The organism is Bradyrhizobium sp. USDA 4486, from assembly GCF_054057995.1.
In genome coordinates this window covers 2,143,871-2,256,428 of record NZ_JBSRZV010000001.1, presented here as the reverse complement: position 1 = coordinate 2,256,428, position 112,558 = coordinate 2,143,871, and the positions used below count along the sequence as shown (strand labels likewise).

General features: G+C 64.6%; 99 protein-coding genes, 2 tRNA genes and 6 pseudogenes (2 of these 107 cut by a window edge). 54 read left to right on the top strand and 53 right to left on the bottom strand.

Features of this window, described 5'->3' with window-relative positions:
* Window positions 1-1,116 (bottom strand): annotated as a pseudogene (locus ACVWY3_RS11030) (M24 family metallopeptidase); it reaches 80 nt to the left of the window's first position.
* 264 nt (window positions 1,117-1,380) lie between these two features.
* Entirely contained in the window at window positions 1,381-2,358 is a 978-nt protein-coding gene (locus tag ACVWY3_RS11025; protein ID WP_456838454.1) for a LysR family transcriptional regulator, read from the bottom strand.
* Between the two features lie 229 nt (window positions 2,359-2,587).
* Here ACVWY3_RS11025 and ACVWY3_RS11020 point away from each other — a divergent pair, with 229 nt between their 5' ends.
* The 6 genes from ACVWY3_RS11020 (at window position 2,588) to ACVWY3_RS10995 (ending at window position 10,173) form a co-directional block, all read left to right on the top strand.
* A complete protein-coding gene (locus ACVWY3_RS11020; protein ID WP_456838453.1) occupies window positions 2,588-3,796 on the top strand; it encodes an ABC transporter substrate-binding protein in 1,209 nt (402 codons plus the stop codon).
* Window positions 3,793-4,542: a nitroreductase gene (locus ACVWY3_RS11015; protein WP_456838452.1), complete on the top strand. Its 750-nt coding sequence runs from the start codon at window positions 3,793-3,795 to the stop codon at window positions 4,540-4,542. Before ACVWY3_RS11020 ends, ACVWY3_RS11015 begins: the two co-directional genes overlap by 4 nt.
* Window positions 4,521-5,060 (top strand): 4-hydroxylaminobenzoate lyase, encoded by a 540-nt coding sequence (locus tag ACVWY3_RS11010; protein ID WP_456838451.1) that lies wholly within the window; start codon window positions 4,521-4,523, stop codon window positions 5,058-5,060. The genes ACVWY3_RS11015 and ACVWY3_RS11010 overlap by 22 nt, the downstream gene beginning before the upstream one ends.
* A gap of 505 nt (window positions 5,061-5,565) precedes the next feature.
* Entirely contained in the window at window positions 5,566-6,597 is a 1,032-nt protein-coding gene (locus ACVWY3_RS11005; RefSeq protein ID WP_456838450.1) for a TRAP transporter substrate-binding protein, read from the top strand.
* A gap of 16 nt (window positions 6,598-6,613) precedes the next feature.
* Window positions 6,614-8,503: a TRAP transporter large permease gene (locus ACVWY3_RS11000; protein ID WP_456838449.1), complete on the top strand. Its 1,890-nt coding sequence runs from the start codon at window positions 6,614-6,616 to the stop codon at window positions 8,501-8,503.
* Between the two features lie 20 nt (window positions 8,504-8,523).
* A complete protein-coding gene (locus ACVWY3_RS10995) occupies window positions 8,524-10,173 on the top strand; it encodes an acyl-CoA synthetase (protein ID WP_456838448.1) in 1,650 nt (549 codons plus the stop codon).
* A 74-nt stretch (window positions 10,174-10,247) separates the two neighbouring features.
* Here the strand turns inward: ACVWY3_RS10995 and ACVWY3_RS10990 are convergent, their stop codons facing one another.
* From ACVWY3_RS10990 to ACVWY3_RS10965, 6 genes are all read right to left on the bottom strand, one after another.
* Entirely contained in the window at window positions 10,248-11,045 is a 798-nt protein-coding gene (locus ACVWY3_RS10990; RefSeq protein ID WP_456838447.1) for an MBL fold metallo-hydrolase, read from the bottom strand.
* A gap of 13 nt (window positions 11,046-11,058) precedes the next feature.
* Window positions 11,059-11,835 carry a TatD family hydrolase gene (locus ACVWY3_RS10985; protein WP_456838446.1) on the bottom strand — a complete coding sequence of 259 codons (777 nt, stop codon included), beginning with the start codon at window positions 11,833-11,835 and terminating at the stop codon, window positions 11,059-11,061.
* A 12-nt stretch (window positions 11,836-11,847) separates the two neighbouring features.
* Window positions 11,848-13,857, bottom strand: coding sequence for a methionine--tRNA ligase (gene metG, locus ACVWY3_RS10980; protein ID WP_456838445.1), 2,010 nt, complete (start codon window positions 13,855-13,857; stop codon window positions 11,848-11,850).
* Window positions 13,858-13,966: 109 nt separating this feature from the next.
* A complete protein-coding gene (locus tag ACVWY3_RS10975) occupies window positions 13,967-15,013 on the bottom strand; it encodes a DNA polymerase III subunit delta' (RefSeq protein WP_456838444.1) in 1,047 nt (348 codons plus the stop codon).
* Complete coding sequence (tmk, locus tag ACVWY3_RS10970) at window positions 15,010-15,696, bottom strand: dTMP kinase (protein WP_456838443.1); 687 nt, start codon at window positions 15,694-15,696, stop codon at window positions 15,010-15,012. Before tmk ends, ACVWY3_RS10975 begins: the two co-directional genes overlap by 4 nt.
* Before the next feature lie 2 nt (window positions 15,697-15,698).
* Window positions 15,699-16,961, bottom strand: coding sequence for a D-alanyl-D-alanine carboxypeptidase family protein (locus tag ACVWY3_RS10965; protein WP_456838442.1), 1,263 nt, complete (start codon window positions 16,959-16,961; stop codon window positions 15,699-15,701).
* Between the two features lie 153 nt (window positions 16,962-17,114).
* Between ACVWY3_RS10965 and ACVWY3_RS10960 the strand changes: the two are divergent.
* Window positions 17,115-18,072, top strand: a pseudogene (locus tag ACVWY3_RS10960) (alpha/beta fold hydrolase).
* Here ACVWY3_RS10960 and ACVWY3_RS10955 read toward each other — a convergent pair.
* On the bottom strand, window positions 18,066-18,992 hold the full coding sequence (locus tag ACVWY3_RS10955) for a septal ring lytic transglycosylase RlpA family protein (protein WP_456838441.1): 927 nt from the start codon (window positions 18,990-18,992) through the stop codon (window positions 18,066-18,068). The pseudogene ACVWY3_RS10960 and the gene ACVWY3_RS10955 sit on opposite strands and share 7 nt — an antisense overlap.
* Window positions 18,993-19,799: 807 nt before the next feature.
* On the opposite strand from ACVWY3_RS10955, the gene ACVWY3_RS10950 reads away from it, so the two are divergent.
* Complete coding sequence (locus ACVWY3_RS10950) at window positions 19,800-19,928, top strand: hypothetical protein (RefSeq protein WP_456838440.1); 129 nt, start codon at window positions 19,800-19,802, stop codon at window positions 19,926-19,928.
* 35 nt (window positions 19,929-19,963) lie between these two features.
* On the opposite strand, the gene ACVWY3_RS10945 is transcribed toward ACVWY3_RS10950, so the two are convergent.
* Window positions 19,964-20,254: a hypothetical protein gene (locus ACVWY3_RS10945; protein ID WP_456838439.1), complete on the bottom strand. Its 291-nt coding sequence runs from the start codon at window positions 20,252-20,254 to the stop codon at window positions 19,964-19,966.
* Between the two features lie 159 nt (window positions 20,255-20,413).
* On the opposite strand from ACVWY3_RS10945, the gene ACVWY3_RS10940 reads away from it, so the two are divergent.
* A complete protein-coding gene (locus ACVWY3_RS10940; RefSeq protein WP_456838438.1) occupies window positions 20,414-21,004 on the top strand; it encodes a TIGR00645 family protein in 591 nt (196 codons plus the stop codon).
* A 30-nt stretch (window positions 21,005-21,034) separates the two neighbouring features.
* On the opposite strand, the gene ACVWY3_RS10935 is transcribed toward ACVWY3_RS10940, so the two are convergent.
* Window positions 21,035-21,355 carry a DUF1476 domain-containing protein gene (locus tag ACVWY3_RS10935; RefSeq protein WP_456838437.1) on the bottom strand — a complete coding sequence of 107 codons (321 nt, stop codon included), beginning with the start codon at window positions 21,353-21,355 and terminating at the stop codon, window positions 21,035-21,037.
* A gap of 304 nt (window positions 21,356-21,659) precedes the next feature.
* Window positions 21,660-21,851 (bottom strand): hypothetical protein, encoded by a 192-nt coding sequence (locus ACVWY3_RS10930; protein WP_456838436.1) that lies wholly within the window; start codon window positions 21,849-21,851, stop codon window positions 21,660-21,662.
* 500 nt (window positions 21,852-22,351) lie between these two features.
* Here ACVWY3_RS10930 and ACVWY3_RS10925 point away from each other — a divergent pair, with 500 nt between their 5' ends.
* Both ACVWY3_RS10925 and ACVWY3_RS10920 read left to right on the top strand, forming a co-directional pair.
* Window positions 22,352-22,639: a DUF3551 domain-containing protein gene (locus ACVWY3_RS10925; RefSeq protein ID WP_456843339.1), complete on the top strand. Its 288-nt coding sequence runs from the start codon at window positions 22,352-22,354 to the stop codon at window positions 22,637-22,639.
* Window positions 22,640-22,758: 119 nt separating this feature from the next.
* Window positions 22,759-23,271: an NUDIX domain-containing protein gene (locus tag ACVWY3_RS10920; RefSeq protein WP_456838435.1), complete on the top strand. Its 513-nt coding sequence runs from the start codon at window positions 22,759-22,761 to the stop codon at window positions 23,269-23,271.
* 178 nt (window positions 23,272-23,449) lie between these two features.
* Here ACVWY3_RS10920 and ACVWY3_RS10915 read toward each other — a convergent pair whose 3' ends face one another.
* Together ACVWY3_RS10915 and ACVWY3_RS10910 are read right to left on the bottom strand one after the other, a co-directional pair.
* A complete protein-coding gene (locus ACVWY3_RS10915; protein ID WP_456838434.1) occupies window positions 23,450-23,800 on the bottom strand; it encodes a hypothetical protein in 351 nt (116 codons plus the stop codon).
* A gap of 1,227 nt (window positions 23,801-25,027) precedes the next feature.
* Window positions 25,028-25,114 (bottom strand) — tRNA-Ser (locus tag ACVWY3_RS10910).
* A 495-nt stretch (window positions 25,115-25,609) separates the two neighbouring features.
* On the opposite strand from ACVWY3_RS10910, the gene ligD reads away from it, so the two are divergent.
* Both ligD and ACVWY3_RS10900 read left to right on the top strand, forming a co-directional pair.
* Entirely contained in the window at window positions 25,610-27,454 is a 1,845-nt protein-coding gene (gene ligD / locus ACVWY3_RS10905; protein WP_456838433.1) for a DNA ligase D, read from the top strand.
* Entirely contained in the window at window positions 27,451-28,005 is a 555-nt protein-coding gene (locus ACVWY3_RS10900; RefSeq protein WP_456838432.1) for a hypothetical protein, read from the top strand. The genes ligD and ACVWY3_RS10900 overlap by 4 nt, the downstream gene beginning before the upstream one ends.
* Window positions 28,006-28,120: 115 nt before the next feature.
* On the opposite strand, the gene ACVWY3_RS10895 is transcribed toward ACVWY3_RS10900, so the two are convergent.
* The 5 genes and pseudogenes from ACVWY3_RS10895 to pncA all read right to left on the bottom strand — a co-directional run bounded on the left by ACVWY3_RS10895 (window position 28,121) and on the right by pncA (window position 35,114).
* The gene (locus tag ACVWY3_RS10895; RefSeq protein ID WP_456843338.1) at window positions 28,121-28,444 is read right to left on the bottom strand and encodes a hypothetical protein; all 324 of its coding nucleotides are present in this window, start codon (window positions 28,442-28,444) and stop codon (window positions 28,121-28,123) included.
* Window positions 28,445-28,667: 223 nt separating this feature from the next.
* Window positions 28,668-30,518, bottom strand: a complete 1,851-nt coding sequence (ilvD, locus tag ACVWY3_RS10890; protein ID WP_456838431.1) for a dihydroxy-acid dehydratase — start codon at window positions 30,516-30,518, stop codon at window positions 28,668-28,670.
* A 665-nt stretch (window positions 30,519-31,183) separates the two neighbouring features.
* Window positions 31,184-33,217 (bottom strand): NAD(+) synthase, encoded by a 2,034-nt coding sequence (locus ACVWY3_RS10885; RefSeq protein WP_456838430.1) that lies wholly within the window; start codon window positions 33,215-33,217, stop codon window positions 31,184-31,186.
* A gap of 137 nt (window positions 33,218-33,354) precedes the next feature.
* Window positions 33,355-34,471 (bottom strand): annotated as a pseudogene (locus ACVWY3_RS10880) (alpha/beta fold hydrolase).
* Between the two features lie 16 nt (window positions 34,472-34,487).
* Window positions 34,488-35,114, bottom strand: coding sequence for a bifunctional nicotinamidase/pyrazinamidase (gene pncA, locus ACVWY3_RS10875; protein ID WP_456838429.1), 627 nt, complete (start codon window positions 35,112-35,114; stop codon window positions 34,488-34,490).
* A 273-nt stretch (window positions 35,115-35,387) separates the two neighbouring features.
* Here pncA and glk point away from each other — a divergent pair, with 273 nt between their 5' ends.
* From glk to ACVWY3_RS10860, 3 genes are all read left to right on the top strand, one after another.
* The gene (glk, locus tag ACVWY3_RS10870) at window positions 35,388-36,368 is read left to right on the top strand and encodes a glucokinase (RefSeq protein WP_456843337.1); all 981 of its coding nucleotides are present in this window, start codon (window positions 35,388-35,390) and stop codon (window positions 36,366-36,368) included.
* A 136-nt stretch (window positions 36,369-36,504) separates the two neighbouring features.
* Entirely contained in the window at window positions 36,505-36,708 is a 204-nt protein-coding gene (locus tag ACVWY3_RS10865; protein WP_456838428.1) for a hypothetical protein, read from the top strand.
* A gap of 146 nt (window positions 36,709-36,854) precedes the next feature.
* Entirely contained in the window at window positions 36,855-37,010 is a 156-nt protein-coding gene (locus ACVWY3_RS10860) for a hypothetical protein (protein WP_456838427.1), read from the top strand.
* A 107-nt stretch (window positions 37,011-37,117) separates the two neighbouring features.
* Here the strand turns inward: ACVWY3_RS10860 and ACVWY3_RS10855 are convergent, their stop codons facing one another.
* Entirely contained in the window at window positions 37,118-37,495 is a 378-nt protein-coding gene (locus tag ACVWY3_RS10855; protein ID WP_456838426.1) for a response regulator, read from the bottom strand.
* Between the two features lie 112 nt (window positions 37,496-37,607).
* Window positions 37,608-38,408, bottom strand: a complete 801-nt coding sequence (locus ACVWY3_RS10850; protein ID WP_456838425.1) for a Spy/CpxP family protein refolding chaperone — start codon at window positions 38,406-38,408, stop codon at window positions 37,608-37,610.
* 469 nt (window positions 38,409-38,877) lie between these two features.
* Between ACVWY3_RS10850 and ACVWY3_RS10845 the strand changes: the two genes are divergently transcribed.
* The 6 genes from ACVWY3_RS10845 to ACVWY3_RS10820 all read left to right on the top strand — a co-directional run bounded on the left by ACVWY3_RS10845 (window position 38,878) and on the right by ACVWY3_RS10820 (window position 45,079).
* Complete coding sequence (locus ACVWY3_RS10845; protein ID WP_456838424.1) at window positions 38,878-40,218, top strand: ABC transporter substrate-binding protein; 1,341 nt, start codon at window positions 38,878-38,880, stop codon at window positions 40,216-40,218.
* Window positions 40,219-40,360: 142 nt separating this feature from the next.
* The gene (locus ACVWY3_RS10840; protein ID WP_456838423.1) at window positions 40,361-41,299 is read left to right on the top strand and encodes a carbohydrate ABC transporter permease; all 939 of its coding nucleotides are present in this window, start codon (window positions 40,361-40,363) and stop codon (window positions 41,297-41,299) included.
* Window positions 41,299-42,210 (top strand): carbohydrate ABC transporter permease, encoded by a 912-nt coding sequence (locus ACVWY3_RS10835; RefSeq protein WP_456838422.1) that lies wholly within the window; start codon window positions 41,299-41,301, stop codon window positions 42,208-42,210. The genes ACVWY3_RS10840 and ACVWY3_RS10835 overlap by 1 nt, the downstream gene beginning before the upstream one ends.
* Before the next feature lie 6 nt (window positions 42,211-42,216).
* Complete coding sequence (locus ACVWY3_RS10830; RefSeq protein ID WP_456838421.1) at window positions 42,217-43,317, top strand: ABC transporter ATP-binding protein; 1,101 nt, start codon at window positions 42,217-42,219, stop codon at window positions 43,315-43,317.
* A gap of 36 nt (window positions 43,318-43,353) precedes the next feature.
* Window positions 43,354-44,343, top strand: a complete 990-nt coding sequence (locus tag ACVWY3_RS10825; RefSeq protein WP_456838420.1) for a hydroxyacid dehydrogenase — start codon at window positions 43,354-43,356, stop codon at window positions 44,341-44,343.
* 235 nt (window positions 44,344-44,578) lie between these two features.
* A complete protein-coding gene (locus ACVWY3_RS10820) occupies window positions 44,579-45,079 on the top strand; it encodes a hypothetical protein (protein WP_456838419.1) in 501 nt (166 codons plus the stop codon).
* A gap of 195 nt (window positions 45,080-45,274) precedes the next feature.
* On the opposite strand, the pseudogene ACVWY3_RS10815 reads toward ACVWY3_RS10820, so the two are convergent.
* The 4 genes and pseudogenes from ACVWY3_RS10815 to ACVWY3_RS10800 all read right to left on the bottom strand — a co-directional run.
* Window positions 45,275-45,794 (bottom strand): annotated as a pseudogene (locus ACVWY3_RS10815) (IS630 family transposase); the annotation flags it as partial.
* 113 nt (window positions 45,795-45,907) lie between these two features.
* A complete protein-coding gene (locus ACVWY3_RS10810) occupies window positions 45,908-47,422 on the bottom strand; it encodes an ISNCY family transposase (protein WP_456837153.1) in 1,515 nt (504 codons plus the stop codon).
* Between the two features lie 68 nt (window positions 47,423-47,490).
* A pseudogene (locus tag ACVWY3_RS10805) lies at window positions 47,491-48,144 on the bottom strand (IS630 family transposase); the annotation flags it as partial.
* 176 nt (window positions 48,145-48,320) lie between these two features.
* Window positions 48,321-48,818, bottom strand: coding sequence for a DUF1993 domain-containing protein (locus ACVWY3_RS10800; protein WP_456843336.1), 498 nt, complete (start codon window positions 48,816-48,818; stop codon window positions 48,321-48,323).
* Between the two features lie 115 nt (window positions 48,819-48,933).
* Between ACVWY3_RS10800 and ACVWY3_RS10795 the strand changes: the two genes are divergently transcribed.
* The 3 genes from ACVWY3_RS10795 to ACVWY3_RS10785 all read left to right on the top strand — a co-directional run bounded on the left by ACVWY3_RS10795 (window position 48,934) and on the right by ACVWY3_RS10785 (window position 51,343).
* The gene (locus tag ACVWY3_RS10795) at window positions 48,934-49,716 is read left to right on the top strand and encodes a transporter substrate-binding domain-containing protein (RefSeq protein ID WP_456838418.1); all 783 of its coding nucleotides are present in this window, start codon (window positions 48,934-48,936) and stop codon (window positions 49,714-49,716) included.
* Window positions 49,717-49,926: 210 nt separating this feature from the next.
* A complete protein-coding gene (locus ACVWY3_RS10790; RefSeq protein ID WP_456838417.1) occupies window positions 49,927-50,811 on the top strand; it encodes a DUF2147 domain-containing protein in 885 nt (294 codons plus the stop codon).
* Between the two features lie 151 nt (window positions 50,812-50,962).
* Window positions 50,963-51,343 (top strand): hypothetical protein, encoded by a 381-nt coding sequence (locus ACVWY3_RS10785; RefSeq protein WP_456838416.1) that lies wholly within the window; start codon window positions 50,963-50,965, stop codon window positions 51,341-51,343.
* A gap of 177 nt (window positions 51,344-51,520) precedes the next feature.
* Here the strand turns inward: ACVWY3_RS10785 and ACVWY3_RS10780 are convergent, their stop codons facing one another.
* Together ACVWY3_RS10780 and ACVWY3_RS10775 are read right to left on the bottom strand one after the other, a co-directional pair.
* Window positions 51,521-51,925 (bottom strand): (R)-mandelonitrile lyase, encoded by a 405-nt coding sequence (locus ACVWY3_RS10780; RefSeq protein ID WP_456838415.1) that lies wholly within the window; start codon window positions 51,923-51,925, stop codon window positions 51,521-51,523.
* 18 nt (window positions 51,926-51,943) lie between these two features.
* A complete protein-coding gene (locus tag ACVWY3_RS10775; protein ID WP_027550912.1) occupies window positions 51,944-52,642 on the bottom strand; it encodes a ribonuclease activity regulator RraA in 699 nt (232 codons plus the stop codon).
* A 257-nt stretch (window positions 52,643-52,899) separates the two neighbouring features.
* Between ACVWY3_RS10775 and pxpB the strand changes: the two genes are divergently transcribed.
* Genes pxpB through ACVWY3_RS10760 form a run of 3 tightly spaced genes read left to right on the top strand, consistent with a single transcriptional unit; the run spans window position 52,900 to window position 55,463 of the window.
* Window positions 52,900-53,631 (top strand): 5-oxoprolinase subunit PxpB, encoded by a 732-nt coding sequence (gene pxpB / locus ACVWY3_RS10770; RefSeq protein ID WP_456838414.1) that lies wholly within the window; start codon window positions 52,900-52,902, stop codon window positions 53,629-53,631.
* Window positions 53,628-54,665 carry a 5-oxoprolinase subunit C family protein gene (locus ACVWY3_RS10765; protein ID WP_456838413.1) on the top strand — a complete coding sequence of 346 codons (1,038 nt, stop codon included), beginning with the start codon at window positions 53,628-53,630 and terminating at the stop codon, window positions 54,663-54,665. Before pxpB ends, ACVWY3_RS10765 begins: the two co-directional genes overlap by 4 nt.
* Before the next feature lie 27 nt (window positions 54,666-54,692).
* On the top strand, window positions 54,693-55,463 hold the full coding sequence (locus tag ACVWY3_RS10760) for a LamB/YcsF family protein (RefSeq protein ID WP_456838412.1): 771 nt from the start codon (window positions 54,693-54,695) through the stop codon (window positions 55,461-55,463).
* 106 nt (window positions 55,464-55,569) lie between these two features.
* On the opposite strand, the gene ACVWY3_RS10755 is transcribed toward ACVWY3_RS10760, so the two are convergent.
* The 5 genes from ACVWY3_RS10755 to ACVWY3_RS10735 all read right to left on the bottom strand — a co-directional run bounded on the left by ACVWY3_RS10755 (window position 55,570) and on the right by ACVWY3_RS10735 (window position 61,405).
* Entirely contained in the window at window positions 55,570-55,722 is a 153-nt protein-coding gene (locus ACVWY3_RS10755; protein WP_456838411.1) for a hypothetical protein, read from the bottom strand.
* Window positions 55,723-55,933: 211 nt separating this feature from the next.
* Window positions 55,934-57,541: a sulfite reductase subunit alpha gene (locus ACVWY3_RS10750; RefSeq protein WP_456838410.1), complete on the bottom strand. Its 1,608-nt coding sequence runs from the start codon at window positions 57,539-57,541 to the stop codon at window positions 55,934-55,936.
* Window positions 57,538-59,319: a NirA family protein gene (locus ACVWY3_RS10745; protein ID WP_456838409.1), complete on the bottom strand. Its 1,782-nt coding sequence runs from the start codon at window positions 59,317-59,319 to the stop codon at window positions 57,538-57,540. Before ACVWY3_RS10745 ends, ACVWY3_RS10750 begins: the two co-directional genes overlap by 4 nt.
* A gap of 335 nt (window positions 59,320-59,654) precedes the next feature.
* Window positions 59,655-60,818 (bottom strand): CmpA/NrtA family ABC transporter substrate-binding protein, encoded by a 1,164-nt coding sequence (locus tag ACVWY3_RS10740; protein WP_456838408.1) that lies wholly within the window; start codon window positions 60,816-60,818, stop codon window positions 59,655-59,657.
* Window positions 60,815-61,405 carry an ANTAR domain-containing response regulator gene (locus ACVWY3_RS10735; protein ID WP_008564898.1) on the bottom strand — a complete coding sequence of 197 codons (591 nt, stop codon included), beginning with the start codon at window positions 61,403-61,405 and terminating at the stop codon, window positions 60,815-60,817. The genes ACVWY3_RS10740 and ACVWY3_RS10735 overlap by 4 nt, the downstream gene beginning before the upstream one ends.
* Window positions 61,406-61,516: 111 nt before the next feature.
* Between ACVWY3_RS10735 and rimO the strand changes: the two genes are divergently transcribed.
* Window positions 61,517-62,842: a 30S ribosomal protein S12 methylthiotransferase RimO gene (rimO, locus tag ACVWY3_RS10730; RefSeq protein WP_456838407.1), complete on the top strand. Its 1,326-nt coding sequence runs from the start codon at window positions 61,517-61,519 to the stop codon at window positions 62,840-62,842.
* A 235-nt stretch (window positions 62,843-63,077) separates the two neighbouring features.
* Here the strand turns inward: rimO and ACVWY3_RS10725 are convergent, their stop codons facing one another.
* Window positions 63,078-64,019 (bottom strand): hypothetical protein, encoded by a 942-nt coding sequence (locus tag ACVWY3_RS10725; protein ID WP_456838406.1) that lies wholly within the window; start codon window positions 64,017-64,019, stop codon window positions 63,078-63,080.
* A 450-nt stretch (window positions 64,020-64,469) separates the two neighbouring features.
* On the opposite strand from ACVWY3_RS10725, the gene ACVWY3_RS10720 reads away from it, so the two are divergent.
* A complete protein-coding gene (locus tag ACVWY3_RS10720) occupies window positions 64,470-65,660 on the top strand; it encodes an acetylornithine transaminase (protein WP_456838405.1) in 1,191 nt (396 codons plus the stop codon).
* A gap of 117 nt (window positions 65,661-65,777) precedes the next feature.
* Here ACVWY3_RS10720 and ACVWY3_RS10715 read toward each other — a convergent pair whose 3' ends face one another.
* The 3 genes from ACVWY3_RS10715 to pcsA form a co-directional block, all read right to left on the bottom strand.
* Window positions 65,778-66,752 carry a quinone oxidoreductase family protein gene (locus ACVWY3_RS10715; RefSeq protein ID WP_456838404.1) on the bottom strand — a complete coding sequence of 325 codons (975 nt, stop codon included), beginning with the start codon at window positions 66,750-66,752 and terminating at the stop codon, window positions 65,778-65,780.
* Between the two features lie 75 nt (window positions 66,753-66,827).
* A complete protein-coding gene (locus ACVWY3_RS10710; RefSeq protein WP_456838403.1) occupies window positions 66,828-67,562 on the bottom strand; it encodes a TerC family protein in 735 nt (244 codons plus the stop codon).
* Window positions 67,559-68,326, bottom strand: coding sequence for a phosphatidylcholine synthase (pcsA, locus tag ACVWY3_RS10705; protein WP_456838402.1), 768 nt, complete (start codon window positions 68,324-68,326; stop codon window positions 67,559-67,561). Before pcsA ends, ACVWY3_RS10710 begins: the two co-directional genes overlap by 4 nt.
* A gap of 88 nt (window positions 68,327-68,414) precedes the next feature.
* On the opposite strand from pcsA, the gene ACVWY3_RS10700 reads away from it, so the two are divergent.
* Window positions 68,415-69,599, top strand: coding sequence for a UbiH/UbiF family hydroxylase (locus ACVWY3_RS10700; protein WP_456838401.1), 1,185 nt, complete (start codon window positions 68,415-68,417; stop codon window positions 69,597-69,599).
* 21 nt (window positions 69,600-69,620) lie between these two features.
* Here ACVWY3_RS10700 and ACVWY3_RS10695 read toward each other — a convergent pair whose 3' ends face one another.
* Window positions 69,621-70,574 (bottom strand): AEC family transporter, encoded by a 954-nt coding sequence (locus ACVWY3_RS10695; RefSeq protein WP_456838400.1) that lies wholly within the window; start codon window positions 70,572-70,574, stop codon window positions 69,621-69,623.
* 106 nt (window positions 70,575-70,680) lie between these two features.
* On the opposite strand from ACVWY3_RS10695, the gene hspQ reads away from it, so the two are divergent.
* A complete protein-coding gene (gene hspQ / locus ACVWY3_RS10690; RefSeq protein WP_092290415.1) occupies window positions 70,681-71,013 on the top strand; it encodes a heat shock protein HspQ in 333 nt (110 codons plus the stop codon).
* 74 nt (window positions 71,014-71,087) lie between these two features.
* Here hspQ and ACVWY3_RS10685 read toward each other — a convergent pair whose 3' ends face one another.
* A complete protein-coding gene (locus ACVWY3_RS10685) occupies window positions 71,088-71,906 on the bottom strand; it encodes an invasion associated locus B family protein (RefSeq protein WP_456838399.1) in 819 nt (272 codons plus the stop codon).
* Between the two features lie 283 nt (window positions 71,907-72,189).
* On the opposite strand from ACVWY3_RS10685, the gene ACVWY3_RS10680 reads away from it, so the two are divergent.
* From ACVWY3_RS10680 to ACVWY3_RS10670, 3 genes are all read left to right on the top strand, one after another.
* A complete protein-coding gene (locus tag ACVWY3_RS10680) occupies window positions 72,190-74,016 on the top strand; it encodes an extracellular solute-binding protein (protein ID WP_456838398.1) in 1,827 nt (608 codons plus the stop codon).
* Window positions 74,017-74,039: 23 nt separating this feature from the next.
* Complete coding sequence (locus tag ACVWY3_RS10675; protein WP_456838397.1) at window positions 74,040-75,542, top strand: AMP-binding protein; 1,503 nt, start codon at window positions 74,040-74,042, stop codon at window positions 75,540-75,542.
* An 85-nt stretch (window positions 75,543-75,627) separates the two neighbouring features.
* Window positions 75,628-76,851 (top strand): GGDEF domain-containing protein, encoded by a 1,224-nt coding sequence (locus tag ACVWY3_RS10670; protein ID WP_456838396.1) that lies wholly within the window; start codon window positions 75,628-75,630, stop codon window positions 76,849-76,851.
* Window positions 76,852-76,973: 122 nt separating this feature from the next.
* Here ACVWY3_RS10670 and mfd read toward each other — a convergent pair whose 3' ends face one another.
* The gene (gene mfd, locus ACVWY3_RS10665) at window positions 76,974-80,492 is read right to left on the bottom strand and encodes a transcription-repair coupling factor (RefSeq protein ID WP_456838395.1); all 3,519 of its coding nucleotides are present in this window, start codon (window positions 80,490-80,492) and stop codon (window positions 76,974-76,976) included.
* Window positions 80,489-80,779 (bottom strand): FAD assembly factor SdhE, encoded by a 291-nt coding sequence (locus ACVWY3_RS10660; protein WP_456838394.1) that lies wholly within the window; start codon window positions 80,777-80,779, stop codon window positions 80,489-80,491. The genes mfd and ACVWY3_RS10660 overlap by 4 nt, the downstream gene beginning before the upstream one ends.
* Window positions 80,780-80,972: 193 nt before the next feature.
* Between ACVWY3_RS10660 and recG the strand changes: the two genes are divergently transcribed.
* Entirely contained in the window at window positions 80,973-83,081 is a 2,109-nt protein-coding gene (gene recG / locus ACVWY3_RS10655; RefSeq protein WP_456838393.1) for an ATP-dependent DNA helicase RecG, read from the top strand.
* Window positions 83,082-83,246: 165 nt separating this feature from the next.
* Window positions 83,247-83,768, top strand: a complete 522-nt coding sequence (locus tag ACVWY3_RS10650) for an AAA family ATPase (RefSeq protein WP_456838392.1) — start codon at window positions 83,247-83,249, stop codon at window positions 83,766-83,768.
* A 10-nt stretch (window positions 83,769-83,778) separates the two neighbouring features.
* On the opposite strand, the gene ACVWY3_RS10645 is transcribed toward ACVWY3_RS10650, so the two are convergent.
* The 3 genes from ACVWY3_RS10645 to glmS form a co-directional block, all read right to left on the bottom strand.
* Window positions 83,779-84,636, bottom strand: coding sequence for a DUF1932 domain-containing protein (locus ACVWY3_RS10645; RefSeq protein WP_456838391.1), 858 nt, complete (start codon window positions 84,634-84,636; stop codon window positions 83,779-83,781).
* A 104-nt stretch (window positions 84,637-84,740) separates the two neighbouring features.
* Window positions 84,741-85,508 (bottom strand): DUF502 domain-containing protein, encoded by a 768-nt coding sequence (locus ACVWY3_RS10640; protein ID WP_456838390.1) that lies wholly within the window; start codon window positions 85,506-85,508, stop codon window positions 84,741-84,743.
* A gap of 79 nt (window positions 85,509-85,587) precedes the next feature.
* Window positions 85,588-87,414, bottom strand: a complete 1,827-nt coding sequence (glmS, locus tag ACVWY3_RS10635; protein ID WP_456838389.1) for a glutamine--fructose-6-phosphate transaminase (isomerizing) — start codon at window positions 87,412-87,414, stop codon at window positions 85,588-85,590.
* 221 nt (window positions 87,415-87,635) lie between these two features.
* Here glmS and ACVWY3_RS10630 point away from each other — a divergent pair, with 221 nt between their 5' ends.
* The gene (locus ACVWY3_RS10630) at window positions 87,636-87,854 is read left to right on the top strand and encodes a hypothetical protein (RefSeq protein WP_027559236.1); all 219 of its coding nucleotides are present in this window, start codon (window positions 87,636-87,638) and stop codon (window positions 87,852-87,854) included.
* Window positions 87,855-87,858: 4 nt separating this feature from the next.
* Here the strand turns inward: ACVWY3_RS10630 and glmU are convergent.
* A pseudogene (gene glmU, locus ACVWY3_RS10625) lies at window positions 87,859-89,215 on the bottom strand (bifunctional UDP-N-acetylglucosamine diphosphorylase/glucosamine-1-phosphate N-acetyltransferase GlmU).
* A 169-nt stretch (window positions 89,216-89,384) separates the two neighbouring features.
* Between glmU and ACVWY3_RS10620 the strand changes: the two are divergent.
* The gene (locus ACVWY3_RS10620) at window positions 89,385-90,794 is read left to right on the top strand and encodes a hypothetical protein (protein ID WP_456838388.1); all 1,410 of its coding nucleotides are present in this window, start codon (window positions 89,385-89,387) and stop codon (window positions 90,792-90,794) included.
* Window positions 90,795-90,896: 102 nt separating this feature from the next.
* Complete coding sequence (locus tag ACVWY3_RS10615; RefSeq protein ID WP_456838387.1) at window positions 90,897-91,277, top strand: hypothetical protein; 381 nt, start codon at window positions 90,897-90,899, stop codon at window positions 91,275-91,277.
* Here the strand turns inward: ACVWY3_RS10615 and ACVWY3_RS10610 are convergent.
* Window positions 91,237-92,892, bottom strand: coding sequence for a glycoside hydrolase family 17 protein (locus ACVWY3_RS10610; protein WP_456838386.1), 1,656 nt, complete (start codon window positions 92,890-92,892; stop codon window positions 91,237-91,239). The two genes, ACVWY3_RS10615 and ACVWY3_RS10610, sit on opposite strands and share 41 nt — an antisense overlap.
* A 232-nt stretch (window positions 92,893-93,124) precedes the next feature.
* On the opposite strand from ACVWY3_RS10610, the gene ACVWY3_RS10605 reads away from it, so the two are divergent.
* The 3 genes from ACVWY3_RS10605 (at window position 93,125) to ACVWY3_RS10595 (ending at window position 97,000) form a co-directional block, all read left to right on the top strand.
* A complete protein-coding gene (locus ACVWY3_RS10605) occupies window positions 93,125-93,718 on the top strand; it encodes a beta-1-3, beta-1-6-glucan biosynthesis protein (protein WP_456838385.1) in 594 nt (197 codons plus the stop codon).
* Between the two features lie 218 nt (window positions 93,719-93,936).
* Window positions 93,937-96,609 carry a glycosyltransferase gene (locus tag ACVWY3_RS10600; RefSeq protein WP_456838384.1) on the top strand — a complete coding sequence of 891 codons (2,673 nt, stop codon included), beginning with the start codon at window positions 93,937-93,939 and terminating at the stop codon, window positions 96,607-96,609.
* Window positions 96,610-96,924: 315 nt separating this feature from the next.
* A tRNA-Lys gene (locus ACVWY3_RS10595) sits at window positions 96,925-97,000 on the top strand.
* Between the two features lie 224 nt (window positions 97,001-97,224).
* Here ACVWY3_RS10595 and ACVWY3_RS10590 read toward each other — a convergent pair.
* Window positions 97,225-97,803, bottom strand: a complete 579-nt coding sequence (locus ACVWY3_RS10590) for a methyltransferase domain-containing protein (RefSeq protein ID WP_456843335.1) — start codon at window positions 97,801-97,803, stop codon at window positions 97,225-97,227.
* Window positions 97,804-98,031: 228 nt separating this feature from the next.
* Here ACVWY3_RS10590 and ACVWY3_RS10585 point away from each other — a divergent pair, with 228 nt between their 5' ends.
* Together ACVWY3_RS10585 and ACVWY3_RS10580 are read left to right on the top strand one after the other, a co-directional pair.
* Window positions 98,032-98,202, top strand: coding sequence for a hypothetical protein (locus ACVWY3_RS10585; RefSeq protein ID WP_235546311.1), 171 nt, complete (start codon window positions 98,032-98,034; stop codon window positions 98,200-98,202).
* 437 nt (window positions 98,203-98,639) lie between these two features.
* A complete protein-coding gene (locus ACVWY3_RS10580; RefSeq protein WP_456838383.1) occupies window positions 98,640-98,798 on the top strand; it encodes a hypothetical protein in 159 nt (52 codons plus the stop codon).
* A 329-nt stretch (window positions 98,799-99,127) separates the two neighbouring features.
* On the opposite strand, the gene ACVWY3_RS10575 is transcribed toward ACVWY3_RS10580, so the two are convergent.
* Window positions 99,128-99,313, bottom strand: coding sequence for a hypothetical protein (locus ACVWY3_RS10575; RefSeq protein ID WP_456838382.1), 186 nt, complete (start codon window positions 99,311-99,313; stop codon window positions 99,128-99,130).
* 382 nt (window positions 99,314-99,695) lie between these two features.
* Between ACVWY3_RS10575 and ACVWY3_RS10570 the strand changes: the two genes are divergently transcribed.
* Window positions 99,696-99,887 (top strand): hypothetical protein, encoded by a 192-nt coding sequence (locus tag ACVWY3_RS10570; protein ID WP_456838381.1) that lies wholly within the window; start codon window positions 99,696-99,698, stop codon window positions 99,885-99,887.
* Window positions 99,888-99,977: 90 nt separating this feature from the next.
* On the opposite strand, the gene ACVWY3_RS10565 is transcribed toward ACVWY3_RS10570, so the two are convergent.
* Both ACVWY3_RS10565 and ACVWY3_RS10560 read right to left on the bottom strand, forming a co-directional pair.
* Complete coding sequence (locus ACVWY3_RS10565) at window positions 99,978-100,652, bottom strand: hypothetical protein (protein WP_456838380.1); 675 nt, start codon at window positions 100,650-100,652, stop codon at window positions 99,978-99,980.
* A gap of 350 nt (window positions 100,653-101,002) precedes the next feature.
* Window positions 101,003-104,110, bottom strand: a complete 3,108-nt coding sequence (locus tag ACVWY3_RS10560; protein WP_456843334.1) for a DEAD/DEAH box helicase — start codon at window positions 104,108-104,110, stop codon at window positions 101,003-101,005.
* Window positions 104,111-104,824: 714 nt separating this feature from the next.
* Here ACVWY3_RS10560 and ACVWY3_RS10555 point away from each other — a divergent pair.
* Window positions 104,825-105,052, top strand: a complete 228-nt coding sequence (locus ACVWY3_RS10555; RefSeq protein ID WP_456843333.1) for a hypothetical protein — start codon at window positions 104,825-104,827, stop codon at window positions 105,050-105,052.
* Window positions 105,053-105,113: 61 nt separating this feature from the next.
* On the opposite strand, the gene ACVWY3_RS10550 is transcribed toward ACVWY3_RS10555, so the two are convergent.
* Window positions 105,114-105,506, bottom strand: coding sequence for an NUDIX hydrolase (locus ACVWY3_RS10550; protein WP_235546306.1), 393 nt, complete (start codon window positions 105,504-105,506; stop codon window positions 105,114-105,116).
* Between the two features lie 107 nt (window positions 105,507-105,613).
* Window positions 105,614-106,699 carry an AI-2E family transporter gene (locus tag ACVWY3_RS10545; RefSeq protein WP_456838379.1) on the bottom strand — a complete coding sequence of 362 codons (1,086 nt, stop codon included), beginning with the start codon at window positions 106,697-106,699 and terminating at the stop codon, window positions 105,614-105,616.
* A 37-nt stretch (window positions 106,700-106,736) separates the two neighbouring features.
* Between ACVWY3_RS10545 and ACVWY3_RS10540 the strand changes: the two genes are divergently transcribed.
* The 4 genes from ACVWY3_RS10540 to ACVWY3_RS10525 all read left to right on the top strand — a co-directional run bounded on the left by ACVWY3_RS10540 (window position 106,737) and on the right by ACVWY3_RS10525 (window position 109,938).
* The gene (locus tag ACVWY3_RS10540; protein ID WP_456838378.1) at window positions 106,737-107,054 is read left to right on the top strand and encodes a hypothetical protein; all 318 of its coding nucleotides are present in this window, start codon (window positions 106,737-106,739) and stop codon (window positions 107,052-107,054) included.
* Window positions 107,055-107,182: 128 nt separating this feature from the next.
* A complete protein-coding gene (locus tag ACVWY3_RS10535; protein ID WP_027559254.1) occupies window positions 107,183-107,407 on the top strand; it encodes a hypothetical protein in 225 nt (74 codons plus the stop codon).
* A 79-nt stretch (window positions 107,408-107,486) separates the two neighbouring features.
* On the top strand, window positions 107,487-109,532 hold the full coding sequence (locus ACVWY3_RS10530; protein WP_456838377.1) for an acetoacetate--CoA ligase: 2,046 nt from the start codon (window positions 107,487-107,489) through the stop codon (window positions 109,530-109,532).
* A 103-nt stretch (window positions 109,533-109,635) separates the two neighbouring features.
* Window positions 109,636-109,938, top strand: coding sequence for a hypothetical protein (locus ACVWY3_RS10525; protein WP_011087444.1), 303 nt, complete (start codon window positions 109,636-109,638; stop codon window positions 109,936-109,938).
* Between the two features lie 4 nt (window positions 109,939-109,942).
* Here ACVWY3_RS10525 and ACVWY3_RS10520 read toward each other — a convergent pair whose 3' ends face one another.
* Together ACVWY3_RS10520 and ACVWY3_RS10515 are read right to left on the bottom strand one after the other, a co-directional pair.
* Complete coding sequence (locus ACVWY3_RS10520) at window positions 109,943-110,176, bottom strand: hypothetical protein (RefSeq protein ID WP_456838376.1); 234 nt, start codon at window positions 110,174-110,176, stop codon at window positions 109,943-109,945.
* A gap of 337 nt (window positions 110,177-110,513) precedes the next feature.
* Window positions 110,514-110,792: a hypothetical protein gene (locus ACVWY3_RS10515; RefSeq protein WP_456838375.1), complete on the bottom strand. Its 279-nt coding sequence runs from the start codon at window positions 110,790-110,792 to the stop codon at window positions 110,514-110,516.
* A 204-nt stretch (window positions 110,793-110,996) separates the two neighbouring features.
* Between ACVWY3_RS10515 and ACVWY3_RS10510 the strand changes: the two genes are divergently transcribed.
* The 3 genes from ACVWY3_RS10510 to ACVWY3_RS10500 all read left to right on the top strand — a co-directional run.
* Window positions 110,997-111,584 (top strand): formyltransferase family protein, encoded by a 588-nt coding sequence (locus ACVWY3_RS10510; RefSeq protein WP_456838374.1) that lies wholly within the window; start codon window positions 110,997-110,999, stop codon window positions 111,582-111,584.
* Window positions 111,585-111,813: 229 nt separating this feature from the next.
* The gene (locus ACVWY3_RS10505; protein ID WP_456838373.1) at window positions 111,814-112,164 is read left to right on the top strand and encodes a hypothetical protein; all 351 of its coding nucleotides are present in this window, start codon (window positions 111,814-111,816) and stop codon (window positions 112,162-112,164) included.
* On the top strand, window positions 112,109-112,558 hold the 5' portion of the coding sequence (locus tag ACVWY3_RS10500) for a hypothetical protein (protein ID WP_456838372.1). Its footprint extends 96 nt past the window's final position; only the first 450 of its 546 coding nucleotides appear in the window; its start codon is at window positions 112,109-112,111; its stop codon lies off the right edge, out of view. Before ACVWY3_RS10505 ends, ACVWY3_RS10500 begins: the two co-directional genes overlap by 56 nt.

Genomic DNA, 112,558 nt, shown 5'->3' with positions numbered 1-112,558 from the left:
TGTCCTCGAGCTTGATGAAGCCGCGCTTCGGATGCTTCATCGTGGTCTCGATCGAGACGACCATGCCGGGCTCGAGCGGCAGGCGGGCATCCGTGTCGGCGTAGGGGACCGGACCCTTGGCAGTCAGGTGAGGGGCCTCATGGCTGACGAGGCCCATGCCGTGGGCCAGGAAGTCCGTGCAGTCGCGCTGGGTAATCTTTCCGAGCTCCCGCTCGGCCGCGACGTAGATATCGCCGCCCATGGCGCCCGGCCGGACTGCCGCAAAGGCGGCGCGCTGCACCGCTTCGATCTCGGCGAGGCAATCCTTCAGCTCGCCGTCTGGCTCGCCGAGCACGGCCATGCGCGCGAGGTCGCCGATATAGCCGTGATAGTTGCCGCCGGAATCGAGCGACAGCACGTCGCCTTGCTCCCAGCGTTGCGAGGACGGTGCGCGGTTGTGGCTGCTGCCGCAAGCGAGCAGGCAGTATTCGAAAGTCAGCCCGCGATTGGCTTCGGCGATGCGTAAGGCATCCGACAATTGCTGTTTGGTTGTGCCCGGGCCATGCTTGCTGATCACCTCCAGCTGGAGGCGATGACGCGCTCGGACGCCGTCTTGAGCTTTGCCAGCTCGTCCGCCGACTTCACCGCGCGCAGCCGCTCCAGCACCAAGAGCGCGTCCTTGAGCGCCGCGCCGGGCAGGGCGTCGGCCAGCGCCTTCCCGGCATCCATCGGCAGGAACGCCATCTCGACCCCGACGCGCTTCAACGGTACGCCTGCGTCCTTGATCAGGTCCACGGCCCGCGTCACGGCATCGACCGAGCCGTTGGACTCGGTCCGGACTTGTGGCACCCATGGCGGCGCCACGGCGCGTTGATGGGTCTCCAGACGGTGGCCGACATAGACGGACTTCTGCGGCGCGCCCTTGGGATAGACCAGTACCGGCAGATAGCGGCTGACGCCAATAGCATCCATGTAGTCGAAGAAGATCGCGCGCTCGGCGCCCAGGAGGTACTGCACATTGTGCTTGGAGGTCGCGACCAGCACGTCGAGGCCGGCGGCTTCCATCAGGCGGTCGAGCTTGGCGGCGTCGAACGGAAGCGCGCGCGAGCGGCCTGTCTGGAAAACGTTCTCCTGCATGACGAACTCCCTGAGTGGCGGTTCAGGCCGCCTTGTTGATCTCTGTTGGGAACGCGGCACCCAGTCTAGCACAACCTCCACACCTGCGCGCCCGTCTGGGTCGTATCCATGAAGAATGGAACCAAATCCGGAACGTGTTCAGCTACAGCATGATCCGGACGCGGAGGGCCGCGTGGGCGCAAAGTGCCCAGCGGTCTTCCGAGAAGATCATGCTCAAACAATAACCTAAAGCGCGACGATGATTCATCCCAATCTCATCGCGGTTTAGCGTCCACGCCTGAGGTCTTCGGTTGCGCGCCTCAGGGTCTCGTGAAGCCAGTCATGCGATGGCTCGCCAGCGATCCGTTCGTGCCACAGCAGCCGGACCTCGACAGGAGTTGTGGCGTAAGGCAGCTCGTAGGTCGTGATGGCATGCGCGCGCTGGAAGGCCCTTGCCAATGGACGCGGAACGATGGCTGCGAGTTCAGAATCCGCGAGCAGGGCGGGCAAAGCGAGGAAATGCGGCAGCGAAACAGCTATACGCGGCGGCCGGTCGCTTTCGGACAATGCCCGTTCCAGCGCCGCGCGATCGTACATTTCCGATCGCCTGGCAAGGCCACGCTCGGAGATGAAGCCTCCGATTGCTCCCTCCTGCTCGCCGCCGAAGGAGACAACGACCAGCGGCATGCGTGCCAAGGCCGCGTTGTCGATCCGGCCGAGCTTGCGCTTTCCGCCGACGATCAGCACGTCGTCGTATTCGAACAACAGCGAGGTGCGGAAGCGGCTTGGCGGATCCGAGAAGACGCCGATCGCAACGTCGATGCGGCCAAGGTCGATCTGCTCGGCGAGGTCGATCCGCGTCACCGGCTTGATGATGAGGTCTATCGCCGGCGCTTCAGCCTTCAGTATCTTCAGGAGCGGTGAGGCCAGCACCATCGTGGTGAAATCATTGGCGGCGAGGGTGAACTGCTTCGTGGACGTCGCCGGAACGAAGCTCGGCAGCTCGACCGCGGCCTCGAGAGATCGTAGGGCTTCGCGAATCTGTGGGGCCATCGTCAATGCGCGCGCCGTCGGCTGCATGCCGGTTGCCGTGCGCACGAACAGATCGTCTTCCAGCATCTCGCGCAGCCGGGCGAGCGAATGGCTCACGGCGGATTGACTGAGGGCAACCCTTTGGCTCGCCCGCAGCACGCTTCGCTCCTCCATGACCGCGTCGAAGACCTTGAGCAGGTTCAGGTCCAGGGTCTTGAAGGAAACAGCCACGAGCAGCCCACCGTCTCAAGGCGGATCGCGCGCCCGTTGCGTATCTGCGATCTGATGCAGTTAAGGCCAACCACGCAGCCGACGCAACCGAGCAGGGTGCCCGGACCGCGACGCCAGGCCGTTCGCCTCACCAATCTGAAGATCGTTCAGGATCACTCTGCAAGAGTTTCACTTCCGCAATTGCGCGATCCCGTCATGATCCCAGCGCCGGATTTGGAGGAGACGGGCAATGCACTCCTGCGGAATGTCGATTGGAGCTTTCGGAATAGCACTGGCACTGCTCACGGCGTCGGCGGTTGCGCAGGATGGTCCGGTGAAGCTCGGCGTCCTCACCGACATGTCCTCGCTCTACGCCGACAATGGCGGCCAGGGCTCGGTTGTCGCCGCGCAAATGGCTGTCGACGATTTCGGTGGTCAGGTGCTGGGCCGCAGCATCCAGATCGTCGCGGGCGATCATCAGAACAAGGCCGATGTTGGTGCGACCGTCGCCCGGCGGTGGCTTGAAAACGAAAATGTCGAGGTCATTCTCGACGTTCCGAACTCTGCGGTGGCGCTGGCGGTGCAGGGCACCACACGCGACAAGAAGAAGCTCTTCCTCGCCACGGGCGCTGCCACGTCCCGCCTCACCGGTGACGAATGCTCGCCGACCGGCATTCACTGGACCTACGACACCTATGCGCTGTCACAGGGAACGACGCGGGCGATGTCGCGTCTCGGCGCGAAGTCCTGGTACTTTATTTCGGTCGACTATTCTCTCGGCGCACAGCTCGAGGCCGACAGCCGCAAGGTCATCGACGTCATGGGCGGCAAGGTGCTCGGCGCCGCAAAACATCCGATCAACACGCCCGATTTCTCCTCCTTTCTGCTCCAGGCACAGTCCTCGAAGGCCGACGTGATCGCGCTGGCCGATTCCGGCGGCGACTTCATCAACGCCGTCAAGCAGGCCGGCGAATTCGGCATCACGCAGCATCAGAAGCTGGTCGGGCTGCTGGTGTTCATCGCCGACATTCACAGTCTCGGACTGCCGAGCGCCCAGGGCCTGATGCTGAGCTCGGCGTTCTATTGGGACCTGAACGAGGACACGCGGGCGTGGTCGAAGCGCTTCATCGCAAAGACCCAGAAGGTCCCGACCATGATCCACGCCGGCACCTATGGCGCGGTGATGCACTATCTCAAAGCGGTCCAGGCGGCAGGCACGCTGGACGGGCCGACCGTCGCCGCCAGGATGCGCGAGCTGCCCGTGAACGATTTCATGACGCGAAATGGGCGGATCCGCGATGACGGCCGGCTGGTCCGCGACATGTATCTGTTTCGCGTCAAGTCGCCCGAGCAATCCAGGTACAAGTTCGACTATTACGAGCTGCTGGCGACCATTCCGGGAGAGGAGGCTTTCCGGCCGATGGAGCAAGGCGGATGTCCGCTCTTGAGCAAGCCATGAGCGGCGCGGGCTCAACGGCGCAGAACCGTATCGACGAGATCATCGAAGGCCGCTTTGCATGCCGCGAATTCTCCAGCGAGCCGGTCGGGCGAGGGACCATCGAGCAGATTCTCCGTGTGGCGCGGTTTGCGCCAAGCGGCGCCAATATCCAGCCATGGCACGTCTACGTGCTGGCGGGCGCCGCCAAGGACAGGGTGTCGGCGGCCCTGCGCGAGGCGCACGAAACCGCCCGCGATGCGCACGTGTCGGAGTACAGCTACTACGCCCGCGACCTGCCCGAACCCTATCTGCAGCGACGACAGGAGTTCGGACGGTTGTTCTATGGCGCGCTCCGCATCGCCCAAACCGATATCGAGGCGAGGGCTGCCCAAACTGCCAAGAACTATGCATTTTTCGGTGCGCCCGTCGGGTTGATCGTCACCATCGACCGGCGCCTTGAGGTCGGCAGCTGGCTCGACCTCGGCATGTTCGTCCAGAACGTGCTGCTGGCCGCGGCAGGCCATGGGCTTCAGTCCTGTCCGCAGGAGACGTTCTCGAAATATCACCGGATCCTGCGTCCGCTGCTGTCGATCCCGGCGGAGCAGATGGTGGTGTGCGGCATCTCGATCGGACGCGCCAGGAATCAAACCGCGGGCCGGTTGATGCCGCGCGCGGACCTTGCGGAGTTCGCTTCTTTTGCGGGCTTCGAAGAACAAAGTGCAACCCAAATGGAAAGGACAAGCCCATGGGAAGCCGAGACGACCTGATTGCGCGCAGCATTCCGTTTCTGCGCGAGGTCAAGGACATGACGCCCGGCGCCGAGATGGAGCGGTGGCTCAATGCGACATACGGCGAGGGCAGCCCGCTCTATCAGGACCTGGCCCGGCTGATAAAGCTCGGGGTCGCCGAAGGCTGGGCGGCCAACCAGGAAGTCGATGGTCCGAACTACCGGCGCAGCCGCATCCTGGAGCCGGTGCCGGAGACGTTCCAGTTCAGCATCACGGCGGTCTACATGAACAGCACCGATCCGCGCCGCTTCAAGGACGAGGACGACCACGACGTCCTGCGCGGGCAGTATCACGGTCATCCCTATGGCGAGCTGAACCTGGTCGTGCCCCTGGACAAGGGCGCCCAGCTGAAGGGGCTGCAGGGTTGGCAGGGGCCCGGCTGGACGGCGCCCGATCCCGGCAGCCGGCACTATCCCGAGGTCCGCGGCGGCGCCGTCATTGCGCTGTTCTATCTGCCCGCCGGACGCATCTCGTATGACTTCGCAGCGCCGTCCTGATGGGTGGTCGGACGATCGCGGGTGACGCCGTCCGCAAGCGTCACCCGATTTGAAGAAGGCCCAGCCGGGTCAGCGCGGCGGCGATCCGTCGCGACGGCCACGAGCTGCAAGGCCGCTGGCCATGACCATCGAGGACGGATTTCGGCGACCAGCGGCCGAGCGGCACCAGCCTCGACACCCATATCCACGATTCGCATAAGGTATATTATGGAATATTCTTATATTCAATTAGATCAAATATTTACGCGGAATTCCTGCCACAACGCCTCCGCTCCAGCGGGTTTCCGGCGTTCGGCTCGACCAACGCCTCCAGCGCTTGACGGCTACTGTGCATGGGGTTGTTTTTCGGATTTGAATCAGAGGCCTGTGTCGAAAGCCGATATTGCCGTGATGATGTCCGGCTGCAATAAGCGAGACCTCGCGAGATCGCAGATGACCTTCTGACCTGACGTCCTTATAGGTTTGCGTCTCAGAACAACAACAAACCTTCCGAGGAAGCAGACCCATGGTCTTCTCAAAGCGCTTTTCCCGACGCACGCTTCTCAAGGCCTCCGCCGCGACCGCGGTCCTGGGCGGCCTCAGTGCGCCGCACGTGGCCCGCGCCCAGAGCGCCGAGTTCACCTACAAATATGCCAACAACCTGCCCGACACCCATCCGCTGAACGTCCGCGCCCGCGAGATGGCGGCGGCGATCAAGAGCGAGACCAACGGCAAGTTCGACCTCCAGATCTTCCCAAACAACCAACTCGGCTCCGACACCGACATGCTGAGCCAGATCCGCTCCGGCGGCGTCGAGTTCTTCACGCTGTCGGGCCTGATCCTGTCGACCCTGGTGCCGGCCGCCTCGATCAACGGCATCGGCTTCGCGTTCCCGGACTACGCCACAGTCTGGAAGGCCATGGACGGCGATCTCGGCGCCCATGTCCGCAGCGAGATCAAGAAGGCCGGCCTCGAGGTCATGGACAAGATCTGGGACAACGGCTTCCGCCAGACCACGTCCTCGAGCAAGCCGATCAACGGGCCTGACGACCTCAAGGGCTTCAAGATCCGCGTGCCGGTGTCGCCGCTGTGGACCTCGATGTTCAAGGCGTTCGACGCCGCGCCCGCCTCGATCAATTTCAGCGAGGTCTATTCCGCGCTCCAGACCAAGATCGTCGAGGGCCAGGAGAACCCGCTGGCGATCATCTCGACCGCCAAGCTCTACGAGGTGCAGAAGTACTGCTCGCTGACCAATCACATGTGGGACGGCTTCTGGTTCCTGGCAAACCGGCGCGCCTGGAGCGCACTGCCGGAGGACGTGCGCACCGTCGTCGCCAAGCACATCAATGCCGCTGCGGTGAAGGAACGCGATGATACCGCCAAGCTCAATGCCAATCTGCAGCAGGAGCTCGCGGGCAAGGGCCTGACCTTCAACCAGCCCGCCGTCGCGCCGTTCCGCGACAAGCTGCGCACCGCCGGCTTCTATGCCGAGTGGAAGGGCAAGTATGGCGACCAGGCCTGGGACCTCCTTGAAAAGGCCGTCGGCAAACTGTCGTAACGCATTGGGAGCCGTCATGGCTCATGTCGAGGTCGAAGCGAACGGAGTGGCGGGCGAGGCGGCTGTTCAGTCCCCTCGCCGACCTTCGCTGCTGGCATCGCTCGAGCGCGGGCTCGGGCTCCTCGTTGAAATCCCGGCAGCGATCCTGGTCGTCGCCGAGATCGCGATCCTGTTTGCCGGCGTGGTGGCGCGCTACGGCCTGCACCGGCCGCTGATCTGGTCGGACGAGCTCGCCTCGATCCTGTTCCTGTGGCTTGCCATGCTGGGGGCGGCAGTGGCGTTCCGCCGCTCCGAACACATGCGCATGACCGCGGTCGTCGCCGGCGCCGGCCCTGCGATGCGCGCCTGGCTCGACCTGGTGGCGGTCTGCGCGGCGCTGGCGTTCCTGGTGCTGATCCTCTGGCCGTCCTGGGAATACGCCTACGAGGAAAGCTTCATCACCACGCCGGCGCTCCAGATCTCGAACATCTGGCGCGCCGCGGCGTTGCCGGCCGGCATCGGCCTGATGGCGGCCTTTGCCTTGGTGCGTCTCGTGCGCGCAGCCGATTACCGGATAGTGCTGGCGGCCGCGCTGTCCGTCGCCGTGGTTGTCGGCCTGTTCTGGCTGGCGCAGCCATACTTGCGGCCGCTCGGCAATCTCAACCTCGTCATCTTCTTCGTCGGCGTCGCCGGCTTTTGCGTCTTCGCCGGCGTTCCCATTGCGTTCGGCTTTGGGCTCGCAATCTTCGGCTATCTGGCGCTGACCACGCGCACGCCGGTGATGGTGCTGGTCGGACGGATGGACGAGGGCATGAGCCACCTCATCCTGCTCTCGGTGCCGCTGTTCGTGTTCTTGGGCCTGCTGATCGAGATGACCGGCATGGCGCGGGCCATGGTGGCGTTCCTGGCGAGCCTGCTCGGCCATGTCCGCGGCGGCCTGCATTACGTGCTGGTCGGCGCCATGTACCTCGTCTCCGGCATCTCCGGCGCCAAAGCCGCGGACATGGCCGCGGTCGCGCCCGTGCTATTCCCGGAGATGAAGCAGCGTGGCGCCAAGCCCGGCGATCTCGTCGCGCTGCTGGCGGCGACCGGCGCCCAGACCGAAACCATCCCGCCGAGCCTCGTGCTGATCACGATCGGCTCGGTCACCGGTGTCTCGATCGCCGCCCTGTTCACCGGAGGCCTCCTGCCCGGCGTCGTGCTCGCGATAACGCTCTGCATACTCGTGTGGTGGCGCTATCGGCACGAGGACATGAGTCATGTCCGCCGCGCCACAGGTAGCGAGATCGGCAGGAGCTTCATCGTCGCCCTGCCCGCGCTCGCGCTGCCCTTCGTGATCCGCTATGCCGTTGTCGAGGGCATTGCCACCGCGACCGAAGTCTCGACCATCGGCATCGTCTATGGCGCCCTGGTCGGCCTCATCGTCTACCGCCGCTTCGACTGGCGTCGGCTGTTTCCCATGCTGGTCGAGACCGCGGCGCTATCGGGTGCGATCCTGCTCATCATCGGCACTGCGACCGGCATGGCCTGGGGCCTCACCCAGTCCGGCTTCTCGCGCTCGCTGGCGGCGGCGATGACCGGCTTGCCGGGCGGCGCTGCGACCTTCATCGCCGTGTCGATCCTGGCCTTCACCATCCTCGGCAGCGTGCTCGAGGGCATTCCGGCGATCGTGCTGTTCGGGCCGCTATTGTTTCCGATCGCCCGCGCCGTCGGCGTACATGAGGTGCATTATGCCATGGTGATCATCCTGGCCATGGGCATCGGCCTGTTCGCCCCGCCCTTCGGCGTCGGCTATTATGCGGCCTGCGCCATCGGACGCGTCGATCCGGCCGAGGGCATCGGGCCGATCTGGGGCTATCTGCTGGCGCTGCTGGTGGGATTGATCATCGTCGCGATCTTCCCCTGGATCTCGATCGGATTCCTTTGACGCGGTTTAAGGAGAAGTCGATGAGTGAGCGGCAGAACCAGTACGATATCGGCCTCGACAAGACCCCTGCCAACTACGTGCCGCTGAGCCCGCTCAGCTTCCTTGCGCGCAGCGCCGCCGTCTATCCCGATCACGTCAGCACGGTCCATGAGGGCCGCAGCTTCACCTGGGCGCAGACCTTCGAGCGCTGCAAGCGCTTTGCCTCCTATCTCGCCGGCAAGGGCATCGGCGTCGGCGATACCGTCGCGGCGATGCTGCCGAACATCCCGGCGATGAACGAGGCGCACTTTGCCGTGCCGATGACCGGCGCCGTGCTCAACGCGCTCAACATCCGTCTCGATGCGCCCTCGATCGCGTTCCAGCTCGATCACGGCGGCGCCAGGATCATCCTGGTCGATCCCGAATTTTCCGGCGTGATCAGCGATGCGCTGGCGCAAATGAGCGGACCGAAGCCGCTCGTGATCGACGTCGACGATGCCGCATTCAAGGGCGGCAAGCGCATCGGCGCGATCGAATATGAGGCCGCCGTCGCGCAAGGCGATCCGAGCTTCACGGTGGTCGCGCCGAGCGACGAATGGAATGCCATCGCGCTGAGCTACACCTCGGGCACGACGGGCAATCCCAAAGGCGTCGTCACCCACCATCGCGGCGCCTATCTCAACGCCGTGAGTAACATCCTCGCCGGCAATCTCGGCCAACATCCGGTCTATCTCTGGACGCTGCCGATGTTCCACTGCAACGGCTGGTGCTTTCCCTGGACCATCGCCGCGGCTGCCGGCATCAATGTCTGCCTGCGCAAGGTCGAGCCGACAAAAATCTTCGAGCTGATCAGGCAGCACGGCGTCACCCACATGTGCGGCGCACCGATCGTCTACAACACGCTGATCAACGCGCCCGATGCGCCCAAGGGCAATGCCGCGCGCCGCGTCGTCGGCCTGATCGCCGGCGCTGCGCCGCCTGTCGCCGTGCTCGAAGGCGCGGAAAACATCGGCATCAAGCTCACGCACGTCTACGGCCTGACCGAGGTCTACGGCCCCGCCTCCGTCTGCGCCGAGCAGCCCGGCTGGGACGTGCTTCCCGCCGCCGAGCGCGCCCGCATGAAGCGGCGCCAGGGCGTTCCCTACCCGCTCGAGGAAGCCGTCACTGTCATCGATCCGCAGACGATGCAGGAGGTGCCGCGCGACGGCGAGACCATCGGCGAGGTCATGTTCCGCGGCAACATCGTGATGAAGGGTTACCTGAAAAACGAGAAGGCGACAAAGGAAGCTTTCGAAGGCGGCTGGTTTCACACCGGCGATCTCGGCGTGCTCGATGAGCACGGTTACGTCACCATCAAAGACCGTTCCAAGGACATCATCATCTCCGGCGGCGAGAACGTTTCGTCCGTCGAGGTCGAGGACGTCCTCTACAAGCACCCAGCCGTGTTGTTTGCCGCCGTGGTCGCCAAGCCCGACCCGAAATGGGGCGAAGTGCCTTGCGCCTTCATCGAGCTGAAGGACGGCGCGAGCGCGACCGAAGCCGACATCATCGCGTTCTGCCGAGCGCATTTGAGCGGATTCAAGACGCCGAAGGCCGTCGTTTTCGGCCCGATCCCGAAGACCTCCACGGGCAAGATCCAGAAATTCCTGCTGCGGAACGAGGTGGGATCGGCAAAGGCGATCTCGGCCTGAGTTCACCACGTTTCAGCAAGAAACACAGACTGCGTTTGCGCAGCGATTGCCTCTGCCCGAGCGATCCGCTGACTTCAGTGCGTCTCCAGCCGCATGCCGTCATAGGCCGGCACCACGCCCGCAGGTAGCGACTGCCTGATGACCTCGTAATCGACATCGGCGGTCATGTTGGTGATGACGGCGTGCTTCGGCTTGAAGCGTTCGATCCAGGACAATGCATCGTTGATGCTGAAATGGCTGGGATGGCCCGTATAGCGCAGGCCGTCGACGATCCAGAGATCGAGATTTTCCAGGGTCCCCCAGCTCTCGCGCGGGATGTCATTGAGATCTGGCGTGTAGGCCGCGTTACCGATGCGGTAGCCGAGCGCCGGGATCTGGCCGTGCTGCACCAGGAAGGCCGTTATCTTCACCGCGCCGCCCTTCCCCAAGATGGTCTGGCTCTCGCCGGCCTCGATGGAATGCCGCGTCAGGATCGGCGGATAGTCGCTGCCCTCCGGCGAGATGAAGCAATAGGAGAACCGCGCCATGATGTCTTTCGCGGTCGACTGATTGAAATAGGTCGGAATTCGCTTGCGCATATGCAGCACGACCGAGCGCAGATCGTCCATGCCGTGGGTCTGATCGGCGTGCTCGTGGGTCAGGAAGACCGCATCGATGTGATCGACATTGGCGTCGATGAGCTGTTCGCGCAGGTCAGGCGAGGTGTCGATGACGATCCGCGTGGTGCCATGCTCGCCGGCCTGCTCGACCAGCAGCGAGCAACGTCGGCGGCGGTTCTTGGGATTGCTGGGATCGCAGGCGCCCCAGCCGAGCGCCGGGCGCGGCACGCCGGCGGAGGAGCCGCAACCCAGGATCGTCAGCGTCAGCGTCATGCGGCTCCCAATCCTACGCTTTCACCTTGGAGAACAGGCGGAAGAAATTGTCCGTGGTCTGGCGCGAGATCTCATCGAGCGAAACGCCGCGCGTCTCGGCGAGTACCTTGGCAACCTCGACCACGTAGGCCGGCTCGTTGCGTTTGCCCCGGAACTTGCCGGGCGCAAGATAGGGCGAGTCTGTTTCAACCAGAATACGGTCCGACGGTAGTTCAGCCGCGAGCGCGCGCAGGGCTTCCGACTTCTTGAAGGTCAGGATGCCGGTGAAGCCGATATAGAGCCCGAGCGACACCGCCTTCAGCGCCAGCTCGCGTCCGCCGGTGTAACAATGCAGCACGGCAGGAAACGATCCCTTGGCCGCCTCCTCCTCCAGGATGCGGGCGCAATCCTCATCCGCCTCGCGGGTATGGATCACCAGCGGCAGGCCGGTGGCACGGGCCGCGGCGATGTGGGCGCGAAAGCCCCTCGCCTGCGCCTCCGGCGAGCCGTTGTCGTAGAAATAGTCCAGCCCGGCCTCGCCGAGCGCGATGACCTTGGGATGCTGCGTCAGCGCGATCAACTCGTCCGGCGTGATGCCGTCCTCCTCATCCGCATTGTGCGGATGAGTGCCGACCGAGCAGTAGACGTCGTCGAACCGCTCGGCGATGGCAAGCAGCTGGTCGAGCTTCTTCACCCGCGTCGAGATCGTGACCATGCGGCCGATTCCGGCCGCATGCGCACGCGATACGATCCCGTCGAGATCTTCCGCAAAGTCGGGAAAATCCAGATGACAATGGCTGTCGACCAACATCAAACCAGCGCCTCAGGCCGCAGGCTCGATATAGCGCGGGAATGCCGGTGTCGGTGCGGGGAGCGTCGAGCCGGGCGAGATCCGCTTGTCGCCGCCGAGCATGGCAAAGTTGCGCTCGTCTGCGGGGATGCCGAGGCTGTCGAGCAGCAAGCTCGACGCTGTCGGCATCGCCGGCTGCGCCAGGATCGCAATCTGGCGCACGACTTCGGCGGTGACATAGAGCACCGTCTTCTGCCGCGCGGGATCGGTCTTGGCGAGTGCCCACGGCGCCTCGCCCGCGAAATAGCGGTTGGCCTCGGCGACGACCGCCCACACCGTATTGAGCCATTGATGGATCTGCTGCGTCGCCATCGCTTCGCGGCTGGCCGCGACCATGCCATCCGCCATCGCCAGGATCGCCTTGTCGTTGTCGCTGAACTCGCCGGGCTCCGGCAGCACGCCGCCGAGCTGCTTGGCGATCATCGACAGCGAGCGCTGGGCAAGGTTGCCGAGATCGTTGGCGAGATCGGCATTGATGCGCGCGACGATGGCTTCATGGTTGTAGTTGCCGTCCTGTCCGAACGGAACCTCGCGCAGGAAGAAATAGCGCATCTGATCGACGCCATATTGGTCGGCGAGATTGAAGGGATCGACGACGTTGCCGACCGACTTCGACATCTTCTCGCCCCTGTTGAACAGGAAGCCGTGGGCATAGACCCGCTTCGGCAGCGAGATGCCGGCCGACATCAGGAAAGCCGGCCAGTACACCGCATGGAAGCGGATGATGTCCTTGCCGATGATGTGCACGTCGGCCGGCCAGTAGCGCCAGTTCTTGTCGCTCTCGTCCGGGAAGCCGACGCCGGTGATGTAGTTGGTGAGCGCATCGACCCAGACATACATCACGTGCTCTTCGTCGCTGGGCACCTTGACACCCCAGTCGAAGGTCGTGCGCGAGATCGAGAGATCGCGCAGGCCGCTCCTGACGAAGCTCACCACCTCGTTGCGGCGTGCATCCGGGCCGATGAAATCAGGATTCTCCGTGTAGAGCTTCAGCAGCTTATCCTGATAGGCGGACAGCCGGAAGAAGTAGCTCTTCTCCTCGACCCACTCGACCGGCGTGCCTTGGGGCCCGAGCCGCACGCCGTCGTCGTTCAGGCGCGTCTCCTCCTCGGCGTAATAGGCCTCATCACGCACCGAGTACCAGCCGGAATAGGTGTCGGCATAGATGTCGCCGTTCGCCTCCATGCGGCGCCAGATCTCCTGGCTCGAGCGATGGTGCTGCTCCTCGGTGGTGCGGATGAAGCGGTCGAACGACACGTTCAGCCGTTCGTCCATCTGCTTGAAGCGGTCAGCGTTGCGGGTCGCGAGCGCGGCCGGTGTCATACCTTCGCTCTGCGCGGTCTGGACCATCTTCAGGCCGTGCTCGTCGGTGCCGGTCAGGAAGAACACGTCCTTGCCGTCCAGCCGGGCAAAGCGGGCCAGCACGTCGGTGGCGATCGCCTCATAGGCGTGCCCGATATGCGGTTGGCCATTGGGATAAGCGATCGCGGTCGTAATATAGAAGGCATTGTCGCGCGCAGCAGCTATCGCGGGCGCGGCAGCCCGCGGAGCGGCAATGGGTTTCGGCGCAGGCGGGGCCTTAGGCGTCGATGTCTTGGGTTTCGACACCTTGGGCTTCACTGCCTTCGGCGGCGCGGCGACGGGAGCCGGTGCGGCCGTCGCGACAGGAGCGGTCATCCCGGCCGTCTTGCTCACCTTCTTCGCCGGCGCCTTGCTTGTTGTCGCGGACTTGGCTGGTTCTTTGGCCGGCTCTTTGGCTGGCTTTTTGGTCGCCTTCTTCACTGTCTTCTTGGCGACGGCGTGCTTCTTCGCAGCTTTCTTTCCGGCCTTCTTCGCCGTTTTCTTCACACCCTTTTTGGCGGCAGCCTTCTTGGTCTTCTTGGCAGCCTTGCGCGCAAGCGCCTTCGCAGCCTTCTTCGTGGCTTTCTTGGCAGCCGTCTTGCTGCTCTTGTTCTTGGCGGTTTTCTTAGCTCGCGTTGCCACGACGAATTCCTTTACCGGCTTCTCAAAATCTGGAAACAAACCTGCGATCGATCATTGTCTTGAGCATGATCCTTCCGGAGAACCGCTCCGCACTTTTCCGGATCATGCTCTAGCGCGTTGCGTCCGCCAGCCAGCCGAACACCGAGAAAACAAGGGGCTTGCGCTCCAGATTGTAGGTTTCGGTGTCGCGCGCGGCGCGGACGATCTTTTCCCATACCTCAGCTAGGCGCGCAAGGCGCGGCAGGTTCTGGTTGGCATTGGCCTCGTCCGCATGCAGGCGTTCCGCGATCCAGCGATCGATGCCATCGACGAAGGCCGCGAGCGCAACACGGTCGCTGGTGCCGAGGGAGTCGCCGAGCGTGTGCAATTCGCGCGGATCGACCTGCGGCAGGCGCGCAAGCAGTGCCGCAGTGCGCTGCTGAAGCTTGAGCGCGTCGCCGCCGAGCAGCGTCAGCGCGCGCGCAACGCTGCCCTCCGACGCCTCCGACGCGTCGCGCAGCGCCGGATCGCTCGGATCGAGGTCAGCCGCGAGCGCCGCTGCGCCGATCACGTCATCGGTGGCGAGCGGCCGCAGACGCAGCTTGCGGCACCGCGACTGGATCGTGGCAAGCACGCGCGCCGGCGCGTGGCTCACCAGCAGGAACAGCGATTGCTGCGGCGGCTCCTCCAGGATTTTCAGAAGCGCGTTGGCGGCATTCGGATTGAGTTCGTCGACGGTGTCGACGATGCAGACGCGCCAGCCTTCGGCCGCCGCGGTCGAGCCAAAGAAGCCGATGGTCTCCCGCGTCTCGTCGACGGTGATCACGGTGCGCATCACGCCGCGATCGTTGGCGGTGCGCTCCAGCGTCAGCAGGCCGCCATGCGAGCTCGCGGCGACCTGGCGCGCCACGGGGTCATCAGGATCGATCGCGAGATCCTCGGCGCGCTGCACGGAAGGCGCCAGCGGCTGGCCGTGCGCGAGCACGAAGCGCGCCATGCGATAGGCCAGCGTCGCCTTGCCGATGCCCAGCGGTCCCCCGATCAGCCAGGCGTGCGGGATGCGCCCGCTGCGATAGGCCGTCAGCAGCGCCACTTCGGCCTCGCGATGGCCGAACAGCCTCGATGTCTCGCGCGGATGCGGAATAGCCGTGTCGCGCTCGGCCTGGCGCGGGCTCATGCCGAGATCACCGAGGCCGGCGTGGGAAGGAGGCGTTCGCGGACCGCGCTCCAGACTCTTGCAGCGACCGTATCGGGGTCTGAGTTGGCGTCGATCAGCACGCAGCGTCCGGGCTCATCCGCGGCGATCTTGCGATAGGCCTCGCGCAGGCCTTGATGGAAAGCGAGCTTCTCGCCCTCGAACCGGTCGGGCGTGCCGCTGCCGCGGCGCGCGGCGGCGCGTTCGAGGCCGATCTCGACCGGCAAATCGAGGATGATGGTGAGGTCCGGCTTGAGATCGCCGATCGTGACCCGCTCCATCGCGTTGATCAGCTCGGGCGGAACGCGGCCGAGGCTACCCTGATATGCGCGCGTCGAGTCGGCGAAGCGATCGCACAGCACCCAGGCGCCCTGGTTCAGCGCGGGCTCGATCACGGTGCGGACATGGTCGTCGCGGGCGGCGGCAAACAGCAGCGTTTCGGCCTCGGGTCCGAGCAGCTTGCCGATCCCCGACAGCACCAGATGGCGCATGATCTCGGCGCCCGGCGAGCCGCCCGGCTCGCGCGTGACCAGAATCCGCATTCTCGCCGCCTTGAGGCGGTCGGCGAGCTTCTTGATCTGGGTCGACTTGCCCGTCCCCTCGCCGCCTTCAAAGGTGATGAAGCGTCCGCGTCCGGACGGCCGCTTGACCGCGCTCTCACTCATGATCAGAGCTTCTCGGCGCCTGCGCGGAACATGCCGATCACCAGCTCGCTGGCACCATCGATGGCGCGGCGCATGGTCGAGCCGGTGCCGATCGCTTCCGCCGCATAGACCGGCGTTTCCACCGCGATGTTGCCGCTGCGCCAGACCCTGACCACGCCGACCCGCTGGCCTTCCTGCACGGGCGCGCGTACCGGGCCGCTATAGACGATGCGCGCGATCAGCTTGTCGCTGCCGTTCTTGTGCACCATCACCTTCACCGGCGTCTTGGCCACCAGCTTGACCGAGCGGCTCTCGCCGCCGAACACCTTTGCGTAGCCGACCGGCTGATCGGCCGCGATCAGCGTCCGAGTCTCGAAATTGCGAAAGCCCCATTCCAGCATCTTCTTGGCTTCGGTGGCGCGATCTTCGGGGTCTTCCAGCCCGTTGACGACGACGATCAGCCGCGTGCCGTTCTGCACGGCAGAGCCGACCATGCCGTAGCCGCCTTCCTTGGTGTAGCCGGTCTTGAGGCCGTCGGCGCCTTCCATCGAATTGAGCAGCGGATTGCGGTTGGGCTGGCGGATCTTGTTCCAGGTGAACTCCTTCTCGCCGAACAATTTGTAGAATTCGGGGAAGTCCAGGATGATGTGACGAGCGAGGACCCCGAGCTCGCGCACGGTCATCTTGTTGCTGGGGTCAGGCAGACCGTTGGAGTTGCCGAAGGTCGATCTGGTCATGCCGAGCTCGCGGGCGCGCTTGGTCATGAAGTCGGCGGCAAAGATCTTCTCGTTGCCGGCGATGCCTTCGGCGAGCGCGATGCAGGCGTCGTTGCCGCTCTGGATGATCGCGCCGTGCAGAAGATCGTCGACCGAGACCTTGCTGTTGATCGCGGCGAACATGGTCGAGCCGCCGGAGGGCGCCCCGCCCTTGCGCCAGGCATTCTCGCTGATCCGGTATTCGTCGGTCAGCTTCACGTCGCCCTTCTTGATCGCGTTGAAGACGACTTCCGCCGTCATCAGCTTCATCATGCTGGAGGGCGCGCGCAGCTCGTCGGCATTCTTCTCGAACAGCACGCTGCCGCTGGAGGCTTCGATCAGGATCGCGGTTGGGGCATCGCCGTCGAAGCCGGCCTCTTCCGTCTTCTTGGCGCCCTGGACGCTCTGGTTGGCGGCGTGGAGCATGCCGCCCCAGCCCACGCTCGCCGCCAAAACTGTCGCGATCAGCCCACGCGCCAGCGCTCCGGCGGTGCGCCGGCTGCGACGGAGCGAAATGAGACGAAATGCCATGGCCAAGCCCTGAGAGCGGCGTTCTAACAGTTGGAACCGGCGCGAACAACACGCGGCTTCGCGCCAGCCCCCGAGTTTGCACGATTCGCCCCACGCCCCTATCGTGCCACCTCATGTTTGGCGACCAAACCCCTGAAACAAGGCGGAAAAGCGATGTCCTCCACCCGCGTGATCAAGGCCAACGGGATCGACCTTTTCATCCGCGAGGCCGGCCAGGGTCCGCTGGTGGTGCTGTGCCATGGCTGGCCGGAACTCTCTTATTCCTGGCGCCATCAGATCCCGGCGCTGGCAGCCGCCGGCTTTCACGTCGTCGCCCCCGACATGCGCGGCTACGGAGAAAGCACAGCCCCGGCCGAGATCGGCGCCTATTCCATTTTCGACCTCGTCGGCGACGTCGTCGGCCTCGTGCAGGCACTGGGCGAGACCAGGGGCGATGGTGGTCGGCCACGACTGGGGAGCGCCGGTCGCCTGGCATGCGGCGCTGTTCCGGGCCGACATCTTCACGGCGGTGGCAGGCCTGAGCGTGCCGCCGCCGTTCCGCGGCCGCGGCAGGCCACTCGATCTATTGCGCCAGGGTGGCATTACCAATTTCTACTGGCAATATTTCCAGACGCCTGGCGTCGCCGAGGCCGAGTTCGAGCGCGACGTCGCTCGCACCATGCGCACCGTGCTCGGCGGCCGCGGCCTTACCGATCGCAGCGCGGCGATGTTCGTGCAGGAGAGCAAGGGCTTCCTCGGCCACGCGAGCGGCGAGGAGCCGCTGCCGGGCTGGCTCAGCGAGGCCGATCTCGCCACCTTTACCGAGAGCTTCCGCAAATCGGGCTTCCGCGGCGGGCTGAACTGGTATCGCAACCTCGACCGCAATTGGGATCTGACGGCGCCCTGGCAGGATGCTCAAATCCGCCAACCCTCGCTCTTCATTGCCGGCGCGAAGGACGCCGTCATCACCGGCCTGATCGGCGCCAAGCGCGTCAACGAACTCGAGCGCGTGCTGCCCAATCTTCAGCGCAAGCTGATCATCGACGGCGCGGGCCACTGGGTGCAGCAGGAGCGCCCCGACGAGGTCAACGAAGCGCTGGTGAAGTTCTTGAAGGAGAGCGCGGCTCAGTAGAGGCCGCGGCCGCTCAGGATGCTGCGGGCCTCGGCAGCGCCCTCCGACGTATCGGCAGCGCTCTCGCTCGCGTAGCGGCCGTTCTCGTCATAGGAGACCGCGCGCGCGTTCTGGAGCGCCCGGCCGCGGCTGCGGCTCGAGGCCGACATCTCCGAGGTCGCATTGAGCGAGGCCATGTCGGCGGAGGTGCTGCCGAGATTGTAGGGCCGTCCCTCCGGCATCGGGACATCTCCGCGAACAGCACCGCGGGTCGACGACGGCAATTCCGGCATGAACGGCCTTGCGGACGCAACCCGCACCATCGAGGGCGACGGCGCCGGAATGCCGGTGCGCAGGGTCGCCATCAGCTGGCGGTCGTCGGAGCCTTCGAGCGGCGCCCGGCCGACATATTCGACGCGGACCTTGGCGACGCCATTGCCTTTGAATTCAAGCAGTTCGGCGGCCTTGTTCGAGACGTCGATGAGCCGGTTGCCGTGGTAGGGCCCGCGGTCGTTGACGCGGACGATCAGCGACTTGCCGTTCGACAGATTGGTCACCCGCGCATAGGACGGCATCGGCAGGGTCGGATGCGCCGCGGTCAGCGAGCCCATGTCGAACACTTCGCCGTTGGCGGTCAGGCGGCCATGGAAATCATCGCCGTACCAGGATGCCATGCCCTCGGCGCGGTAGTTGGCATCCTCCTCCGGCACGTAGGTCCTGCCTGCGACAACATAGGGCTTGCCGATGCGGTAGGTGCCGCCGCCCTTCGGGACCGGGTCGCCCCAGGCCACGACGCGCGGGCTCGAGGACACGCCATATTTGGGATCGACACGGCTGGCGAACTTGTTGGGCGAGGCGCAATTGGCGAGCGCGAGGCAGGTTGCGACCGCCGCAACACCGCGCGCGGCCCGCAAAACCGAATCTGACCGTCGGATCCCCATGTGCCCCAAATACCACTTCGCCGGAGGCCTACCCAACCCGCTTTGGCTACGGGGAGCGCTGTCCGGTCCTTCAAATCCGAAGCGGCCCACCACCGCGTCGGAAGCAGTAAGGATAACGCAACCCGAACACGGCGGAAATGGGGAGCCCACAGCGATCACAGCGGAATGGTAAACGGGGCGTTCGCTTCTCCCCGTTGATCTACGGACCGCGGGACGCCCGGCGCTGTGCCACGGCTGGACATGCTGTTGCGCCAAAACCTCACCCCACCCCCATTGTCGCGCGCCACCCTGGAATTCTTTTGACTGTGCAAGGCCGCACGCGTCTTCTCAGGCCGCAGGGGCGAATTGGAATTTAACGATGATCGAGACGGTTTCGGCACTGATGGGTCTGGTAAGCGCGGGGATCTTCCTGGCCCATGCGTTTGAAGGTTACCGCACGAGGGCCTGAGGCACTCGCGCGGTCGGAAAGCATCACCTCTTTCACAGCGGCACGTTCGGACATTTTTAATCAATCCGACCGAGCATCGAAAACGAGAGTGGCAGGTGTCCCATGCGCAATCATGACCTCGTATCGGATGGCTTCCTGGCGCTGACTGCCGGTGGCCTGATCCTTCTCTGCTCAAGCCTCGTGGCCCTTGCCTTCGGCTGAGCGCGACCGGCCGTTTCGGTTTTTCCAGGCCACGACCACACCGCGACGCAGCATGCGCTGCTGCCCGCCTTTGCCCTGCTCCCGTTTAGTTGATTGAATTCCTAGGCGCGCTGCCTCGACTTAACTTCAAGAGGCCATCACCAACGAGGGTGACGCAAATGCTTGCAGAGAAATTCTTTCTTGTTCTGGAAGCCCTGATCCGCGGCGACCGCATTTACCCTGACGGCAGCCCCCGGACCATCAGCTCCTCCCCGCACGTGCCGGTGAAGCTGCCGAACCAGAAGTAGCCGGCGTCAGCCGAACCTTCCGAATCACGGGCCGCTCAGCGCAGGCCGAGCAGCGAGCGGCGATAGAAGCTGTCGCGGGCCTCGCTCCGGCAGACGAAGCTGCCATCGAAACCCTGGCCGTAGCGCTTCTGGCCCTTGCCGTAGTAGACGCCCTTGCGGAAATCGAGCCACACCACCTGGTCGTGCGGGCAATGGCGCTGCGCCTGCGCCTCGTAGCGAAACGGCGTCAGCGGCGTTGCCGCGACATCCGCGCCGCCGGCGCCAACGAGGATCACAGCCGCAAGCGCGATCCCGCCCAACGCTTTGCCGAACCCGTTCCAGGACACGCCCGCCTCCCCCATCCACGCCGCCGTGCTGCGGCGGCCGGCAGGCTAACACGAGACGTCACGGTCCGCGAACGGCAGAGCGCGCCTCGTGTCTTCCGCCGGCCATCTTGCCGGGGTACATGAATGCAAGATCGTTTCGCTCGCGAGGATGCTGCCTGAATGTCGGTTGAGCCTCAGCCCAACACTGGCCCACATTCGCAGTCCCGCCTGCCGGCGCCCCGTCTCGGCATCCTGCCGATGATCATCTTCGGTTCACGCTGGCTGCAACTGCCGCTCTATCTCGGGCTGATCGTGGCGCAGTGCGTCTACATCGCGCTGTTCCTGAAGGAGCTCTGGCATCTGTCCTGGCACGCGCTCGACCTCACCGAGCAGGAGATCATGATGAGCGTGCTCGCGCTCATCGACGTCGTGATGATCTCCAACCTGCTGGTGATGGTGATCGTCGGCGGCTACGAAACCTTCGTCTCGCGGCTCGACCTCCAGGGCCATCCCGACGAGCCGGAATGGCTCGGCCACGTCAATGCGAGCGTCCTCAAGATCAAGCTCGCCATGGCCATCATCGGCATCTCCTCGATCGCGCTGCTGCGCACCTTCATCGAGGCCGGCAATCTCGGCTCCAGCCGCGCCGGCTTCACCGAGACCGGCGTGATGTGGCAGGTGCTGATCCACATCACCTTCATCGTCTCGGCGCTCGGCATCGCCTATGTCGACAGGCTCAGCGATTCCGGCATGCGTGGGCACGCCGAGTGAGACACCAAGCCCGAGAGACCAAGGCCGGCCTTATTGCCGGTCCGCTTCGAGCTGCGCGAGCGCCTGGTGCAGGCATTCCTGCAGCTTGGCCGCGACCTGCTCGCGCGCCACGCCTTTGGCGGCGAGATCGGCCGAGACCTTGCCCACGACCTGGTCGATCGTCTGACTCTCCAGACTATCCGTCACCAGCGCGGTCGCATAGTTCGAAGCCGCATCGCCGCTGAGCCCGAGCTGGCCTGCGGCCCAGAGCCCGAGCAGCTTGTTGGACCGCGCCGCGGCCTTGAACATGAGCTCCTCGTCGTGGGCGAATTTGGCTTCAAAGCCCTGCTCGCGCTTGTCGAACGTGGTCATGGTCAGCTCCATCTCGTTTTCGCTGAAAGAGGATCGAAACTGGCTGGGAGCAATCGTCTCCGTGGGTTCACGTCAGTTCAGGATCGTGTGAAGCTTCCGGCGGAAGCCAAACGCCGTCAAGCCCGCCGATGTGCGCCCAATGCGAGTCGTCCGGCTGCGTCAGCGCGTGCACCGGGAGTTTGGACGGCTTGAACGGATGTGCCTGGAGCAGGCAGCGCTACCCTCGCGCGAGCATCCAGCCGGCACCGAGGTCAGCGGCGGTCGCAAGATCTCTGCGAGAGCTGTTTCGGCGCCTTGAGGCCCCTCAAGCCTTCCCGGCTTCGGCCTCGCGCGCGAGACGTTCGGCCTTGAGCCGTTCCTTGTTGGCGTAAAACGCCTTCTGCGCCGCTTCATGATCGCGCATGGCCTTTTCGGCCTCGATCCGGCGCGCCGCATCGCGCGCCTGGCGCTGTTCGGGGGTCAGGGGTTTGCGTCGATAGGAAAGGTCTTCAGTCATGGCGAGACAACGCAGACGCGGCGAAAGGGTTCCACGAGGCAGCCAAGCGGCGTCGCCTTAGTCAGACCGAAACGTCCGTTTGTTCAGCGCCTTACCGGTAGAAAACTGAGCTGGACTCGATGCCCATCCGCCGCGGCCGACCAAGGACACTCGAAAAAATTCGAAAACAACCCCATGCACAGTAGCAGAGCCGTGCTGGCGCAATGCGTTTCTTCGCATGCCACGGAAAGCCGTTTGACACGTCGGGCAAAACAGTGGCATTCTGCCAACTTCGGAAAATCCGTTGCGATGTTGCGCGCATCGCCGGTCTTGCGGCGCTTGCCTTCCCGCGTCTCGCCTGACGGTTGCCTGCCGACCGCCGACAAGCAGGTCGCCTGCTTTCTCGCAACGGAGAACCGAGACATTCTGCAACAAGGAGTGAGCTCCGACACCGTGGACATGATCAAAAGGCGCCGCTCAAACTCGTTTGGCGAGAGGCAAATCAGGAGGTGAACATGAAGATGACTCGTCTGCTTCTCACGATTGTATCAGCTGGCTCTATTCTGGTGTCGGCGGGTTCGATCTCGCCGACGACCGCACGGCAATATCGCCAAGGCTACATTGCCCAGAGCGGCCCAGGTGATCTCTACTGCTTGCAGGGGCGGATATGGGGCTATCCGGGCAATTGCCAATTCGCAACCTACGAGCAGTGCACGGCAACTGCATCAGGTACGAACGCCTATTGCGGTATAAACCCGCGCCACGCCTTCGCGGGCGGCGGGTATCGCGGTCAATGGTATCCCTACTAGGCCAACGGCTCAAAGAGAGCCTCCGATAGCCTATGAGCCTAGCAGCCACGATAGAGCCCGCGAACCTGAACACAACATTCAAGGAGTGCGCTGGTCAGTATGATAAGGGACCGTTACCTTTGAAGCAGGAAGTTCGAGATTTCGCGGCCGCAATTCTCATCGACGCGGCAGGCCGTTTGTTGCTTCAGCTCAGGGACGACGTTCCTGGAATCGTCCATCCCGGCAAGATCGCCCTGTTCGGCGGACGTCGGGAGCCGGCCGAAAGTCCTCTCGAATGCATTGTGAGGGAAGTAGCCGAGGAGATCGGCTACAAGGGATCTGCTGCCGACTTTGAGTTCTTCGTCAGTTTGCACGGCGCCGATCCCGAGAAAATCGCAAAGCGTCTCTGTGGTGAAGTCTTTGTGGCCCGCAATATTCCGAGCTCAGATCTGGTCGTGAGCGAAGGCAAGCTGGTCCTCGTCCATCCAACAGAACTGGACAAATTTCGTTCGGAGATGACGCCACTGACCTTGGTTGCCTTGAAGGCATTTCTGGGAGGCTCTGGGTACGCCGGCTTTTTTGATGAAGGGGGCGCAAACGTCGACTGCGAACTCTCTTGCGTCGCCGCACATCTCAACGAACCCCTTCCTTGAAACCCTTGTAGTTCGCAACAAAGCCGTAGGTACCCAACAAGATTGAGCTCGCCACGGTGATGCGCGACCGTGCGACACCTGAAATCGCTCGCTTTAGTCCCTGCCCTTCTCCCGCGGTGCTTTCAGTTGCAGGATAACATCCGAAAACGACCGGCAACCTCCTGCTAAGCCGCCTCGATCATTCCTTCAGATCAACGGTTCTTTTTTCACCGGATAGCGTGACGAAAGTACCGGTTTTGAGGCAAGCCAGGCGCGCGGGCTCACATCGTGAAGCCATGTTTGGATTGAGGCTGTTCTTCCTGCGGCAAGAATCGGCACGAGAAGAGCAGCTAATAGCAGGCCGCCGAGCATTGAGCCGCTCTTTCCGTTTGCTGCAATCACCCATGAAGCAGCCTTTGCCGCCGTTGATCTTGTTGTCGTACCCGGCACTACGGTCGCCAACGTACTTATACTTGAATGCGGCTGCGCAATTGCCGGTGAAGATCAGCGCCAAAACGATGAGCGCTGAAGTGGATAAATGACATTTCATAATCACCTACTCCAAGTCCCTTGCAACTCAAGCAGTGGAGCGCTGCGCCGCAAGCGGCTCAATTTTGTCATGTTCATCCACTCCCACGTGGCCCTTATGCCCGCATTCGCAGACATGGGTCATCTCGGTGGTTCGCATCGTCATTAGACGCCCTTTCCCGAATTGGCGCCGCGATCAATCGCCAAACCCATTTCTTCAGGACTGACAAGCCAGCAGAAATTCGTGCCCAAACGGGCGCCGGCAACGTTCCGAAGAAGGCCGTTGGCCTTGAGGGAGCTCAAAGTTATCGGGCCCACCGGTTCACGCTGGCGGGCCCCCTGGGGGCACGGCAATCGCATATGGCTTGCACGATGCGGCGGCATCGGCACTGGGCTCCCTCTCCCGCTTGCTTGCGGGAGAGGGTTGGGGAGAGGGTGTCTCCGCAACGGGATAATCCCCCAGAGGAAAGAGCCCTCGCCCGCCGCGCTCTGCGAGCGCGTCGGCCTATCCCGCAAGGCAAGCGGGAGAGGCGGAGCAAGCCCGCACACAATCCTCGTGAACTTCATATGCGATTGCCCTGCCCTGGGAGGGGCAAGGTTTCGTTAACCATAAATCTTTAGGGTCAGTGCGCGTTGGGGGAAGACCCACCATGAATCAAATTTTTACCACTGCCTTGATCGTTGCTGCCTTCGCGAGTTTCGAAGGGCTGTTTGCCTTTGCGATGGTGAAGCTAAAGATCGACCTCTAACACTAAGGGTCGTCTCACAATTGAGGCCTCCAGGCCCCATCGAGATCGGTGACCAATGATGGCCAGCCGGCTGTTACCCCGCTCGAAGTCGGGTCGGACGTCGGCGCCCGAGAGCTGCGGCCCTGGCAGACGAACCGCGGCTCGAGATCGGACAATCGAACATTGTCACGCCAAAGATCGGCGCTGACGAGGCCACTGATGCGCCCTGCTCTGTCCAGCACTGCAAATCCAACTCGCGTTCGTTCTTGTCGACGTCGGGTCTCAACCCATCGGTTTCTCTCCACGCTTTGCGTTTTTGACCTTCAATGCTGTGAGGTTCCCATGTGCCATACTCCAAAAGTGACCGCCTAAACCCACGTCCTCGCCCACGTCGCTGACTTGGATGCTGCTGGACACGCTTAAGCATTGAGCGACACGAAACTGAAGTTTCGCTTCACATCACAATGCTTTAGCTGGTCATAGATGGACGTGCATTTAGACACTGATGGACTAGCAGGGAGCGGAAGGGGTGGGATTCGAACCCACGGTACCCTTGCGGGTACGCCGGTTTTCAAGACCGGTGCCTTAAACCACTCGGCCACCCTTCCAAGCCCGGAACGGCTGTCGCTTAACGCAGTCGGTGGCGCAAGGCAACGCGAAGTTGGCGCCCTCGCCTCGAGTCCCTCCTCACCCAGTCAGCTGTCAGGCGAGCGTCAGGCTGTTCCTCTAGCCTTGCGCAACGCGCCGGCCGCCGAGACAGGCCGGCCGCTCAGCAATCCCGGACACTGGCGACATCTCCCAGGGCGTCGCTGGTTGCGAGGCCCGGTTTGGAGTCGTCTCCGTTTCCGGGCCTCGTTTGCTGCGCCCAAAAGCAACGCGGCGCCCCGAGGGAGCGCCGCTTGGAATTCCCGATTGTTGCCTCGGCTCAAATAGCCGCAGGATACGCAGCCCATCTGCACCGGGGCGTAATCGGAATAGCCAGGCGAGACCATCTCGGCGAGCTGGCGCGTGGGTTCGCGGGACCTGCGGCTTCCACCGGACCCGATCAGCAGCAACGCGGCAGCACGCCGGGAACGAATCGCCCCGGCAGCGTTGAGTCCCGCATGTGTGCTGTGGCGTTGCGTCAGTCTCGTTCGGGAATATCCCGCGTCGGCGGCGCCATTCGAGCTGCTATTTCAGGTTACATTGAGCCCTGCGACCCCACGCTGCGCGAGAGTCCGCCGCGCGATGACGGTTGGGCGTATGAAATCAAGGCCGACGGGTACCGCGCGCAGCTGCACGTCTATGCTGGAGAGGCCAAAGCCTTTTCGCGCACGGGACTCGACTGGAGCGAACAGTTCTCATCGATCGTGGCTGCGGCCGCCAAGCTGAAAACGAAGAGCGCGATCATCGACGGCGAGGCCGTCGTTTACGGCGGCGGCCGGCTGCCCGATTTCCAACAACTCAGGCGCGAGTTGGGCGCGAAGAAGAGCGACCGCGTCCGCTACCATGCGTTCGATCTGCTGTACCTCGACGGCTACGACTTGCGGGGGGTGGCCTATGTCGAGCGCAAGCGTCTGCTGGAGCGATTGCTCAGGACTGCTCCGGAGACGTTCATCTATGTCGAGCACGTCACCGCCGACGGCGAGGAGATCTTTCGGCATGCGTGCAGGCTCGGCCTGGAAGGACTGGTCGCCAAACGGATGGAAGCGCCCTACCGCTCCGGGCGACAGGAGACCTGGCTCAAACTGAAATGCAAGAAGAGCGAGACTTTCCCGATCGTCGCATTTGTCGAAAAACTCGGCGCGCATCCGCGCAAGATCGCCTCGCTCTATGTCGGCCGACGCGAGAACGGCAAGCTGCTCTACGCCGGCAAGGTGCGCACCGGTTACACAGAGATAAGCGCGCGCGAATTGCGCGAACGGCTCGATCCGCTGATCCGGCCAGGATCCCCGCTCGACGTCCCGATAAAGAAGCCGAAGGCAACCTGGGTCGAGCCAAGCGTCGAAGCCGAGGTCGAATTTGGCGCGCTGACCGACGATGGCCTGCTGCGCGAAGCGGTCTTCAAGGGACTGCGCGATGATCTTGCGCCGGCCAAGGTCAGGGCGCCACGACTGGTGCGGCCGGTAGCGCGTCGCAAGCTGGGCGTCCCCAAGGAAAACATCCTGCAACTGCTGCCCGATGCCGTTGTGCCGTCCAAGGAAGATCTGGCGGAGTACTGGAAGCGGGTCTGGCAGAAGGCACTGCCCCATCTCGGCCATCGCCCGCTCAAGCTGGTGCGTCATGTGCACGGCACGACGTTCTACCACAAGGGTCCACTTCCGAGGGACATCCCGGCGGCGGTGCACCAGCTGCGCATCAGAAAGCGCGAGGGCGGCGAAGGCACGCGCCTGTGGGTCGATAGCCTCGATGGCTTCCTTGGCCTTGTCGAGATCGGCGCAGTGGAATTGCACCCGTGGAATTCGACCGTTGCCGATATCGAGCATGCCGACCGCATCGTGATCGACCTCGATCCCGGAAAGGGCGTGGAGTGGGAGGCCGTGACTGAGACCGCGCTTGAGCTGCGCACGATGATGAAGCGCGAGGGCTTCACCACCTGGCCCAAGCTCACCGGTGGCAAAGGCATCCATTTAATGGCGCCTCTCGACGAGCCGATGCTGCACGACCGCGCACATCATATTGCCCGGGCACTCGTCTCGGATTTCGCCGCGCGCGATCCCGCTCGCTATATCCTGTCGGCGCAAGCGAACCGCAGTGACCGCATCTTCCTCGACTATCTGCGCAACGGCCGCGGAACCACTGCCGTGGGCACCTATTCGACCCGCGTCCGGGAAGGATCTCCCATTGCCGCACCCGTCAGCTGGGCCCGCATCGAACAAGGGATCAGGCCGGACGCCTTCACGATGGAGCATCCGTTCCGCGCCAGCGCGAATAGCAAGAGCTCGATGAAGCGACGAAGGCGAACATGACGAGCAACGAACACTTCTTGCAAGCGAGCCGTCGCCGGTTAGGCGACACACCGAGGCACACGCTGCGGCTGCCCGTGCCCATTGCGAAGCTTGGGGCCGTCCGGACCGTCATTCTCACGCGTCGCCACGTCTTCAAGCTCCCTGGTCGATGGACCTGGGCAAGTTGGCGCTGGTGGTGGGATTTCCTTCTGCGCGGCCTCTTGAGCAATATGCAGGAAGCGCGTTTTGCTGCCGAAGGCTGGCCCGAGCTCTGCCCCGTCCGATTCCACTTTGCCGGAGGACTCCTCGTGGTGATGCCGCGGGCGCGGATGCTTACCGATGCCGAATGGCAAAGCTTTGACTATCGGGCGTTCGTGACTCGCGGCCAAGGCTATGTCGAAGCGAATTTCGATGCTCTGGCGGGCAACTGGCACCAGGGAGAGCCTGGTCAACCGCTCCATTCGCTCGTGCTGGGGAACGCAGAACCGGACGCCGGCATCATACCGGCCGAGTACAAACGCGAAAGCTACGGGGTGCTGGATGGACGCGTCGTCGCAGTGGATTACGGCTAGGTCGAACAGCGGAGTTATCCCGCAGGACGCCAGCCACCGATCATGCCTTTCAAACAAGAAAACACGGCGCCCCGCTAGGGAGCGCCGCATCAAGATTCCTGATTGCTGCCGCGGCTCAGTAGCCGCAGGACGCGCAGCCCATCTGCACCGGGGCGTAATAGGAGTAGCCGGGCGAGACCATCTCGACGCGCTGGCGCGTCGCATATTGCGGCGGGATGCGCTCGTACTGGACGCCCGGGGGCGCGACCATCACGGTCTGCGGCACCATCACGGTGCGGTACTGCGCCGGCGTGCGATGCGCGACGACGGCGCCCGGCGACACCATCACGGTCTCGTCGACGGTGCGGTATTGCGGCGCGACGTATTGCTGCTGATAGCAGGTCTGACACGGCGGCGGCGCATAGCAATTGTAGCAGCCGGCGGAAGCTGCGCCCGTCATCGACGTCGCGGCGACGGCCGTGGAGAAAACAACAGCGAGAGTGCGAGACATTGTGGTGGTGCCCCAGTTGCCCAAAATGGATTTGCGAAAGGTCGCGCGCAGTATACGCCGCAAAATCCCGGGCTGCCGAAGTTCGTCGGAGCATCCTTAATGCGAACGGCCGGCATTCGCCGGCCGTTCAGAACTTGTTGACTATGCGCGCGCCGCACGAGCCGCGCGATGCTCACTTCGCGCGACGCTTCACCTCGCGCACCGCGCCGCGCGCGGCGCTGGTGGTGAGTGCGGCATAGGCCTGGAGCGCGGTGGAGACGTTACGCTTGCGATTCGTCGGCTGCCAGGCGGCATCACCCTTCGCTTCTTCCGCCGCGCGGCGCTTCGCCAGCTCCTCGTCGGAAACCTCGAGGCTGATGCTGCGGTTCGGAATGTCGATCGCGATGCGGTCGCCGTCACGCACGAGGCCGATATTGCCGCCTTCGGCGGCTTCCGGCGAGAGGTGCCCGATCGACAGGCCCGACGAGCCGCCGGAGAAGCGGCCATCGGTGACGAGTGCGCAGGCTTTGCCGAGGCCCATCGATTTCAGATAGCTGGTGGGATACAGCATCTCCTGCATGCCGGGGCCGCCGCGCGGGCCTTCATAGCGCACCACGACGACCTCACCGGCAACGACCTTGCCGCCCAGGATGCCCTCCACCGCCGCGTCCTGACTTTCGAATACGCGCGCGGGGCCGGAGAATTTCAGGATCGAGGCGTCGACGCCCGCGGTCTTCACGATGCAGCCGTCCTGCGCCAGGTTGCCGTAGAGCACGGCGAGACCGCCGTCCTTGCTGAAGGCGTGCTCGAGATCGCGCACGACGCCCTTCTCGCGATCGGTATCGAGCTCGTCGTAGCGGCGCTCCTGGCTGAAGGCGACCTGGGTCGGGATGCCGCCGGGCGAGGCGCGGTAGAAGGTGCGCACCGCTTCGCTCTTGGAGCGCTTGATGTCCCAGCGCTCCAGCGCATCGTTCATGGTCGGCGCGTGCACGGTCGAGACCGAGGTGTCGATCAGGCCGGCGCGGTCGAGCTCGCCGAGAATGCCCATGATGCCGCCGGCGCGATGCACGTCCTCGACATGCACGTCGGCGACCGACGGCGCGACCTTGCAGAGCACAGGCACGCGGCGCGACAGCCGGTCAATGTCGCGCATGGTGAACTCCACCTGCCCTTCATGGGCGGCGGCAAGCAGATGCAGCACGGTGTTGGTCGAGCCGCCCATCGCGATGTCGAGCGTCATCGCGTTCTCGAACGCTTTGAAGTTCGCGATGTTGCGCGGCAACACCGACGCATCGTCCTGCTCGTAATAGCGGCGGACGAGGTCGACGATGGTGTGGCCGGCCTCGACGAACAGACGCTTGCGGTCGGCATGGGTTGCGACCACCGAGCCGTTGCCGGGCAGCGCCAGGCCCAGGGCCTCGGTCAGGCAGTTCATGGAATTGGCGGTGAACATGCCCGAGCAGGAACCGCAGGTCGGGCACGCCGAACGCTCGATCACCTTGACGTCGTCGTCGCTGACCTTGGAATCGGCGGCGGCGACCATGGCGTCGATGAGGTCGACGGCCTTGGTCTTGCCCTGCAGCTTGACCTTGCCGGCCTCCATCGGGCCGCCCGAGACGAACACGGCGGGGATGTTGAGCCGTAGCGCCGCCATCAGCATGCCGGGCGTGATCTTGTCGCAGTTGGAGATGCAGACGAGGCCGTCGGCGCAGTGCGCGTTGGCCATGTACTCGACGCTGTCGGCGATCAGCTCGCGCGAGGGCAGGCTATAGAGCATGCCGTCATGGCCCATGGCGATGCCGTCGTCGACGGCGATGGTGTTGAACTCTTTTGCAACGCCGCCCGCCTGCTCGATCTCGCGGGCGACCAGCTGGCCGAGGTCCTTGAGATGGACGTGGCCGGGCACGAACTGGGTGAATGAGTTGACGACCGCGATGATCGGCTTGCCGAAATCTGAGTCCTTCATGCCCGTCGCGCGCCAGAGGCCGCGGGCGCCCGCCATGTTGCGGCCGTGGGTGGTGGTGCGGGAGCGATAGGCTGGCATGGCGGTTTCCGTCCTCGGGTTTGGCTGCCTGAGCGCGAAAATATGGAGCTGCCGCAGGCCTTTCCGGCCGGATAGCGCACGGGGTGGTCAGGTGCAACGGGAACTTGGGCCCGGCAGGGCTCCCCTGCTCTCCACGCGGGCTCTGGCGAGCCCTCGACTGTCGTCCCGGACGCGCGCCCTTAAAGCGCGCCGGTGGGGGCCCCAAGGCACATCGAGTAATCGTGGCGCAAAGCTCCGAGTCGCCGTAATCACGTCCGCCGGTGATGATGGGTCCTATATACGCTTACGCCTGTCCGGGACGACGCCGTCAGATTCGGGCAACCGCAATCGTAACGAATGCAGACGAGCGCATCGCTTTGCGGAAACGCATATGCATGTGTCCGTAGTGATCCGGAATGGAATCCTAACCTTAACTCGCGTACATCGCGCGCATCGATCGGCGGCCACTTCCAAGGGCATCACCCTCTGATCGCGCAACATGGGGTTGGGGGACCACATGGGGCGGGGATTGAAGGCTGGGGCAAGGTGAACGAGGTCCGGACTCCTAGGCACTCCGGACCTCGGCACTTTCAGCAACGAATGCAATTTCGCGCCGCGGGCTTGATCGGCCGTACGGCGCGAAATCGTCTCAGGCCGCCCTATCCGACAACATTTGCCCGATCAGATCATTTCGGCACATTCCGCTCGAGATCTTCGAGCCAGGCCGCGGCACTCGAATCCGACGGTGCACGCCAGTCGCCGCGCGGCGACAATGAACCGCCCGCCGAAACCTTCGGGCCATTCGGCATCGCCGAGCGCTTGAACTGGCTGAAGGCGAAGAAGCGGCGCAGAAACACCTCCAGCCAGCGCCTGATCTCGGGAAGATCATAGGCTCTGCGCTTGTCGGTCGGGAAAGCCGGCGGCCATTCGCCCTTGGCGACATCCTTCCAGGCGTGCTGTGCCATGAAGGCGATCTTGGACGGCCGCATGCCGAACCGCAGCGTGTAGAACAGGTTGAAGTCCTGCAGCTCATAGGGACCGACGGAGGCTTCCGTGCTCTGCGGTGTCTCGCCGGGCTTGACCGGAACCAGCTCCGGCGAGATCTCCGCCGAGAGGATCGAGGCCAGCGTCCGGTTGACGTCAACGGAGAACTGCTTCGAGGCGATCACCCAGCGGATCAGATGCTGGATCAGCGTCTTCGGCACCCCCGCATTGACGTTGTAATGCGCCATCTGGTCGCCGACGCCGTAGGTGCACCAGCCGAGCGCGAGCTCGGAGAGATCGCCGGTGCCGATGACGATGCCGCCGTGATGGTTGGCAAGGCGGAACAGATAGTCCGTGCGCAAGCCCGCCTGCACGTTCTCGAAGGTGATGTCGTAGACCTTCTCGCCCTTGCCGAAGGGATGGCCGATGTCCTTCAGCATCTGCGTCGCGGTGGTGCGGATGTCGAGCTCCTGCCAGCTCGTCTGCAACGCCTTCATCAGCGCCAGCGCGTTGGTCTTGCTCTCGCTGCCGGTGGCAAAGCCCGGCATGGTGTAGGCCAGGATGTTCTCGCGCGGCAGGCCGAGCAGATCGACCGCCTTGGCGGCGACGATCAAGGCGTGCGTCGAATCGAGGCCGCCGGACACGCCGATCACGACGCGCTTGGTGCCGGTGGCGCGCATGCGCTGCACGAGGCCGGCGACCTGGATGTTGTAGGCCTCGTAGCAATCCTGCTCGAGCAGGCTCTCGTCGCTCGGCACGAACGGAAAGCGCTCGATCCTGCGCAAGAAGCCGATGTCTGTCGCGGGCGGCTTCAGCGCAAAAGTGATCCTGCGATAAAAACCTTCGCGCTGGCGGCGATTGTCGTCGAACGTGCCCATCAGCGCGCGTTCCTGCCTGAGCAGGTCGAGATCGACGTCGGCCGTGGTGATCTGGCCGCCCTGGCGGAACCGCTCGCCCTCGGCCAGCAGCACGCCATTCTCGTAGATCGAGGTCTGGCCGTCCCAGGCCAGATCCGTGGTGGATTCCCCTGCCCCGGCCGCCGAATAGACGTAAGCCGCAAGGCAGCGTGCCGAGGTCGACTGACACAGCAGCGCACGCGAGCGCGCCCGGCCGATCGTGATCGGGCTGCCCGACAGATTGATCAGCACGCTCGCGCCGGCGAGCGCGAGCTCAGAGGCCGGCGTCACCGGGATCCACATGTCCTCGCAGATCTCGACGCCAATGGTGAGGCCCGGCACGTCCTCGGCCGCAAACAACAGGTCGGTGCCGAACGGTGCATGCAGCCCGCCGAACGTGATCGTCTCGCCGACGATGCCGGTGCCGGAGGCGAAATGGCGCCCCTCGTAGAATTCGCGGTAGGTCGGCAGATAGCTCTTCGGCACGACGCCGAGGACGTTGCCGCGGTGAATGACGACGGCGCAATTGTAGATGCGGTTGCCGAAGCGCAGCGGTGCGCCGACGATCAGGACGGTCATCAGCTCCGACGAGGCCTCGACGATCGCTACGAGCCCGCGCTCGACCGCATCGAGCAGCGGATCCTGCTTGACCAGATCCTCGATCGCGTAGCCGGACAGGCACAGCTCCGGAAACACGGCAACCGCCACCGACTGCTCGTGGCAGGCATTCGCCGCCTCCAGCACCGCCTTCGCGTTGGCCGAGGGATCGGCGACATGGGAGGTCGTGACGCAGGCCGCCACACGCGCAAATCCGTGGGCGTAGATCGAATGGAATGTCATCGCGTACCCTTAAATCCCGTCGCGGCCGGTGCCGACGGCTCCTTAACTCTATGTAGCCCATCGACCCGGCCCCGTGCAGGCCATCAGCCATCATGCATAACGGATTTGCGCACCGGCCTGCCCGGGTCCTGGCGTGGTCAGGCGCTGCGGGCCAGCACGCCCGAGAGGTCGTCGAGCAGCCACTCGGCGATCCGCGGCCAGGCGTGGGCGTGGATGCGCGCGCCCATGAACAGGCCGAGATGGTTGCCGGGCTCGGAGGCTGCCGCAATGAAGGCTGGCGGCGTGCCGACGAGGTTGGCCGTGGCGAGCGCCTGTGAGGCCGGCACCACATCGTCGTCGAGCCCGGCCAGCAGGAAGAGCGGCGCCTTGACGTTCTTCAGGTCGACCGCGCGGCCAAGCGCGATGAATTGGCCGGCGGCAATCCGGTTTTCGCGGAATATCCAGTTGACGATCTCGAGATAATACCTGCCGGGCAGGTTGAGCGTCTCACTGTTCCAAACGTCGAAGCGCGCGAGCAGCGCTGCACCTTCCTCGTCCGTGAGATCCGTCTGGAGGGCCGCCGCGATATCCTCGCGGGTCGGCGCCTTCGACCAGAAGCGCAGCATCTCTTCGCCGCTGACATTGCCACCACCACGGGCGACGAGCTGATCGTAGACCGCCGCAGGCGTGTTTGCGGACGAGCTGGGAGAGCTCGGACTCGATCGCAAGATCGACCGGCGCACCTGCCAGCACCAGCCGCCGCACCTTGGCCGGAAAGCGCGCCGCATACAGCAGCGACAGCCAGCCGCCTTGGCACAGGCCGATCAGATCGACCGGCGCGCCGATCTCGTCGACGGCGACGTTGAGATCGGAGAGATAGCTGTCGATCGAGAGATAGCGCATCTCGGGCGCCGCCGAGCGCCAGTCGGTGAGATAGACGCGGTCGATGCCGCCGCTTTGCAGAGACTGCACCACGCTGTGGCCGGGCGCGAAGTCGGCGATCAGGGCACGATGCAGGGCATAGGGCGCGCAGACCAGCGCCGGCTGGCCGGAGCGCGCTCGCGAGCAATCGCGCAGGCGCATGCTCGCAAGCTCCAGCGCGACGGAATTGGCTGTCGTCCATGTCAGGCTGCTGTCGTTCTGCTCCGGCGCAGCGCGCTCCAGCCACCAGAGACAGGCGTTGACGGCGAACTGCGCCGCAGCGAACGGCCACAGCAGCGCCTGGTCCTGGACCGGTCCAGGTCCGCCCTTCTGTTTGCGTGTCGTCTCCACCATGGCTATCTCGCGGTCCTCACAGGAACGCCTCGATGCTGACCACCGAAACACCGAGGTCGCGAAAGCTCCGATGCGTCGCGGCCACGGAGCCGTCGAGGTCGATACCGCGGCAGGCGTCCTCGATCACGGCGACCTCGAAGCCGGCCTTGCGGGCGTCCTCAGCCGAGAAGCGGACACAGAAGTCGAGCGCGAGCCCCGCGACGAACACGGTCTTCAGCTCGCGTTCGCGCAAATAGCCGAGCAGGCCGGTCGGCGTGCGATGGTCGTTCTCGAACAGCGCCGAATAGGAATCGATGCCGCGACGAAAGCCCTTGCGTACCACGAGGCTCGCGCGGGTGACGTCGAGATCGCGGTGAAATTCGGCGCCCGCCGTACCCTGCACGCAATGCGTCGGCCACAGCACCTGCGTGCCGTAGTCGAGCTCGATGGCCTGGAACGGCTGCTTGCCCGCATGGTTCGGCGCGAAGGAGACATGGTCGGCCGGATGCCAGTCCTGGGTCAGCACCACATTGGCGAACTTTTGGGCAATTCGGTTGACGGCCGGGACAACCTTCTCGCCGCCGGGAACGGCGAGCGCCCCGCCGGTGCAGAAATCGTTCTGCACATCGATCACCAGCAGCACGTCGCGGTCTGTAATCTTCATTGCAGGGTCTCATTCCATCTGCCCGGCACAAGGAGTGCCGAACGCCGTTAGCCAATGTCGATCTTCCTGCGCTGCTTCGCAACCAACGAAACGTAGTGCGATCCGTTCAAATTGGCAGCCGGTCGTTCCGGAAATGAAACGGTTTGCCCGCCTCCGTGTTGACTAGCCGCACCCAAGGGCGGACTCTCTGATATCCGCAGCAGGCGGACTTGCGTCGATGGAGTGGAGGAAAAGGTTTCCCGCGGCCACCAAGGCTGCGGAAGCCGTATGGTCATGACGATCGGCAGGACAGGACAGATTCTTCTCGCCGATATCGGCGGTACCAACGCGCGCTTCGCGCTGAGCCGGGACGGCGGACGCCAGGGCGCCGGACCGATCGAGTATGTGAAGGTCGCCGATTTCCCGACGGTCCGGGAAGCCATTGTCGATGTTCTCGGACGCAGGACCGGCGGCGCGCCGCCACAACGCGCCGTGCTGGCCGTGGCGGGACCCGTGACCAACAACCGCTGCGTCATGACCAACAGCCCCTGGGTCATCGACGGCGACGAGCTCCAGTCTGGCCTCGGCTTCGACACCGTGCACGTGCTCAATGATTTCGAGGTGGTGGCCTGGTCCCTGCCCGCCCTGGAGCCTGCCGATCTGATCCCGCTCGGCGGACAGGAGGGCTTGCCCGGAGAGCCGTTGCTGGTGGTCGGACCTGGAACCGGCTTCGGCGTCTCGTGCCTGGTCGAGCGCCATGGCGCGCGGCTGGCCGTCGTGACCGAGGCCGGACACGCCACCCTGCCGGCCGAGAACGAGCGCGAGGAGCGCGTGATCGCGTGCCTGCGCCGGCGTCTCGGCCATGTCTCCATCGAGCGCGGCGCGCTGTCCGGCTCCGGCCTGCAAAGCCTCTACGAGGCGCTGGCCGAGGTCGACGGCGCCCAGGTGCCGCATCGCGATGCCGCGGCCATCACCAAGGCGGCGCTCGAGGGCAGCTGTCCGGTCAGCCGCACGACGCTGGAGATGTTCTGCGCCATCCTCGGCTCGGTCGCGGGCAATCTCGCGGTGACCTTCGGCGCCCGCGGCGGCGTCTACATCGCCGGCGGAATCGTGCCGCGCTTTCCGGAGTTCCTCGCCGCCTCAGCCTTCCGGGCGCGCTTCGAAGCCAAGGGCCGCTTCCAGGACTACCTGCGCAACATCCCGACCCGTCTGGTCACCCGGCCCGATGCGAGCTTCCTGGGCCTCAAGATGTTCGCCGACCACAATCCGGATTGAGATACGCGCGTTCGGATCCGATAATTCACAGCTGATTGCAGTCGACACGCGGTTCCACGCAGGATCGTGCTTGCCCCCTCGTTTCCGATGAGAAACAATTCGCGCGAGTTGTGTAGCGTAGTTGCGGGGGCGTGACATGCGCAAGCAGGACCTAGGCTTCGACTATCACCGCTATCACCGCCTGCTGACAGAGGCGGACGACGAGGACAAGCGGCTCGCCCTGATCGAGCTCCTGATCGAGGAAAAAGCCCGCGACCGGTTGGCGGCGCAGCGTGCCTCGGACCGGGCCGCCATGACCGCCCACACCATCGCCACCGTACTGAGGAACGGCCGCGGCTGAGGATCGGCGATCCCATTGCGGCGCTGCGAATGCGCGATCGGATTGTGATTCCGTTAACGATCCCTCGAAATCTCGCGTCAAACCTTTTGCGCTAAGAGTTCCCTCACCTGATGCAATTCAGGGTCAACACAAAGGGGGGAATGAACATGAGCATGATTTCGCTCGCCGCGATGCCGGCTGCTGTCGAAACGCGTATTGCCGATTCTGCCTTCAAGACCATCGCGCTGTTCTGCTGCATGGGCCTCGCCGCCTCGTTCGGCCTGATCGCGCAGGGTATCGACCTCAGCGCCGGCCTGATGTGACATTGCGTTTGATGATTGGAATTGGATGATTGCGCCGCGAATGGCCGCCCTTCGAGGGCGGCCATTTTCGTTGGCGGCACGGTTGCCAGCGGCGCCTTGGTCGTCGCTCAATGCGGCGCCTTCACCGTGATTTCCGGAAACATCGAATCGATCATTGCCTTGAGCTGATCGATCGAAATCGGCTTGCGCAGGATCGGCCTGCGCCGCAGCAAGGACGGCAGCAGCTCCGGCCCGTAGCCGGTGGCGAACAGGAACGGCTTTCCGCGGCGCTCGATCAGGTCGGCGACGGGATCGACGTAGACGCCCATGAGATTGATGTCGAGGATGGCCAGATCGTACTGGGCGGTCATGGCAAAGGCGCTGGCGTCGCGGACATTGTCCGCTTCCGCGACGACATGGTGGCCGAGCTCCTCCACCATGTCGGCGATCATCATCCGGATCAACGCCTCGTCTTCGACCAGGAAAACGGAGAGTCCGTCCGCCATATCAACCCCGCAGTCAGCCTAGCGAAGCTAATTATACCCGAATTGCGGAGAGGATTCACGAATTCGTGGCGCGCGCCGTTAATTCAGGCGCGCCCGATCCGATTCAACTTGATCAATCCAATCCGCGCTCATGGCTGAGGCGCACCATCTCCTGGATGAAGACCTGCTTCTGCTTGTCATCGAGGCTCGAATAGAGCGGCTCGGCGGCGTCGGCGACATTGCGCTGGTCGGCGGCGCGGTCGATCAGGAATTGCGCCTCGTTGCGCATCTGCTCGATGATGTCATCAGGCGGATCCCGCTTCGCCCGCGCAACCCGCAGGTTGAGCCGCTCCGCACCATTATGCCCGAGGTAGTGCATGGCGCTGGAGAAGCCGTACCAGTGCTTTTCCTGATCGGGCGTGAGGTTCAGCTCGCTCTTGATCCGCTCGATATAGGAATCGCTGTTGGCGACGATCTGATCGGCGGTGAGCTGCGGCGCCCCATTCTGGGTGAGAACCGCGACATCCTTGTTGTCTTTGGCGTCCTGCGGCGCGTTCCTCGCTTCCTTGGTCGCCTTGGCGCCCTTGCCCGCCTTGGCGCTCTTGGCATCCTTGTCCTTGCCCGCGCCCTGCTGCTTGGCGTCCTTGCTGGCATCCTTATTGCCGTCCTTGGCGGCCGGCGCCTGACTGGCATTGTTGTTGTTGCCGACGCCGAGCACGCCGGTGAAGACGCCGACCACGCCGCCGATCGCGCCCCCGAGCACGCCACCGACCGGACCCGCGGCCTTGTTCCCGGCTGCCGCGCCGTCCTGAACGCCCTTGACCAAACCTTGGGCATTCGCCACCGCGGCTGCGCCAAGCAGCAGCGCGAGCACGGACCCCAGCGCGAACCATCGCCGCAAATGAAGCCGCGCAGGTGTCGCCGGGTTGATCATTCTCGTCTCCATCGTCGATCTGATTGGCCGTTCGGGGTGGGAGCCACCCGCTGGTTGCAACTCTATCGTTTCCACCGCTTCGAGGTCCAGACGCTGCCGATCGCTGTCCACGCCCGAAAAGTCTTTCGCGCGAAGCGGTTACGCAGGCTTATTCGAAACTGCGGCGTAATTGCGCACGACGTCTTCCTGGCCGGCTTGCGCGAAGTGTGCGTCGCAAAAGGAGCGCGCGCGGTTCACGGCCGGAGCGCGATGCCGTCGCGGTTTCAGGCACAACGTTAGTTCTAGACGATCGCCATTCGGTTTTCTCGACAGACGCGAACAATCATGATCTGATCGCGCTACCAATTTGCCGCCGGAGCTGACGGCACCAAAAAGAAACGTCGAACGACAAACTCCAAGAAAAATCAAAGAGCTCGGAAGAGTTCAGAGGAAACACCAGAACAATAAAACACCCAAGCGAGGAAACGAGATGTCACGCAAGACACTGACGCGACGTCAATTTGTGGCTGCCACTGCAATGTCCTCCGCGGCGCTGATCACGGCGCCCTATGTCCGCGGCGCCTACGCCGCCGGCAAGCTCTCGATAGGCTTCTGGGACCACTGGGTGCCAGGCGCCAACAAGGCCTCGACCGATCTCGTCAATGAATGGGCCGCGAAGGAGAAGGTCGAAGTCTCCATCGACTACATCACCAGCAACAACAAGAAGATCGAGCTGACGGCCGCCGCCGAGGCGCAGGCCAAGTCCGGTCATGACATCCTTCAGATGCCGAGCTGGTGGCCGCAGGCGTATGCCGAGAATCTCGAGCCGCTCAACGACGTCATGGAGCCGCTCATCAAGCAGAACGGCGATGTGAACGGCACTGTCAAGTATCTCGGACAATCGGGCGGCAAATGGCTCGCGACACCCGCGACACCCGGCAGCCAGATCAAGGGCCCCTGCTCCCGCATCGACTTGATGAAGAAGCATGCCGGCATCGACGTGCAGGAGATGTATCCGGCCGGCGGCCCGCCCAAGGTCGAGAACTGGACAATGGAGACCTTCCTGAAGGCGGCCGAGGCTTGCCACAAGGCCGGCTTCGCATTCGGCATCGGTCTTGGCGAGACCACCGACAGCGTGGACACCGCCGGCGCGATCTTCCAGTCCTTCGGCGCCGAGCTCGTCAACGCCAAGGGCGACATCACGGTGAAGACCGATCAGGTTCGCCAGGCCATGGAGTTCTACAAGAAGCTCATCGCGTTCCTGCCGCCGGACGCACCGTCCTGGGACGACGCCTCGAACAACAAATGGCTGATCTCCGGTCGCGGCGCGATGATCCTCAATCCGCCGAGCGCCTGGGCCGTTGCCAAGCGCGACGCGCCGCAGGTCGCCGAACAGTGCTGGACGCACGGCTTCCCGTCCGGTCCCAAGGGGCGGTTTGCACCGTACCTGCCCTACTTCTGGGGCGTCTGGAGCTTCGGCAAGAACAAGGAGGCGGCCAAGAGCCTGCTCGTTCACCTGTCCTCGCCAACGTCGATCGAGAAGTTTGTTGCGGTGAGCGGTGGCTACGACCTGCCGGCCTACGCCAACATGACCAAGTTCAAGACGTGGGAGGAGGAAGGCCCGCCGAAGGGAACGCTCTTCCACTATCCGGACCCCTACAAGCATCAGACGCTGTCGATCGCAGCTTCGCCCGCGCCGCCTAAGGTCGCGCAGCAGATCTACTTCCAGGCGACGCTGACCAAGATGGCGCTACGTTTCGCGCGGGGCGAAACGATGGAGCAGGCGCTCGCCTGGGCCGAAGGCGAGTGCGAAGGCTTCATGCGGAGCTAGGCTGGGATGAGACAGGCGGCGCACGCGCGTGCGCCGCCTGCATCCGTTGTCCGATCCGTATGACCGCAAAGCCGACCCAAGCGGCCGGCCTTGCAGTTGAACTGTCTGCAAAGAAGCTGAGAGCTGATTTAAGGAAGCTGACATGGCCGAAGTCGTCGTTGAGCGAGGTCGCGTCGCCCGTGCGACGGGCGCGCGAAAGGGATCAAGCCTGCGCAATGCGCTCGGGCGGAAATCGACGGTTGCGTTCTTCCTGACGTTGCCGCTGATTCTCCTGATCGCGCTGCTGGTGCTCTACCCCGCCTTTTATTCGCTCTATCTGGCGACGCTGAACAAGGCGATGACGAAATTCGTCGGCCTTAGCAACTTCACCTTCCTGTTCAAGCGCGAGACGTTCTGGATGGTGGTGAAGCAGTCCTGCATCTTCGCGATCACGGCCGTGATCTTCAAGGCGCTGATCGGCTTCATCGTCGCGCATTTCGTCCATAACATTCCCGGCAAGAAGCAGCGCAAGTGGCGCGGCATGTTGCTGGTGCCCTGGGTAATCCCTCCGGCGATGAGCACGCTCGCCTGGCTGTGGCTGTTCGACCCCTCCTACAGCGCCTTCAACTACACGCTCTCCTTCTTCGGTGTCGGGCCGATCCCATGGCTCGGCGACACCTTCTGGGCGCGCTTCTCGGTCATTCTCGTCAACGTCTGGTACGGCGCGCCGTTCTTCCTGATCATGTATCTGGCGGCCCTGAAATCCGTGCCCGACCAGCTCTACGAAGCGGCGGCGATCGACGGCGCCAATTGGTGGCAGCGGATCTGGTACGTCACGCTGCCGATGATGCGCAATATCATCGCGATCACCACCCTGTTCTCGCTGATCGTGACCTTTGCCAATTTCGACATCGTGCGCATCCTGACCTCCGGCGGCCCGCTCGATACGACGCATCTGTTCGCCACCTGGGCGTTCCAGGTCGGCATCCAGAGCAGCGACATTCCGCTCGGCGCCTGCGTCTCCCTGTTCATGGTGCCGATCCTGGCCGTCGCAGCGGTCTTCATCCTGCGTGATGTCAACAAGCGAGGGAACGAAGCCTGATGAGCACACTCGCAATCGACAAGGCTGGCCCCTCCAGGAAGGTCAAGTATGGCAGCATAAGCCGCGACCGCGCCTGGGCGCTGCGCTGGTCCTATTTTTTCCTGGTGCTGTTCGCGATCTTCTTCCTGACGCCGCCGCTCTACATGCTGATCACCTCGCTCAAGAGCAGCGCGGAAATATCGGCGGCCACCAACCCGTGGTGGGTGTTCCATCCGACCCTGTCGAACTATGTCGAGCTCCTGACCTCGAACCAGTTTTTGCGTTTCTTCTGGAACTCGTCGATCATCTCGATCACGGTCGTGATCATCACGATGCTGATCAGCATCCCCGCGGCTTTCGCGCTGGCGCGGATGAAGTTCTGGGGCTCGGCGACGCTGGCCACCGGCGTCTTCCTCACCTACCTGATCCCGGACAGCCTTCTGTTCATCCCGCTGTTCAAGATGCTCGGGGTGGTCCAGGACCTGACAGGCATCACGCTGCTGAACCGGTGGTACGTCCTGCTGTTCATCTATCCGACGCTGACGGTGCCGTTCTGCACCTGGATCATGATCGGCTATTTCGCCTCGATCCCGAAGGAGCTCGATGAGGCCGCGCTCATCGACGGCGCCTCTTGGCTGCAAACCCTGACGCGGATCTTCATCCCCGTCGCGCTGCCCGGGCTGATTGCCGCGACCATCTTCGCCTTCACGGTGTCCTGGGCGCAGTTCCTCTATCCGCTGGTGTTCACGACGTCGATAGATCAACTCGTGCTGCCGGTCGGCATCACCACGACCCTGATCAAGGGCGATGTGTTCAACTGGGGACAGATCATGACCGGTGCGCTGCTGGGTGCGGCGCCGCCGCTGATTATCTACGCGTTCCTGATGGACTACTACATTGCCGGCCTGACCGCCGGTGCGACAAAGGGTTGATGTCTCATGGCCGACGTTGCTTTGCGGAAAGTAGTTAAGCGTTATGACGATGTCGAAGCCGTGCGCGGCATCGACCTTGATATCGCCGATCACGAGTTCATCGTGCTGGTCGGCCCCTCCGGCTGCGGCAAGTCGACTACACTGCGCATGATCGCAGGCCTCGAGGACATCAGCGACGGCGACATCATGATCGGCGGCGACGTCGTCAACGACGTGCCCCCAAAGGATCGCGACATCGCCATGGTGTTCCAGAACTACGCACTCTACCCGCATATGACGGTGGCCGAGAACATGTCCTTCGGGCTGCGCCTGAAGCACTATCCCAGGGCCGAGATCAAGGCGCGGGTGACCGAGGCCGCGCGCCTGCTCGACATCACCGACCTGATCGACCGCAAGCCGAAGCAGCTCTCGGGCGGCCAGCGCCAGCGCGTCGCGATGGGCCGCGCCATCGTGCGCAACCCCAAGGTATTCTTGTTCGACGAGCCGCTATCCAATCTAGATGCGAAGCTGCGCGTGCAGATGCGGATCGAAATCAAGAAAGTGCATCAGAAGGTGCGCACCACGACGGTCTACGTCACCCACGACCAGGTCGAGGCGATGACCTTGGCCGACCGCGTCGTGGTCATGAACAAGGGCCGCATCGAGCAGATCGGCACGCCGAACGAGCTCTACCACAAGCCGGCCACGCGCTTTGTCGCCGGCTTCATCGGCTCGCCCGCGATGAACTTCATCCCGTGCCGGCTCGAGGATTCCGGCGGCACGCTCCAGATCCGCCTGACCGACCGCGTGGCTTTCCCGCTGCCGCCGGCCCGCGCCGCGCGCTACAACGCGCTGCCGCGCACCGACAAGCTGCTGCTCGGCATCCGGCCCGAGCATCTCACCGAGTCGCACCCGCATCTGGCGCCGGGCGTCGAGACCTTCGAAACCGTGCTCGACGTCACCGAGCCGATGGGGATGGAGACCCTGGTCTATTTCGGCCTCGACGGCACGCCCGTCTGCGGCCGCGTCGATCCCAATGCCGGCGCCACGGACGGGGCTCCCATGCGTTTGGCAATGGACCTCAACAATATGCACCTGCTAAACGAGGAGACCGGCGTCGTGCTGTGACGCCGGCTCAAGAAACGCGAGGCAGGCAGGGGAGCGATGGCGACCAACAAGAAGAAGATTTTCGTTACACAAACTTTGTCGCAAGGGGCACGCGCTCTCCTCACCCAGCGGGACGATATCGAGCTCGTCGAGTTTTCGAACCTGATCTCGGCTAAGGATTTCGAGGCCCTGCTGAAGAGCCATGCGCCGGTCCATGGCGTGGCGCTGGGTGCCACCGCCTTCGGCGAGACCGAGCTCGAGGCGTCCAGGGACATGAAGGTGGTGACCCGCATCGGCGTCGGCTACGACGCCGTCGATGTGCCCGCCCTCTCCCGCCGCAAGGTGCCGCTGATGGTCGCGGGCAGCGCGAATTCGCCCTCGGTCGCCGAACAGGCGCTGTTCATGATGCTGACGCTGGCCAAGCGCGCCAACGAGATGCACGCCTGCGTCAAGGACGGCAAATGGGCCGACCGGCTCGGCATGCTGCCGTTCGATCTCTACGGCAAGACCGTGCTGATCATCGGCTTCGGCCGCATCGGCAGCCGCACCGCCGTGCGCTGCCTGGCGATGGAAATGAAGGTGCAAGTCTACGATCCCTACAAACCCGCCGCCGAGATCAAGGCGGCCGGATGCGAGCCGGTCAGCGATCTCGACGCCGCGCTGCCGAATGCCGATTTCGTCACCATCCACTGCCCGAAGACGCCGGAGACCGTCGGTCTGTTCGACGCGGCACGGATCGGCCGGATGAAGCCACGATCCTATCTCATCAACACCGCCCGCGGCGGCATCGTGAGGGAAGCGGCGCTGTACGATGCGCTGGTCTCCGGCAAGATCGCCGGTGCCGGCATCGACGTGTTCGAGGTGGAGCCGCCGCCGGTCGGCAATGCGCTGTTCGCGCTGCCCAACGTCATCATGGCCCCGCATGTCGCCGGCGTCACGGTCGAGGCGGTCCAGCGCATGAGCGAGCAGACCGCGCGCAACATTTTGAGTGTGCTGGACGGCGATCCCATCCGGCAGAACGTCATCAATCAGGACGTGCTGGGCTGAAAAACCGAAACGCGCGCAGCTAAAGCGTGATGGATCATCATCGCGCTTTAGCTTGTTGTTTGAGCATGATCTTTTCCGGATCATGCGCGGTCCGCCCGCCTTCGGAAGGCCAGAATGCGTCCCATTTTGGTGCAGATCGGGCCCCAACTCAGCCTTAATCGAACCCGCGTAATATATCTGGCCGCGGCGGCAGGGGGACAGACTTGCCGGCCGCGTCGAGCTGGAGGATGGACCCTTGTCAGAGATCGACCCGACCGACCACGCGCTCGCGACCATCGCCAGCATCCTGGAGCACCCCGAGCCGGGCCCCGTCGTCCGCGAAACCGAGATCATCCGCGAGACCGAGATGGTCGCCGCCGGTGAGCAGCCGTCCGCCGAAGAACATGAAGAACGTGCTGAAGAAGATCATGCGGTCGACGAGCATCCGGTGGTCGACCAGCAGCCATTGGTGCCTGATCACACCGATGCCGACGGCTACAGCAAGGTCGGTCCGGGCCCGATGGTGGCGATCCGCCTGAAATGGACGGTGCATCGCGGCGACGACGGCCAGTACTACGTCCACGAGACCATCGGCGAGCAGTCCGCGCCCGTGGTCAGCGGCCCGATGACGAGCGAGGCCGCCGTGCGCTTCGTCGACGAGCACGAGGACGAGGCCCACCGCCGCTTCGAGCTGCTCCGCAGCGAAATCGCCGGCCGGAGCTCGCTCGCCGAGTTCGAGCGGAAGGGCGAAGCTTAAGGCAGTTCGCAGACCAGATGTTTCTGCACCTCTGTCTGTCGGAGAGGACTATTTTGCACGACGTGAGTGCGCGCCTCGTCCTTCGAGACGACCGCTTCGCGGTCTCCTCAGGATGAGGCTAAGCGGGATCGGTGCACGTCAAGACTACGGCTGCACACTCGATCCTCATCCTGAGGGCCCGCCGACGGCGGGCGTCTAGTGTCCTGAACCAGAAGTTCGCAACATTGGTCCGTTTTGTGCCGGGGTATTGTATCGGCAGAAGCGCTCGATGGAAGCAAGGATGTCGTCAGCGGACTTGGTCCATCGGAAATGGTTTCGGATCGGCATTGTGTCGTTCGATGAACGAGGTGATGTCCGCCCTGAGGGCAGCGACACTGCGATAGACGCCGCGCCTGATCTTCTTATCGGTAAGGAGCGCGAAGAAGCGCTCGACCTGATTGAGCCATGACGAACTGGTCGGGGTCAGGTGCACATGCCAACGCGGCCTTTTGGCTAGCCATTTCCGGATCAGCGGCGTCTTGTGCGTTGCATAGTTATCCATGACGAGATGGACGTCGAGTTCGCCCGGTACGGCGGCCTCGATCTCGTCGAGGAACTTGCGGAACTCGGCGGCTCGGTGGCGTCCGTAGCATTTGCCGATGACCCGTCCGGTCGCAATGTCGAGAGCGGCGAACAGCGATGTGGTGCGTATTGCCTCATGTACTGATGCTCCCGGGTGCGATCGGTTGCCTCATTTATTTTGCTCCTGGCTTGAGTTGAGGAGGAGGCCGGGTGCGGAGATGGCCGGGGTTTCGGAGCGCCCGGCCTCCTCCGCTGGTACCTCGCACGTCATTGGGGTGTTGTGACCTCGTACCCTGGCGGCATTTTCTCGCTAGGAGCGAACAGCAGCGCATTCGCTTGCTCGCTGCGCCAGGATTTCAGCCGACGTTGAAGGGTTCGAAGAAGCTTGTTCGGATAGGCTCCAGGATATTCCATCTGCAAGCGCGAGAGCAGTTCGCTGCCAGTCCGCCAAGGCTCAGCTTCAAACCATTTTCGCAAATCTGGCGTTGCTCGGATGAGCGGGTCGGGACGACGTCGGCCTCTTTTCGCCTTCACGAGTGGCCGATCCGTCGGTCGCATGGCTCCGTCCTTCCAGGCCGTGCGCAAGCTTGCCAGGAAGCGATCGATCGGTTGCGATGCCACAGCAGGATGGCCGATTGGTTGGGTATCAGCGAGGGCCGCGAGGCGCTCCTGCACGTCGCGGATGTCGCGCAACAACGCGACTGGATCGAGAGCGGCATAGATTTCTTGGAGATGATGGCGGACAGCGTCAGGCGTGCGGGCGTCCGCTGCCAGGCGCTGGTGTGGTGTAGCCGGCGCGCTGTATGTCTTGCGTACACGGGCACCGTCGCGCTGCTTGGCTATCAATTTGAACGAGGGTTGGAAGAAGTTCACGAACAGCCGCGCCGATCGATAGAGTTCAGCCAGCAGCTTGGCCGCTTCCAGGCCCTCGAACCGACGATAGCCGACTATCCTGCGCACGACGGCGCCGTTCTTCTGCTCGACGAACGCCTGGTCATTTTTTCGGTAGGGCCGGCAACGCGTGAAGACGATGTTGGCCGCCTCGCAGTAGGCTTTCAGCGTCTCGTTTATGAACACCGTATCATTGTCAGTATCGAAGCCGAGCAGCGCAAACGGCAATTGTTTGCGCAATTCCGTCAGCACCGTGCTCAACAGCGTTTGTTCGCGCACGATCAGAGGAGCGCACTCCGTCCAGCCGGTAGCAATGTCGGTGAGCACGAGGGTCTGGATGAAGCTGCCGCGCGCAGATGGACCGCTATGCGCGACAAGGTCGGCCTCGACGAATCCGGGCGCCGGATCATTCCAATCCGCCGACGTCCTTATTGGAACACTGCGACGCAACGAGTGCGTCGCGTGCCGCCGACGCTTGCGACCTAATCCTTCTCGGACCCCCACCAATGCGCGGTCGATCGTCGCAGCGCTCATTGCCAAAAGTTTGTCGCGGATCTCGGGGGTAAGGTCGAGGTGGCCATGCCGTTCCATCGCCTCAATCAACGCAGGCATTAACGCCTTCAGCCGCTTCCCGCAGATCCGGTCTGACGCCTCCCAAAGGAGCACGAGCGCGTTGTGTTCTACCTCATTATACATTCGACGTCGCGCTCTTCGGCTTGGGCGCGCGTCTTCCTGACCTCGAAGTAGTCGCATCGCATGCTTGCGATGGAATCCGGTGATGTCGACGAACTCGTCCAATATCCGCGTCTTCTTCGCGCGATCCGAACGCCGATAGCGCGCGCCTGCTGCCGCCGTCAGTTCCTTCCGCGTTGCCATGCTTAGCCAGCCCATCTTCGCCCCCGCTCGCTCCCGATCCAAGGGAGCAATTTACGTGAGGCAACGGCTCAGCATCTGGTAACAATTAGGGCGAGGCAATGCGTGGTGCCGTGCCTTTTGTAGTCATGGCTCCTTCGAGCCGGCTGACCGGGACGCATCGGCAGCATCGGCTGACTGCGGTCCAGCGCCTGGATTTGGGACTTTTCGTCTACACACAGAACGATGGCGTGTGCCGGCGGCGAGACGTAAAGGCCGACGACGTCGCGCACCTTGGCGACGAAGTTCGGATCGGTGGAGAGCTTGAATGTCTCTAGCCGGTGCGGCTGGAGCCCGAAGGCCCGCCAGATGCGTTGCACCGTTGACACCGACAGGCCGCTGGCCTTCGCCATGCCCCGAGAACTCCAATGAGTGGCGTTCTCGGGGCAGCTTTCCAGCGTCCGCACGATCACGGCTTCGATGCGGGCATCGTCAATGGTGCGCGGCGCCCCGGAACGCGGCTCGTCGTGCAACCCGGCCACGCGCTGCTCTACAAAACGCTGCCGCCACTTGCCTACCGTTCCCCGCTCCAGGCCTAGCTTGGCCGCCACCTCCTTGTTCTGACCGCCTTCCGCGCAGGTCAGCACGATCCGGGCTCTCAGAGCCAGCGCCTGCGCCGTTTTCCGCCGCATCGTCAGCGACTGAAGTTCGGCAAGCTCATCATCGCTCAATATCAGGGGCGCAAGCCGCTGGGCCGACATCAGATCCTCCGTCGCTGTTACAGCCGCCATCCCTGGCACAGCGACGCGAATCTACTGCGAATCTACGATTGCGAACTTGTGACTCAGGACACTAGAAGGATGGCCGCAAGCGAGCTTCCCGCCACGTTCTTCTTCATATGCGATGGCCCTGCTCCACTGGGGAGAGCTAGCCCAGCCTACTTCCTTCCCAAAAAATCCTTCTTCACGAGCTCGACGCCGGCGTGCCGCAGCAGGTCGTAGGCCGTCGTGACGTGAAAGAAGAATTGCGGGATGCTGTTGGTGAGCAGCAGCGTCCGCCCGGTAAAGGGCAGCTCGGTCCCGTTCTTCAGCCGGAAGAAGACCTTCAGCTCCGCTGCCGCGTCGATCTCGGCGCGCGGCAGGCTTTCGATGAATTCGATCGAGGTCGCGATCCGGGCCTGAAGGCCGGCCATGTCATGCTCGAGCGGCGGCAGCGCCACCGGCTCGCACTGTGCCAGAAGCGCCGGAGCAACCACTGCATGGCGGCAGGCCTCGCCGACCTGCTGGGCGAGATCATACATGTTTGGCGCCATGCGCATGCCAAGCAAAACCGCCGGATTGAACTTGCGCGTCTCGGCATAGGCAACGCCCTTGTCGAGCAGGACCGACAGATTGCGCAAATACGGCACGAAGAGGCCGACCGAGGCCTCGTACATCGAGATCGTCACGACAACATTCCCTTCAAATTCCGTCTCGCCAGCAACTGGCATCTGGTCTAAATCCACACGTCGAGAGCTGCACAATGACAGCTCGGGCATGGGTGGAAAAGAGATGATCGTTCGTATAGTGGCGGCTCTGGCCGTGGTCCTGCTGGCAAATCTTTCGGCGCACGCACAGCAGGCGGCGCCCTCGCGCCTCGACGAGATCGTCAAGCGCGGCACGTTGCGCGTCGGCATGACCGGCGACTACAAGCCGTTCACCTACCTCGACAAGGCCACGCAGCAGTTCTCCGGCTTCGACGTCGACATGGCCGAGGCGCTCGGCAAGGCGCTCGGCGTCAAGGTCGAGTTCGTACCGACCGCCTGGCCGAAGCTGATGAAGGATTTCGAGGCCGACCAGTTCGACATCGCCATGGGCGGCGTCTCCGTCACCCTCGACCGCCAGAAGAAGGGCTACTTCTCGACGCCGATCATGCGCGAGGGCAAGACGCCGATCACCCGCTGCGCCGACGTCGGCAAGTACCAGACGCTAGCCGACATCGACAAGAAGGGCACCCGCGTTATCGTCAATCCCGGCGGCACAAATGAGCGCTTTGCGCGCGCCAACGTCAGAGACGCCGAGATCACCGTTTTCCCGGACAACACCGTGATCTTCGACGAGATCGCCAAGGGCAATGCCGATCTGATGATGACGGACGCCTCCGAGACCCGCTACCAGCAGAAGCAGCATCAAGGCGTGCTCTGCGCCGTGCATCCGGACAAGCCGTTCGACTTCTCCGAGAAGGCCTACTGGCTCCAGCGCGACATGGCGCTGAAGGCCTTCGTGGACCAGTGGCTGCATATCTCCATGGAAGACGGCAGCTACAGGAAGATCTACAGCGCCTGGTTCGACTAGGGCGCTTCCCCGTTCCGAGTCCGTCGGGAACGGCGCTCCAGGCCGCGGCCTCCTGTCGCCTGCCTCTGTCAAACTTTGGACCGGCTTGAGGCCTATTGAACCCGGAACAGCGGGACGACGACTCATACCGAGACAGTGATCTAGATCACGTTTCGGAATGAAGCCGGCGCGTAAGCGTTGGTGCGGGACCACCTGTTCAGGAGATGCGAAATGAGGAAGCTGTTGGCCACGGCCGCATTCCTTTTGGCGAGCACCGCTGCCCAGGCGCAGTACACTTTCGAATATGGCGGGCACACCATCCGCATCGATCCCGACCGCGGCACGGTGCAAATCCCCGGCGTGTACGACAACACCGGCCAGGGCAAGGTCAAGAAGGCCAAGAAAAACGAGAGCCCTGCGGACAAGCAGCCGCCGCAACAGGCCAAGGCCGATCCGCAAGCGCCGCCCGCGCCAGCACCGGCACCCGCTCCAGTCGCAGCGCCTCCAGCCGAGAAAGCTCCGGCTCCCGCACCGGACGCCGCAGCACCGCCGCCGGCGCCGCCTCCACCTGCTCCGCCTCCTGCAGCAACCGCCAGCAACGCTCCGGCCGAGACGGCCGTGCTGCCGTCGCCCGCACCGCCTCCGGCCCTCGCGCCGGTCGAGCAGCACGCCGCTCCGGCCGCGGCTCCGCCGGCGGCCCCGCCCGTGGCCGCTGCCCCTCCGGCGCCGCCTCCGCCTCCCGCTCCGGCGCCCGCCCCCGCTCAGTCCGCCGCCGTGGCCCCGCCGGCTCCCGCAGCGGCGCCCGCGCGCGATCTCAATTCGCCGCTCGGCGTCTGGCTCACTGAGGAGAAGGAAGGCAAGGTCCGCATCGAGCAATGCGGCAACAATCTCTGCGGCTATTCGGTCGATGCAAAATCGAACCAGAACGGCGAGCAGGTTCTGATCAACATGAAGCCCGGCAAGGACCAGAAATGGTCCGGCCGCATCCTCGACCCCAACTCCGGCTCGACCTACGATTCAACGATCGCGATGAAGGGCACCGACCGGCTGCGTGTGCAGGGCTGCGCCTTTGGCGGCATGTTCTGCGGCGGCCAGACCTGGACGCGGGTGAACTGAGTTCGGGCGACACGCTCTGACGAGACAAGGGGCCCGCACGGGCCCCTTTGCTTTTGCCTACCGCATCATTGCGACGTGCTGCAGCTCACGCAGCGCCTCGCGCGTGACAGCCCTCACATCACAGGTTCAGCACCGGTGACAGGATCCCCGCATGCTCAACCCCAAGGTGCGTGTCATGAACGGATTTCGCAGAGCTCTCCTCGCCACCATTGTCGCCCTCGCCTTCCCGCTCGCGCAGGCCGATGCTGCGGGCTCCACCTTCGACGGCACATGGAATGTCCGCATCTCGTCCTCGAGCGAGACCTGCGGCAATGGCGTGACCGTCGCGATCGGCATCAGCAACGGCCAGATCGCCTCGAGCAGCGCGGCGGTGACGGCCTCGGGCCGCGTGGCGAATGCCGGCAGCATCAACGTCACCCTGAGCACCGGCATCAAGCGCGCCGTCGGCTTCGGCCGGCTCAGCGGCACCTCGGGCGCCGGCACCTGGCGCGGCGCGATGTGCACGGGCACGTGGACCGCGGAGCGGATGTAGGTGGCCGTGTCCCGGACAAGCGGCGACGCCATCGCGCGTTGAAGACGCGCGTGAACGCGCTTACGGCGTTGCTGCGCAGAGCCGGGACGCAGCACTCATTGTCATTAAATGGCTCTGGGTCGTGGATCGGCGACGCATCGTCTTGGGGCGATGCGTCTTGTCCGCGACATGAGTGCCTTAGCCAACCGCTGCGCCGTACTCCGCATCCGTCACCGGCTCCAGCCACGTCGAATAGACGCCGTCGAGCGCTTCCTGCATGGCAATGTGGCACATGCTGTTGTTGGGCGAGGCGCCGTGCCAGTGCACTTCACCTGGCGGAATCCAGACGGTGTCGCCGGGCCGGATTTCCTTGACCGGCCCCCCCTTGCTCTGGACGCGGCCGACACCCGAGATCACGTAGAGCGTCTGCCCGAGCGGATGGTGGTGCCAGTTGGTGCGGGCGCCCGGCTCGAACGAGACGCGCGAGACGTTCAGCCGCGCCGGCGCGGGCGCCATGTTGATGGGGTCCTGCAACACGGTGCCGGTGAAGTTTTCCTTCGGCGCGCGGCGGGTCGGCCGCGTGCCGGCGAGCGTGATGTCCATGGGATACCTCGTTTCCTGTTACTTCTTGCTGGCGGCGTAGCGCGCCTTGGTCTCGGCGTTCATGGGGTAGAGGCCCGGCAGCACCGCGCCGTTGTTCACCTCGTTGACGATCCAGGCTTCCATCCGCTCCTGCTCGACGCCCTCGGCGAGGACGTGGTCGAGCATCGCCTGCGGGATCAGCACGCAGCCGTCCTGGTCGGCGACGACGATGTCGTTCGGGAACACAGCGACGCCGCCGCAGCCGATCGGCTCGCCCCAGCCGACGAAGGTGAGGCCAGCAACCGACGGCGGCGCGGCATAGCCGTCGCACCACACCGGAAGATTGGTGCCGAGCACCCCCTCGACGTCACGCACGACGCCATCCGTGACAAGCGCGGTGACACCGCGCTTCACCATGCGGGCGCAGAGGATGTCGCCGAAGATGCCGGCATCGGTGATGCCCATGGCGTCGACCACGGCAATGCAGCCCTCCGGCATCGCCTCGATCGCGGTGCGGGTCGAGATCGGCGAGGACCAGGATTCCGGCGTCGCCAGATCCTCGCGCGCCGGCACGAAGCGCAGCGTGAACGCCGGTCCCACCAGGCGCGGCAGGCCCGGACGCAGCGGCCGCGCGCCGCGCATCCACACATTGCGCAGGCCCTTCTTCAGCAGGACCGTGGTGATGGTGGCAGTGGTAATGCCGGCGAGGGTCTTGCGGGCTTCGGGGGACAGCGACATGGACGAGAACGAGCTCCGAGGTGCGGGAAAGAACGCGCGCATCTTGCGAGGTGCGGGCTTTGCGTCAAGGCCCAAAAGAGGCACAGGAATGCAGGGCGGCAGGGCCGTTATGCGATGCGATAACAAGGCTTTATCGCCTCCCCTTGCATTAATTTATTGGACTTGCGAGCGCATTTACGCGAAGCAGGGAAACGCGGAACTCAAGGGCGAGCCCGCGTTTTCCGAGAAGCCCGATTTCGACAGCTCTGCGACAGCCCATGGCCGCGACGCTCCCCCCGCCCCGCCTTCTGCCCAGTGGCGACAGCGCCGTCACGGTCGAGTTCAGCCGCACCATCGACGACGACGCCAACCAGCGCGTGCTGGCGCTCGATAAGGCGCTCGCGGCAAGCCCCATCGACGGCATCACCGAGACCGTGCCGACCTATCGTTCGCTGCTGGTTCATTACGATCCCTGCAGGATCGGCTTCGAGGCGCTCGCCGAAAAGCTCCTGCCGATCGCCACCCAGCCGCTGCCGCCCGCCACCAAGGCGCGGCGCTGGCGCATTCCGGTCGCCTATGGCGGCGAGCATGGCATCGACCTCGAGGATGTCGCAAAAGCGCTGAACACCACGCCCGACGACGTCGTCGCCCGGCACGTCGGCGGCGACTACAAGGTTGCGATGATCGGCTTCACGCCGGGCTGGTCCTATCTCAGCGGGCTCGACAAATCCCTGCACATGTCGCGGCGGCAGTCGCCGAGGGTGCTGACGCCGGCCGGCACGATTTCGATCGGCGGCATCCAGGCCGGCATCCAGTGCCTCGCCGCGCCCAGCGGATGGCACCTGCTCGGCCGCACGCCGGTGCGAACCTATCAGCTCCATCGTAATCCGACCTTTCTCACCGAACCCGGTGATCGCGTGACGTTTTTCGCCATCGACCACAACACGTTCGAGGAGCTGGACCGCGCCGCCGAGGCCGGCGAGATCATCGCCGAGCAGGTCGACGCATGAGCCGGCTCATCGTCGCCAGCATTGGTCCCGCAAGCTCCGTCCAGGACGGCGGCCGCCACGGCGCACAGCGTTATGGCCTGACGGTCAGCGGTGCGATGGACCGGCTATCGCTGGCCGCGGCGAACACGCTGGTCGGTAACGATCCGTTTGCAGCCGCGGTCGAGATCGGCCCGTTCGGCGCAACGTTTACCGCGAAGGATGGCGCCGTGCGCGTCGCGATCGCGGGTGCGCCGCGCAATGCAGATATTGCCGGCAAGCCGGTCGCGATGGACACATCGGTGACGCTGAAGGACGGCGAGACGCTCACGCTCGGCTTTGCCCGCGGCGGCGCGTTCACCTATCTCGCGATCGAAGGCGCGATCAAGGGCGAGCAGGTGTTCGGCAGCCTCGCGGTGAATGCCCGCGCCGGGCTCGGCAGCCCCTATCCGCGCCCCCTGCAGGCCGGCGACGAGTTCATGGTCGATGCTGCGAGCGGCGCGCCGGAGCTGCGCATTGAGCTGCCGAAGCGTGCGCCAGGTCCGATCCGCGTCGTGATGGGTCCGCAGGACGACGAGTTCGACGACGCCAACAAGGCGCTGTTTCTGCAGAGCGAGTGGAAGATCTCGGCGACCTCCGACCGCATGGGCTATCGGCTCGAAGGTCCCGCCATCAAGCATCTGCACGGCCACAACATCGTCTCCGACGGCACGGTGAACGGCAGCATCCAGGTGCCGGGCAACGGCGCGCCGATTGCGCTGATGATGGACCGCGGCACCTCCGGCGGCTACCCCAAGATCGCGACCGTGATCACGGCCGATCTCGGCCGGCTCGCGCAGACCTCGGCGGGAACAGCGTTCCGCTTCCTTGAGGTCACCATGGCCGAGGCGCAGGACGAGGCGCGCAAGTTTGCGCAGCTGATCAAGAACCTTCCGGATCGGCTGCGCTCCTCCGACACGGTCGAGCTCAACATCGCGGCGCTCGGCGATGCTAACGTTGCGGGGTACGCAGTGAACGCGATGGATGCCGGGACGTGGCAGGTCGCGGCGGAGCCGTAAACGACAAGAAGACCAGAGGAGCACCCCATGAAGACGATCGATCTCAATTGCGACCTCGGTGAAGGTTTTGGCGCCTGGGAGATGGGCAACGACGCCGCCATGATCGAGCTCGCAAGTTCGGTCAACGTCGCTTGCGGCTTCCATGCCGGCGACCCCGACATCATGCGCCGGACGGTTGAACTGGCGAAGGCCCGCGGCGTCTCGGTCGGCGCCCATCCCGGCTACCGCGACCTGCATGGCTTCGGCCGGCATCCAATCGCGGGCCTGAAGGCCTCCGAGATCGAGAACCTCGTCGCCTACCAGATCGGCGCGTTGCAGGCCATCGCGACCGCGGCCGGCCACAAGGTGACGCATGTGAAGGCGCATGGCGCGCTTTCCAACGTCGCCTGCGAGGACGACATGACGGCGAAAGCGATCGCCGCCGGCATTAGGGCAGTCGATCCCAACCTGATCTTCGTCGTGCTCGCCAATTCGAAGCTGGTGAAGGCCGGCGAGGACGCCAACCTGCCGCTGGTGCACGAGGTGTTCGCCGACCGCGCCTATGAGGACGACGGCAATCTCGTCTCGCGCAAGAAGCCCGGCGCGGTGCTGCACGACGCCAAAGTGATCGCCGACCGCGTGGTGCGCATGGTGCAGGACGGCGCGGTGGTGTCGGTGACGGGCAAGGTCATCAAGATGCGCACGGACACGGTGTGCATCCATGGCGATACGCCCGGCGCGGTCGACATCGCGCGGGGGTTGCGCCAGGCGTTGAAGGATGCGGGGATCGAGGTGGCGCCGTTCAAGCGCGGGACGTGAGGTTTGTCGAATTCGGGATGATGCGAAGCATCAGACTATGGTGCGCAACTGCGCACCTGAGAATCTCGAGGTTCCGGGTCGGCTTCGCCGCCCCGGAACGACGCCTTTAGAACGGATGCCCTGACAGGGTGCCGAACACGATCGCCGCGATAACGGCAAATGCGCTGTAGAGCGCGACGTGATGCATGCTCGTCCGGGTCCGACGCGAGAGCGAGCGCGCGTAGAAATGCAGCCTAGCTTCCGCCGATAGTTCGCGCATGGTCGATCTCCAACGCCCCATTTGCGGGAGTATGAAGGATCAACCCTGGCGGGAGGCAAGACGGCGGCGGAAATAGCGATGAGAGTTCTCCAGACCCGCCCCGTTGCAGATGCAAATTCTCTTCACCTGCGGGTTCCGAGAGTCCTATTCGTTAAATTCGGAGCCAGTTGGAACCGGCTCCGATGACACTGGAGTGACAGCTCCTCGCGGCTCAGTAGACGTCAGCCTGGAAGCGGCCGGTCTTTTTGAGCTCGGCGACGAAACTGACGGCCTCGTCGGTCGAGCGTGCGCCGAATTGGGCGACGATGTCGACGAGCGCGCGCTCGACGTCCTTGGCCATGCGCTTGGCATCACCGCAGATGTAGAAATGCGCGCCCTCGGCGAGCCAAGTCCACAATTCGCGGCCGACCTCGCGCATGCGGTCCTGCACGTAGAACTTCTTCTCGCCGTCGCGCGACCAGGCCAGCGACAGGCGCGTCAGAAGCCCCGAGGTCTTCATCGCATTGAGCTCTTCCTGGTAAAAGAAATCGCAATCGCTGCGCTGGTGGCCGAAGAACAGCCAGTTCTTGCCGGGCGCGCCGGTCGCCTTGCGATCGAGCAGGAAGGCGCGGAACGGCGCGATGCCGGTGCCGGGCCCGACCATGATGATGGGAATCTTCGGATCCTGCGGCAGGCCGAAATTGTGCGCCTTCTGCACATAGACCTTGAGCTTCTCGCCCTCAGTGATGCGCTCGCCGAGGAAGGTCGAGGCGACGCCGACACGCTTGCGCTTGCCGATGACGTACCGCACGGAATCGACCGTCAGCGACAGTTTTCCCGGCGTCGCATTGTGTGAGGACGAGATCGAATAGAGCCGCGGCTGCAGCGGCTCCAGCGCCTCGACGAACGCTTCGGGATGCGGCCGCGTCCCGGAAAACTTCTGCAGCGCCGCCATGACGTCGAGCGTCGCGGCATCGCCATCGGGGTCCTCGCCCTGCGCGAGCGCCCGCGCCTTCTCGCGCTGCGCGCCGCCGGTGATGAAGGAGATCAGTTCGAACAGCGAGTCTGGTGCCGGCGACAGCGAGACGTCGTCGATCAAGACCTCGCGCAGCGTCTTGCCGTTCACCTTGGTGGTGTGGGAAGCGCCGAGCAGCGCGATGATCTGGTCGACTAGGCCGACATCGTTGCGCGCGAACACGCCAAAACTGTCACCGACGACATAGTCGAGCTTGCTCTCGGAGAGGTCGAACTCGACGTGATAGGTCTCCTTCTCCGACTTGCCCTTGTTGAGAAGACGCCGCGACAGGAAGGTCGCTTGGGCCGGATTGTCGCGCGAGCGGCCGGGCTCGGCGATGGTCACGGTCACGGCGGGCGCGGCGACTGCATCCGAGTTCTCAGGCGATTTCGCCGCGGGCGCCTTGTCCAGCTCCTCGTATAGCGATTTCAGCATCCGCGCGGTTTCCTTGCCGCCGGGGACGCAGAGATTGAGCCGCGCCTCGCTGCGGCTCGCGATCGCCTCGGAATAGTCGTGGCAATTGTAGCCGCACTGGCCGCAATCCTGCTGCGCCATCGCCGCCATCATCTTGCGGCGCAAGGGGCGGCCCTCGGCGAGTTTCATCCGATCGGCGATCGGCATGGTCTGGTCGTGCCACGGCGCTTCGCCATCGTCGCCGTCACCGCTTTGCATGACGGCGGCGCCCTGCTCCGCCGACAACGGCGTTGCGGCATCAGGCGACAGCAGCCCGGCAAAGAAGCCGTTGAGCCAGGAGCGCTGCGCGTCGGAGAACGGCGCGCTGGCGGGGATGATATCGAGCTTCGGCGGAGGCGTGATCTGGTTCATGCGGACACCTGTGCATCGGCAAGCTTGCGCAGCGTCTCGCCGTCATGGCGGCGCGCGAAGGAGAGGAAGGTTTCATCAGGGGAAGAGCGATGAGCGAGATAGGCCTTGAGCAGCGCCTCGACCGTCTTCGGCGCGTCCTCGGCCTTGAGGTCGTGATAGACCTCTTGCCCGACATCGGCGTCGGGGCCGAACCCGCCGCCGGTGAAGAGGTGATAGCCCTCCACGGTGTCCTCCTCATTGATCGGCACCCGCGCGCCGATCAGGCCGATGTCGCTGATGTAGTGCTGCGCACAGGAATGGTGGCAGCCGGTCAGATGGATGTTGACAGGCTTGTCCATCGCAACGCGCGGCTCGCACCAGTCGCCGATCTCGGCGGCATTGCGTTTGGTGTTGGACGCCGCGAAACGGCAGCCGGCATTGCCGGTGCAGGCAATCAGGCCGGCACGGATATGCGAGGCCTCGACCGCGAGCCCGATCTGCTTGATCGCGGCGATGGCGAGCTCGACATTCTCATCGCGTACCCCTGAGATCAGCAGGTTCTGCCAGACGGTCAGGCGGATCTCGCCGTCGCCGAGATCCCGCGAAACTTTTGCGAGACCCCGCATCTGGTCGCTGCTGAGCTTGCCGAGCGTCAGCGACACGCCGATCCAGTTGAGGCCGTCCTGCTTCTGCTTGTGCACGCCGATATGCGCCATGCGGTCGGCGGCGGGCCGGGGCAGAAACGCCTCCTCCGGCACGCGCGTGAACGGCGTCTTCAGCCGCTCCTCGACCAGCTTGAGGAAGCCGTCATGGCCCATGGCGTCGAGCACGTATTTCAGCCGCGCCTTGTTGCGGTTGGTGCGGTCGCCATGGTCGATGAAGACGCGCACGATGGCATCCGCGACGGCAGTCGCCTGCTCCGGCTTGACGATGATGCCGGAGTATTTTGCAAAGTCCTTGTGACCGGTGATGCCGCCGAGGCCCAGACGAAACCATACGCCCGGCTCGACGCCGAAACCGTCCTTCACCTCATACGCCGTGAAGGCAATGTCGTTGGTCTCCTCCAGCACCGCGATCCTGCCGGCACCGTCGAAGGCGACGTTGAACTTGCGCGGCAGGCCGTAGAGCGAGCGGTCGTTGAGGATGTGGTAGTGCCACTCGCGCGCATAGGGCCGCGTGTCGATGATTTCCTGCGGATCGATGCCGGCGGTCGGCGTTCCCGTCACGTTCCGGATGTTGTCGGCGCCGGAGCCGCGCGAGCACAGGCCGAGGTCCTGGATGCCCTCGATCAGCTTGATCGCGTGCTTCGGCGGGATTTCGCGCAGCTGAAGATTGGCGCGCGTCGTGACGTGGCTGTAGGGCCCGCAGAGCTCGTCGGCGAGATCGGCCAGGCCCGACAGTTGCCAATGCTTCATGATGCCGTTCGGGATGCGCAGGCGGCACATGTAGGAGTCCTGCGTCGGCGCGACATAGAAGATGCCGTAATAGCGCCAGCGGAAATTGTCCGCCGGACTCGGCGGCGCGTTGTCGAGCGCCTGCTGACGTAGCCGCGAATAGGCATCGAAGGGATGCTCGTCGCGCTTGAATTTTTCCTGGTCGGCGAGCTTCTTGCCCGCGGCGATCACCTTGTCCTGCGCCTTGATGTGCACGGCATCGGGGCCAACAGGCTCGGCGGTCGCCTTGCCGGCGCCCCCGCCGAGACCGCGACCGACGCGGCTGATCTGAAGGCCGGTCGTAAAACCTTCGAGATAGCGCTTCTGCTCGTCGGTAAAGTCGACTGAGACGGTATCGAGTTTCATGGTCGGTAACGAAGCTCCTGCGGCCACCTCGGTGGCATCGACGGACATTGGCGCGACCCGCGAGGCACGCAGCTGGCTCTGGAGCCGGCTTTGCTGCCCAACGGTCCGATCAGCTTCGTTGCTGCGGGACTCGGCTCAGCAGGCATCTGTGACAAGCTGGCCGCACTGCAACATACAAGTTGCGTGCCAGCTTCCACGAAATGAAAACGCGAGTATTTTCAGTCAATTACGGAAGCGTCCGAAAGGAACCGACCTCGAACCTCTCATGAAATTCGAGCAGTCAGCCTAAAATCTAGTCGATGAATTGAATTGCCCAAAACGTAGGCAATTGCGAATCAGGCTTTCCAGAGCCCCACGTCGAACGCCTTCAGGTGCCCCAAAATGTTTCCGGGATCGAACACCGGGCCCGCGAAGGCACCGAGCCCTGCGGGCGCTTCATCGGGCGGCCGGCGGCCAACGGCTGCATCGTAGAGATCGGGCCTGAACACGGCCATCGCCGTTTTGACGCCATCCGGAGTCAGCGCCGTCTGCCCCCAGCGCACCATCTGCGCATAGAGCCAGGCCGCCTGGACCGGATCCGGGCGCCCTGCCCCTTCACGTCCGACCAGCAGGTAGCGGCCGCTCTCGCGCAAGGTGCCGTCAGGGGAAATCTTCAGGCGCCCGACCAGCGTCCGCTGGATCACCTCGACGTCGACGCCGATCCGTTCGGGCTGTGCCAGGATCTGCGCCGCCTCGGTCAGGTTCGCCGGCTCCTCGATGAACTCGGCCGCCTTCACCGCCGCGCGCACCAGGGCTGCAACCACGTCCGGGCGCTTGTCGGCCCAGACCTGGCGAAGCGCCAGCACCTTCTCCGCGGCACGGGCCAGGATGTCGGAGGAGAAATGCAGGATGTGGCCGATGCCGAGATCGACCGCGATCGAGTTCCAGGGCGCACCAACGCAGAACGCATCGACATGGCCGTTCCTGAGGCTGTCGACCATGAAGGGCGGCGGCAGCACGACGAGGCGCACGTCCTCGTCCGGATCGACGCCGGCCGCGGCCATCCAGAACCGCAGCTGGTAATTGTGGGTCGAGAACGGGAAGGTCATGCCGAAGGTCAACGGATCGGCCCCGGCCTTGCGCCTGATGGCAACGACCTTTGCCAGCGCCTTGGCGGTGGCGAGCGGATCGAAGCGGTCGCCGTCGATCTGCTCCATCAGCGCGGCATGCAGCGCCGGCGAGACCGTGATCGCATTGCCGTTGATGCCGAGATTGAACGGCGCGGCGATCGGCACCTTGACGTGGCCGAGTCCGAGCGAGGATGCGATCGCCACCGGCGCGAGCAGATGCGCGGCATCGAACAGGCCGATATTGAGCTTGTCGCGGACGTTGGACCAGGACACCTCGCGCACCAGCTCGACCTCGAGGCCCTCGGCGGCGGCAAAGCCCTTGTCGACGGCGACGATCAGGGCTGCAGCATCGACCAGCGGGATGAACCCGATGCGGAGGGGAGCGGTCATTTCAGCATCTCCGACGCGGTGATGATCGACTGGGCGATCTCGCCGATTTTCTTCTTCTCGCGCATCGCGGTGGAGCGCAGCAGCACATAGGCCTCGTCCTCGGTGAGGCCCTTCACCTTCATCAGGATGCCCTTGGCCCTCTCGATGATCTTGCGGTCCTCGAGCTGCGACTTGGTGCGCTCCAGCTCCTCCTGAAGTTTCGCGAAGGCGTTGAAGCGGGACACGCAGAGGTCGAGGATCGGCTTGATGCGCTCCTTCTTGAGCCCGTCGACGATGTAGGCGGAGACGCCCGCCTCGACCGAGGCCTGGATCGAGGCGGAATCGCTCTGGTCCACGAACATCGCAATCGGCCGCTTCACGGCGCGGCTGACCTGGAACATCGCCTCCAGCACGTCGCGGCTGGGGTTTTCCAGATCGATCAGGATGATATCGGGGTCGACCGCATAAATACGGGCCAGGAGGCTCTGCATCTCGCGGATATGGACGACTTGCGTGAATCCCGCCTCCCGCAACCCCTCCTCGAGGATCGCAGCCCGGATCGGGCTTTCGTCGACAATCACGATTTTGGGCGACTGTTCGGCGCTCATGGCTCACTCACGGCGGGTGATTCATCCATAGCATGCCCGGGGGCGATGCAAAGGGTTGTAATTATGGGCAATTGGGACTAGCTCAAGCCCGTCAATCAGGCAGATTTGGATATGGATCAGACGGCTGCGCCCAAGGTCAGCTTCGTTTCGCTCGGGTGTCCCAAGGCATTGGTGGATTCCGAGCGCATCATCACGCGCCTGCGCGCGGAGGGCTACGAGCTCGCCCGCAAGCATGACGGGGCCGACATCGTCATCGTCAACACCTGCGGCTTCCTCGACAGCGCCAAGCAGGAATCGCTCTCGGCGATCGGCGAGGCCATGGCCGAGAACGGCAGGGTGATCGTGACCGGCTGCATGGGCGCGGAGCCGGAAGCGATCGAAGAGGCCTATCCCGGCGTGCTCTCCATCACCGGCCCGCAGCAATATGAGAGCGTGCTCGATGCCGTGCACCGCGCGCTGCCGCCCGCACACAATCCCCATCTCGACCTGGTGCCGCCGCAGGGCATCAAGCTGACGCCGCGGCACTACGCATATTTGAAGATCTCCGAAGGCTGCAACAACCGCTGCACCTTCTGCATCATCCCGAAGCTGCGCGGCGATCTCGTCTCGCGCCCGGCCAATGACGTGCTGCGCGAGGCCGAGCGGCTGGTCGGCGCCGGCGTCAAGGAGCTGCTGGTGATCTCGCAGGACACCTCGGCCTATGGCGTCGATCTCAAATATGCCGAGAGCCCGTGGAAGGACCGCCAGGTCCGCGCCAAATTCCTCGACCTCGCGCGCGAGCTCGGCGAGCTCGGCGCCTGGGTCCGGCTGCAATATGTCTACCCCTACCCGCATGTCGACGAGGTCATCGCGCTGATGAACGAGGGCAAGGTGCTGCCCTATCTCGACATCCCGTTCCAGCACGCAAGCCCCGAGGTGCTGAAGGCGATGAAGCGTCCGGCGGCGCAGGACAAAACGCTGGCGCGCATCAAGCGCTGGCGCGAGGAATGCCCCGATCTGGCGCTGCGCTCGACCTTCATCGTCGGCTTCCCCGGCGAGACCGATGCCGATTTCGCCTATCTGCTCGACTGGCTCGATGAAGCCGAGATCGACCGCGTCGGCTGCTTCAAATACGAGCCGGTTGCGGGCGCGACCTCGAAGGCGATCGAGAACCCGGTGCCGGAAGAGGTCAAGCAGGAGCGGTACAACGCGCTGATGGCCCGCCAGCAGAAGATCTCCGCGCGAAGGCTGAAGCGCAAGGTCGGCACGCGCCAGCAGATCATCATCGACGAGGTCGGCCCGACGGTTGCGAAGGGTCGCTCCAAGGCCGATGCGCCCGAGATCGACGGTGCGGTGTACCTATCGAGCCGCCGGCCCCTGCGCGTCGGCGAGATCGTCACTGCGAAGATCGAGCGTGCCGACGAATACGATCTGCACGGCAGCGTCGCGGGGTTCTGACGTTCTCGGTCATCGCGAGCGAAGCGACCACCGCTCCATCACTGTCATCCCGAGGCGCTCGCGCTGCGGCGCGACCGCGCCGTAGAGCGCCTTGAAGGACGACGGCCCGGCCGCATCCCGGCCGCTCATCCTTCGAGGCTCCGCTTGCGATGCTTTCGCATCACAAGCCTCGCACCTCAGGATGACGGAGATGCTTTCCCGCTTCACGGCGTCCGCGATGACGATGTGGATACCGTCACGCCAGCCATTTCGGCACCCAGCGCTCCGGGCGCGGGGCGCGGGCGAGATCGGCTTTCGCCTCGGAGAGCTGCGCGGGCTCGCCGTCTATCATCGGGCGGACGTCGTATTCGAAATTGGGCATGACGCGGCCATCGGCATAGAGGCCGAATTTCATGGCATACCACAACCCAAGCTCGGGCTGCGCGCTGCGCATCTCCTCGCGCAGATCGCGCAGCAGGGATTCGATCGAGGCGGCTTCCTCGAACGGCTGCGGCCCGCGCGACAGCACGCGCGCCTCGTATTGCTTGCCGACGATCGCGACCTCGAAATGGGTCTTGTCCCAGGGGTTCTTGCCTTTCGGCAGATGCGCGGCGAGCCGCCAGCCGAGTTCGGCCATCAGGCGGTGATTGGCCCAATAGTCCTCGCGGTCGCGGCTCCATTTTTCGACGAAGCCGCGGAAGTCGGGCAATTCGGAAGGCGCATCATCGCTCGCCACGGGCTCGCCAGCCGGCCGCTCCGCGAGCCAGCGCGCAAGCTCGACTGTCTGGGGCTCGACCTCGTCACGCGGCTTGAGATCGCTCCAGGCCTTGTCGAACTGCTGAGACGTCAACTTTGCCAGCAGCGCGTCGAGGCTTGGCGCCAGCAGCTCGTAATCGCCCTCCGATCCCAGCCCCACGATCGGCGGGTTGTCGCGATCGAGGCCGGCGCCATACCAGCCGCCGACGGCCGAGCCGTCCGGCAGCCGCATGAACAGCGAGAACCTGTCGCGCAAGGGACTGCCGTCGATGATCGGCGCATGGTCGGAGAACTGGCCTTGCAGGGAGAAGCAGCCGACGCTGCCCCAGGGGCGCCCCTTCAGCCAGCCGGCGAACTCGACCAGCAGCGGCAACGCGTCGATGCCCGGCGGAAACGCGCCGCGAATGCTGTCGAGGTCGATCGGGTAAGGCGTGTCGGACAAGGCTGAAAACTGTCTGGTTGGCCCGCCCCTCTTGGTCGGTTCCGTCGCACGTCCGGTTCGAACCAATTCGCGTCCCTCGATCACAAACGCGCTAGAGGCTCGTTTGTTTCTGCGCGGCAATCAAAATGACACGCGCGTCCTAGGACCGCTGGCCGTGACGACGCTGCGCATGGAGCTTCGCCGCCACACGCTCGGCGAGCATCGCGCAAATGAGCCGCTTGACAAGCGCGGCCAATCGGCTGTAGGGACGCGCCCCATGATCAACGCTCGGACCCATCAGCGCACCGAAATGCTCCGTCGTCGCTTCCGCGACGATGAGAGGGTGCGCCTTGTCCGACGACGCCGCTGAACCGCTAAAATTTCAGCCGAGTTTTCGAGAAGGCCGCACCCGCAAGGTGCGGCCTTTCTGCTTTTTGCGCCCCTTTTCACCCGCCTCCAGAGGAGTTCGACATGACGACGCATCCCTACGACGCGCTGATGGACATCACCGCACGGCCGAAGGCCGTGTTCGTCCGCGGCGCGGGCTCCTACCTCTGGGACGACGGCCGCAAGCGTTATCTCGATTTCGTGCAGGGCTGGGCCGTGAACTGCCTCGGCCACTCCCCGCCGGCGATCGCCGACGCGCTCGCGTCGCAGGCGAAGCGGCTGCTGACGCCAAGTCCGGCGTTCTACAACGAGCCGAGCCTGAAGCTCGCCGCCGCGCTGGTCGAAAACAGCGCGTTCGACCAGGTGTTCTTTGCCAATTCGGGTGCGGAAGCCAATGAGGGCGCGATCAAGCTCGCGCGCAAATATGGCAGCCTGCACAGGAACGGCGCGTTCGAGATCATCAGTTTCGAAGGCGGCTTCCATGGAAGGACGCTGGCAACGATGTCGGCCTCGGGCAAGAAGGCCTTTGAGCCGCTGTTCGAGCCGAAGGTATCGGGCTTCAAGAAGGCGAAGCTGAACGACATCGGCTCGGTCGAGAAGCTGATCAACGCCAACACCGTCGCCGTGATGCTCGAGCCGATCCAGGGTGAATCCGGCGTATGGCCGGCGAGCGATCAGTTCCTGCAAGAGCTGCGCGCGCTCACTGAAGAGCACGGCCTGCTGCTCATTCTTGACGAGATCCAGACCGGCATGGGCCGGACCGGAAAGCTCTTCCACCATGAGCACACAGGCATTGCGCCCGACATCATGACGCTCGGCAAGGGCATCGGCGGCGGCGTGCCACTCGCCGCGCTGCTCGCGACCGAACGCGCCTCCTGCTTCGAGCATGGCGACCAGGGCGGCACGTTCAATGGCAACCCGATCATGTGCGCAGCCGGGCTTGCCGTGCTCGAGGAGGTCAGCAAGCCGGACTTCCTGAAGACGGTCACCGAGACCGGCCTGTTGCTTGAAAGCGAGCTGCAGAAGGTCTCGGCCCGGCACGGGCTCGGCGGCGTCCGCGGACGCGGCCTGTTGCTCGCGCTCGATCTCAAGCTGCCGATCGCACCGGGGATCGTCGCGCAGGCGTTCGAGCAAGGCGTGCTCCTCAACGCACCGCAGGTCGACACCTTGCGCTTCATGCCGGCGCTGAACGTCACGCGAACCGAGATCGCCGAGATGATCGACTGTCTCGACGGCATCTTGACGAAAGCTGGGGCGGCACGGCGTGTCGCGTGAGGTGGCACGTCATTCCGGGGCGGCTCGAAGAGCCGAACTATGGTGCGCAATTGCGCGCCTGAGATTCTCGAGATTCCGGGTTCGATGCTTTGCATCGGCCCGGAACGACGTCGAGACCTACGGCTTCAAGATCGAGGCGCCCGTGGTCTTGCGGCTTTCGAGATCGATATGCGCCTTCGCGGCGTCCTTGAGCGCGTAGGCATGGTTGATCGGCACGTGCAGCTTGCCGTTGATGACCGCGGCGAACAGCGTGTCGGCACCTTCGAGCAGCTCCTTGCGCGTGCCGACATAATCGTTGAGCTTCGGCCGGGTCGCGAACAGCGAGCCGTGATTGTTGAGCTCAGCGATCGCGAACGGCGGCACGGGGCCCGAGGCATTGCCGAAGGAGACGAACATGCCGCGCGGTTTCAGGCAGGACAACGAGCCCGGGAACGTCGCCTTGCCGACGCCGTCATAGACGACATCGCAACCCTCGTTGCGGCTGATCTGCTTCACGCGCGCGACAAAATCCTCCTCGTTATAGAGGATGACGTGGTCGCAGCCATTGGCCTCGGCAAGCTCGGCCTTCTCGCGCGAGCCGACGGTGCCGATGACGTGGGCCCCTAACGCCCTCGCCCATTGGCAGGCCAACAGGCCGATGCCGCCGGCCGCGGCATGGATCAGCACGCGATGATGCGGCTCGACTCGAAAAGTCTTGTGGAGCAGGTACCAGACCGTGAGCCCCTTCAGCATCAGCACGGCGCCCTGCTCGTGGGTGATGTGATCGGGCAGCTTGACCAGCTTCTCCCAGGGGATGTTGCGCTCGCCGGTGTAGGCGCCGAGATTGTGATAATAGGCGACGCGGTCGCCGGGATGGAAATGCGTCACGCCGGGCCCGACAGCTATGACCTCGCCCGAAGCCTCGTTGCCGGCGATGAAGGGCAGCCCCGGCGCCTTGTAGAGGCCGGTGCGGTAATAGACGTCGATGAAGTTGAGTCCGACCGCATGCTGACGGATGCGCACCTCGCCGGGCTCGGGCGCCGGCACGTCGATGCTCTCATAGACCAGAGCTTCGGGGCCTCCGACCTTGTGCACACGGACGGCTTTGGTCATCACCTGACCTCCTCTTCTCCAAGACCAGCGAAAGACATCGCGCCCGCCTTGTCAACTCGACGCTGGCCCAAGCGGCTAGGCGGACGGCTTGCCGGATTTCCTGCGATTGCGCTTCGCCAGCACGTTGAAGAATTCGACCGCCGCCGAGAACGCAATTGCGAAATAGATGTAGCCGCGCGGAATGTGGAAATGGAATCCGTCCGCGACCAGCGCGACGCCGATCAGCACCAGGAAGGCGAGCGCCAGCATCTTGGTGGTCGGATGCTCCGCGACGAACCGCGATACCGGCCCCGACGAAATGTACATGATCAGGCAGGCGATCACGACGGCGGCGATCATGATCTCGATGTCCCGCGCCATGCCGATCGCGGTGATGATCGAGTCCAGCGAGAACACGATGTCGATGACGATGATCTGCACAATGACCCAGAAGAACGCGCTGCCGGCGGACTTCTGATCGCCCTCGCTGTCATCGGCTTCGACCTCGGCATGGATCTCGTGCGTCGCCTTGGCGATCAGGAACACGCCGCCACAGATCAGGATGAGGTCGCGCCAGGAGAAGTCGTAACCTGCGAGCGAGAACACCGGCGCGGTCAAGCCGATCAGCCAGACCAGCACGCTGAGCAGGATGATGCGGAAGACCAGCGCCAGTGCGAGGCCGATCTGGCGGGCGCGGAGCGCCTGCTGTTCGGGAATGCGCGAGACGATCACCGACAGGAAGATGACGTTGTCGATGCCGAGCACGATCTCGAGCGCAGTCAATGTCAGCAGCGCGGCCCAGGCTTCGGGGCTGGTGATGAGGTGCATCATGCGAAGGATCTGACCAGACGGATCATGGCGTCGCTGAAGCTGATCCAGAGCGCGATGGCACACATCGCGACCGTCACGCCGGTGCCGACGCGAAAGTCCATGTCCAGCACGTAGAGGCCGAGCACGGCCCAGATCGCGATCAGCGACATCGTCAGCCAGCGCAGCCGCACGACGCGGACCGGATGCAGCACGTGGAACGGCACGAAGGTCAGCACCACCAAGGCGGCGACCAGCAGCGTCGACCACAGCGGCGACCAGTGCAGCAGGAACAGATAGAATGCCGCCGCATTCCACAGCGCGGGGAAGCCGCGGAAATGGTTGTCGTCGGCCTTCATGCGCAGATCGGCGAAATATAGCGCGCTGGTGACGATGATGGCGACGCCGAGCAGGGGCGCTGCGACGGGCAGCAGCAGCCCGCTGGCCACGATCGCATAGGCCGGCACGAACACATAGGTGACGAAGTCGACCACGAGATCGAGCACGTCGCCCGACCAGTTCGGCTGCACGTTCTTCACGTCGAGCCGGCGCGCAATCGGACCGTCGATCGCGTCGATGATGAGCGCGACGCCCAGCCACTGAAACATCGCCGCCCAGTGCTCGCGCACGGCCTCGAGCATCGCCAACAGCGCGATGGCGGCGCCGAAGGCGGTGAAGATATGCACCGAGAAGGCTGCGGCGCGCATCGCCGGTCTCGGCTTCAGGGAATCCTCTTGGGTATCCATGGCTTCTGCTATCAGAATGGGACCGATTTGCACATAAGCCATTGCGGCGTTCGGCCGCGCAATTCGTCATAAAACCAGGGAAAAAATAGGTGGGCTTGAATTTGCCGCGGGGCGTGTCAATTGTCACTCCATGACAGACGCATCGACACTGTTTGACGCAGCCGTGATCGGCGGCGGGCCGGCCGGGCTCGCGGCGGCCATCGCATTGGCGCAGGCGGGCGCGCGGACTGCGCTGGTGGCGCGGCGCGTGCCCTATGCCGACAACCGCACGACGGCGCTGCTCGGTGCCTCCATCGAACTTCTGGAGACGCTCGAGGTCTGGCCCCGCTGCAAGGACAAGGCGGCCGGACTCGAGGTGATGCGTCTCGTCGACGACACCGGCCGGCTGTTCCGCGCGCCGGAGGTGCGTTTCTCCTGCCACGAGATCGGACTGGATGCGTTCGGCTACAACATCGACAACCGCTCACTGATGCTGGCGCTGGAAGCGCGCGCGGCCGAATTGCCCAATCTCATCCGGTTCGACGACGAGGCCGAGAGCGTCGTCATCGAAGCTGATGACGTCGCGATCCGCACCGCCTCCGCGCAATTCCTCTCGGCCCGGCTCGTGGTCGGCGCGGACGGCCGGCATTCGCTGTGCCGCGAAGCCGCCGGCATCGAGGTCACCCGGCGCGAGCTGAACCAGACCGCGCTGACCTTCAACGTCGGCCATGCCCGCCCGCACCGCAACGTCTCGACCGAGTTCCACACGCCCCACGGGCCTTGCGTATTCGTGCCCCTGCCCGGCAATCGCTCGAGCATCGTTTGGGTATCGGCGCCGGCGGACGCCGAACGGCTGCGCGGCCTCAGCGATGACGAGCTGTCGACCGCGATCGAGAAGCAGTCGCATTCCATTCTGGGACGCATGACGGTCGAGCCCGGCCGCAACCTGTTCCCGCTGGCGATCGAGCGCCCCAAATCCTTTGGCCGCGACCGCATCGCGCTGGTCGGCGAAGCCGCCCATGTGGTTCCACCGATCGGGGCCCAGGGTCTCAACCTTGGCCTGCGCGATGCCGCCGACATTGCCCGGCTCGCGGGCGAGGCCATCGCGTCGGGCGAGGACCCCGGCACGGACGAGGTGCTCAAGCGCTACGACTGGGCCCGGCGCCCGGATATTTTGAGCCGGACCTTTGCGATCGACATCGCCAACCGCTCTCTGCTGAACGACTTCCTGCCGCTGCAACCGGTCCGCGCCGTCGGCATGCATCTGTTAGGTGCCATCGGCCCGCTCCGGCGATTTGCGATGCGCGAGGGCCTGACGCCGACGTGGCGCAGGTAGATTGGCGCAGGTAGCCACGTCTCAAGGAAACGCCAGCCGGCCGGTCTGGATCGCCCACATTACGCTGGTCAGCGTGACCACGGACGCAAATGTGCCGAGCAGCACCGCGACGGAGGCCGATTCGATCCAGGCATCGTTCTGGCGGGCAATGACGAACACGTTCAGCGCCGGCGGCAGCGAGGCCATGAGCACGGCGGTCGCAGCCCAAGGCTGTGCGAACGGGCCGAATGCCAGCATCAGGCCGAACGCTGCGAGCGGATGGATCAGGAGTTTGACCGCGATCACGCCGGGCACCTCCCAGGGTACGCGATCGAATGGGCGCAGCGCCACCGTCACGCCGAGCACGAACAGCGCGGTCGGCGCGGCTGCGTTCTGGAGAAAGGTGATGGTGCGGTCGAGCGCGACCGGCAGCTCGATATGCAGCGCCGCCACGGCTGCACCGAAGCACGCCGACATGATCAGCGGGTTGAGCACGATCTGCTTCAGCACCACGCCGAAGGCATGCCCGATCGAGGGATGGTCGCGGTCGGAGAGCTCGATCAGGAGCGGCACGATAGTGAACAGGAAGATGCTGTCGCAGCAGAAGATCAGCGCGGTTGGCGCTGCCGCCTTGGTCCCGAGCACCGCCAGCGCAAGTCCAGGACCCATGTAGCCGATATTGCCGTAACCGCCCGAGAGCCCCGCGAGCGTCGCCTCGCGCAGCGTGAGACGCCCCAAGACCTTGCCGACGACCAGCGCCAGCGTGAAGGCCGCAACTGTCGATAGTGTCGTCGCCAACAGGAACGGCGGGTTGTTCAGCTCGGCAAACGGCGTCTTCGACATGATCGCAAACAGCAGCGCCGGCAGCGACACGTAGAGCAGAAAGAAGTTCATCCAGGCGAGGCCTGATTCCGGCAGGGATTTGATCTTGCCGCAGGCAAATCCGACGAAGATCAAGCCGAAATAAGGTAACGCGAGATTGAGGATATCGACCATTAATGAAGTGTTTTCTGAAGACTTGGGGTCTATCCACCCAGCAAGCGGAGGTTAATTCCGGATCAGGGCACTAGCATCGGCCACAATCCTGGTCTATCGACGGGGGATGATTAAAGCGAGGACCGCCAAATTCCAGATCGGACAGGTCGTGCGCCACCGGATCTTCTCATTCCGTGGCGTGATCTTCGACATCGATCCTGAATTCAACAACACCGAGGAGTGGTGGCTGTCGATCCCCGAGGAGGTGCGGCCCCACAAGGACCAGCCCTTCTACCACCTGCTCGCGGAGAACGCGGAGTCGGAATACGTCGCCTATGTCTCCGAGCAGAATCTGTTGCCGGATGATTCCGGCGAGCCGATCCGGCATTCGCAGGTCGCCGAGATCTTCATCAAGAACAAGGACGGCGGCTATCGCCCGCGTAATCCGTCGCTGAACTGAGTTTCGCCGCCTGCAACCGGCCCAAAAAAGGCGCTCATGTGAGCGCCTTTTTCATATCCGGGATTTGCTCCCGATTACTTCTGGCCGGCCGGCGCGGCGCCGGGGACGCCACCGTTCTGCTCGAGCTTCTTGCGCTGCTCGTCGGCCTTCTTCTGAAGCTCTTCCTGGAGCTTCTTCTGGTTTTCCTCGAACACCTTCGGATCAGTCGGCGGACCGTCATAGGCCTTCTGGAATTCGCCGGCGAGCGGCAGCGGCAGGGTCAGGGGCGCGCCGTTGGCATTGATCGCCTGGACAACGAGATTCTGGCCCTTCTTCATGCTGTTGATGAGCTCGGGCGTCGCCTCGTAATCGGACATGCAGCCGTTCTGGAAGCAGATCACGTACGGCTGCTGCAACGGCGCATTGCTGTCGACGATGATGCGGGTGCCGTGGACGAGCTGCATGCCGAGCGGCAGCGTCACGCGCAGGATCTTCTTGGGCTCGCCTTCCGGCTCGATGATCACGGCCGCGATCACCGGCTGGCCCGATTCGATGCGGCCGTCCTTGCCGGTGAAGCAGACCTGCTTGGCATTGGCGTCCTGGCCCTTGAGGCAGAACTTGGTCCAGGGGGCGTAGATCAGCTGGATCTGCTGGTCCGCGGGCTGCGCCGCGCCCTGCTGCGCCGGAGCGCCCTGGGCGGGAGCCTGCTGCGCGGGGGCCTGGGCCGCCGGCGCCGGAGCCTTGGGGGCAGCCTTCGGAGCAGCTTTCGGCGTCGCCTTGGGCGCGGGCGCGCCCGGGGCCGGCGCAGGAGCCTGGGCCTCGGCGGCAAACGGAACGACCAACGCCGTCGCCGTCAACAGGGCGAGAAGCTGCCCGCGCGGCCGGATGGACGCGGCCAAGTAACGGAAATTCATTGCGGAAAACCCTTTCTGAACGGGAAGTGCCCGAACCGCTCCGAAGCGCCGAACCTAGCCGCCTTGGGCGCGGCTCTCTCCCCGTCAAATGAGGCGGATAAGTGACGGGCTCGACGCTCTTGCGCGATTGCGTGCCTTCTTAACGTGGCCGACGAAAAGATCAATGCCGACAAGCGTCTTTGACCGCACTGAGGACCGGGCTTTGAGCCGTCCTTGGCCTGCGCCCGGGGAAAAACCCTGTGATAGGATTCAAGGCTACTGGTCCTCGAATCAACGTGTCCGCATGTTCATGTTCCAGCGCCTGCTCGAGGGCCCCGGTGTCCGCCTTTGCAGCCTCGCCTTCGCGCTCATCGTCAGCCTGTCGGCAAGCGGTGGGCGCGCCGAGGAAGCCCATGCCATCGCCATGCACGGCAAGCCCGCGATGCCGGCTGATTTCACCCACATGCCCTACACCAATCCCGATGCCCCCAAAGGCGGCCGGCTGACCTGGGGCATGCTCGGCACCTTCGACAGCCTCAATCCATTTATCGTGAAGGGATTGGCCGTGCAGCCGATCCGCGCCTACGTGGTCGAGAGCCTGATGGCGCGCGGCCAGGACGAGCCGTTCACGCTCTACGGCCTGCTCGCCAAAACCGTCGAGACCGACGACGAGCGCAGCTATGTCACGTTCCGTCTCGACCCACGCGCCCGCTTCTCCGACGGCAAGCCTGTGCAAGCCGAGGACGTGCTCTTCTCCTGGCAGCTGCTGCGCGACCATGGCCGTCCCAACCTGCGGCAATATTACGCCAAGGTCGCCAAGGCCGAGGCATCCGATCCCCGCACCGTCCGCTTCGACCTCACAGGTGCCAATGATCGCGAGCTGCCGCTGATCCTCGGCCTGATGCCGATCCTGCCGAAGCATGCCGTCGATGTCGCAAGCTTCGAGGAGACGACGCTGACCGGCCCGATCGCCTCGGGCCCATACCGCGTCGCGGCGGTGAAGCCGGGCGCCAGCGTCACGCTGACGCGCAATCCCGACTATTGGGGCCGCGACCTCCCCATCAATCGTGGGCTCTACAATTTCGACGAGATCAGGCTCGACTATTTTCGCGAGGCCAATGGCCAGTTCGAAGCCTTCAAACGCGGCCTTTACGATTTCCGCATCGAGCACGAGCCCCTGCGCTGGCACGACGGCTACGATTTTCCCGCCGCCAGAAGCGGCGAGGTGATCCGCGACACCGTCAAGCCGGGCCTGCCGCAGCCGTCCGAATTCCTCGTGTTCAACACGAGGCGGCCGATCTTCGCCGACATCCGCGTGCGCCGGGCGCTGACGCTTTTGTTCGATTTCGAGCTGGTCAACCGCAACTATTTCTTCAACCTCTATTCGCGCGCCGCCGGCTATTTCGCCGGCTCCGACCTCTCCGCCTATGGCCGACCTGCGGATGCGCGCGAGCGCGAGCTGCTCAGGCCGTTCGCCGCGCAGATCCCGCCCGACATCATGGACGGCAGCTACCGCCTGCCCGTCACCGACGGTTCGGGCCGCGACCGGAACACGCTGCGCGCTGCGCTGAAACTGTTGTCGGAGGCCGGCTGGGATCTCGACGGCACCGTGCTGCGCAACCGCGCGACGAAAGCCCCCTTCACCTTCGAGATGCTGGTGACGACCCGCGACCAGGAGCGCATCGCGCTCGCGTTCCAGCGCGACCTCAAGCGCGCCGGCATTGCGGGAAACGTGCGCACGGTCGATCCTGTGCAGTTCGACCAGCGCCGGCTCGCTTTCGAGTTCGACATGATCCAGAACCGCTGGGACCAGTCGCTCTCGCCCGGCAACGAGCAGTATTTCTATTGGGGCAGCACTGCAGCCGACAATCCGGGGACCCGCAACTACATGGGCGCCAGGGATCTCACCGTGGACGCCATGATCGCCGCGTTGCTGGAGGCCCGTGATCATACGGAATTCGTCGCGGCGGTGCGGGCGCTCGATCGCGCCCTGATCGCGGGCTTCTACACAATCCCCCTGTTCAGCGTATCCGAGCAATGGATCGCGCGCTGGAATCGGATAGAACGGCCCGAGGCCACCGCGCTGTCCGGCTATCTGCCGGAGACCTGGTGGTCGAAGGGGCCACCTTAGAGCCAGTCAAGCAAAGTGACGCCGTGAACCAGCCAGCCGTATCGCCGACGCTCGACACGCTGTTTCAGCGCACGCTGATGCGGCAGCCGCACACGCTCGCTCTGCTCGACCCCCTCAACAAGGCCCGCGTGACCGGTCACCAGCCGCGGCGCATGACCTATGCCGAGGCCGACACCGCGATCGAGGCGCTCTCGGCGCATTTCGTCGAATCGGGCCTGCCCGCCAATTCGGTCATCGCGATCCAGCTGCCCAATACGGTCGAGTTCGTCCTCACCGTCCTCGCCGCCCATCGCGCCGGGCTGGTCGTCGCCGTGCTGCCGCTGCTGTGGCGGCATGCGGAACTCACCGCGGCGCTGAACCGCACCGCGGCGCGCGCCATCGTCACCATGAGCAAGGTCGATGGCGCCAGCTATGCCGACTTCGCGATGCATGCTGCGGCCGAGGCTTTCTCGATCCGCCACGTCTGCGGCTTCGGTACCGACCTGCCCGAAGGCATGGCCTCGCTCGACGACGTGCTGGCCCGCCCGCCCGGCATGACGCGCGCGGTGATCCAGGACGGCCGCAAGGCGGCGATGATCTCGTTCGACGTCACCGCGGAAGGTTTCCGCCCGGTGCCGCGCCCGCATTTCAGCCTGATCGCCGGCGGCCTTGCGATGTCGCTGGAGGCCGACGTCAAGCAGCGCGCGACCGTGATGGCGACGTTCGCGCCGATGTCGTTCGCGGGCCTTGCCTCCTCGCTCGCGGTGTGGCTGCTCTCCGGCGGCACGCTGGCGCTGCATCATCCGTTCGAGAACGACGTGCTGGAGCAGCAGATCAACGAGCACAAATGCGAGGTGCTGATCGCGCCGGCGCAGCTCGCGCTGCGGTTAGGGGATTCCGATCTGGCGGCGCGGATGCCATCTTTGCGCAACGTCATCGGCCTCTGGCGCGCGCCCGAGCAGGTGGCGGCGAGCGATGCCTGGATCGCGCCGCATGCGCCGCTCACGGACGTCTATCTCTTCGGCGAGGCCGGGTTGTTCGGCGCCCGCCGCGGCGAGGACGGCATGCCGGTGCCGGTCATGCCGGGACCGCACGGCGCGCCGCGCGAGCAGTCCGGCTCCTCCATCGCCGGCGAGATCCTGCTGACGCCGAAGGGCACGCTCGGCCTGCGCGGGCCGATGGTGCCGACCGCGGCCTATGCCCCGCCGCAGCCGGTCGGCGAGACGCTGACGGCGCAGCCGCCGCGCGACTATGTCGATACCGGCTATGCGGCCCGGCTCGACCGTCAGAGCGGCGCGGTCTGCATCACCGCCCCGCCCTCGGGCATCATGGCGGTCGGCGGCTATCGCTTCCTCTCGAACGACCTCCAGGAATGGGCGCGCCGGCTCGGCCAGGGCGCCCTGCTCACCGCGCTGCCCGACCGCCTCTCCGGCCACCGGCTGGCAGGGAGAGCCCAGGACAATGCGAGGGCCCGCGAGGCGCTCAGCCAGCTCGGGCTTAACCCACTGATGGTCGAGGCTTTTCGCGATCGTTCCGGCCCGACTTGAGCACAGTTTCGACTGACACATTGACGCTGCATTAAGGCGGCCGGACTAGATTGCGCAGCATCTGTTGCGTGATCAGAGTCTTTTGATGTCCCAGGCGGGTCCGATCCTGTTTGTGTCCAATGTCGAGCGGCCACCCTTCATTGCGGCGCTGGACGAGTCCCGGCTGTTTCCCCTGGTCGACACCGACTGGGCCAGCGCGGCGCGCGCGGTCGAGCAGGTGCAGCCGGCCGCCGTGCTCGCGGCAATGCATGCCGGGCACGAGCCGCATCTGGCACCGCTTGCCAGGAAGATCGCGGGCCAATCGCCTTACCTGCCCTTCGTGGCGCTCGATGCGGCCGGCACATTGCCGCACAATGCCCTGCCCTTTTCCTCGCGCGGCGGCAATTCCGATCGCCTGATCGCGCGGCTGCGCGCCGCGCTGCGCGTGCGCACGCTTCATGCCACCGTGCTGCGCCGGCTGCCGGAAGCCAAGGTGTCGCTGCCAGAGGGCGATCCCGCGCGCGATGCCACCGTGCTGCTGATCGGCCGCGGCGCGGCTTACCCCGCGCTCTCCGTCGCGCTCGGCGAGCGCGTCGGCGTCGTCGGCGCGCTCTCGATCGAGGCTGCGGCCAAGCATCTCAACACCCGCGATCTCGACGGCGTCGTGCTGGCCGAAGGCTTTACGGCGCGCGTCACCGACGCCTTCCTCACGGTGCTCGCCGAGGACACCCGCTTCCGCAGCCTGCCCGTCGTCGTCACCGCGCATCAGCTGACGCAGAGCTACGATCTGCCCAATCTCGAGCTGATCCCGGGCGAGCCGGCCAAGATCGCCGCCAACGCGTTGCCCTTGATCCGCCAGCATGCGATGGAAGCGCAGCTGAGCCGCACGCTGCGCTCGATCGATGCCGGGGGTTGGCTCGACCCGCGCAGCGGCCTGCTCACCGTCGAAGCCTTTGCCCGCGATTTTGCCAAGGCGGCGGAGCAGGCGCTCGCCCGCGGCGGCGGCCTGTCGGTGGCGCGCTTCGCCTTCGACCCCGCAAATTCTCGCGCACAGTTGGATGCCGCGCGTATTCTAAGCCGGCTGATGCGGCAGATGGATTTTGGGGTGGCACAGAAGGACGGCTCGGTGATCGTGGTGTTCGCGGAGACGGACTTCCGTACCGCGCACATGATCGCCCGCCGCCTGTCGGCGGTGATGCGGCACACGTCCAACGGCAAGCACGAGATGCGCAGCGATCCCGTGGTAAGCGTGGACTCGCTGTCATCATCGGATACGGCACGGTCGCTGCTAGCCCGCCTGTCGGCCGACGCGTCGCGGGCGGCGTCGTAAAGTCTCGTGCCCCGGGCGCAGCGTAGGGTGGGCAAAGCGAAGCGTACCCACCAAATCCCTCGACTTCGAAAGAACGTGGGCACGGCGCAAGTGCGCCTTTGCCCACCCTACGGCACCTGTTGCTACGCCGCCTTCTTGCTCTCCGCGAGCTGCGCCAGCTGCCGCATGATCTCCGTGGTGCCGGCGAGGCGCTCTTCAGGCGTCTCCCAGTCCTGCAGGAACACGACCTTCATGTCGGGCCGCACCTTGGCGGCCTGGCCGTAGCTGCGGATGAAGGTCACGAGACGGTCGGGATAGGCGAAGGAATTGTCGCGGAAGACGATGACGGCGCCCTTCGGGCCGGCATCGATCTTCTCGACATTGGCCCTGCGGCAGAACGCCTTGATCGCGGCGACCTTGAACAGGTAGCGCACCTCATCCGGCAGCACGCCGAAGCGGTCGCGCATCTCGGCGCCAAAATTCTCGATCTCCTCCTCTGTGTCGAGATCGGCAAGACGCCGGTACAGCGACAGCCGGACCGAGAGATCGCCGACGTAGTCCTCCGGAATGAGCACGGGCATGCCGATGGTGATCTGCGGCGACCAGCGGTCGGCGGCGGGCTCGGCGACGCCGGCCTTGAGATTGACGATCGCCTCCTCCAACATCGATTGATAGAGCTCGAAGCCGACCTCCTTGATGTGGCCGGACTGCTCCTCGCCGAGCAGATTTCCGGCGCCGCGGATGTCGAGGTCGTGCGAGGCGAGCTGGAAGCCTGCACCCAGTGTCTCCAGCGACTGCAGCACGGTGAGCCGGCGCTCGGCCTGCGCCGTGATCTTCTGCTGCGCCGGCAGCGTAAACAGCGCATAGGCCCGCAGCTTGGAGCGGCCGACGCGGCCGCGGAGCTGGTAGAGCTGGGCGAGGCCGAACATGTCGGCACGGTGCACGATCAGGGTGTTGGCGTTGGGAATATCAAGGCCGGACTCGACGATCGTGGTCGACAAGAGGATGTCGAACTTGCCGTCGTAGAACGCGGTCATGATGTCCTCGATCACGGCGGGCGGCATCTGGCCGTGCGCGACCGCGACCTTCATCTCCGGCACGTTCTTGTCGAGGAAGTCCTTGACTTCAGCGAGGTCGTCGATGCGCGGCACGACATAGAACGCCTGGCCGCCGCGATAGCGCTCGCGCAGGAGCGCCTCCCGGATCATCAGGGGATCGTGCGGGGCGACGAAAGTGCGCACCGCGAGGCGGTCGACCGGAGGCGACGCGATGATCGAGAGCTCGCGCACGCCGGTGAGCGCCAGCTGCAAGGTACGCGGGATCGGCGTTGCCGACAGCGTCAGCACGTGGACTTCAGCGCGCAGGGCCTTCAGCCGCTCCTTGTGGCTGACGCCAAAGTGCTGCTCCTCGTCGACGATGAGCAGGCCGAGGTCGCGGAACTTGATCGCCTTGCCGAGCAGCGCGTGGGTGCCCACCACGATGTCGACCGAACCATCGGTGATGCCCTTCTTGACCTCGTTGAGCTGTTTTGCGGGAATCAGGCGCGAGGCTTGCGCGACATTGACCGGGAAGCCCTTGAAGCGCTCGCTGAACGTCCGGTAGTGCTGGCGCGCCAGGAGCGTTGTCGGCACCACGACCGCGACCTGCTTGCCGTCGAGCGCGACCGCGAAGGCGGCACGCAGCGCAACCTCGGTCTTGCCGAAGCCGACGTCGCCGCAGATCAGCCGGTCCATCGGACGGCCCTTTTCGAGATCCTTCAGCGTGGACTCGATGGCGCCGAGCTGGTCCTCGGTCTCGTCATAGGGGAAGCGCGCACAGAACTCGTCGTAGAGGCCCTGCTGCACCGGCAGCTTCGGCGCCTCGTGCAGCATGCGCTCGGCCGCGATCTTGATCAGCTCGCCCGCGATCTCGCGGATGCGGTTCTTCAGCTTCGCCTTTCGGGTCTGCCAGCCGGAGCCGCCGAGACGATCGAGCTCGACCGTGGTCTGATCTGAGCCGTAGCGCGACAACAGCTCGATGTTCTCGACCGGCAGGAACAGCTTGGTTTCGGCGGCATAGTGCAGCTCGAGACAGTCATGCGGCGCGCCGGCGACGTCGAGAGTCTGCAGGCCGATGAAGCGGCCGATGCCATGATCGACATGGACGACGATGTCGCCGGCGGTGAGGCTCGTCACCTCCGAGATGAAATTGTCGAGCTTGCGGCTCGCCTTGCGCGGCCGGACGAGACGGTCACCAAGGATGTCCTGCTCGCTGATGACAGCGATCTCGTCGGTCTCGAAACCGCTCTCCAGGCCGAGCACGGCCAGCATGGTCTCGTTGCGCGGGGTCGCCTGCACCGTGCGCCAGGAGTTGACGCTGGTGGTGTGGGCGAGCTTGTGGTCGCGCAGCATCGAGGTCATGCGGTCGCGCGAGCCTTCGGTCCACAACGCGATCACGACCTTCTTGCGCTGCGCCTGCAACGCCATCACGTGGCTGACAACGGATTCGAACACGTTGACCGTGGTGTCGTTGCGCTCCGGCGCGAAATCGCGGCCCTTGCGCGCGCCGGCGTCGACGACCGAAGTGCCATCGGTCGGGACGGAGAACGGCGTCAGCCGCGCCAGCGGGATGTCGGCGAGGCGTTTGCCCCACTCCTCCTCGGTCAGATAGAGCCGGTCGGGCGGCAGCGGCTTGTAGATCGCGCCGCCGCCGGGATGCTCCATCGCCTCGCGGCGCGCCTCGTAATAGTCGAGGATCTGCTTGAAGCGTTCGCGCACGGCGTCCTCGGCCTGCGGCTCGATCGCGATGGCTGCCCCTTGCAGATAGTCGAACAGCGTGTCCATCCGGTCCTGGAACAGCGGCAGCCAGTGCTCCATGCCGGGATGGCGGCGGCCTTCGCTGACCGCCTCGTACAGCGCATCGTCGCGCTCGGGCGCGCCGAACTCGGCGACATAGCCCATGCGGAAACGGCGGATCGTGTCGGTGACGAGCTGGAATTCCGAGACCGGCACGAGATCGAGCGAGCGCATGTCGAGCAGCGTGCGCTGGGTCTCGGCGTCGAAGGAGCGGATCGATTCCAGGCTGTCGCCGAAGAAATCGAACCGCACCGGCTGCTCGAGGCCGGCCGGAAACAGATCGAGGATACCGCCGCGCACCGCATATTCGCCGGGCTCGCGCACCGTCGAGGAACGGTTGTAGCCGTTGTGCTCGAGCCAGGCGACGATGCTGTCCATCGGTACGACATTGCCGGGCGCGACCGACAGCGCCTGCGCCGCGACCAGCTCGCGCGCGGGCACGCGCTGTACCACCGCATTCACCGTGGTCAGCACGATCAGCGGCTTGTCGCTGCCGGTGAGCGAGGCGAGCCGCGCCAGCGTGGTCAGGCGCTGTGCGAGAATGCCGCCATGCGGCGAGACGCGGTCATAGGGCTGGCAGTCCCACGCGGGGAAGGTCAGCACCGGCAGATCGGGCGCGAAGAATCTCAGCGCGCGCTCGAGCTGCTGCATTCGCGGCCCGTCGCGGCAGACCACCGCAAGGCTGACCGCGGGCTTTTTCGGCCGCGCCGCGATGGCCCGCGCCAGGTCGGAGACGACGAGGCCTTCCGCGCCTTCCGCGACATTGGCAAGCGTCACCGCGCGGCCGGGCGTGAGCAGCTCGGCCGGAGATTTCATGCCCTGTTTCATGCGCTGCCGTCCGCGATCGGGAACGCCTTGATGCGCGCGAAGATCGCGCCGGTGACGTCAGCTGGCAGCACCTTGTCACCGGTGATGGCGGCATAGAGATCGGGATCGCTGATCTCGAGCAGGGTCTCCAGGTCGGTGAGCTCGGCCTCGGACAGGTTGCCGATCTCGGCGTCCGCGAAGCGGCCGAGGATCAGGTCCATCTCGCGCGTGCCGCGGTGCCAGCAGCGGAACAGGAGCCGCTTGCGGCGGTCGTCCAGCCCGTTGCTCGATCGTGTCGTTCCCGTCATGTCTCAAATCCAGTGAAACGCAGAAAGCCCGGACGTGCCGGGCCGGGGTGATATAGCCACTCGAACCGGGCGTGTCAGCCCTTTGTTATTGCAATTGTTTGAGGACGGTCATTGCCGGGCTTGACCCGGCAATCCATCGTCCTTGAAAAGATGGATGCGCGGGTCAGGCCCGCGCATGACGAATGTTGCGAGAATGCGCCCCAGCCTGCTCAATCCGCTGTTTGCTCCCGTGACCAGCCTGCCCGGCGTCGGTCCGAAGCAGGACAAGCTGCTGCAGTATCTGCTCAGCCGGAACGAGACGCCGCGGCTGGTCGATCTGCTGCTGCATCTGCCGAGTCAGGTAATCGATCGCCGGGCCCGGCCGAAAATCCGCGACGCCGCCGTCGGAACCATGGTGACATTGGAGGTCACCGTCGACCGCCACCGCCCGCCTCCGCCGCGCAATTCACGCGCGCCGTATCTGGTCTATGCCAGCGACGACACCGGCGACGTCGTGCTGACGTTCTTCCGCGCCAAGCCCGGCTATGTCGAGAAGCTGCTGCCGATGGGCGAGAAGCGCTTCGTCTCCGGCACGCTGCAGATGTACGACGGAATCCCGCAGATCGTGCATCCCGATCGCGTGCTCGACGAGGAGGCGATCTCCAAACTTTCCGGCATCGATCCGGTCTATCCGCTGACCGAGGGCCTCGCGCTCGGCTCGCTCCGCCGCGCGATCGCGCAGGCGCTGCAGAAGCTCCCTGCCTTGCCGGAGTGGATCAGCCCGGAGGTGATGCGTCGCTGCAATTTCCCGCCTGTTAACGAAGCGCTCAATCGCGTGCATCAGCCGGTCGAGCTGACGGACATCTTGCCGGATCAGCGCTTCTGGTCCCGCCTCGCCTTCGACGAGCTGCTTGCCGGCCAGCTCGCCCTTGCGCTGATCCGCGCGCAATTGCGCCGGCCCGCCGGCGCGCGCAATGCCGGCGACGGCCACCTGCGCAACAAGATCATCGACGCCCTTCCTTACTCGCTTACGCCCTCCCAGCGCAGCGCCGCGGCCGCCATTGCCGAGGACCTGAAGCAGCCGGTGCGCATGCTGCGCCTGCTCCAGGGCGATGTCGGCTCCGGCAAGACCGTGGTGGCGCTGCTGGCGGCCGCGGCTGTCGTCGAGGTCGGCAAGCAGGCCGCGCTGATGGCCCCGACCGAAATCCTGGCGCGCCAGCACATCAAGACGATCGCGCCGCTCGCCGAACGCGCGGGCATGCGCGTCGCGATTCTCACCGGCCGGGAGAAGGGTAAGGAGCGGCGCGAGATCATCACCCAGCTTGCCGAAGGCGAGATCGACCTGCTCGTCGGCACCCATGCGCTGATCCAGGACGATATTGTCTTCAGGGATCTCGCGCTCGCCATCGTCGACGAGCAGCACCGCTTTGGCGTGCGCGAGCGGCTCGCGTTGACGTCCAAGGGCGAAGCCGTCGACGTGCTGGTGCTGAGCGCCACTCCGATCCCGCGCACGCTGGTGCTGACCTATTTCGGCGACATGGACATCAGCGAGCTGCGCGAAAAGCCAGCCGGCCGGCAGCCGATCGACACCCGCGCGGTGCCGATGAGCCGGATCAGCGAGGTGATGGAGGGTGTCGGCCGCGCGCTCGAATCCGGCAAGCTGGTCTACTGGATCTGCCCCTTGGTCGAGGAATCCGAGGCCGAGGGCACCGCGCACCTGACGAACGCGACCAAGCGCTTCGAGAGCCTGCAAAAGCGCTTCGGCGACCGTGTCGGGCTCGTCCACGGCCAGATGAAAGGCACCGAGAAAGACCGCGTCATGGGCCAGTTCGCTGCCCACGAGATCGGCCTTCTGGTCGCGACCACCGTCGTCGAGGTGGGCGTCGACGTGCCCGCGGCGACCATCATGGTGATCGAGAACGCCGAACGCTTCGGCCTCGCCCAGTTGCACCAGCTGCGCGGCCGCATCGGCCGCGGCTCGGAGGCCTCGACCTGTATCCTGCTCTACGGCGAGCCGCTCGGCGAGATGTCCAAGGCGCGTCTCAAGGTGATCCGCGAAACCACCGACGGCTTCCGCATCGCCGAGGAGGATCTGAAGCTGCGCGGCGAAGGCGACGTGCTGGGCGTGCGCCAGAGCGGCCTGCCCGGCTATCGCATCGCGCGCTCGGAGGTGCACGGCCAGCTCATCACCCAGGCGAGAGACGAAGCGCTTCGCATTCTCAAGGACGATCCCAAGCTGAAGGGCGAGCGCGGCGAGGCGCTGCGCTGCCTCCTGTATCTCTACGAGCGGGACGAGGCGATCCCGCTGATCGGAGCGGGCTAGCTGGAGCGCCGCCGCAAAGATCGTGACAGACGGGCTCGCGCCGTCTGCGTCCTTGCGAGCGCAGCGAAGTCAGGCCGCGAATTCGCTCGATGACTTGCGAGGCAATAAAGCAGACCTGGAAGGCCCGACCTTTCCGAGATGCAGATTTCGTGAAATCTTCCCGCGATGCGCCGGATCATCGTCGTTGGTTCCCAGGGAAGCGGAAAGACGAGCTTCGCCCTGAAGCTCGGGCGAAAGCTTGGGCTGCCGGTGGTGCATCTCGACGTGCTGTACTGGCGGCCGGGCTGGAAGCCGTCGGACAAGGCCAGCTTTCGCACGCGCGTCGCGGATGCAATCGCGACTGACGCGTGGGTCGTCGACGGTAGTTTCTCGGGCCTGGCGTTCGATCTCACGATCGCGCGCGCCGATGTTCTGGTCGTGATCGACCGCCCGCGCTGGCTCTGCCAGTGGCGCATTCTCTGGCGGTCCGCGTTCGATCGCGACAAGACCCGGCCTGATTTACCGGAAGGGTGTCCGGAACAGTTCGACTGGAAACTGATGAAGGAAGCGTGGCGCTACGATGTCGAGCGCGTGCCGGTCATCGAGGCCGAGCGCATGCAATACGGTCCTGATGTCCCGGTCGTGCGCCTGAGGCGCGACCGGGACATCCAGGGCTTTCTGGAGTCCGTCTCGGTGCACGGCGAGTAAAGGCGGCGGATCAGGATTTCTTCTGGGCAACACGCGCGGCAAACGCCTTCAGCAATTCCGCATCAACCGCCTCGCCATTCGCGTCTGCGGCGAGATGCTCGAACCAGCGCGCAAAGCCCTCGTAGATCTGGCTCGCCGGATGGCCGGCTCCGAGGAAGCCGGAAATCTCCCGCATCTCCGCGACCCAGCGATAGGCTTTCGGAATCATGTCCGGCAATGCGATTTCGAGCCGGGCCAGGATCGCGGGCTGGCTCAGCGCGAGTTCGTCGCGCAGCGCCTCGGCCGCGCCCGCTTTCGTCGCCGCAATCACCATGGCCGAGCCGATGCCGGCGAGGCCCTTGACGATTCCGGCATAGGACATTTTCAGCGCCGACGCCGCGCCGACCGGGCCCTCGACGATCCGCACATCGAGACCGAGATCCTTGAGCACAGCCAATTCGCCGGCGCACTCGCCGGACATGTAGAAGGCCGGGCTCTTGCCGCCGGGCTGCGGCGGGAAGCCGATGATGCCGCCATCGACGAAGCGCGCCTGCGCCGAGCCGATGATCTCCTCGATCCTTTGCACGGTATCGACATTCACGGCGTTGCAGTCGACCACGACCGGCTTCTTCTCACGCCGCACGATCAGCGCGGCCAGCCGCTCTGCCAGAGCGACCGCCTCGCCCGGGGGCACGATCGACAGGATGATGTCGGCGTCCGCAATGGCATCGTCCTCGGCGCCGATCATGCCGGCGTCAGCCGCGCGTTTCAGCGTTGCTTCGCTGCGTCCCTTCAACGACGTCAGCACGCGCGCGCCGTGCTCGCTGAGGCGGCGGGCTACGGCGCTGCCCATGGCACCGGGGGCGAGGATCGCAATGGTTTTGGACATCGTGCACTCCAGGTCGAATTCCGAGCGAGGCGCTCAGATCGATTGGAGCATAACAGAGGATGCGAATGCCCGCGTGAACGCGGCCATCCCGCGCGGGAATGGCCCTACTCCGCCTTCGCAGGCTCCGGCTGGAGCGAGGCGTTGGCAATGCGCGCCGCATTCGCCATGCCCGCGAGCGCGGCGGCCTTCTTCGGATCGGGCGCCGAGCCCGGCTGCACCACACCGGCCGACATGATCAGCGTCGCGGCGTCTTCGGCGCTGAGATCCACCTCGATGATCTTGCTCTTCGGCACATAGAAGAAGAACCCGGTGGTCGGGTTCGGCGAGCACGGCAGAAATACCGAGACATGCTCCTCTTGCCCCGGCAGGTTGCGCGAAATGTCCTCGTTCGGTGATTGCGAGATCAGCACGATCGACCACATGCCCGGTGAGGGAAACTCGACAAGGCCCACTTTCCGGAAGCTCGAGCCCTTGCCCGAGAACAGCGTCTCGAATACCTGCTTCAGGCCGCGATAGATCGCGCGCACCGCCGGGATCCGGCCGAGAAAGGTCTCGCCGACATCGACCAGCGTCCGCCCGATCAGATTGGCTGCAAGGAAGCCGACCAGCGTCAGCGTGAAGAATGCGACAATCAGTCCCCAGCCTGGCACGCCGTAAGGCAGATACGTTTCGGGACGATAGGCCAGCGGGACGAACGGCCGCACCACGCCGTCGACCCAGGTCACGAACCACCAGACCAGATAGAGCGTAATCGCGATCGGCCCCGTCACCACGAGGCCGGTCAGGAAATAGTTGCGGAAGCGGCCCATCAGGCCGGTATGCGGTTCCGGCAGGGCATCAAGAGGCGCAGGCGCGTCGTCGCGGGTGGTCATTCGGGTTCCAGGTCGGTCGCAGCACACAAGCTAGGGGCTTCTAGCAGGTTTTGGAAGAGCGCGGCCTGGTCCGTTCTGCCTATTCCACCGTCACCGATTTCGCGAGGTTGCGCGGCTGGTCAACATCGGTCCCCATCACCACCGCGGTATGGTAGGCGAGCAGCTGCACGGGAACGGAATAGACCATCGGCGTGAACGCCGCGGCCATATCCGGCATCACGATGGTCACGAGCGAATCCACCGTTGCCTCCGCCGCGCCCTTGGCGTCGGTCATCAGGATGATGTTGCCGCCGCGAGCGGCGACCTCCTGCATGTTGGAGACGGTCTTCTCGAACACGCGGTCATAGGGCGCGATGACGACGACGGGCATGGTCTCGTCAATCAGCGCGATCGGCCCGTGCTTGAGCTCGCCGGCGGCATAGCCCTCGGCGTGGATGTAGGAGATCTCCTTCAGCTTCAGCGCACCTTCGAGCGCAAGCGGGAAGCTGGTGCCGCGCCCGAGATAGAGCACGTCGCGGGATTTTGCGATCCGGTGCGCGAGCTTCTCGATCTGAGGCTCGGTGGTGAGCGCATCCGCCATCAGGCGCGGGATCTCGACGAGGCCATGGACGAGCTTGATCTCGTCCTCCTCGGACAGCTCGCCGCGAGCCTTGCCTGCGGCAATTGCAAGGTTTGCCAGCACCATGAGCTGGCAGGTGAAGGCCTTGGTCGAGGCGACGCCGATCTCGGGTCCCGCGAGCGTTTGCAGCACGGTCTCGCTCTCGCGCGCGATGGTCGAGGTCGGCACGTTGACGACAGCAACCGTATGCACGCCCTCGGCCTTGGCATAGCGCAGCGCCGCCAACGTGTCGGCGGTCTCGCCCGATTGCGAGATGAAGATGGCGAGATCGCCCTTGCGCAGCGGCGCCTCGCGGTAGCGGAATTCGGAGGCGACATCGACCTCCACCGGCACGCGCGCAAACCGCTCGAACCAGTATTTGGCGACGAAGCCGGCATAGCTCGCGGTGCCGCACGCGGTGATGTTGATGCGCTGGATGGTCTTGAAGTCGAACGGCAGCGTCACGGGCAGAGCGACGCGCTCGGTCGCCATGTCGACGTAGCGCGCGAGCGTATGGCCGACCACTTCCGGCTGCTCGTGGATCTCCTTCGCCATGAAGTGGCGGTAATTGGCCTTGTCGACCAGCGAGGTCGAGGCGGCGTGCTTGATCTTCTCGCGCTGGACGGCGTTTCCGTCCTTGTCGAAGATCGTCGCGCTCTTGCGGGTCAGCACGACCCAGTCGCCGTCCTCGAGATAGCTGATCGTATCGGTGAACGGGCCGAGCGCAATGGCATCGGAGCCGAGATACATCTCGCCGTCGCCAAAGCCGATCGCAAGCGGCGGGCCGTTGCGGGCGCCGATCATGAGGTCGTCGTCGCCGGCGAAGATGAAGCCGAGCGCGAAGGCGCCGCGCAGACGCGCCAGCGTCAGCTTCACCGCTTCCACCGGCTTGTTGCCGCGGGTCAAGAGATCGTCGACGAGATGCAGCACGACCTCGGTGTCGGTTTCGGTGTGGAATACCGTGCCCTTGGCCTCGAGTTCCTCGCGCAGCTCGCGGAAATTCTCGATGATGCCGTTGTGGACGACCGCGACGCGCTCGGTCGCGTGCGGGTGGGCATTGTTGACCGTCGGCTTGCCGTGGGTGGCCCAGCGCGTGTGCCCGATGCCGGTCGTGCCCTTCAGCGGCTCGGCTTCCAGCCGCTTCTCCAGATTCTTCAGCTTGCCCTCGGCGCGGCGGCGCTCCAGATGCTTGCCTTCGAGCGTCGCGACGCCCGCGGAGTCATAACCGCGATATTCGAGACGTTTGAGCGAATCCACCAATTGCTCTGCAACCGGCTCGCGCCCGAGAATGCCGACAATCCCGCACATGCGGATCACTATCCCCCAAAACGTCGAAAAATCGCCTAAACGACGCGCCCGTTTTCTAGCGAAGTTCCTAAGGAACCAGATACTCAATAATTATGACGGATTGCGACAGCAGCCGATGACGGCGCGCCCTCCGCCTGCGTCGATGTGGCCGGCCTTTAACCGCGCGCGTTAACTCCTTGTCAACAAGTTTGACCAACGATTCCGGTCAGGAGAACAAGGTCATGAAAGGCTCGTCCGACCGCAAGGGTCTGTCGTCGATGTATCTGCGTGCCAGCGAAACCTCGGGCACGCACCTTGCGCATTGGCCGCCGCCCATGCGCGGCAAGGAAAGCAAGCCCGTCTTCGTCAAGCATGTGCAAGGCGAGCCGGCCAAGCGCGCCAAGCCGCGCGGCTGGCGCCTGACCCGCGCGATCTTCTCCGAATTCGCCGACGACGAATAGCGGTCTACTTCTCCGGTTTCTTGCCGCCGGTCTTGCAGCTCGCGGTAGCGCGTGGCGCCGCCTTCCCGGATGGTCTGCTGGTTGCGCTCCAGCGCCATGGCATCATCAGGCACGTCGCGGGTGATCACCGAGCCCGAGCCGATATAGGCGCCGTTGCCGATTTTCACGGGTGCAACCAGCGAGGAGTTGGTGCCGACGAAGGCCCCCTGCCCGATGGCAGTCTTGTGCTTCTTGAAGCCATCGTAGTTGCAGGTGATGGTGCCGGCGCCGATGTTGGAATTGGCGCCGATGGTGGCATCGCCGATGTAGGAGAGATGGTTGACCTTGACGCCGGCCTCCAGCGTCGCCGCCTTGGTCTCCACGAAATTGCCGATCCGCGCGCCGTCGCCGAGCGAGGTGCCGGGCCGAAGCCGCGCGTAGGGGCCGATCGAGACCTTCTTGCCGAGCGTGGTCTCGACGATATGCGAGAACGAGTGGATCACCGTGCCGTCAGCGATCGACACGCCCGGCCCGATCACCACGAACGGCTCGATGGTCACATCCTTGCCGAACACGGTGTCGGCCGAGAGATAAACGGTCTCCGGCGCGATCAGCGTGACGCCCGCCTCCATCGCCGCCTTGCGAAGCCGCGCCTGCATCACGGCTTCGGCCTCGGCGAGCTGCGCCTTGGTGTTGATGCCCCGCACTTCGTCTTCGCTGGTCTCGATCACCACGGACTCCCATCCCTGCTTGCGGACGATGTCGACCGCGTCGGTGAGGTAATATTCGCCCTTGGAATTGGCATTGCCGATCTGCCCGAGGATGTCGAGCGCGCGGCGTCCGTCGATCGCCATCACGCCGGCATTGCACAGATCGATCTTGCGCTCGTCCTCGCTGGCATCGGCCTGCTCGCGGATCGCGATGAGATGATCGCCCTCGACGATGAAGCGGCCATACCCGGTGGGATCGGCGGCGCGGAAGCCGAGGGCGGCGATCGCGGCGCCCTTGGCCAGTGGCGCGCGCAGCCGCGCAAAGGTCTCGGCCGAGATCAGCGGCGTGTCGCCGAACGCGATCAGGAGATCGTCGACGCCGCGCGCGATCGCCTCGCGCGCCGCCAGCACCGCATGCGCGGTGCCGAGGCGCTCGGCCTGCACGAAGGTGAGCGCATCGGGCCTGATCCGCCTCGCCTCGTCCGCGACCGCCTGATGATCGGGGCCGATCACGACGGCGAGCGAGGCGCCGGTTCCCTTGGGCGCGGCGGCGAGCACATGGGCGAGCAGAGTCTGATGCGCGACCGGATGCAGCACTTTCGGCAGGCTCGATCGCATGCGCGTGCCCTCGCCGGCGGCGAGCACGATCGTGAGGCTTGAACGGGCGGTCATCGAAATCCTGTCAGATATGGCCGAATCAATTGCGCGACGGGTGGCGAGCCGCCCTCACGGGCGCCTTGCTACCCCCGCAAACGCCCGGAATTCAAGTGCGAGTGGGTTTTCCTGTTAATGTTCCCCATTGATTCGGGGACGCCCGATCGGGCTGGGCACTTATACGTTCATGGCAAAGGATTCCGACCCACTGGCGGATGCCTTCGGCACCAAGGAGACCGGCGGGCTGTTCTCCGGACTTTTGGCCGAGGAAAGCGCACTCGATCGCAGCATGATGTGGCGGCTGGGGACCTGGGGCGCGGCGGCCGTCGGCGCCGTCGTGGTCGCCGTGATGGCCAATCAAGCCCAGCTCGGCTGGCGGCGCGACCAGGTTGCCTCCGCCGATCTCGCGCGCCAGGCCGACCGGCTCCAGATGCTGACCAAGGAAAGCCAGAACGAGGCGCGCCGGCTCGCTGCTGCCATCGAGACGTTGAACAATGATCGCGACCGGCTCTATTCGCGCGTCACCGTGCTGGAGCAAGGGCTCGATTCCGTCACTGGCGCCATTGCCAGGCAGACCGCCGCACCGCCGCAAGGCACAAAGCCCCAGGATGCAGCGCCCGCGGCTCCCAGCGTCGCGCCGGTCGCCTCGACACCGGCCTCCGGCAGTGACAAGCCGCGCACCGAGGCGTCCAGGGACGCCGCGAAGGACGCCCAGAAGGACACTGCAAAGGAGCCGGCGAGCCCGCCGCCGCAGACCGCGGCTGCCGCCTCGCTGGTGCAGCAGGCGCCGGCAGCGACCGCAGCGCTACCGGCCATCCCGCTGGTGCCTTCCAAGTCGATGATGGCGCCCCCCGATCCGGCTGCATCGAAACTGATTCAATCCGAGGCGACCGAGAAGGCCGCCGAGAAGAAAACCGAGCCGCCGCCTGGCCCGACCGAGGTGGCGGCCGCATCAGCCAAGCCGCAGGAAGCCACCGAAAACGAAGCGCCGGCGATCGCGGTCCAGCAGACGCGTTTTGCGATCGAGCTCGGCGGCGCCAATTCCATCGATGGCCTGCGCGCGCTCTGGCGCGGCGTGACCAAGACGAACCCGGAGGTCGCGGGCCTGCGGCCGATCATCATGATCAAGGAAGGCAGCAGCGGCCTCGGCATGCAGCTTCGCCTCGGCGCAGGCCCGCTGATCAATGCCGCCGCTGCCGCAAAGCTCTGCGCGGGCCTCGCCGAAAACGATCGCCATTGCGAGACCACCGTGTTCGACGGCCAGCGGCTGTCGATGCGGGGCGGTTCGGACAAGGGGCAGGACAAGGGGCAAGACAGGGGACAAGACAAGAGCCAGGAGAAAGGTCAAGAAAAGGCGCAGGACCGGGTCCAGGAGAAGAACTCCGAGAAGAACCAGGACGCGGTCCCCCAAGCCGAGACCGCCCCTGCTCCCGCACCGGCTGCCAAGCCGGAGAAGCATCGCCGCAGCTACTCCTCCAAGCGATCATCGAAGCGCGAGGAGCCCGCGCCGGCACCTGCAGCGCCCCAGCAGCCGGCGCCGGCCAAGCCGGAAACGGCATCGGCCGGATCGACGCTCTCGTCGTTCTTCAGGCGCTAGTCATCTCGACACTTGATTTGGCCGGACATCCTTAGCGTCAATCCGCAGGAAACCCAGCTCTCCCCTGTTGCCCCTTCCCTTCATCCCGACCATATTGCGGCCATGACCAAAAAACCCTTTCGCCTCACGCCCTACCAGGTCCAGTTCCTGATCGTCGTCGGCTTCACGTCAGTCGGCTATGCGCTCTACTTGCGCTATCTCGGGATCGAGCTCTCTTCCGTCGGGCTTGCCTGCGACGCCGGACTGCAGACGCTGATCTGCAAGGCGCGCGCGGTCGCGACCGTGCTGTTCAAGAATTCGGTGTTCGGGATCGTCGCGCTGGTGGTGGCGACGCTGAACCTGATGCGGCCGTCGATCGTGCTGCTCACCGTCGGCATCATTGCCGCCGGGCTCGGCATCGTGCTCTACAATGTCGTGCTGTCGGGCTTGGCGATCGGCCTGCTCATTCTTGGATTTGCTCGGCCCGCGCCCGCCACAGCGTGAGCGCGAACAAGAGATAGATCGCGCACGTCCACAGCGACTGCCAGTTCTCGCGGCCCTCGTTGAACATCACATAGACGGCCGACAGCGCGAGCACGCCAGCGAACACCGCTTCCGCGATCGGACGCTGGCCGATCTGCGGGCGGTTCAGCATCAGCAGCGCGAACGGCACCACCGCCATCGTCAGCGAGGCGTAGGGGAAGTCGTGGTAGCGCGGGTCGAATACGAAGGCGAGCGCGGTCTGCGCCGCGATCACGGCAGTCAGCGCCAGCGTGAGACCCAGCACGGCCGTCAGCTTCGACCATTTCCGTCCCTCGCGCGGACCGAGCAGGTCGAGGAAGGTCGGCAAGCTCCGGCCGATCACCATCGCCTGCGCGCAGAAGATCGGCGACAGGATGCCGGCGAGCAGCAGCGCACCCCAGTGCAGCCAGCCGCCGATGCCGTAGCTCTCGTAATACATCTTGTCGGCGCCGATCCCGAGCAGGATGCCCGCCGATGTCGCCGAGATGGCAACACCGAGCCAGGCCGAGAAGCGCGGCGTCCACGGCCGCCGCCGCAGCGTGAGGCCTGCGACCGCGAACACCAGCACGCACAGGCCCATGCCGGCGCCCATGTACCATTTCCAGTACGGGAAATTGCTGATGGGCTGGCCCGGCGGATATTTCAGATTCCTCCGCACCGAGTCATAGAGACCCCAATAGCCGCCGACGGTGCCTTCCAGCCTGCGCTTCCAGGGCTGGTCGTAGGACTCGATCAGATTGACGCGGAATTTCTGCGCCTTCGCAAGGCTGAGGATTTCCGAGACGACGCGCGCCTGGTTGGTGCGCGAGGGCAGCGCGCCATCGCGCATGCGGCCTTCGCTGGGCCAGCCGGTTTCGCCGATCAGGATTTCCTTGCCCGGAAACGCCACCGCCATGCGCTCGCGGATGCTCTCGACATGGGACGCTGCGAACTTCGCCTTGACCGGGAAGTCCTCCCAATAGGGCAGGATGTGGATCGTGACGAAATCGACCGCGTCATAGATCTCGCGGTTCTTCAGCCAGAACTCCCAGACGTCGGCATAGGTCACGGGCACGCTGACCTGCGCCTTCACCGAGCGGATGATGGAGACGAGGTCCGCCGTCGTCATCTCGCCGCGCAGCAGCACCTCGTTGCCGACGATGACCGCGGTGATGACCTCGGGGAATTGCTTGGTGAGGCGAACGGCGAGCGATGCTTGCTCGAAATTCTTGGTGCGGTTGCTGGACAGCCAGATGCCCTGCAGAACCTTCATGCCGCCGACCTTGGCGGCGATCGCCGGCACCTGATCGAGCCCGTTCTCCATCGAATAGGTGCGGACGCAGTCGGTGATCTCCTTGAGCTGGCGCAGGTCCTGCTCGATCTGATCGGCCTCGATATGGGTCCAGGCGTTCAGCGGCGACTGCTCGCCGCGGAACGGCGCGTAGGAGACGCATTGAACCTTCTCGGCGGGATCGATTGGGGCGCGCGCGAGCGTGATCGGCGTGGCAAGCCACCACCACACGGCAGCGATCACCCCCAATGAGACGAGCAGAAGCGCCAGTGGCGTACGAAGAGAAATAGGTTCCGTCCTCCGCGAAGGGCCGTCGATTACCCGCATCTACGCCGTCTGCCAAGGGGGCACTCCGCGTGGATCCATCGCTCCGCTCGAGGAATTTACCTGCGGCCGTTCGACAGGGGCCTAGGATCGTGACTTTGCTGGACAAAATTCCAAATACAGGTCATGGGACTCGGCGGGACTTTTCCGCCGCATTGGAGACCCATTTGGACGCCATCACCGGCGCGTCCGCGGGATCCTGACGCGGGCGGTCAGCGGAGAAATTGGGGAATTCATGCGGCAACGGGTGCGTCAGTTTCGAAATGCGGTCCTGCGGCAGTTCGCCGCCACCTTGGCCGTTTCCTCCCTGGTCGTCATGATCGGTTTCGGTGGCGCGTTCGCGCAGAGCGGCACGCCGGCTCCGGATCAGGGCAAGGCCGCCGCCCAGCCCGCCGACGCCGCCGCCAAAGACGCTGCCCAGAACCAGCGCCGCACCGACGAGTTTGCAGAAGCCGCCCAGGTCATCAACGGCCCGGCCGGCAACCCCGAATGCGTCTGGCTCGGCCGGCGCGTTGTCAGATTGATGTGGCGCGATGACCTCGATACCGCGTTCCGTCATCTCGACCTCTATGACCGCTTCGGCTGTCCCGGCGGCCACATCCAGGCCGCGTTCCGCTGCCTGACCCGGTTCGGCGGCCAGATCGATCCCAAGGTCGCCGAGACCCTGGACAGCCGCGTGCACGCCTGCTGGATCAACCCGGCCTCCCAGCCGCAGCAGGCGGCGGCCGCGGCCTCTCAGCCGGCGGCGACGCCAGGCAGTTCGCAGGCTCCGCAGCCGGCCGCCAGCCCCTCGCCTGCGGCAAGTCCGACACCGGCGCCGCAGAAATAATCGGAAGGCACCTTCAGCCGCCGTTCAGGAACGATCGCCCAAAGAGACGGTTGGCACTGCCGCGCATTTCCTGAAAAGGCCATGCCCTCATAAGGACATGAGGCCATGACAGTTGTGAAACCGCGCGGCGGAGGTATGCTCCATTTGCCGCGGACTCGGTCGGATCTCGGGGTCAGATCCGCTTCCCTGCCACCTCAGCCCCTTTTGGTTTAGCCGCGATGCGCGTTGTCGCCGCCGTTCTGTTGCTTGTGTCCGTGCTTCATGCAGGACTGTGGGGAGTCTTGCGCGATAAGCAACCCGCGCCCGACTTCAAGGGCCTCCTGCCGAGCGTCTCCTACGCGCCGTTCGAGGGCTCGGCCCACCCTGATATCGACAACATCCCGACCATCGAGAAAATCCGCGCCGACCTGAAGACGCTGTCGACCATGACGCGCGCGATCCGTCTGTATTCATCCACCGGCGGCGTGGAACTGGTGCCGCCGATCGCAGCCGAGTTCGGCCTCAAGGTCACGGTCGGCGCCTGGATCGACAAGGACAAGGATCGCAACGAGCGCGAGATCAAGGCCGCGATCGAACTCGCCCGCAGGAACAGCAACGTCGTGGGCGTCGTCGTCGGCAACGAGGTGATCTACCGCGGCGAGCAGAAGGTCGAAGACCTCATCGACATGATCAAGAAGGTGAAGGGTGCGGTCCGCGTGCCCGTCACCACAGGCGAGATCTGGAACATCTGGCGCGACAATCCGGAGCTTGCTTCCAACGTCGACTTCATCGCCGCGCACGTGCTGCCCTATTGGGAAAACTTCCGCTCGGACCAGGCGGTCGACCAGGCCGTCGACCGCTACAATCTCTTGCGCAACCTGTTCCCCGGCAAGCGCATCGTGATCGCCGAGTTCGGCTGGCCGAGCCAGGGCTACAATTTGCGCAACGCCGATCCGGGTCCGTTCCAGCAGGCGCTGACCTTGCGCAACTTCGTCAGCCGCGCCGAAGCCATCGGCATGGAATACAACATCGTCGAAGCGATCGATCAGCCCTGGAAATTCTTCGAAGGTGGCGTCGGTCCATACTGGGGCATCCTCAACGCCAGCCGCGAGCCGAAATTCGCCTGGACCGGCCCGGTCGAGAACCCCGATTACTGGAAGCTGATGGGAATCGCCCTGCTGGTCGGCATTCTGCTCTCGTTGCCGATCCTGCGGCTGGAAAAGCCGACCGCGAAACAGGCCTTCCTGCTGTCGGCGACCGCCAACGGCGTCGGTGCCTGGACTGCGACCGTGTTCGCGTTCTGGAACAGCCACTATTTCATCTTCGGCTCGGCCTTCGCGCTGACGCTCGGCATGATCCTGCTGGTTCCGCTGGTCCTCATCGCCATGGCGCGCATTGACGAGATCGCGGCCGTCGCATTCGGCCGGCCGCCGCAGCGGCTGCTCACCAAGGACAAGCCGATCGAGAATGTGCCTGAGAATTACTACCCGAAGGTCTCGATCCACATTCCGGCCTATTTCGAGCCGGTCGAGATGATGAAGCAGACGCTCGATGCGCTGTCGCGGCTGAACTATCCGAACTACGAATGCGTCGTCATCATCAACAACACGCCGGATCCCGCCTTCTGGCAGCCGATCCAGGACCATTGCCGCGCGCTCGGTGAGCGCTTCAAGTTCATCAATGCCGAGAAGGTGCAGGGCTTCAAGGCCGGTGCGCTGCGCATCGCGATGGACCGCACCGCCGTCGATGCCGAGATCATCGGCATCATCGATGCCGACTATGTCGTCGATCCCGACTGGCTGAAGGACCTCGTGCCGGCATTCGCCGATCCGCGCGTCGGCCTCGTGCAGGCGCCGCAGGAGCATCGCGACGGCGACCTGTCGATCATGCACTACATCATGAACGGCGAATATGCCGGGTTCTTCGACATCGGCATGGTCCAGCGCAACGAGGTCAACGCGGTCATCGTGCACGGCACGATGTGCCTGATCCGCCGCGCCGCGATGGACATGGCGGGCGGCTGGTCGTCCGACACGATCTGCGAGGACAGCGATCTCGGCCTTGCGATCCAGGAGCTCGGCTGGGTCTCGCATTACACCAACCACCGCTATGGCCGCGGCCTGCTCCCCGACACCTACGAGGCCTTCAAGAAGCAGCGTCACCGCTGGGCCTATGGCGGCCTCCAGATCGTGAAGAAGCACTGGCGGCACTTCCTGCCGGGCAAGAGCCGGCTGACGCCCGACCAGAAGCGCGAATACGGCCTCGGCTGGCTGAACTGGCTGGGCGCCGAAAGCCTCGGCGTGGTCGTGGCACTGCTGAATCTCGTCTGGGTGCCGATCGTCGCCTTTGCCGACATCGCCATTCCCGACAAGATCCTGACGCTGCCGATCATCGGCGCCTTCATCGTCTCGCTGGTGCACTTCCTGTCGATGTACCGCGCCCGCGTCGCGATCAAACCCGGCCAGATGCTGGGCGCCATGATCGCAGCGATGAGCGTGCAATGGACGGTGTCGCGCGCCGTGGCGCAGGGCCTCATCACCGAGCACATCGCCTTCGCACGGACCTCCAAGGGCGGCCTGTCGCGGATGTCGATCGAGTTCCAGGCGTTCTGGGAAGCCGTGATCGGCATCCTGCTGCTGGTCGGGGCCGGCGTGCTGGTCGCCTCCAACAGCTTCCGCCAGATCACCGAGATCTACATCTTCGCCGGCGTGCTGGTGTTGCAGAGCCTGCCGTTCCTCGCGGCGGTGGCGATCGCCATCCTCGAGCTCAGCCGCATCAACTCGTTCCAGTTCTGGCGCGACAGCGCGATCCGCACCGCCGAGCTGATTGGCCTGCGGCCCGTTGCCCTGCCGACCCCCGCCGGCACGCCGCAGCCGGTGCCGAGCGAGGTCAGGCGGGAGGCGAACCAGTAAGGAGACGGTCCGGTCACCCGAGAGCCCGTGATTAATTAAAAGTCACGTGCTCTTCGACGTGGATGGCCGCCCGCCAATCGGGTTGGAAATTCCGCCTTAAGCCACGGACACCGCGAGCAAATCCCCGCCCCTGCCGCCAGTTTCGGCAGCCACCCGCACTATTGACCTCCGCAGCCACTGCCCCTACACAGCGCGGGCCGAAAGCATGATCCGGAAACAGCCGGTTTTCCCCGCAACGCCAACGTCGCGGCAAGACATGCTTCTCAAATGTCCGAAGGCGATGGCGATTTCTTGGAATGCCATCCGCGGCCATGGGAGCGCGTAGCTCAGCCGGTAGAGCACGTGACTTTTAATCACGGGGTCCTGGGTTCGAGCCCCAGCGCGCTCACCAAGCGGAATCAAAGACTTAAGCCGAAACTCCAGTCAATTCAAAAGGCTCTCTGTCTGCAGATCGACTACGACGATCGAGGATGGCCTCGCGATAGTTGCCGGTCATGATCGCAAGGCCCGCCCGCTCCTCTGGCGAAGTGGCCTCGCCCGCCAGATCCAGGCAGATGCGCTCCGCCCCATGCGGCCGATCAGACTCCCGTCGGCGGGATGTCGTCGAACCCGCAATTAACAGCGCTCGAACTTGAATTGCTGTGTCCCCCGCTCGGCAGGATCTGGGCCGCGCTCAGCAACGCGATAGCTCTTGTGCGCGTCAATGAACGCTTGTTCGGAAATCCAAGTCCGATCGTAACGTACGAGCTTCTCCGACGAAGCGCGTAATGTGCCTGGACCGTTGTCACTCAGGTATGAAGTCTGCATCTCACGCCTGCTCTCATCGCTGAGCGGCACGCGGTGCCAAGCAAGCGCCGCCGGCCGCACCAGACAGAGGCTTCTGATGGTTTCGATCGGGTCGCGAACATACTGTATGGCTCCGTTCGAATGGACGAGATCGACGATCCCAAGCCAATTCGCGGCCTGCTCAATGCGCTCGAAGAACATCAACCGGTCAGTGGCGAGCTCCCGAGCGCGATGCACCATGGCCGGCGTCTCGACCACAGCCCAGCGGATGTCCGGGCGCTGCTGGCGGGCAAGCTTGTAATGCAAGCCAGCGCCGCCGCCGAAATCGAGAACGGTCTTCACGCCCATGACGAGCGGCCAGTTCCCGCTCGGCTCGTAGTTGATTGTCTTAAGGAAGATCGTCTCCACCAACTCTGGGTTTTCGTACCCCTCAATGACCTCCCGCGGCGGAAACAGCTTACGCTTTGCTCTCTGAACGAAGTCCATAACGGTTGAACGAAGTCCATAACGGTTGGCTCCGGGGTACGGTGATAGTGCACACTCAAATCTCGTCCGTTCCAACTGCCTGCCCCCCAAAAAGCCGGGAGACACCGCGCTGGAAAGGTGTAGCATTCGAGAAGATCAGGAGGGAGCGGCATGTTTGAAATCAGCGGTTTCGACACGGCAGGCGTCGTCAGCCTCAAGCGGCTGTCACTCGCGGCGGCCCTCAAGAAGGCCAGAGAGCTGGTCGAGGACGGGTGCTGGGACGTTCAGATCGTTGATCCAACTGGCCGGATCTACACCTCGTTTGAAGAGCAAGCCGCCTAAAGCGTGATCCGGACCGGAGGGCCGCGCCAGGGCAAAATGCCAAGCGGTTTTCCGGAAAGATCATGCGCAACAACAACCTGAAGCGCGATGACGATTCATCTAAATCTCATCGCGCGTTAGCCGCTCCACTTTCGCCATCCAGAAATCGACCACCCCATCGGATCGCCGACGCCGGCTGACAACGCAATCGATCGCTATCCCCCTCGGCCGAGATGGGACGAGGCACTGTTTCTGCCACCGCTGCGTTGCCTCATCGCTCCAGCCGGGAACTGCGAAGCGCGCGCGAGGATTCAGGTCCGCCCCGGAACGATCGACCGCGGGATCGCGCGGTGATGTGCACGGGAGCGATGCGCCGCCGCAGCGGATGATAGGAACGTTTCCATGCGTGAGGACTCTTACAGGCGCAAATCGATCCTATGTTGCGCGTAGATCGAACGATGGGAAAAGCCCTTGCCTACGCCATCTCGGCGTTCCTTGTAGGCTTCGGTGCCTGGATACTGATCGTTGGCCTTTCCTCCAGCTCGCCCGCCCTTTGGACCATCGTGGCGCTGGTCCCCATCACGATCGGAATCGTGAGCGCCTTTGGTCCGACGTGACTTGATGGGGAGAACGCGGGATGCGTCAGCGCGCCTGCATTTTCCGAATCGACGTTCTGTGGTCGCTCCATTGATGCGTCGCGTTCAGGGGTGTAGGCGTGAGCCAGTTTTTATCGATGCTGCTGCTAGTTGCCGCCGTGGTTCTGACCGTCTGTTTCGGTGTGGCGGCCTGGCGCCTCTCTGACGAGAGGGATCTCGACGTCACTGGCCAGATCGCGCGTCAGTCCTATGGATGGAAGGCGCCTCCGACCCGATAATCCTCGCGCTCGCTCTCCGCCCGGCGACCGTCGTCGTGGACGGCTTGTGAACCGTCAGCACCTGCGGCGGCCTTACGGTTCAGCGCCTTTGCGCCGCTCCAGCATCGCCATCTCGACTTGCTGCGCGAGCACGGTCAGATGATTGGCCAGCCGGTCAAATAGCTCGCGCTTGGCTTTGTCGGTCGCAAGATCGCGGATCAGAGCGCACTCGGCCGCGTCCGTGCGCAATTTCTCCAGCTGAGCCTGGTAGTCCTTCATGGCGCGCGCCCCATTTGCCATCTTTTCCCGACCAATAGTTTGACGGGGAAACGGCAGAGTCAATCGGACTCGGGGAGGACGACTTGGGCGTCGGCCATCTCGACGGAGCCGCAAGACGGCCCCGGCCGTGGGGCTTTTGGGGGGTGTAAGGCCGGGGCCGCTGGAGGTGCTCGGCCATAGGGGAAGGCCAAGCAGCTGCGAGCTTACTCCGAGATCGAAGCGCTGCTCTGTTCGCTTCAGCACATTCGCAGACCTGTTCCGGGCAGGAACACCGGTGCTGCGCATTGCCAGTTTTTCCCGAGTTGATTCACATGGACGAATGCATCCGAGAGAATGGTGCGGCTTACTCGGCCGGTTGCAGCAAGTAAGTGGGAGGCTAACCGTGAGTGACAGAACGCCGGCGCAGGGCCGATTTTTGGTTCGGACGGGAGGCATCGGCTGGATGGTCTACGATCGAGAGCGCAAGGGGCCGGCGCTGATCGGAACGGACTGGGCAGCCAATTTGACGAGGGAGCAAGCAGAGGAAGCGTACCGGATACTCTCTGAATTCAGCGGAGGAGAATTGAAAGGCTGATCTCAGAAGCACCGCGCCAGCACGAACCGGCTGCCCCTGGACGTCAAGGGCGAAGACCGGCTTGAAGCGGACCAGTGCCGCGATCTGCCCTCAGCTCTCCGGAGCCGAAGTCGCAGCCGGCGTGCTCAGCGGAGCTCCTCCGACGGAAACAGGCCCGACAGGTCCGACAGGCTTCGACTGCCGCACCAGCCGCTTGTGCATCGCGGCGGATAGTCCATAGCGGGCGTTCGCTCGTCGAATGGAGGACGTGACGTCCGACATCATCGTGTTTTGCAGCGAGTCGACCTTCGCGATCAGGGTGGAGAGCTGCGACGATATCTTCCTCACATCGACCCGCTCGTCCGTGATGCTCTGGCGCAGGGACAGCAGCACCATCGAGTCCTGCTGGAGCAGAGCCGCATTTTGCTGCACCAAGTCATTGTTCGCCTGCAGCGAAGCCGCGTGTTGCTGCTGGGCCGACTGAATGTCCTTCAGGGCAACGACGACCGGATCCGATTTCGGCGCGGTGGCTTGCGGACGCGGAAGCAGTTCGGCCAGCCTGCTGACAGTCAGCGACGGCAGATCAGACGGCAGCGAATAGATCGCCGCCGCACCGTTGATGGCCAAGGCACATACGGCCAGGACCAGCACCGTTTTCCGGCCGGAAGGCTTGGCCGGCAGTTCGGCTTCCGGGGCTGCGGGGTCGGGCGCTGCGGCGAGCGCGAGCGCTTCGGGATCAAGTTGTTCGACAAGGCCTTGCGCTTCGGATGTCGTGGTCACTGGCATTGACCTCAAATGAGCGAGCAAAAGGAAGCCGACGCTGGAACGTCCTCGCGACGAGTCCTTTACGCAGCACCCACTTACACAACTGCCTAAAATTGTGAGCTTTTTGGATTAATTCCAGGTTAGCGACGGGACCGGCTGATGGGCCCGATCACTCCGGCCGAATACGGGGTCCATGCGAGGGGATGAAGCTGCGGTCCCACGGCAGCCACAGCGGATTTTCCGAATATTGCCAGAATGCCACTGTTTTGCCCGACGTGTCAAACCGATCTTTCCGCCGGCTTGCACAGGTCATCGTGCCGGCAGCACGTTGCTACTGTGCATGGGGTTGTTTTCGCAGTTTTCGGGGCGGCCTACCCCTCGTCCAGCACCTCGAACAACTCCTCGACCCGCTCGAACGGCGCGTCCTGCATCTTGGCGTGATACACGACGCGATCGCCGTCGCGTTGCAGTGACTTCCCGCGCGACTTGCGCAGCCGCCCCGGCAGGAACGTTGCGGCCACGGCCTCGGGGCCGACGTCGAGCCGGATGATGCCTCTGCGCTTGCACTCGATCCTGAGCTTGGCCGCGGCGAAGAAGTCGCGCGCGGCCTTCGGCAGCGCCCCGAAGCGGCGGGAGGTTTCCTCCTCGAGGTCGTCGAGCTCGTCCTCGCTGCCGCATCGGGCGGCGCGCGCATAGAGCTCGAGCCGCACCGGCTCGGACTGCACATAAGTCTCGGGCAGCATGTCTCCGACCGGAAGGTTCAGGTCGGGCACCCAGACCGCGGCGCGCTCCTCGTCGACCTTCTCCGAGGCCATTTTCAGGAGGTGGCTGTACAGCACGGGCCCGAACACCTGGACATGACCGGACTGCTGCTCCGAGAACAGATCGCCGGCGCCGCGCAGGTCGAGATCGCGCTCGCTGATGGCAAAGCCCGCGCCGGGCCGGCTGAACTCCTCGAGCACCGCGAGCCGCTTCTCGGACTGTCCGGACGCCGTCTCGGTCAGGAGATGGGCGAAGGCGCGGATGCCGCTGCGGCCGACCCGGCCGCGGAGCTGGTGCAACTGGGCGAGACCGAACTTTTCGGGCCAGCACACCACAATGGTGTTGGCGCGGGGAATGTCGAGGCCGCTCTCGACGATGTTGGTGGCGAGCAGGACGTCGGCTTCGCCCTCGACGAAGCTCATCATGCGGTCGTCGATTTCCTCCGCCGGCAATTTGCCGTGCAGGCAGACGATGCGAAGGTCTGGCGCCACCGCCTGCACCCGCGCCACCATCGGCTCGAGATCCTGGATGCGCGGGCAGATCAGGAAGCTCTGCCCGTGGCGGCGCTGCTCGCGCAGCAGCGCCGAGGCAATGGCCGCATCGGACAGCGGTGCAATCCTGGTTGCGACCGGAAGCCGGTGCACCGGGGGCGAAGCGATCACGCTGAGGTCGCGGAAGCCGGCAAGGCCGGCGGCGAGCGTGCGCGGGATCGGCGTGGCGCTCATCATCAGCACATGGACGTTCTTGGCGAGGCTAGCGAGCTTTGCCTTCTCGGCCGCGCCGAAATGCTGCTCCTCGTCGATGATGACGAGTCCGAGATCGTCGAACCTCACGTCCTTGCCAGTCAGCGCCTGCGTGCCGATCACGACCTTGATGCGGCCGCTGCGCAGCCCCTCCCTGGTCTCGCGCAGCTCCGCGCCGGAGGTCGCCCGCGACAGGTTGCCGACCTCGATCCCGAACGGAGCGAAGCGCTTCTGAAAAGTTGCGGTGTGCTGCCGGGCCAGCACCGTCGTCGGCACCGCGACCGCCACCTGCTTGCCCGAGAGCACCACCGCGGCGGCCGCGCGCAGCGCCACCTCGGTCTTGCCGAACCCGACGTCGCCGCAGACCACGCGGTCCATCGGGTGACCGGAGGCGAGATCATCCAGCACGTCGCGGATCGCGTTGGCCTGATCGACGGTCGTAAAATAAGGGAAGCGCGCGACGAACTTCTCGTAGGCCGATCCCGGCGGAACCAGCTTCTCGCCGCGCCGCCGGCGGCGCTGGCTGATGTGCTTGGCAAGCACCTTGCCGGCGATCTGGATCTCGCGCTCGGCTTCGGTGCGGCGAGCCCACCAGGTGCTGCCGTCCGCCTTGTCGAGCGCCAGCTTGCCGAGCTCGGCCGAATAAGGCCACATCAGCGCCAGATCCGGCGGCGGCACCAGAACCGCATTGTCGCCGGCAAAGGACAGCCTGACCATCTCCCGCAGCGCGCCGCCGCCGGTGTTCACTGTCTGCAAGCCGTCGAGCACGGCAAGGCCGCGCTGGAGATGCACGACAACGGTGCCCTGCTCCGGCACGTCGGCATGGTCGAACGCGGTGCTCCAGGCGCGCGCCATCGGCTGGGCATGATGCGCCCGGCTGCCGAGCACGTCGGAAGCGGTCACGACGACGAGAGGCTTTTTCCCTGGTACGATGAAGCCCGCATCGAGATCGGCCAGAAGCGAGGCTTCGCCGCCCCGCCCGCTTGCGGCCTCGTCCCAGTCTTCGCAGCGCTCCGTCTTGACGCCGCTCATCCGCTCCATCACGCGCAGATCGTCCTCCTGCGCCGCGACGAAGATCAGCCGCGAGCCGGCCCGCTGCACGTCTTCGACGAAGGCGCGCAGCACCTTCCGCGCGGATGTGACTTTCGAAAAGTCCGGCACGGTCTGAAGGGCGGCCGTCCGCGGCAGCACCTTCATGCCCTTTGCAAGCTGCTTCCAGTCGCGCCGTCCGAGATATTCTCGCTCCCGCTCCGCCCGCGGCGCCGCCTCCTCGATCGTGCTCAACCACCCGTCGGCATGCGAGGGGACACCTGCATCGGCGATCCATTTGGCGCGACCGCAATAGTCGAACAGGCTGGCGCGCTTGCCGCGTTTGCCGGCGAAGGCGAGCCGCTCCGACATGGGATCGACCAGCAGCTCTTTGGTCTCGAAGATGATCTCGTGCTCCTTCGGATCGAAAGCCACGATGCGGTCGATGGTGTGACCCGAATGCTCGATCCTGAACGGACCGAGCGCGCCCGCAGGGAAGATCTCGAAGGTCTGGCCGTGAAACAGCGCCCCGCCCGGATAATCCGGCTCGTCCTCGAGATCATATCCGAGCGACTGAAGCCGTGCCTCGAGCTCGGGCTCGGAAAACGCGCCGCCCACCTTCAGGCTCACGCTCAGGCGCGAGAGGCTCGCAGGCGCCGGCAGGCGCTCCATCACAGCTTCCGCCGTCGCGATGAGAAATACCGGCCTCCTGGACTTGGTGAGACGTCTCAGCACGGAGGCTCTGCGCCCTGCGAGCTCGTGGGACGGCTCCAGCTGATCGAACGGCAAGGTGTTCAGGCGCGGAAACACCAGGACCTCGCAGGACGGGTCGAGCGCGTGAATGATGCTGCCGAGCCGCTCCGCCCTCGTCTCGCTCTCGGCGAGAAAGACGATGCCGCTCTGCCCGGACTGCTTCCATTGTGCAAGCAGATGCAGCGCCAGCAAACCGAGAGGCGACGAGGACGAGATCGTGGCGCGCTGCGATCCTTTGCTCTTCTTGGGCGATGTCTTGGTCACCCGCGCTTTTTTGGCAAGCCTCACTTGAACCCGTCTCTGGTCGTCAACTGAACGCGCGCGGGCCGCATGTCGATTCGGCGGCGCGCCGCCATGCATATGGGATTTGCCCTGCGAACGCACGCCTCCCGGCAACATCCGAGCAGCCGTCGCGCTGCTAAATATTTGGCTGTTGACCACGCCCGCAGCCGGGAACTCGCCGCTCGCTCAGGGCACGATCGAAGCGCGCATGGCCAGCACGAAAAACCCCAGCGCTTGGAGCCACGCTGGGGCGTTACGTTCGAAATGAATTGGTCAAGTATTGAGGCACTCATAGCAGCGATCTCGCGTGGCGCTTGTGAGCTGGTTCACATCTGGCGCGGCAAAGCAAACGACCCCAGTGCGGGGGGCTACTGAGGTCGCCAACCTTGTGGGAAGGTTTTCTCGCGGCCCGGGGGCTTGGGGGGCTTGGGGATGGGCCGGGAGCTAGGAGTCTACGCTTTCAGTGCGAAGTCGTTCCAATGCCAGCGTGCCGGAAGTCCGCTGGCGCGATCGGGCCGGGGCCCGCCCATGATGGCGGAACGCGGTACCGCACCTCCCCGATTTGAAGTTCGCAAGCCGTGCGCTAGGATCGGGCTTTTCAAGGAGGCTCATTTGAAACAGCTCATTGTCGTTGCGGCCATTGCACTGTCTTTTGCGGCGCCTGCGCGGACACAGCCGCTGGTGGATCCCAACAAGGTTGCCCCCGAATACCGCGAAGCCGCCGAGAAGCGTCGCGCCGAGCAGTTGCGACAGCGCGAATGCGCCATGAAGGCGGATCTCGAGAGGGTACTGCCGCGAGATCGCACCGCCTATCTCAATCATTGCCTCGACATGATGGCGGCCAAGCAATAGCAGCCGATGATCGCATTGGCGCCCGCGCCCTTGGCGCAGGCGATTTGTCGCAGCCGCGCCGCTACCGGCGCGACCGCTTCCTGGGAAACAGGCGATCGCGGATGTAGCGCGAGGTCGCGGTCAGGCGGATGCCGCGCGGCTTCTGCCAGGCGGCGCGGTCGATCTCGTTCTTGTCACCGATCGCGAGCCTGCCCTTGGCGTTCTTGGCGATGAAGATCGCGTCGCTCATCTTGCGGCCGGAGCGCTTGTTCCTGGCGGTCACTTCCTTCCAGAGGCTGATCCTGCCGAGCTTGAGCTTGGGCAGCTCCTCCTTGATCTCCCGCCGCAGGCAGTCCTTGTCGGATTCGCGCGCACGTTTGCGGCCGCCCGGGAACATCCACAGACCGTCCGATCGCCGTCTGACCAGCAAAACCTTGCCGCGCTTGGCGGCGACCAGCTTGGAAGACTTGGCCATTACTTTCGTAGATTATCGCGGCTCACAACCAGAATCTCGCCTATCGTAACTTGTCTAGGTCAATAGACAAGTTCGGCGGGGACATTGATCACAGCCTTGCGGGGCACTCAGCCCTCGCCCGCCTCCACCCGGTCCTCGGTCCTGATCCAGGCCATCATCATCTCCCAGGCGACCGACAGGATGATCGGACCGATGAACAGGCCGACGATCCCGTGGGCAAGCGTGCCGCCGATCACGCCGACGAAGATCACGATGGTCGGCGTGGTCAGGCCGCGCCCCATGACGAGCGGCTTCAGCATGGTGTCGATGAAGCCGACCAGGACCAGAAACACGGTGAGCAGCAGCGCCGTGGTGACGTCCTTGGCGGTCCAGATCCAGATGATGACCGGCAGCAGCACGAGGAAGGCGCCGATCTGAACGATCGAGAGCAGAAGCACGATGAAGGCGAGCAGGCCCGCGCTCGGCACCGCCGCGAGCTTGAAGCCGATGCCGGCGAGCAGCGCCTGCACGATCGCGACGCCGATCACGCCCTGCGCCACGGCGCGGATGGTCGCGCCCGCGAGCTCGAGGAAATGCTCGCTCTGCTCGGGCACGATGCGAAACAGGAAGCCGCGGCCTGCCGCGACCAGCCGCGGCCCGTGCGGAAACAGGAAGCCGGCCACGAACACCGAGACCAGGAATTGGAGCGTGCCGACGCCGGCATCGCCGGCGAGCGACAACAGCGGCCCCGCCAGCGGCTGGAGATACGGCGCCACCTCGCGCAGCACCGCGCGGATGTTGTTGTAGGCCTGCTCCCAGAGATCATAGAGCCACGGGCCGACCAGCGGCCACGATTTAAGCTGCTCCGGCGCCGACTGGAGCGCGAGATCGCCGGTGCCGAGCTGGCGCGCCAGCTCGCGCACGCCATCCACCGCGCTGATGCCGAGCCAGGTCGCCGGTCCAATGACGATGCCGAGCGTGATCACAGTGAGGATCGCAGCCGCGGTCTTGGGCCGGCCGCCCAGGACTTTGGCGACCCAGCTGAACGCCGGATAGAACGCGACCGCGAGCACGCCGCTCCAGGCCAGGATCGGCACGAACGGGCGAATGATCAGGAAGGTCCAGATGATCAGCAGGCCGAGCAGGACGACCCGGATCAGGAGCTGGATGATGTCCTCTCCCGTCAGGAGCTGACGGAGGGTTTTCACGGGCACGACCTTCCTTGCGGCATGAACGCGGGGTTCCCCAGACTTGCGCAACCCTGGCGTTATTGCCAGCCGCGCCACCGGCGTCAAGACGACCGGCCTGCCCCGGCGACTAGGAACGCATCGGGCCCATCCGCATTCCGGGTTGATGGCGCCCCTTCCCAGGCAACCCGATACACACGCGGGAATCCACCGCGGCGTCCACTATTCGCTGAGACGGAACGGCGCGCCCGGCTATTGGCGCTATGCCTACACCATTGGCGAAAAGGTCCGGTCCGGTCGGGTGCAAGGCAGCCTGGCGCTGCTCGCCATCAGGCGCGTAGAGATGCGGATCGACCGGGACATGCGCGGCCGGGCCGAGTGAACTTGCCGCGAGCCGCCGCGCGTCCGCGCTTGGCTAACGCCCGTTAACCGGATTTCCGGTCGCCGGTTTACGCCGCTGCAAATGCCAGTGGCTATCGTGGGTCGAGGTCCCAAGAAACATTCCGTGCAATGGCCAACAGCATCTGGACGATCGAAGAGTTCACCTGTGCGGGTTGCAGCATGAACTACACTGCGACACGCGAGGAGCACGCCGAAGCGCACTCCGGCAGCTTCAAATGCAGCATCTGCAGCGGTGTGGTGCACAGCTGGTCCGGCAAGCATCACTTCTTCGGCTGGCAGGCTGTGAAGACCAAGCCGCCCGTGTTCGGACGGCGCTGGGCCGGCGTCGCCTGACAGCGTGCGCGAATTGCGGCTTCTGCTACTCTGCGGCACCGGCTAGATTGAGCCTCCCCGCAGCTGAAGCCGAGACGCAATGACCGCTCCCTTCGTTCCCCAGATCGCCCTCTACCGCAACTGGCTCGCCACGCAGCGCGGCCTCAGCTTCGCAGGCTACGAGGAGATGCGGCAGTGGTCGGTGCGCGATCTCGATGCCTTCTGGCGCAGCATCTGGGACTATTACGATCTGCAATCGCCGACGCCATTTAAAACCGTGATCGCCGAGCGCAAGATGCCTGGTGCGGTCTGGTTTCCCGGCGCGCAAGTGAACTATGCCCGGCAGGTTTTCCGGCACGTCGAAGCGGCGCAAGCCGCCGGCCTGCCCGCGATCGTCAGCAGCGGCGAGGACGGCAAGCTCACGGAGACGAGCTGGCCGGAGCTGCGGCGCAAAGCGGCTGCACTCGCGCTGCATCTTAAGGACAAGGGCGTCAAGCCGGGCGACCGCGTCGCGGCGTACCTCCCCAACATCCCCGACACCATCATCGCATTTCTCGCCAGCGCGAGCATCGGCGCGGTCTGGAGTGTCTGCGCGCCCGACATGGCCGCACCCGCCGTGATCGATCGTTTCAAGCAGATCGAGCCCAAGGTGCTGATCGCCTGCGATGCTGTCACCTATGCCGGGCGCAAGCACGATCGGCGCGATGTGCTGGCCGAGCTGCGGCGATCGTTAACGACCGTCGAGCACGTGATCCTGCACAGCGAGGCCGGCGCTGGTGCCGCTGACGCCTTGCTGTCCGATATTCTCGCAGCGACCGGAGCCGCCGTCGACGCGTTCGAGCCGATGTGGCTGCCGTTCGACCATCCGCTCTGGATCGTCTATTCCAGTGGCACCACCGGCCTGCCGAAGCCGATCGTGCACGGCCATGGCGGGATCGTCATCGTGGTGCTGGCGCTGCTCGGCCTGCACAACGATATCGGCTGCTCCTATCACGAGAATTCTTTCGGCGAACGCTATCACTGGTACTCGTCGACCGGCTGGATCATGTGGAATAGCCAGGTCGGCGGCCTGCTCAGCGGCACCACCTGCTGCATCTTCGACGGCAGCCCCGGCGGCGCCAAGGACAAGCCGGATTGGGCCACGCTGTGGCGCTTCGTGGCGCAGTCGAAAGCGACCTTCTTCGGCGCCGGCGCGGCGTTCTTCGCCAATTGCGCCAAGGCCGAGATCGACCTTGCCGCCGCCGGCGATCTGTCACGGCTGCGCTGCCTCGGCTCGACCGGCTCGCCGCTGAGTGCCGACACGCAAGCCTGGTTCAACGACCGCTTCGCGGCGCTGTCGAAGACCAACGGCAGCAAGGCGCAGGCCGATATCTGGTGGGCGAACATCTCCGGGGGCACCGATTTCGCCGGCGCCTTCATCGGCGGCAATCGCGAATTGCCGCAGACGCCGGGCGCGATGCAATGCCGCCTGCTCGGCGCGGCAGTCGAAGCCTTCAGCGAACAGGGTCGTGCCGTCATCGATGAGGTCGGCGAGCTCGTCTGCACCGAGCCGATGCCGTCGATGCCGCTCTATTTCTGGAACGACAAGGACGGTGCGCGCTATCGCTCCAGCTATTTCGAGACCTATCCGGACAATTTCGACGGCAGCGGCCGCGGGCCGGTGTGGCGGCACGGCGACTGGCTCAAGATCAATCCGGACGGCTCCTGCATCATCTACGGCCGCAGCGATGCCACCATCAACCGGCACGGCCTGCGCATGGGCACCAGCGAGCTCTACTCCGCGATCGAGGCGCTGCCGGAGGTGCTCGATAGCCTCGTCGTTGACCTCGAATATCTCGGCCGCGACAGCTACATGCCGCTGTTCGTGGTGCTGCGCGAAGGTGTGACGTTTGACGGCGCGATGCAGGCCAAGATCAACAAGGCAATCGAAGCCAGCCTTTCCCGGCGCTTCCTTCCGAACGAGATCTTTGCCGTCGCCGAGATTCCGCGCACGCTGTCCGGCAAGAAGCAGGAGCTGCCGATCAAGAAGCTGCTGCTCGGCCAGCCCGTCGCGAAGGTCATCAACAAGGAGGCGATGGCCAATCCCGCCTGCCTCGACTGGTATCTGGAATTCGCGCGCAAATATCTCGCGCGGACCGCGGCGTAGGCCGTCGGTCCGAAAGATCGGCCCAATTGCGCCGACTACATTTGGAATCCGTTCACCGATCGCGGCTAGATCAGGATGGATCTCAGCAACGAACACACTCGCCATGGCCGACCTCAACGCAGTCCTCACCAGGCTCAACGATCGCCTGCTCCGCCTCGAGGGCGAGCTGTTCGTGCTTCGCTCGCTGGCGCGCGCGACGCTGACGGCGGGCGACGATCATGCGGCGCGGATGCGCAAGCTGGTCGAGGCCGCCAAGGTCGCGCTCGACGACGAAGCGAAACGCGAGCTCGACAAGCCGACGCGCAAATATGTCGATGCGGCCACCGCCCTGGTGGAGGAATTGCTGGTCGAGCCGACCCCCGCACGGCCGCTGTTCACCGTCATCGACGGCGGCCGGCGCGACTAATCGGTCAGGCTAGCTGGCTGCCTGATGCGGCGGAATCGCCGGCTTTCAGCCGGCTAATACCCGCCTCGATGATCGCGATCTCCTCGTCAATCTTTTCGATCGGCCGGCTGAAATCGTAGCCCGACCTGCTCTTCAGATCGACCGCGAGCCGCTGCCTGTGCAGCATCAGCTCGTCGAGCCCACGGCGATTCTTCAGCCGCACATAGGCGTCCACGATCTGCTCGATTGCGCTCGGCATGACATCGGTCCCGGCAAAAATGCCCGCGCGGCGCACCCGCGCCGGCCGGACATTTTGGTGTCGCGGTACGCAATACAAATCCGCGACGGATTCGTCGATACGACAGCCAGGTTGAAAACGTGTTACCGTCCGATGATTTCGTGGTGCGCGGCATGAAAAAGCCGCTGGCGATCACGCCAGCGGCCAAAGCCGGGTTCGAAAAGGGATCCGGATTGAAATGTCGCCAGCCCCGGCGGACGCGAGCCTAGCGGCAAGCCGGAAAGGTCTTCTGTCTGAAAAGCAACACAGGAACCGGCGCATCCGCATTTGCCGTCCGATCGTGGCCGCGCGGCAACGCTTAATCGACCACGCAAAAATACTTGCGCGGCCATTTGCGATAGGCGCTGTAGCGGTAATACGGCCGATAGGCGTAGCCGCGATGGATTGCCGGCGGCTCCTCGCCGTAATAGGAGCCGTGGTAGAAATTATACGGCATCCCTTCGGTGCAACGATAGGCATCCCAGGTCGGACCAATGAACGGCGCGACCCCGATCTCGGGGGGCACCACGGGGTACGGCCCCGCCTGTGCCGGAGCCGCACTCAATGCACCGAGAACAACTAACCACGCGCTTCGCATTCGCTCGCTCCTGGCCGTTTTGGGGTGCGCCCACAGAAGCACACCGCTGGAAACACTGGTGCGGACGGCCGCGCAATCGCCGAGTTCGGCGCAGCCCTCGCCGACGCATTGTTGATAACCGGCCCTAATGCCTCGTAGGTGGTGACAGGATGCTCCAGCGTGTTATCGGGAGTATGACGCAGTTGCGAGAGAGATCTGACACCCATGCGCATTACCCTTGTCGGCTCCCGCCATTTCGGCGTGACCACCCTGAACATGCTCCGGGAGCACGGCGTTGGGGTCGTGCGGGTCGTGGTAGCCGACGCGGAGGACCGCCTCGCTGCGGCCGCCAAGGCGGCCGGGATTGAGGTGGCGGTGCAGGCCAATCCGAAGCTGGTGGTCGCCTCCGAGATCGCCCCCGACACCGATCTGATCATCACCGCGCACAGTCATGCCCGGGTCGGCAAGGACGCCCTCGCTGCGGCGAAGCTGGGCGGGATCGGCTATCACCCCTCGCTGCTGCCGCGGCATCGTGGCAAGGCCGCGGTGGAATGGACCATCAAGGAGGGCGATCCGATCGCCGGCGGCACGATCTATCATCTTGCCGACCGCATGGACGCCGGCGCCATCGCGGCCCAGGACTGGTGCTTCGTGAAAAAGGGCGAGACCGCCCGCGAGCTCTGGGAGCGCGCCCTCGCCCCGCTTGGACTCAAGCTGCTGGCCGACGTGATCGATTATGCCAAGGTCCACAAGGCGCTGCCGGCCAAGGTCCAGGACGAGCAGTTCGCGACCTCGGCGCCAAGCCTTTCGTAGACAGGCTTTACCTTAAACAGGCCGGCCCCGAAGTCCCCGCGTTGAGTCTCTCCCTCACGTTTATAATTAACGTGAGGCCGCATTGATTTTGCTTCAAAAACTGGAGCCGAAAACCCAAATAAATCGTTGTTTCCACAGGAACAATTTTCGGTTTGGCGTTGCAACAAATTTCCGTCACATTTCGTCCGAATAAAGGTCAGCATCTCAGATATATTCAAGGACGGAATTCATGCGTTTTGGTCGCATCGCGGCGTTCTGTGCCGCTTCAGTTGTCGCCGGCACCCTCGCCGCTCCCGCTTTCGCCCAGAGCCCCTACGACGGCAACTGGCACGTCACCATTGTGACCAAGACCGGCTCCTGCGAGCCCACCGCAAGCTCCATGCTCACTGTCGCCGACGGCAAGATCAGCGCGCCCGGCGCTAACGTTTCCGGCACCATCGGCAGCGGGGGACTTGTGAAGGTTTCGATCAATGGTGCATATGCCAACGGTCAACTCAACGGCAACGCCGGATCGGGGAAGTGGAATGGAGCATCTGCAGGCATACCGTGCAGCGGGCGGTGGGAAGCATCGCGCCAATAAACCTATCGAGGCTCGCGCCAGAAACCGGCGGCTGCTGATCGCGGCCGCCGTTTTGTTTGCGGCGGGGCTGGCCAACTCTGAAGGCAAAGCTCAGTCCGGCCCGTTTGCTCCGCTGGCTGGCACGTGGAGCGGTGCCGGCACTGTCACGCTGGACGACGGCTCGACCGAGCGGATCCGCTGCCGGGCCAAATACGCCCCCATCGGCCCCACCATGGAGATGTCGCTGACCTGCGCCAGCGACGCCTACAAGTTCAACCTCGGCGCCAACGTGAGGGCTGAAGGCGGTGCCATCGCCGGCAGCTGGTCCGAGGCCAGCCGCAACATCTCGGGATCGCTGCAGGGTCGTGGCGCCGGCGGCAATTACGAGCTGGTCGCCTCCACCGCCGGCTTCAAT

Coding starts and splice junctions, on each gene's coding strand:
- hspQ (WP_092290415.1), top strand. CDS start 70,681: ATGATTAAAGCGAGGACCGCCAAATTCCAGATCGGACAGGTCGTGCGC.
- ACVWY3_RS10840 (WP_456838423.1), top strand. CDS start 40,361: ATGGCCGAAGTCGTCGTTGAGCGAGGTCGCGTCGCCCGTGCGACGGGC.
- ACVWY3_RS10745 (WP_456838409.1), bottom strand. CDS start 59,319: ATGAAACTCGATACCGTCTCAGTCGACTTTACCGACGAGCAGAAGCGC.
- ilvD (WP_456838431.1), bottom strand. CDS start 30,518: ATGCCAGCCTATCGCTCCCGCACCACCACCCACGGCCGCAACATGGCG.
- glmS (WP_456838389.1), bottom strand. CDS start 87,414: ATGTGCGGGATTGTCGGCATTCTCGGGCGCGAGCCGGTTGCAGAGCAA.
- ACVWY3_RS10780 (WP_456838415.1), bottom strand. CDS start 51,925: ATGGACATCACGCTCGCCGGCACGCGGCCGACCCGCCGCGCGCCGAAG.
- ACVWY3_RS10885 (WP_456838430.1), bottom strand. CDS start 33,217: ATGACATTCCATTCGATCTACGCCCACGGATTTGCGCGTGTGGCGGCC.
- ACVWY3_RS10990 (WP_456838447.1), bottom strand. CDS start 11,045: ATGACGCTGACGCTGACGATCCTGGGTTGCGGCTCCTCCGCCGGCGTG.
- ACVWY3_RS10660 (WP_456838394.1), bottom strand. CDS start 80,779: ATGACGGGAACGACACGATCGAGCAACGGGCTGGACGACCGCCGCAAG.
- ACVWY3_RS11020 (WP_456838453.1), top strand. CDS start 2,588: ATGCACTCCTGCGGAATGTCGATTGGAGCTTTCGGAATAGCACTGGCA.
- pcsA (WP_456838402.1), bottom strand. CDS start 68,326: ATGGCTTATGTGCAAATCGGTCCCATTCTGATAGCAGAAGCCATGGAT.
- ACVWY3_RS10800 (WP_456843336.1), bottom strand. CDS start 48,818: ATGTACGAGGCCTCGGTCGGCCTCTTCGTGCCGTATTTGCGCAATCTG.
- ACVWY3_RS10950 (WP_456838440.1), top strand. CDS start 19,800: ATGCTTGCAGAGAAATTCTTTCTTGTTCTGGAAGCCCTGATCCGCGGC.
- ACVWY3_RS10515 (WP_456838375.1), bottom strand. CDS start 110,792: ATGCGAAGCGCGTGGTTAGTTGTTCTCGGTGCATTGAGTGCGGCTCCG.
- ACVWY3_RS10670 (WP_456838396.1), top strand. CDS start 75,628: ATGTCCCAGGCGGGTCCGATCCTGTTTGTGTCCAATGTCGAGCGGCCA.
- ACVWY3_RS10860 (WP_456838427.1), top strand. CDS start 36,855: ATGAGCATGATTTCGCTCGCCGCGATGCCGGCTGCTGTCGAAACGCGT.
- ACVWY3_RS10645 (WP_456838391.1), bottom strand. CDS start 84,636: ATGTCCAAAACCATTGCGATCCTCGCCCCCGGTGCCATGGGCAGCGCC.
- ACVWY3_RS10795 (WP_456838418.1), top strand. CDS start 48,934: ATGATCGTTCGTATAGTGGCGGCTCTGGCCGTGGTCCTGCTGGCAAAT.
- ACVWY3_RS10585 (WP_235546311.1), top strand. CDS start 98,032: ATGTTTGAAATCAGCGGTTTCGACACGGCAGGCGTCGTCAGCCTCAAG.
- ACVWY3_RS10785 (WP_456838416.1), top strand. CDS start 50,963: ATGCTCAACCCCAAGGTGCGTGTCATGAACGGATTTCGCAGAGCTCTC.
- ACVWY3_RS11015 (WP_456838452.1), top strand. CDS start 3,793: ATGAGCGGCGCGGGCTCAACGGCGCAGAACCGTATCGACGAGATCATC.
- ACVWY3_RS10855 (WP_456838426.1), bottom strand. CDS start 37,495: ATGGCGGACGGACTCTCCGTTTTCCTGGTCGAAGACGAGGCGTTGATC.
- pxpB (WP_456838414.1), top strand. CDS start 52,900: ATGGCCGCGACGCTCCCCCCGCCCCGCCTTCTGCCCAGTGGCGACAGC.
- ACVWY3_RS10925 (WP_456843339.1), top strand. CDS start 22,352: ATGACTCGTCTGCTTCTCACGATTGTATCAGCTGGCTCTATTCTGGTG.
- ACVWY3_RS10735 (WP_008564898.1), bottom strand. CDS start 61,405: ATGAGCGCCGAACAGTCGCCCAAAATCGTGATTGTCGACGAAAGCCCG.
- ACVWY3_RS10715 (WP_456838404.1), bottom strand. CDS start 66,752: ATGACCAAAGCCGTCCGTGTGCACAAGGTCGGAGGCCCCGAAGCTCTG.
- ACVWY3_RS10550 (WP_235546306.1), bottom strand. CDS start 105,506: ATGGCCAAGTCTTCCAAGCTGGTCGCCGCCAAGCGCGGCAAGGTTTTG.
- ACVWY3_RS11000 (WP_456838449.1), top strand. CDS start 6,614: ATGGCTCATGTCGAGGTCGAAGCGAACGGAGTGGCGGGCGAGGCGGCT.
- ACVWY3_RS10640 (WP_456838390.1), bottom strand. CDS start 85,508: ATGACCACCCGCGACGACGCGCCTGCGCCTCTTGATGCCCTGCCGGAA.
- ACVWY3_RS10930 (WP_456838436.1), bottom strand. CDS start 21,851: ATGACTGAAGACCTTTCCTATCGACGCAAACCCCTGACCCCCGAACAG.
- ACVWY3_RS10750 (WP_456838410.1), bottom strand. CDS start 57,541: ATGAACCAGATCACGCCTCCGCCGAAGCTCGATATCATCCCCGCCAGC.
- ligD (WP_456838433.1), top strand. CDS start 25,610: ATGTGTGCTGTGGCGTTGCGTCAGTCTCGTTCGGGAATATCCCGCGTC.
- ACVWY3_RS10525 (WP_011087444.1), top strand. CDS start 109,636: ATGGCCGACCTCAACGCAGTCCTCACCAGGCTCAACGATCGCCTGCTC.
- recG (WP_456838393.1), top strand. CDS start 80,973: ATGCGCCCCAGCCTGCTCAATCCGCTGTTTGCTCCCGTGACCAGCCTG.
- rimO (WP_456838407.1), top strand. CDS start 61,517: ATGGATCAGACGGCTGCGCCCAAGGTCAGCTTCGTTTCGCTCGGGTGT.
- ACVWY3_RS10765 (WP_456838413.1), top strand. CDS start 53,628: ATGAGCCGGCTCATCGTCGCCAGCATTGGTCCCGCAAGCTCCGTCCAG.
- mfd (WP_456838395.1), bottom strand. CDS start 80,492: ATGAAACAGGGCATGAAATCTCCGGCCGAGCTGCTCACGCCCGGCCGC.
- glk (WP_456843337.1), top strand. CDS start 35,388: ATGACGATCGGCAGGACAGGACAGATTCTTCTCGCCGATATCGGCGGT.
- ACVWY3_RS10830 (WP_456838421.1), top strand. CDS start 42,217: ATGGCCGACGTTGCTTTGCGGAAAGTAGTTAAGCGTTATGACGATGTC.
- ACVWY3_RS10710 (WP_456838403.1), bottom strand. CDS start 67,562: ATGATGCACCTCATCACCAGCCCCGAAGCCTGGGCCGCGCTGCTGACA.
- ACVWY3_RS10865 (WP_456838428.1), top strand. CDS start 36,505: ATGCGCAAGCAGGACCTAGGCTTCGACTATCACCGCTATCACCGCCTG.
- ACVWY3_RS10825 (WP_456838420.1), top strand. CDS start 43,354: ATGGCGACCAACAAGAAGAAGATTTTCGTTACACAAACTTTGTCGCAA.
- ACVWY3_RS10520 (WP_456838376.1), bottom strand. CDS start 110,176: ATGCCGAGCGCAATCGAGCAGATCGTGGACGCCTATGTGCGGCTGAAG.
- ACVWY3_RS10740 (WP_456838408.1), bottom strand. CDS start 60,818: ATGACCGCTCCCCTCCGCATCGGGTTCATCCCGCTGGTCGATGCTGCA.
- ACVWY3_RS10610 (WP_456838386.1), bottom strand. CDS start 92,892: ATGCGGGTAATCGACGGCCCTTCGCGGAGGACGGAACCTATTTCTCTT.
- ACVWY3_RS10940 (WP_456838438.1), top strand. CDS start 20,414: ATGTCGGTTGAGCCTCAGCCCAACACTGGCCCACATTCGCAGTCCCGC.
- ACVWY3_RS10535 (WP_027559254.1), top strand. CDS start 107,183: ATGGCCAACAGCATCTGGACGATCGAAGAGTTCACCTGTGCGGGTTGC.
- ACVWY3_RS10790 (WP_456838417.1), top strand. CDS start 49,927: ATGAGGAAGCTGTTGGCCACGGCCGCATTCCTTTTGGCGAGCACCGCT.
- ACVWY3_RS10965 (WP_456838442.1), bottom strand. CDS start 16,961: ATGGCATTTCGTCTCATTTCGCTCCGTCGCAGCCGGCGCACCGCCGGA.
- ACVWY3_RS10605 (WP_456838385.1), top strand. CDS start 93,125: ATGCGGCAACGGGTGCGTCAGTTTCGAAATGCGGTCCTGCGGCAGTTC.
- ACVWY3_RS10530 (WP_456838377.1), top strand. CDS start 107,487: ATGACCGCTCCCTTCGTTCCCCAGATCGCCCTCTACCGCAACTGGCTC.
- tmk (WP_456838443.1), bottom strand. CDS start 15,696: ATGAGTGAGAGCGCGGTCAAGCGGCCGTCCGGACGCGGACGCTTCATC.
- ACVWY3_RS10720 (WP_456838405.1), top strand. CDS start 64,470: ATGACGACGCATCCCTACGACGCGCTGATGGACATCACCGCACGGCCG.
- ACVWY3_RS10685 (WP_456838399.1), bottom strand. CDS start 71,906: ATGAATTTCCGTTACTTGGCCGCGTCCATCCGGCCGCGCGGGCAGCTT.
- ACVWY3_RS10695 (WP_456838400.1), bottom strand. CDS start 70,574: ATGGTCGATATCCTCAATCTCGCGTTACCTTATTTCGGCTTGATCTTC.
- ACVWY3_RS10755 (WP_456838411.1), bottom strand. CDS start 55,722: ATGCGCGAACTATCGGCGGAAGCTAGGCTGCATTTCTACGCGCGCTCG.
- ACVWY3_RS10935 (WP_456838437.1), bottom strand. CDS start 21,355: ATGACCACGTTCGACAAGCGCGAGCAGGGCTTTGAAGCCAAATTCGCC.
- ACVWY3_RS10580 (WP_456838383.1), top strand. CDS start 98,640: ATGGGAAAAGCCCTTGCCTACGCCATCTCGGCGTTCCTTGTAGGCTTC.
- ACVWY3_RS10835 (WP_456838422.1), top strand. CDS start 41,299: ATGAGCACACTCGCAATCGACAAGGCTGGCCCCTCCAGGAAGGTCAAG.
- ACVWY3_RS10630 (WP_027559236.1), top strand. CDS start 87,636: ATGAAAGGCTCGTCCGACCGCAAGGGTCTGTCGTCGATGTATCTGCGT.
- ACVWY3_RS10985 (WP_456838446.1), bottom strand. CDS start 11,835: ATGTTGGTCGACAGCCATTGTCATCTGGATTTTCCCGACTTTGCGGAA.
- ACVWY3_RS10615 (WP_456838387.1), top strand. CDS start 90,897: ATGACCAAAAAACCCTTTCGCCTCACGCCCTACCAGGTCCAGTTCCTG.
- pncA (WP_456838429.1), bottom strand. CDS start 35,114: ATGAAGATTACAGACCGCGACGTGCTGCTGGTGATCGATGTGCAGAAC.
- ACVWY3_RS10680 (WP_456838398.1), top strand. CDS start 72,190: ATGTTCATGTTCCAGCGCCTGCTCGAGGGCCCCGGTGTCCGCCTTTGC.
- ACVWY3_RS10955 (WP_456838441.1), bottom strand. CDS start 18,992: ATGGGGATCCGACGGTCAGATTCGGTTTTGCGGGCCGCGCGCGGTGTT.
- ACVWY3_RS10565 (WP_456838380.1), bottom strand. CDS start 100,652: ATGCCAGTGACCACGACATCCGAAGCGCAAGGCCTTGTCGAACAACTT.
- ACVWY3_RS10650 (WP_456838392.1), top strand. CDS start 83,247: ATGCGCCGGATCATCGTCGTTGGTTCCCAGGGAAGCGGAAAGACGAGC.
- ACVWY3_RS10850 (WP_456838425.1), bottom strand. CDS start 38,408: ATGATCAACCCGGCGACACCTGCGCGGCTTCATTTGCGGCGATGGTTC.
- ACVWY3_RS10895 (WP_456843338.1), bottom strand. CDS start 28,444: ATGACGGGCGCAGCTTCCGCCGGCTGCTACAATTGCTATGCGCCGCCG.
- ACVWY3_RS10505 (WP_456838373.1), top strand. CDS start 111,814: ATGCGTTTTGGTCGCATCGCGGCGTTCTGTGCCGCTTCAGTTGTCGCC.
- ACVWY3_RS10845 (WP_456838424.1), top strand. CDS start 38,878: ATGTCACGCAAGACACTGACGCGACGTCAATTTGTGGCTGCCACTGCA.
- ACVWY3_RS11005 (WP_456838450.1), top strand. CDS start 5,566: ATGGTCTTCTCAAAGCGCTTTTCCCGACGCACGCTTCTCAAGGCCTCC.
- ACVWY3_RS10510 (WP_456838374.1), top strand. CDS start 110,997: ATGCGCATTACCCTTGTCGGCTCCCGCCATTTCGGCGTGACCACCCTG.
- ACVWY3_RS10915 (WP_456838434.1), bottom strand. CDS start 23,800: ATGAAATGTCATTTATCCACTTCAGCGCTCATCGTTTTGGCGCTGATC.
- ACVWY3_RS10975 (WP_456838444.1), bottom strand. CDS start 15,013: ATGAGCCCGCGCCAGGCCGAGCGCGACACGGCTATTCCGCATCCGCGC.
- ACVWY3_RS10775 (WP_027550912.1), bottom strand. CDS start 52,642: ATGTCGCTGTCCCCCGAAGCCCGCAAGACCCTCGCCGGCATTACCACT.
- ACVWY3_RS10600 (WP_456838384.1), top strand. CDS start 93,937: ATGCGCGTTGTCGCCGCCGTTCTGTTGCTTGTGTCCGTGCTTCATGCA.
- ACVWY3_RS10760 (WP_456838412.1), top strand. CDS start 54,693: ATGAAGACGATCGATCTCAATTGCGACCTCGGTGAAGGTTTTGGCGCC.
- ACVWY3_RS10995 (WP_456838448.1), top strand. CDS start 8,524: ATGAGTGAGCGGCAGAACCAGTACGATATCGGCCTCGACAAGACCCCT.
- ACVWY3_RS10620 (WP_456838388.1), top strand. CDS start 89,385: ATGGCAAAGGATTCCGACCCACTGGCGGATGCCTTCGGCACCAAGGAG.
- ACVWY3_RS10700 (WP_456838401.1), top strand. CDS start 68,415: ATGACAGACGCATCGACACTGTTTGACGCAGCCGTGATCGGCGGCGGG.
- ACVWY3_RS10810 (WP_456837153.1), bottom strand. CDS start 47,422: ATGGGCTGGCTAAGCATGGCAACGCGGAAGGAACTGACGGCGGCAGCA.
- ACVWY3_RS10900 (WP_456838432.1), top strand. CDS start 27,451: ATGACGAGCAACGAACACTTCTTGCAAGCGAGCCGTCGCCGGTTAGGC.
- ACVWY3_RS10575 (WP_456838382.1), bottom strand. CDS start 99,313: ATGAAGGACTACCAGGCTCAGCTGGAGAAATTGCGCACGGACGCGGCC.
- ACVWY3_RS11010 (WP_456838451.1), top strand. CDS start 4,521: ATGGGAAGCCGAGACGACCTGATTGCGCGCAGCATTCCGTTTCTGCGC.